Below are 115,343 nucleotides of genomic sequence, written 5' to 3' on the forward strand. Positions count from 1 at the left end.
GCGTGCGGAATTCGCCGCAGCCGTCCACCTTCGCCGCGTCCAGGTACTCGTTGGGGATGGTCAGCAGGAACTGCCGCAGCAGGAAGATGGAGAACGCGTCCCCGAAGGCGAGCGGAATGATCAGCGGCCACAGGGTGCCGGTGAGGTCCAGCTGCTTCGACCAGAACAGGTACATCGGGATGATGATGACCTGCTGCGGCAGCATCATCATCGAGATCACCAGCAGCAGCGACAGATTGCGGCCGCGGAAGCGGAACTTGGCGAGTGCGTACGCGACAGGGATCGACGAGAGCACAGTAAGTACGGTGCCCAGGCCCGCGTACAGCAGGCTGTTCTTCCACCAGGTCAGGAAGCCCGGCGTCTCGAAGACCTTGACGTAGTTGCCCCACTCCCAGGTGCGCGGCACCAGGTCGCTGGTGAGCGCCTGTGCATCGCTCATCAAGGACGTGAGGAAGAGGAAGACGAACGGCAGCAGGAAGAACAGCGCCGCCGCGATCCCGAGGGAGTGCACGCCGATCCAGTGCAGCGCGGCCTTGCGGCGTGCGGTGCGGTGTGCCGGTGTGGGCGCGTCCGTGTTGAGCGGGCGCTCAAGTGTCGTGGTGGACATGGAAGTTAGTCACCTGCCTGGAGGAGGCCGCCGCGGCGTCGCATCAGCAGGGCCGTGAAGGCCATCGCCAGGACGAACAGGACGAGCGCGGCGACCGCGGCGGAGCCGTAGTCGAAGCGCTGGAAGCCGAGGTTGTAGACGAGCTGCGGCAGGGTCAGGGTCGACTTGTCCGGGAAACCGGGCTCCACCTGCTGGCCCGAGTTGCCGATGATGCCGGAGGCGACCTTCCCCGCCACGAGGGGCTGGGTGTAGTACTGCATCGCCTGGATGACACCCGTGACGACGGCGAACATCACGATGGGCGAGATGTTCGGCAGCGTCACGAAGCGGAACCGCTGCCAGGCGGACGCGCCGTCCAGCTCCGCCGCCTCGTACTGCTCCTTCGGCACGTCGAGCAGCGCGGCCATGAAGATGACCATGAGGTCGCCGATGCCCCACACCGCGAGGATGGTGAGCGCCGGCTTCGAGAAGGCCGGGTCGGTGAACCAGTCGGGAGTGGGCAGACCCAGGTCGCCGAGGATCGCGTTGACCGGCCCGGTGCCCGGGTTCAGCAGGAAGACGAAGCCGAGGGTGGCCGCCACCGGGGGCGCCAGGTACGGCAGGTAGAAGAGGGTGCGGAAGATTCCCGTACCCGTCTTGATCTTGGTGATCAGCAGGCCGATGCCCAGGCCGAAGACGACCCGGCAGAACACCATCACCACGACCAGCCAGAGGGTGTTCCTCATCGCGGGCCAGAAGTTCGGGTAGTTCTCGAAGACGTACTTCCAGTTGTCGAAGCCGTTGAAGACCGGCGCACCGAAACCGTCGTACTTCGTGAACGAGAAGTACAGCGTGGAGATCAGCGGGTACGCGAAGAACACCGCGAAGCCGATCAGCCACGGCGACATGAAGGCCGCCGTACGAAGCGCGGACTTCCTGCGCTTCGTACGGAGCGTGTTCGTGGTCATGGGAGGGCTACTTCGCCTTCGCGATGTCGGTGTCGATCTGCTGCGCGAGCTTCTCCAGGCCCGCCTTCAGGTCCTTCTCGGTGCCCTTCTCGTACTGGTAGCCGAAGTCCTGGATGGTGTTCAGGTACGTGGCACCGTTCACCGCACCCGCGGCCGTGTTGGACTTCGGGTTCTGGGCGATGTCGATGAAGGTCTTGAACTCCGGCTCGATCTTCAGCTCGGGCGACTTCAGCGCCTCGAAGGTCGAGGGCACGTTGTGGATCGCGTTGGAGAACTCCACGACCGCCTTGGTGTCGGTCGTCATGAACTTCACGAGCTCCCACGCGGCGTTCTGCTTCTTGCTCTGCGGGGCGATGCCCATCACCGTGCCGGACAGGTAGCCCTTGCCGTAGTCGGCGACCTTGTCGTCCGGCACCGGCATCGGTGCGACACCGATCCCGAAGGGCACCTTGGCGTCCTTCGCCATCCCCAGCCGCCACTCGCCGTCCAGCTGCATGGCGACCTGACCGGTGTGGAAGGGGTGCTTCGCACCGAACTCGTCACCGAAGGTGTTGCGGAACTTCTCCAGCTTCTGCAGCCCGCCGAGCTCGTCGACCAGCTTCTTCTGCGTGGTGAACATGTCCGCGAACGCCGGGTCCTTGGCGACCTGCGACTTCCCGGACGCGTCGAAGTACTGCGGGCCCCAGGAGCCCAGGTAGTGCTCCGTGGTCGTCTCGTAGCCGTGGAACGCGGGCATGAAGCCCAGCTGCTCGAAGCCGTCGCCCTTGGTCTTCGTCAGCGCCTTCGCGGCCTTCAGCAGCTCCGAGTACGTCTTCGGGGCCTCCTTGATGCCGGCCTTCGCGAAGGCGTCCTTGTTGTAGTAGAGGCCGTACGCGTCCGCCAGCAGCGGCAGCGCGCAGCGCTTCCCCTCGAACTGGGTGTAGTCGAGCATGACCTTCGGGAAGGTCTTCTCCAGATCCAGCTTCGACTTCTCGATGAACGGCTTCAGGTCCGCGAAGGCGCCCGAGGAGCAGAACTTGCCGATGTTGGACGTGGTGAACGACGACACCACGTCCGGACCCTTGGAACCGCCGCTGCGCAGCGCCTGGTTGAGCTTGTCGTCGTTGATGTTGCCGACGACGTTGACCTTGATGTTCGGGTGCGCCTTCTCGAAGCGGGCGACGTTCTCGTTGATCGCCTTGACCTCGTTCGGCTGGGCCCAGCCGTGCCAGAAGTTGATCGTGGTGTTGGCGTTCGGGTCGTCCTTCGACACGTTCTCGGCGGAGCCGGTACAGGCGGTGGCGACCACGGATATCGCGGCGACGGCGACTGCGGCGGCGGTCAGACGGCGGTTTCTGCGCATGACAAAGCTCCCAGGGGCAGGACGGGGCAGGGGGACGGCGAATTGCGTGACGGGGGACGGACGGGGTCTAGCGGGACGAGGTGTCGAACACTTCGTCGCGGGTGGCCTCCAGGGCGCTCTGGAGCGCACCTCTCAGCACGGGGTTCTGGTGGATCTCGCCGAGCACGAGACGGGGACGGGGCGCGGCCAGATCCGCCAGCTCCGTCTGCACGAGGGCCCGCAGCGGCTCACCGCCGGCGGCGGTCAGCGCTCCGGACAGGACGATCAGTTCGGGGTCCAGCACCGCCACCACGGACGCGAGTCCCACGGCCAGGCGGTGCGCGTACTCGGGCAGCAGCCCGGCCGTTCCGGGCTCCCCGCGTGCGGCGCGCCCCAGCAGGTCGACGGCCACCTCCACCGCGGGCTGCTCCGGGGTTTCCATCCCGAGCCGCTTCGCGATCCGCGGTACGGCGACGGGCCCGACCAGCTCCTGGAAGCCGCCGCCGCCCGCCTGCGCCACCCGCCGGATCAGCGGGGCGCCCGGCACCGGCAGGAAGCCCACCTCGCCCGCGCCGCCGGTCCAGCCGCGGTGCAGCCGCCCGCCGAGGACGAGAGCCGCGCCCAGTCCCGCCTCCGCCCACAGCAGCACGAAGTCCTCGTGGCCCTGCGCCGCCCCGAGCCGGTGCTCGGCGACCGCCGCCAGGTTCACGTCGTTCTCGTACTCCACGGGCATCGGCAGCACCGCCGCCAGTTCGTCCAGCAGGGTGGGGGAGTGCCAGCCCGGCAGGTGCGCGGCGTAGCGCAGCCGCCCGGTGCTCGGGTCGAACGCGCCGGGGGTGCCGATCACGACCCGGTGCAGGTCGCCCGTGGTCAGCCCGGCGTCCTTCGCGGCGCCGTCGACGGCCTGCGTCACCTGGCGCACGACACCCGTCGACGTCCTCTTGGGGGTGACGAGTTCGAAGCTGCCCACCGTCTCACCGGTGAGGTCGGCGACGGCGGCCCGGATGCGGGCGGGGGTGACGTCCAGGGCGGCGACGTGCGCGGCGCTCGCGTTGACCGCGTACAGCTGTGCGCTGGGACCCGGGCGGCCCTCCGTGGTGCCGGTGGCGACGACCAGCCCGGCGGCCTCCAGCCGGGCCAGCAGCTGGGAGGCGGTCGGCTTGGAGAGCCCGGTCAGCTTGCCGATCCGGGTGCGGGAGAGAGGGCCGTGCGCCAGCAGGAGATCAAGTGCGGCACGGTCGTTCATCGCCCGCAGCACACTCGGTGTGCCCGGAGTTGTGGCCATGACGAAGTCACCCGCCTTTCGGCTCGCCCGCTCTCCCAACCACGTTGTTAGGAAAGTTTCCTATTCGGTGCGAGGAAGGTAAGACGCAGGTGAAAGGGCCGTCAATGGGAAGCGCCCCCGAGGCAACCAAAGCGTTACCTGCGGGGGCGCAGAAGTGACGGCACGTGCCCAGGAGGGCGCTGTGTTCTTTGCGGTACGAAGTCGGGCGTACCGCTGCTTACTTGTTCAGGTTCGGGTTCGCGGCCGGGGCGGCGGGACCCGAGCCGGGAGCGGCACCGGCGGGCGGGATCGGGTTGGACGCCATCGCCTGCGGGGACAGCGGGTTGGCCATCGCGGACGGGGCGGCGACGCCCGCCGACGGGTCGGCCGGGTCCTCTTCCAGCACCGTGGCGGGGCCGCCGACGATCCGGATGCCCGCCTTGTCGAAGGCCGCCTTGACCCGCCAGCGCAGCTCGCGCTCCACCCCCAGCGCCTTGCCCGGCATCGTCTTCGCCGACAGGCGCACGATCATCGAGTCCAGCAGTACCGAGTCCAGACCCAGCACCTCGATGGGGCCCCACAGCCGCTCGTTCCACGGCTCGGCCTTCGCCATGTCCTCGGCGACCTCGGAGAGCACCTCGCGGATCTGCTCCAGGTCCTCCGAGGGGCGCACCTGGACGTCGACGCCGGCCGTCGCCCAGCCCTGGCTCAGGTTGCCGATCCGCTTGACCTCGCCGTTGCGCACGTACCAGATCTCGCCGTTGTCGCCGCGCAGCTTGGTCACCCGCAGGCCCACCTCGATGACCTCACCGGTCGCCACCCCGGCGTCGATCGTGTCGCCGACGCCGTACTGGTCCTCCAGGATCATGAAGACGCCCGACAGGAAGTCGGTCACCAGGTTGCGGGCGCCGAAACCGAGCGCCACACCGGCGACACCCGCCGACGCCAGCAACGGCGCCAGGTTGATGTTCAGCGCGCCCAGCACCATCAGCGCCGCGGTGCCCAGGATCAGGAACGACGCCACCGAACGCAGCACCGAACCGATCGCCTCGGAGCGCTGCCTGCGGCGCTCCGCGTTCACCAGCAGACCACCCAGCGCGGTGCCCTCCACCGCCTGCGCACTGTTGTTCATGTGCGCTATCAGCTTGGTGATCGTGCGCCGGATCACCGACCGCAGCACCGTCGCGATCACGATGATCAGAAGGATGCGCAGGCCCACGTTCAGCCAGGTGGACCAGTTCTGCTCCACCCAGCTCGCGGCATTGCTCGCCTTCTCGGCGGCCTCGTCGAACGTGACGGGATCGGCGGGCGGATCTGCGACCAGTAGGGCGGACCAGGACACCTCGGGCACCTCCATGCGATGTGGCAGACCCACCACACTAACGGGGCAAGGTGTCTCGCCCCGTTGACAGCGGGGCGCCGGGCCTGTGGTTCCCGACACCCCACCGGGCGGTTCCGCGCTGTGGTGCAAAACACGTGTGGCCCGTTACCGGGACGTGGTGGCGCCGCGACCAGGCATGAGGGGAGACTGGTCCCAGATCGTCCCGGCGCGAGCCACGCGCCGCCGGCGTACAAGGAGGCATCCGTGCCGCATGTCCTGGTCCTCAACGCGTCGTACGAGCCCCTCGGCGTCGTACCGCTCCGCCGCGCGCTCGTCCTCGTACTCGAAAACAAGGCACTGTGCCTTGAGGAGTCCGGCGCCTTTCTGCACAGTGCGACCCGGGTCGTCCCCGCTCCCAGCGTGGTCCGGCTGAAACGCTTCGTGCGCGTCCCCTACCGGGGGCCCGTTCCCCTCACCCGCCGTGCGCTCTTCGCCAGGGACGGCGGGCGCTGCATGTACTGCGGTGGCGTCGCAACCAGCGTCGACCACGTCATTCCGCGCAGTCGCGGCGGACAGCACGCCTGGGAGAACGTGGTGGCCGCCTGCCGCCGCTGCAACCACGTCAAGGCCGACCGGCACCTCATGGAGCTCGGCTGGCGGCTGCGCCACCAGCCCGCCCCGCCGTCGGGGCTGGCCTGGCGCATCATCGGGACCGGGCACCGCGATCCGCGCTGGCTGCCGTACCTGCAACCCTTCGGCGCCGATGACGCCCTGGCCCGGATCGACGGCATCTCCGCCTGAGACCGGGATTTTTTGTCTCCGCAGTGCGCCTGTGGGGTCGAGCGAACGCCCGACCCCACAGGCGCACGATCACTCGGCCACCGCGTACACCTCGACCGACCACAGCGAGTACCCGAACCGGGTCGCCCGCTCGTCGCCCTGCACCCGTACGAACCGTGCGTCCCTGGCGTCGAAGCGCACCGTCTCCGTACCGCCGCGCCCGTCCCTGACGGTGGCCGCCGTGCGCCAGGTGCGGCCGTCCGCCGACACCTGGATCCGGTACGCCGTCGCGTACGCGTCCTGCCAGCGCAGGGACACCCTGCCCACCCTGGTGGGCCCCGCCAGCTCCGCCTGCCACCAGGCGGACGCCCCGATCGGCGAGGACCAGCGGGTGTCCGCCCGCCCGTCGGCAGCCGCCGACGCCGGGAAGTCCGCCGTCTCGTCCCCCGACGACGAGATCCGCGCCGTACGCGCCAGATCGGCACCACCGGTACGAGGAGCCGCACGCACCGTCAGCGTCTGCTCCACCCCGTCGCCGAACGACACCGGAACGCGGTACTCGCCCGCCGGGGTGCCCGGGGCGACCTTCACCTCCAGCGGCACCGACGCGTCCGTGCCGCGCGGCACCACCGTCGCCTTCGGCGCGAGCACCTCGATGCCCTTGGGGGCCTTCGCCACCAGCTCCCCGCGCACCTCGCCCGGCCGCTGCCCGGTCAGCGCCGCCCGCACCCGCACCGGCGGCCCGCCGATCTCCGCGTCGATCTCCGCCCGCGACAGCGCCAGCCGGGCCTGCGGCTCGTCCGCGAACCACGGCACCATCCGCTGCACCCGGGGCGCCTGCCGCTGCCAGGAGAGCCGCACCGCGTCCACGAGGGTGCCGCCCACCGGCGTCTGCGTCCAGCCGTCGGCCGTGAGCGCCCCGACGCGCCGCCAGCCCTCGCCGGGCACGTGCACCTCCACCGCGGTGTCGGTGGCACCGGGATCGGCCATCGTCGTGACCGCCGACACCGGACGCGCGTGCTTCAGACGCACCGTGTACGTGCCCGGCCCCTGCGTCACCTCGCCCGGTTCACGGTCCGCGCCCGTCCACGCCGCACCCTGCTGCACCGCCTTCGACAGGAACGGGTCCAGCACCCCCTTGCCGACGGTCACCCGGGGCGCCTTGAGCGCCGTACGGGAGGCGTCCAGCGCCCGCGAGTGCCGCCAAGCGGTGGCGCCGTCGCCGGCGGCTTGCGCCTGGAGCATGTCGACGGCCTGCTCGCCCGCCTGCCCGTACCGGGCGAACCGCTCCAGCCAGGGCCGCACCTCGTCGTCGAACGCACCCCCGGCGGCCGTACCGAGCCGCTGCGGGGTCTCCTTCATCACGGTGAACGCGGCCCGCAGCCGCTGCGCCGCAGCAGTGCGCTGCCCGGCGTCGGACGACGAACGGGACGCCCAGAACGCCTCCATCAGGGGGCGCAGGTACGCCGACTCGTGGTGCGGGTCCAGGATCGAGGAGGCGTGGTTGCCCGCGAACGCGCGCATCGCCTCCCGGGCCTTCGCGTCGTCGCCCGCCAGGTCGTCGATCGCCGCCTGCCAGGACTCCTGCGGCCGGTAACCCCGCGGGTTCCAGGCGAAGTCGGCGGCCGTGAACAGCGGAATGCGGGACGCGAACGGCTGCTCCATGGCGTTCGACAGCAGGGCGGCGCTGCGGCCCGCCACGGCCGGTTCACGGCCCGTGTAGGGGCCGAGGAAGATACGGTCCTGCGCGTAGTCGTTGACCGGATAGTTGTCCATCGTCACCAGCGGATGCCCGAACGCCTCCCGGGCGGTGACCAGTTCGCGCCCGCTGATGGTGCGCGGCACCACGCCCACCCCGGTCCACGCGACCTGCACCCGCCCGTCCAGCTCGGCGGCCAGCGCCCGCCGGTACTCCGTCGCACCGTCCTGGTAGAACTCCGTCGGCATGAGCGACAGCGGCTCGGCGCCCGGATACCGCTGTGCGAGGTGGCGGGCGAGGGCGCTCGCCACCCGTGCGTGCGCCTTCGCCGCCGCAGCCGGACCCGACCCGAACACGTCGGCGTCCTGCCCGCAGTGCCACTCGCTGTAACTGACGTCCTGGAACTGGAGTTGGAAGACCCGCACCCCCAGCGCCCACATGGAGTCCACCTTGCGGACCAGCGCCCGCACGTCCCGGTCGTCGGACATGCACATCGCCTGCCCCGGCGCCACCGCCCACCCCAGCGTCACGTGATTGCGCCGCGCGTGTTCCGCGAGCACCCGGAAGGAGGAGCGCTCGGCCGCCGGATACGGGTCGCGCCACAGGGCCTGGCGGTAGGGGTCGTCGCCCGGCGCGTACAGATAGCGGTTCTGCTTGGTGCGGCCCATGAAGTCGACCTGGGCGAGCCGCTGTTCGGTGGTCCACGGGCGTCCGTAGAAGCCCTCCGTCATACCGCGCACGGCCGTCCCCGGCCAGTCCCGCAGGACGACACCGGCGACGGTGGTGCGTTCGCCCCCGGTGCGGATCAACTGCCGCAGTGTCTGCGCCGCGTGGAAGACGCCGTCCGTGCCGACGCCGTCCAGCGCCACCGTGTCACGGCCCTCCACCTGCCCCACCGCGATCCGGTAACCCCCGTGCGGGAGATCGCCCGGCGCCGGTGCGCGCAGCGCCGTCATCGCCTCGTCGGCGGCCCCCGCCCGTACGACCAGACCGCGCGGCGGCAGCGCCTCGCCCGGAGCCACCTCGTACAGGGTGTTCACGCCCGCACCCCGCAGCACACTGCGCAACGCGTCCACCGCGTACGGATCGGTGCCGGGCGCCACCACCAGCACCGCCTCGTCGCCCACCGGCACACCGGCGCCGGCGGCACGCATCGACTGCGGGCGCGGCCACACCGCAGGCAGCGCGCCGTCACTGTCGTGGTCCCTTGTCGCGGGAGCGGGAACGTCCGGGGCGGGCGGAGCGGCCACCGCACTCGGCGCACCGCCGAGCAGAGAGCCCATCACGGCGAACGCGACGGCGGTCGCGCCCCTTCTGCGCCCCAACTGCACGCCGTACTCCTCTAGCTCGTGTGCCGTCCACCGCTGCGCGGTATTGACCGTTCCGTGATCTGCGCGCGCCGAGCCCATCACCCGTGCGCCGACAGTGTCAATGCGAGCGCCGCAGGCATCGTGCCCGCTCGCGACGGGCGTGCCGGACAGTCTGCGGCCGTGCGTCCGATTCCTTCAACTTCTTGCGCCAACTCCCCACCCGGGGAACGAATGTGACCCGGCTCACGTTCACGTACCGGAAAGGTCTGCGGCTCCGCCCTCTGGGTAGAGACGCTGAAGTCCGCGTCCCCCACCGAGGGAGGCCCCCGTGGCCGCTTCCGCCCAGCTCCTCCTGTCCGCCCTGTCCCAACAGATCTCGGGCCCCGACTCCGTCCTCGACGGGTCCTGTGCCTGCGGCTGCGGCGCCGAGCCGCCCCTGACCAGTGAGCCGCCGCTCGCCGACGCCGCGCCGCTCACCAGTGAGCCCCCGCTCACCGACGCGACGCCCCTCACCAGCGAGCCGACGTCGTACGGCACCGCATCCGGCACGGAGTACCAGCACCCGGGGGTCTAGATGGCCGCACCAGGGGGGACGGCACCGGACGACCGGCCGCCGGCACCGCGCGATCCGTCAGGTTCACCCACCGTGCCGGCCGGGTCCGCCGCACCCGACCCGCCGCCCGTCTCGGGCACGCCCTTCTCCGACGCACCCCCCGACCGGGCCGTCCCTCCCGCCCCGCGGGCCGGTGCCGTCCCCGGCCCGCTGGCCCGGCTCGCCGCCCTGCACGGCGTCGCCGTGTCCTACGCGCCCTCCGAGGACCGCACCGTCCACGTCCCCGAGGCCACCGTCGTCGCCGTGCTCGCCGCCCTGGACGTCGACGCACGCACCCCCGAGGCCGTGGACGCCGCTCTCGCCGCCCACGACGCCCGCACCCGCACCGCGGTGCTCCCGGCCGCGCTCGTCCTCTGGCGGGGCGCCCAGGCCCTCCCCGACGCCCTCGCGGCGCTCCCCGAGGGCACCGCCCTGCGCGTCACCACCGAGCAGGGCGAGGCCCGCACCTGGCCCGCCCCCGCCCCCACGCACCGCGACGGCCCCGCCCGCACCGCCGAGGGCGACCACTGGGCCGAACTGCCCCTCGGCGTCCACCGGCTGGCCGCCCGGCTGCCCGACGGCCGCGAGGCCTCCTGTCACCTCGTCGTCGCCCCCGCACGCGTCCCCGCACCCGAAGGCCCCCGCCACGGCTTCCTCGTGCAGCTGTACTCCCTGCTGTCCACCCGCTCCTGGGGCATGGGCGACCTCGGTGACCTCGCCGAACTCGCCGCCTGGGCCGGCCGCACCCTCGGCGCCGGATTCGTCCAGGTCAACCCGTTGCACGCCGCCGTCCCCGGCACACCGACCGACCCCTCCCCGTACCGCCCCTCCTCCCGGCGCTTCCCCGACCCCGTGCACCTGCGGATCGAGGACGTACCGGAGTTCGGTTACGTCACCGGCTCCGGCGACCGTGCCCGCCTGGACGACCTCCTCGCCCGGGCCGCAGCCCTGCGCGCCGGTGTGCTGTCCGAGGGCGCCCTGCTCGACCGGGACGCCGTGTGGGCGCTCAAGCGGGAGGCGCTGGAGATCCTGTACGAGGTGCCGCTCAGCCCCGGCCGCCGCGCCGCCTACTGCGACTTCCTCGCCGAACAGGGCGCCGCCCTGGAGGACCACGCCACCTGGTGCGCCCTCGTCGACACCTACGGCCCCGACCGCGGCCGCTGGCCCGGCGCGCTCGCCGACCGGGACTCCGCCGACACCGCACGCGAGCGCGCCAAGCTCGCCGCCCTCGTCGACTTCCACTGCCGGGCCGTCTGGTACACCGACTGCCAGCTCGCCGCCGCCCAGCGCGCCGCCCGCGAGGCGGGCATGACGGTCGGCCTGGTGCACGACCTCGCCGTCGGCGTGCACCCCGACGGCTCCGACACCTGGGCGCAGGCCCACGCCTACGCACCGGGCATGTCGGTGGGCGCACCCCCGGACGCCTTCAACGCCCGCGGCCAGGACTGGGGGCTGCCGCCCTGGCGCCCCGACGTGCTCGCCGCGACCGGCTACGCCCCGTACCGCAGCCTGCTGCGCAACCTCCTGCGGCATGCCGGTGCCGTCCGCATCGACCATGTGATGGGCCTCTTCCGGCTCTGGTGGGTGCCCGCCGGACTGCCGCCCACGGACGGCGCCTACGTCCGGTACGACGCCGAGGCGATGCTCGCCGTCCTCGTCCTGGAGGCGCACCGCGCCGGGGCCGTCGTCGTCGGCGAGGACCTCGGCACCGTCGAGCCGGGCGTCCGCGACGCACTGGCCGCACGCGGGGTGCTCGGCACCTCCGTCCTGTGGTTCGAACGGGACTGGGCCGGCACCGGTCGCCCGCTGCCCCCCGACGCCTGGCGCGAGGGCTGCGTCGCCACCGCCACCACCCACGACCTGCCGTCCACCGCCGCCCGCCTCACCGGCGACCACGTCGCCCTGCGCCACCGCCTGGGCCTGCTCACCCGCCCCCTGGCGCAGGAGCGTGCCGAGGACGCCGCGGAAGTCACCGACTGGCTCACGTATCTCACCCGACTGGGCCTGCTGCCCGAGGGCGGCGGCGACGAGGAGGCCGCGATCCGGGCCGTGCACCGCTTCCTGCTGAGCACCCCCGCCCGCATGGTCGGCGTCTGGCTGCCCGACGCCGTCGGCGACCGCCGCCCGCAGAACCTCCCCGGCACCTGGGACCAGTACCCGAACTGGCGGCTGCCCCTCGCCGACGCCACGGGCCGCCCCCTCACCCTGGAGGAACTGACCGCGTCCCCCCGGCTGCACACCCTCCTGGAGGTGATCCGCGACGTCTCCGGCACCGGTGCGAGGACAGGGACGAAACCCCTTGTGGCACCCCCGGGACCTCTTACGGCACCCCCGGGCGAGCGCCCCACTTAGTCGTTCGCTACTTTTGCACCGTGGACAAGAAGAACGCTCTGCGCGCCGGCGCTGTCGCGACCGGTACGACGCTGATGATGCTGCTCCTGTCGTCTCCCGCGCTCGCGGCCGTACGGGACGACGGTGACGACCCGGGCCCCGGCCTGAGCGTCGCCGAGACGCTCGGTCTCTTCGTCGCGGCCCCGATCGGCCTCTTCGTGATCATCGCCGGCCTGGTGATGGTCCTCGACAAGTCGCGCAAGCAGGTCTGACACCGGACTTCGCCTGACCGAGGGCGTCGGCGTCCCGTACGGACACGTACGGGACGCCGACGCCCTCGGTGCGTTCACCCGCCCTCCCATCGTTCGTTTCAGCTGAACAGTCACGTCGAAAAGTTTCGATGGACCTGAATGACCCCCCGGTGTGACGGTGATGACCTCACCGATCACCGCGACACCCAGGGGGACAGCGATGGCAGTAATCGACCGCGTACCAGGCGGCACCGGAACGAGCACCGGTACCGGTGCAAGCGCGACAGGCACCGGTGCGAGCACGACAAGCACCGGCACCGGAGCCACGGTCCGCAAGAGCGCCGGGCTCGGTCTGCTGCTCGCCGCCGTCGCCACCGTCGTCTGGTCCGGCAGCTTCGTCACCTCCCGCGGCCTGCACGACTCCGTGCCGCCGGTCCAGGCCGCCTTCTGGCGCTGGATCGTCGCCCTGCTCGCCGTCGCCCCCTTCGCCGTCCGCGAGACCTGGCGCCAGCGCGCCGTACTCCGCCAGCACCTCGGCTTCGTCACCCTCGCCGCACTGCTCGGCGTCACCGTCTACAACACCCTGGTCAACCAGGCCGGACTCGACACCCCCGCCGGAACCATGGGCATGATCATGGCCGCCTCGCCCGTCGTCATGGCGGTCTACGAACGCCTCGGCGGCCACCGGCTCGGTGCGCGCCGCGTGACCGGCATGCTGATCGCCTGCGTCGGGGTCCTGCTCCTGGTGAGCAAGGGCTCCCTCGGCCTCGGCCTCTCGGCGGGCGCGTTCTGGATGACCGCCGCCGCCCTGTGCTTCGGCTCCTACAGCGCACTGCTGCGCCGCAAGCCCGCCGGGATCGGCGGACTGGCCTTCCTCTTCAGCACGTTCGTCCTCGGCGCGCTGATGCTGGCACCCGTGTACGGCGTCAGCCTCGCCGTCCAAGGCGGCTTCGAGGTGCGCGCCACCACCGTCGGCCCGCTCGTCTACGTCGGCGTCTTCTCCTCCGCCGTCGCCTTCTTCGCCTGGAACAAGGCGATCTCCCTCGTCGGCGCCGCCCGCGCGGGCATCGTCTACTACCTCCAGCCGGTGTGCGTGGCGCTGCTGTCGTACGCAGTCCTGGGCGAGCGGACCGGACCGCTACAGGTCCTGTGCATGGCCCTCATCCTGGGCGGTGTGGTTCTGGGCGCGTCGACCGGCAGGCCCGCGCGGGCCACCGCTCCCGCCGCACCGAAGAAGGCCGGATAAGTTGCGGGTCATGACCGAGTGGGACATCAAGAAACTGCGCATCCTGCGGACCCTGCGCGAGAGGGGCACCGTGACGGCCACCGCCGAAGCGCTGCTGATGACACCCTCGGCCGTCTCCCAGCAACTCTCCAACCTCGCCAAACAGCTCGACGTGACCCTCCTGGAGGCGCACGGCCGCAGGGTCCGCCTCACCGACGCCGCCCACCTCGTGCTCCGGCACGCGGAGGCGGTGTTCGCGCAACTGGAACGCGCGGAGGCCGAGTTGGAGGGCTACGCCAAGGGCGACGCGGGACAGGTGCGCATCGGCGCGTTCTCCACCGCCGTGCCCGCCCTCGTCGTACCCGCCGTGCGACGCCTGCGCGAGACGCATCCGGGCCTGGAGGTGCGGGTGCGGGAGGCGGAGGCGGCGGAGGCGTACGAACTCCTCTCCGACGGAGCCGTCGACCTCGCCCTCTCGCTCGCCGCGCACGCACCCACCGCCCGCGACCCGCAGTTCGCCCGCATCCCGCTGCTCGCCGACCCCCTCGACGTGGCCCTGCCCACGCACCACCCCCTCGCCGCCGCCCCCGGCCTGCGCCTCGCCGACCTCTCCGGCGAGGCGTGGATCTTCGGCGGCAGCGGCCCCTGGTCGGAGATCACCACCGCCGCCTGCGAGGCGGCCGGTTTCGTACCCGTACAGGCGCACAGCGCCGCCGGGTGGACGGCGATCCTCGCCATGGTCGAGGCCGGCATGGGCGTCGCCCTCGTCCCGCGCATGGCCGCCGCCGAACGCCGCACGGGCGTCGTCATGCGCGTCCTGGAGGCGGACCAGCCGCGCCGTCACGTGGTGGCCGCGGTCCGCCGCGGTGCGGAGGACGGACCCGCGGTGGGCCGGACGCTGGCGGCACTGCGGACGATCGCGGGGGAGCGGGTGTGAGGGAGGCCAGATAGGCCGCCACCGAGTCCCGGTTGCGCACCAGGACGCCGATGCGCGCGGTCATCCGGTCGCGCTCCAGCGCCAGTACGTCCAGCAGCCCGGCAGGTGCGTCCGGCAGATGGATCGCCCGGGGAGTGTCCAGGCACGGCAGGATCTCCTCGATGATGCGCGTCGGCAGCCCGACGTCGAGCAACCCCCTGATCTGCAGCACGCGGTCCACCGAGCAGTCGTCGTAACTGCGGTAGCCGTTGGGGGTGCGGTGCGCGGCGATCAGCCCGCGCTCCTCGTAGTAGCGCAGCAGACGGCGGGGAGTGCCGGTGCGCTCCGACAGTTCACCGATACGCAGGGGCATGGGGGACGACCTCGCATTCCGACGGAGGGGTTTTCGGAGCTGTAACGTAGAGAACGTTCTGTTTTCTTGTGCGAGCAGTAGGGGAGCGGCGCCATGACACCACCCACCCAGGAACGGGCCCAGCGGACACGGGAGGCGCTCCTGTGGGCCGCGGCCGAGGAGTTCGACGCGCACGGGTACGCGGGGGCGGGCATCACCCGCATCCTGAAGCGGGCGGGCGTCACCGCCGGCGCCCTGTACTTCCACTTCGGCTCCAAACAGGGCCTGGCCGACGCGGTCGTGGCCGCCCAGGCGCGGACGATCGTGCCCCGCATCGGGTCCGACGGGCTGCAACGCCTGGTGGACATCACGCTGGTCTGGGCCTGGCAGCTCCAGTCCGACCCGCTGCTGCGGGCCGGGGTGCGGCTCGCGGTGGAACAGGGCGGGCAGGGCGGCCAGGACCCCAGCAGCTTTCACTCCTGGAAGGTGCTGATGGAGGAGTGCCTGCACGCGGCCGACCGGCGCGGCGAGCTCCGGGAGGGGGTCGACCCGGAGCGGGTCGCCACATTCGTCGTGGGCGCCTGCACGGGCGTGCAGTTGTACGGACAGCTGCGCAACGGGCGCAAGGACCTCGCCGAACAGGTCGTGCACATGTGGCAGTTGCTGCTTCCCGGAGTGGCGGCACCCGGAAAGCTCGCCCGGTTCGACCTGGACGTGCGGCGGGGCATGGGCGGCTGAAGGCGTGCGGGCCGGGCGGCCGGGTCGGGCCGGCGGATGAAGACATGCTCTGAACATACAGAAAGTTTTTTATGTTTTGCCGAAGTGGCGGCAACTCGCCCCCACTTCGGCACGCAGCCGACCCTTCAGTTCTGCTTCAAAGCCTGTGCGGAAACTTTCGATGGACCTGGGTGGTGCCGGGAAGCCACAGTCGTACCCATGACGACCAACGAGAGCGACCCGCACGCCAACGACGCAGCCCCCTACGGCGGAGGCGACCCGTACGCCGACTACCGCAGTGCGGGCGACCTCCCGTTCACCGAGCTCGTCGACCTCGCCGACCGCCGCCTCGGCGCCGGTGTCATCGCCGCCAACGACGAGTTCTTCGCCGAGCGCGAGAACCTCCTCATCCGCGAGCGCGCCGTCTTCGACCCGGAGCACTTCGGGCACAAGGGCAAGATCATGGACGGCTGGGAGACCCGCCGCCGCCGCGGCGTCGACGCCACCCGCCCCTTCCCCGAGGTCGAGGACCACGACTGGGCGATCATCCGCCTCGGCGCGGCCGGCGTCATCCGCGGCATCATCGTCGACACCGCCCACTTCCGCGGCAACTACCCGCAGCGCGTCAGCATCCAGGCGACCGCCGTCGAGGGCTCCCCGAGCCCCGAGCAGCTCCTTGCCGACGACGTGAAGTGGGAGGAGATCGTCCCCGTCACGCCCGTCAAGGGACACGCGGCCAACGCCTTCGCGATCGACGTCGAGCGCCGCTTCACGCACATCCGCCTGTGCCAGCACCCCGACGGCGGCATCGCCCGCCTGCGCGTGCACGGCGAGGTCGTCCCGGACCCCGAGTGGCTCCAGCTGCTCGGCACGATCGACCTCATCGCCGTACAGAACGGCGGCACCTACGAGGACGCGTCCGACAAGTTCTACTCCTCGCCCACCCAGATCATCCTGCCGGGCACCTCCCGCAAGATGGACGACGGCTGGGAGAACCGCCGCCGCCGGGTGCGCGACACCAACGACTGGGTGCGCTTCAAGCTCGTCGCCCAGGGCGCGATCCGCGCCGTCGAGATCGACACCGCCTACCTCAAGGGCAACTCCGCCGGCTGGATCGCGCTCAGCGGCCGCAACGGCGACACCGGCGACTGGTTCGAGATCCTTCCCCGCACCAAGCTCCAGCCCGACACCCTGCACCGGTTCAAGCTCGCCGCGCAGGCAGTGGCCACCCACGTACGCCTGGACGCCTTCCCCGACGGCGGCGTCGCCCGCATGCGCCTGCACGGCACCGTCACCGAGCAGGGCCAGGCCGAGCTCAAGGCCCGGTACGAGGACCTGAGCAACTAGCCCGACAGACTCCGTGCGTGCGGTGGACAGCGATCCCGCACGCACGGGAACAACAGAGGGCCCCGGCGCACACCCACCCGCGCCGGGGCCCTCCTCCCATGTCCGCGACAGTGCCGGGTACATGAGCGTCACACTGTTACGAAGCAGCCGCCTCGTCCGCCGCCTGTGCCTTCAGCGCACGCTCCACACCGGAGCGCGATTCCGACACCAGCCGCCGCAGCGCCGCACTCGGCTCTGCCGACGCCAGCCAGGTGTCCGTCGCGTCCAGCGTCTCCTGCGACACCTGGAGCGAGGGGTACAGGCCCACCGCGATCTGCTGCGCGATCTCGTGCGAGCGCGCGTCCCACACACCCTTGACCGCCGCGAAGTACTTCTCCGTGTACGGCGCCAGCAGCTCACGCTGGTCGGTCTGCACGAAGCCGCCGATGACGGCCTCCTGGAGGGAGTTGGTCAGCTCGTCGGACTCCACGACCGACGCCCAGGCCTCCGCCTTCGCCTCCGCCGTCGGACGCGCCGCACGGGCCGACGCCGCGTGCTGCTGGCCCGCCGAGGTGTTGTCGCGCGCCAGCTCCGCCGCGATCTCGTCCTCGTCGGCGACGCCCACGGCCGCCAGACGGTTCACGAACGCCCACCGCAGGTCGGTGTCGACCACCAGGCCCTCGACGGACTCCGAGCCCTCCAGGAGCCCGCGCAGCAGGTCCAGCTGCTGCGGCGTGCGCGCAGTCGCCGCGAACGCCCGCGCCCACGCCAGCTGGTGGTCGCTGCCCGGCTGTGCCGAGCGCAGGTGCGCCAGCGTCGCCTCGGTCCACTGGTTGAGCCCCGCCTCGCGCCACGACGGCGCCGCGTACAGGTCCAGCGCCAGCTTCACCTGACGGTGCAGCGACTGCACCACACCGATGTCGGACTCCTTGGAGATGCCCGAGAGCACCAGCGCCAGGTAGTCACGGGTGGCCAGCTCGCCGTCGCGCGTCATGTCCCACGCCGACGCCCAGGACAGGGCGCGCGGCAGCGACTCGGCGAAGTCGCCCAGGTGCTCGGTGACGAACGCCAGCGACGCCTCGTCCAGACGCACCTTCGCGTAGGACAGGTCGTCGTCGTTCAGGAGCACCACGGCCGGACGCGTACGCCCCACCAGGGCGTCCACAGCGGTCAGCTCGCCGTCGACGTCCAGCTCGATGCGGTCGGTGCGCACCAGCTTGCCCGCACCGTCCAGGTCGTACAGGCCGATCGCGATGCGGTGCGGCCGCAGCGTCGAGACGCCCTTCGCGCCGACGGGCAGCGCCGGGGCCTCCTGCTTGACGGAGAAGGCGGTGATGACGCCGTCGGCGTCCGTCTCGATCTCCGGGCGCAGGATGTTGATCCCGGCCGTCTGGAGCCACTTCTGCGACCACGTCTTCAGGTCGCGGCCACTGGTCTGCTCCAGGGCGCCCAGCAGGTCGCTCAGCTGCGTGTTGCCGAAGGCGTGCGCCTTGAAGTACGCCTGCACACCGGCGAAGAACTCGTCCATGCCGACGTACGCCACGAGCTGCTTGAGCACGGACGCGCCCTTGGCGTACGTGATGCCGTCGAAGTTGACCAGCACGTCGTCCAGGTCACGGATGTCCGCCATGATCGGGTGCGTGGAGGGCAGCTGGTCCTGGCGGTACGCCCACGTCTTCATGGAGTTCGCGAACGTCGTCCAGGAGTGCGGCCACTTCGAGCCCCCGGCGTACGCCTGGCAGGCGATCGAGGTGTACGTGGCGAACGACTCGTTCAGCCACAGGTCGTTCCACCACTCCATGGTGACGAGGTCGCCGAACCACATGTGCGCGAGCTCGTGCAGGATCGTCTCGGCCCGCACCTCGTACGCGGCGTCCGTGACCTTCGAACGGAACACGTACTGGTCGCGGATGGTCACCGCACCGGCGTTCTCCATCGCACCCGCGTTGAACTCCGGCACGAAGAGCTGGTCGTACTTCGCGAAGGGGTAGTTGTAGTCGAACTTCTCCTGGAACCAGTCGAAGCCCTGCCGCGTGACCGCGAAGATGTCCTCGGCGTCCAGGTGCTCGGCCAGCGAGGGACGGCAGTAGATGCCCAGCGGCACCCGCTGCCCGTCCTTGCCCTCGTACACCGAGTGCACCGCGTGGTACGGGCCCACGATCAGCGCGGTGATGTACGTCGAGATGCGCGGCGTCGGCTCGAACGTCCAGACGTCATCCTTGGGCTCCGGAGTCGGCGAGTTCGAGATCACGGTCCAGCCCGCCGGGGCCTTCACGGTGAACTGGAAAGTTGCCTTCAGATCCGGCTGCTCGAACGACGCGAACACCCGGCGTGCGTCCGGCACCTCGAACTGTGTGTACAGGTACGCCTGCGAGTCGACCGGGTCGACGAAACGGTGCAGGCCCTCACCGGTGTTGGTGTACGCGCAGTCCGCGACGACCCGCAGCTCGTTGTCACCGCCGCGCAGCGACGGCAGCGCGATCCGCGAGTCGGCGAACACCGCCTTCGCGTCCAGCGCCTCGCCGTTCAGCACGACCTCGTGCACCGTCGGTGCGACCAGGTCGATGAAGCTGGCGGCCCCGTCCTCGGCGGACGTGAAGCGCACCGTGGTCACCGAGCGGTAGGTACCGCCCTCCTGCGCACCACTGAGGTCGAGTTCCACCTCGTACGCATCAACCGTGAGCAGCCGCGCGCGCTCCTGCGCCTCTTCGCGGGTCAGATTGGTACCGGGCACCCTGTCATCTCCTCGGATCGTGACGTTCTGGGCCATCCTTCCACGGCACGGGGCACTGTCGGCAGTGAGATTTACGGTCGCGGTGGCCGCACACGACAAGGGCGGTGACACCGATGCACCAAGAGGCCACCGGTGTCACCGCCCTGTGGGCGAAGGGGACGCGTCAGCCCTTGAGCTCCGCCGCCACCAGTTCCGCGATCTGCACCGCGTTCAGCGCGGCACCCTTGCGCAGGTTGTCGCCGGAGAGGAACAGTGCGAGGCCGTTGTCGACGGTCTCGTCGACGCGGATGCGGCCGACGTAGGAGACGTCCTGCCCTGCCGCCTCAAGAGGCGTCGGGATGTCGGAGAGCGCCACACCCGGTGCACCGCCGAGCAGCTCGTACGCGCGCTCCACCGACAGAGGACGCTCGAAGCGCAGGTTCACCTGGAGCGAGTGGCCGGAGAAGACCGGAACCCGCACACAGGTGCCGGAGACCTTCAGCTCCGGGATCTCCAGGATCTTGCGGGACTCGTTGCGGAGCTTCTGCTCCTCGTCCGTCTCGAAGGAACCGTCGTCGACGATCGAGCCGGCCAGCGGCAGCACGTTGAACGCGATCGGCTTCTTGTAGACGTTCGGCTCGGGCAGCTCGACCTTGTCGCCGCCGTGGGTCAGCTCGGCCGCCTGGTCGACGACCTTCTTCACCTGCCCGTCGAGCTCGGCGACACCGGCCAGACCGGAGCCGGACACGGCCTGGTAGGTGGTGGCGATCATCGTCAGCAGGCCCGCCTCGCCGTGCAGCGGCTTCAGCACGGGCATCGCGGCCATCGTGGTGCAGTTCGGGTTGGCGATGATGCCCTTGGGGCGGTCGGCCACCGCGTGCGGGTTCACCTCGGACACCACGAGCGGGACCTCGGGGTCACGGCGCCAGGCGGAGGAGTTGTCGATGACGACGGCGCCCTGGGAGGCGACCTTCTCGGCGAGGGCCTTGGAGGTGGCACCACCGGCGGAGAAGAGCACGATGTCCAGGCCCGTGTAGTCGGCCGTGGAGGCGTCCTCGATGGCGACCGGCTTGCCGTCCCACTCCAGCGTCGAGCCGGCGGAGCGGGCAGAGGCGAACAGACGCAGCTCCGTGACCGGGAACTTCCGCTCCGCGAGGATCCGCAGCATGACTCCGCCGACCTGACCGGTGGCTCCGACGATTCCGACCCTCACAGTGACTCCTCAGTCCTTGAGTGTGCAGGCATGGCGACCTGCGGCGATGGCACCCATGATGCGGGAGGTGCCGTCCGGCTTGTCCAATCGATTGTCCGAGGGACGGACCGCGACGCCGCGAAGTGTCCGCAGAGCGGACAGCGGGCACCGGATTTCCCGAACGACCGGACACAGAGCCCCTGCCCCCTTCATGCTCTGGCCATGACTGTGACAAAGAACAAGTGGGAACCGACCCACGGCGACCCCTACCGGCCGGTCCCCTACACCCCCGCCCGGATGGACGCGGCCGAATCCCTGGCCCGCGCCGCCGAGCTGCGCACCCGCATGGACGAGCGCCGCACGGTCCGCCAGTTCTCCACGGACCCCGTCCCCGACCAGGTGATCCGCGACGCCATCGCCTGCGGCGCCACCGCCCCCTCCGGCGCCCACCAGCAGCCCTGGACCTTCGTCCTGGTCAAGGACGCGGACGTACGCCGGCGCATACGCGAGGCCGCCGAGGCCGAGGAGCAGATCTCCTACGACGGACGGCTCGGCGAGGAGTGGCTCGAAGCGCTCCGCCCGCTGGGCACCGACGAGGTCAAGCCCCACCTCACGGACGCCCCCGCCCTGATCGTGGTCTTCCAGCAGCGCTACTGGCTCGCCGAGGACGGCACCAAGCGCAAGCACTACTACGTCGACGAGTCGGTCGGCATCGCGGTCGGCATGCTGCTGAGCGCCTTGCACCTGTCCGGCCTCGCCGCCCTCATCCACACCCCGAGCCCGATGCGCTTCCTCTCCGAGGTGCTGAACCGCCCGGTCAACGAGAAGGCCTTCGCGGTCATCCCGGTCGGCTACCCGGCAGAGGACTGCCAGGTGCCGGACCTGGTCCGCAAGTCCCTCGACCAGGTCATGGTCGAGATCTAGCACCGGCACCGGTGCGCGTTCTCGCACCAGCACCGGTGCTCGCGCGCACCGGCACCGGAGTGCGTTTTCCGCACCGGCACCGGACACACGGAAGGGGCGGGCCGGAGACTTCCCGGCCCGCCCCTCACTCGTACAGGAGGATCAGTCCGTTACTGGACGACCTTCTCGATCTGCACGCTGCCCTTGCCCGCGGCCGTGCCGCGCGCGTTCAGCAGCTGGACCTCGCCGAAGAACTGACGGCCCTCGGGGGCCGCGCCGCCGACGTTCACCGAGGCGGTGACCTGGGCGGACGCGCCGCCCGCGAGCTGGATCTGCTGCGACTCGTCGGTGCTGACCGTGCCGAGCGACGGCGAGAAGAACACGTCGCGGTAGTCGTACGTCGTCGTACCGGCCGGGATCGAGTAGCCGTCCACGACGAAGGTGTACGTACCGGCGGCGGGCTTCACCAGGCTGACGGCCTCCTCGGAGTCGCCGTCCGCGGACTTGCCGACCTCCTTGCCGTCCTTCAGGACCACCAGGTCCAGGTCGGCCTTGGCGTCGGAGACCTTGCCGATGGCGACGTCGAGACGCTCGACGCCCTCGCCGAGGACGAGCGTGGTCTCCTGCGTCTCACCCTGCTTGATGGTCGGCTTGGCGACCTTCGCGGAGCCCAGCGAGCCGCCCTTCAGCTTGCCGGTGAGCGGGCCGAAGTTGTTGGTGACCTTCCACTCGACGGGGGCCGGCGTGCCGACCTTCGCCTCGGGGACGACCTTGACGGCCGGGTCGAAGTCCGCGCCCAGCAGCGTCACGTCCAGCGTGTACGGGTTGTCGAGCAGCGGCGACGTACGGCGCGCCTCGACCTCGATCTCCCAGACGCCCGGCGCCGGGTTCGCGTAGGAGCGGACGTCCGGGCGGCAGGTGTTCGCCGGGTTGTTGTAGTTCGGGTAGCAGTTGGTGGTCGCCGTCGGGTCGGACGGGACACCGTAGGGGTGGATCGAGATGAACCGGGTCTGGCTGCCCGCGGCGAGCCCGCTCAGCGCCACTTCGAGGTTCTTCGCGCCCTGGGGCACGTTCAGGAAGTACGAGGTGGGGGCGTTGCGCTGGACCGTGCCGGTCTTCTTCAGCGCGTACGACGGCTTCGCGACCTCGTCGGCGACGACGACCGTGGTGAGGATCTGCTTGTCGATGCCCTCGGTGGCGTTGTCCGACAGCTCCAGGACGGCGCTGTGGATGCCGCCGGTGCGCGGCTGCGCGGAGACCTTCACCGTGACCGGCTGGTTCAGCGGAAGCTTCACGACGTCGTCGCCGACGACCTTGAAGGTGCCGTCGTTGTTCTCGAAGTGCAGCTCGTGACGGACGGCACCGGCCGGACCCGTGGTGCGGGTGACGGTGATGTCGTACGTCTTCTTCTGACCGGCCTTCAGGCCGCCCTCGCGGTCGTACAGACCGGTGCCGAAGCCGGGCGTCTTGAGCGCCTCGTCGATCGCGGTGTCGACCGGGGCCTTCACCGTGTACTCGTGCGCGGTGGCGCCCTTCTTCAGGGACTTCCACGCGTCGACGACGTTGATGAGACCGGCACCCTGCTCGTGCGCCTGCGCACCCTTGATGTGGTCGGCCTGGCTGACCAGGGCGGTGCGCAGCTTCGCCGGGGTGAGGTCCAGCTTCGCCTGCTTGGCCGCCGAGATCAGCAGCGCCGAGGCGCCCGCCGCCTGCGGGGAGGCCATCGAGGTGCCCTGGAGCATCGAGTAACCGGCGGGCAGGCCGTAGCCGGACTCCAGGGTCGGGCCGCCGGGCAGCCAGGTCTGCGTGGTGTTGATCGACGCACCGGGCGCGGTGATGGTCGGCGCGAAACCGCCGTCCTCACGCGGTCCGCGCGAGGAGAACGGCATCATCGCGTACTTGGTCTTCACGGCCGAGCCGTAGTTGGCCGCCCAGGTCTCCTTGGAGATGGACGCACCCACCGAGATCACCTTGTCGGCCAGACCGGGGTCGCCGATGGTGTTGGTGCCGGGGCCGCTGTTTCCGGCGGAGATGACCAGCTGCACGCCGTACTGGTCGATGAGACGGGTGTAGAGCGCTGCACGCGCGTTGTTGCCGTCGTTGAGCGCGGGCAGGCCGCCGATCGACATGTTGACGATGTCGACGCCGCGGTTCTTGACCAGGTCGGTCATGCCCTCGGTCAGCGCGATGTTGGAGCAGCCGCCGTCCCAGGTGCAGGCACGGGAGGACACCAGCTTCGCGCCCGGGGCCGCGCCGTTCATCTTGCCGCCGAACAGCTTGTTGGCGGCGGTGATGCCCGCGACGTGGGTGCCGTGCTCGCTCTCGATGAGACCGATGTTGACGAAGTCGGCCTTCGCACCGGCAGCGTTGTAGACGACGTCCTTGCGGAACTCGACCACGAAGGGGACCTGCTCGACGACGTCCGTCGCCGGGTTGTCCTTGCCGAAGTAGCCGACCTGGAACTTGTCCTTGTACGGCGTCATCGCGGTCTCGTCGGCGAAGTCGCCGTCGTTGTCGAGGTCCACGCGTACCGTGCCGGCGGCCTGGTCGTACAGCACGCCCCACACGTCGGTGGTGTCGCCGTCGCGGTTCAGGTCGCCCTTGGCGTCGCCGCCGGTGGTGGCGTTCTCGCGGAAGACGTTGAACTTGTACGTGCCCGCAGGCGCCGTCCAGGTTCGGCCGCCGGCCGTGAAGGTCGGGCCCTTGACCTCGGTGAGCATCGGGCGCCAGGTCAGGTCGCCGTCGGCCACCGGGTCCGTCGCCGTCACCCAGTCGACGATCTTGCGCTCACCGGTGGTGGTCTTCTGGAGCGCGGGGTGACCGAGGTCGACGCCCGAGTCCAGGATGCCGATGGTGACGCCGCGGCCGTCCGCCTGCGGGTTCTTCTTCACGAAGTCGACGGCGCCCGTCTCGAAGGACGGGTTGTACGGGTTCTCGGCGGGGGTGTTCTTGTCCGGCCCCGGGTACGAGCCCTTGCCGGCCTTGGCGGCGCCCTCGGCCCGGTCGCCCGACGGCGTCGGGTCGTCCAGCTTGATCTCCTGCTTGAGGTCGATCGCCTGGACGCTGGAGAGCTTGGCGGCGGCCTTCAGCGCGGCCTCGGCCTTCGCGGTGGGCAGCGTGGCCCGGACATAGCCGAGCGCGTCGTCCGTGCGGCCCACGGTCGCGCCCTGCACGCCGTTGAACTGGGCCTTGACCTGCTCGGTGGCGCCCGGCGCGGTGGCCACCATCACGGTGACGTCCTTCGCGCCCGAGTTCTGCGCCTCGGTGAGCAGCGCCTCGTCGACGCTGCCGAGCTTGGCCTCGGCGGCCTTGGGGGCCGGGGGAGTCGGGTCCGGGGCGCCCGCGGCGAAGGCCGGCAGCGGCGCCGCCGCACACAGCGCGGCGACCAGCGAGGCCGCGAAGGCTATTCGCGCGGTACGTCTGACACCGCCCGCGCGGGGCGCGGAGGGCTGGGGGGTGGCGGTCATGTGCATCCCTGAATGTGAAGGATCTGGAAGAAATCCGGACGGAACCTTGTAAGAAAGGGTTCGGATTTCGGTGCCCAATGACCGGTCAGCATGTCGTAAGTGACAGTTGTTTGGGGAGAGTTGACTGAGGCGTAATGGTCCCTGGCATGAACCCGCCACTGGCACGACTCCGCCTCAGGGGAACCGGCTGCCCGATACACGCGACTCGGCCGCCCGGCACACCCGAATCCGCCGCCCGTCGCGTGCGGACTTCCGGGGCGCCCGGGGCGCGTCGCCGCACCCGTCTGCGCCCGATCCGGGTGCGCGGGGGCGGGTACCGCCTAGCCTCTCCAGATGAACGCAGAGTTGAGAGTGGCCGCCTACGCCGTGTGCGTACGGGACGAGAAGGTGCTGCTGGCCCGCTGGGTGGCCCGGGACGGCGCGAAACGCTGGACGCTGCCGGGCGGCGGCCTCGAACACGGCGAGGACCCCCTGGAGGCGGTCGTCCGCGAGGTCGACGAGGAGACCGGTTACGCGGTCGAACCGGTGCAGCTCCTCGGACTGGACTCCATCCGGCGGCGCTACCCGCGCCGCCTCGGATCCTTCGCGGACTTCCAGGGACTGCGCATCGTGTACGAGGCGAGGATCACCGGCGGCGAGCTGCGCCACGAGACGGGCGGCTCCACCGACCTCGCCGCCTGGCACCCCCTCGAAGCCGTCACCTCCCTCGACCGGGTCGAACTCGTCGACACCGGCCTGGAACTGTGGCGCACCCGGCCGGCCAACGGCCGGGTGAAGTCCACCTCCTGATTCCGAGCGCCCGCCGGGTGCCCACCGCGGCCCAGGTCGCCGTCGCCCACCGGCTCATCGGGGGAGGACGACCACGTAGGCGGCCGGGTCGCGGTCCACGGACGCCATGAGCGCCGTGCGCACCACGGCCGCCTGCTGGTCCATCGCCTCCCGCAGCTTCTTCGGCGTCAGGTGCACCACGGTGATGCCCAGGCGCTCCAGGTGCTCGCGCTTGCGCGCGTACTCCGACCAGAGTGCGTCCTCGTCCTGGCGGGGCGCCCGGGTGTCCAGCTCGACCGCCACCGACTGGTCCGGCCAGAACGCGTCCACACCGCCCAGGTGCGGGCCGCCCGGCAGCCTCAGGTCCACGTTCCACAGCGGGTCCGGCAGCCCGAAGTCGCTCACCATCGCGTACAGCCGGTCCTCGGCGATCGACCGGCCCTCCGCCAGCAGGGCGTCCACCGCGTCGCTCACGTGCGGCCGGGTCAGCAGCCGGGCCAGGTTCAACTCGCGCACGATCGCCGCCGGTTCGCAGTGACCGCCGCGCACCGCCTCCGCCAGGATGCAGCGCACCGTGTTCGCGTCGCTCAGGTGCGCCACCGCGTCCGCGATCGCCCGCGCCACCGGGGCCACCGGCAGTCCGGTGATCACCTGGGTGCCGGGCAGTGCGTGCGCCCGTACGATCCGGACGAAACCGGTCGATCGCAGCCGCCGGGTGCGCGGCACCATCACGTCGATGTGCTCGAGCCCCAGCAGCGGCGGTGCCGATGTGAACCGGTGCAGTGCCAGGGCCGCCAGACCGGTGATCACCGCACCCTCCTCGCCCCGGCCGGTGTACAGCAGCGCCGCGTGCAGCCGCTCCTCGCTGGTCGCCATCCCCTGGTGCAGCAGGAACACCCCCGGCAGCAGCTGCTGCCACGGGCCGCCCGCCCGGCACTGTGCCGACGCCTTCGCCGCCGAGATGCCGTGCTCGCGCAGCGACGCGGTCGTCAGGACCCGGCGCTGGACGTCGGAGAGGTGACTGAGGGGCAGGGCGCGGGCGGCGGCCTCCGCGGACACCGAAGGGGACCCGGTGCGGGGTTTGGGGGCCGTGTGCGACTGGGGGGTGGACTGCGCCTGGGGGTGCGTGTCGTTGTTCATGCCGACGACCTTCCCGCCCGTGCCCCTGCCTCTAACCGCTGTTACAGTCCCGTCGACATTCCGGGACAACCCCGCCCTAAAGTACGGCTGTTCGACTGCCGAGCAGTACCCCGGGCGGGGCGTCGAAAACGTAGGCGCAAGAAAGGGCCCGGCCTCTCGCAGGAGAAGCCGGGCCCTGTCACCTCCAGAGGTGCGCGCGGATGTCACCTCCAGAGGTGCGCGCGGATGTCACCTCCAGAGGTGCGCGCGGATGTCACCTCAAGAGGCGTCGCGCTCCTGCGCCCGCTGCGCCCGCGCCAGGTCGTCCCGCGCCTCCAGCACCAGACGCCGCAGCGCCGGAGCCGCCTCGGCGTGCGCGTCCAGCCACGCGTCGGTGGCGGCCAGCGTGGCGGCCGGGTCCTGGAGCGAGGGGTACAGGTCGCGGACGATCAGGACGCCGATCTGGATGGAACGCTCGGCCCACACCCGCTCGATCGCCGCGAAGTACTTCTGTGCGTACGGCGCGAGAAGCTCGCGCTGGCTGCCCCGCATGAAGCCGGCGTTGGTGGCCTCCACCAGCGCGTTGGACAGTGCGTCGGACTCCACCACCGTCGCCCACGCCTGCGCCTTGACCGCCTCCGAGGGACGCGAGGCCAGGCACCGGACCTGGTGCCGCTTTCCGGACGCCGTGTCGTCGCGGGCGAGTTCGGCGTCGATCGCCTGCTCGTCGGCGCGCCCGTGCGCCGCCAGCGGCGACAGGAACGCCCAGCGCAGCTCCTGGTCGACGTCCAGGCCGTCGATGCGCGCCGTACCCGCCAGCAGCCCCTCCAGGAGCTGGTAGTCGGCCTCCGAGGACGCCACGGAGGCGAAGAAACGCGCCCAGGTGAGCTGGTGCTGGCTGCCCGGCTCGGCGCTGCGCAGCTCGCGCAGCGCCCCCTCGGCGAGCGCCTGCGCCCGCTCCTTGCGCGACGCGGGCGCCACGTAGTGGGTGAGCGCCGTCTGCGTCCAGGCGTGGAGCATCTGGAGCACACCGATGTCGGACTCACGGCCCGCGAACCGCAGCACCAGGTCGAGGAAGTCCCGGGCGGGCATCAGGGCGTCCCGGGTCAGGTTCCACAGCGCCGACCAGCACAGGGCACGCGCCAGCGGGTCGGTGAGGTCGCCGAGGTGGGCGCGCAGGGTCTCCAGGGAGCCCTCGTCGAAGCGGATCTTGCAGTACGTCAGGTCGTCGTCGTTGACGAGGATCAGCGCGGGCTTCTCGGCCCCCGCCAGATCGGCCACCACGGTGCGCGGACCGGCCACGTCCGTCTCGGTGCGGGCGTAGCGCACCAGCGCGCCGCCCTCCATGCGGTACAGGCCCACCGCGACCCGGTGCGGGCGCAGCTCCGGGTGTGACGCGGCGGCCTCCTGCACGACCGCCAGCTCGGTGATGCGGCCCTCGGCGTCGTACGTCACCACAGGGGTGAGCGAATTGACGCCGGCCGTCTGGAGCCAGGCCCGGGACCACTCGCCCAGATCCCGGCCGCTGGTCTCCTCCAGCGCCGACAGCAGGTCGCCGAGCTGGGTGTTGCCGTACGCATGCGCCTTGAAGTAGCGGCGGGCGCCCTCCAGGAAGGCGTCCCGGCCGACGTACGCCACCAACTGCTTCAGCACGGAGGCGCCCTTGGCGTACGTGATGCCGTCGAAGTTCAGCTTCGCGTCCTCCAGGTCACGGATGTCGGCCGTGATCGGGTGCGTGGACGGCAGCTGGTCGGCGCGGTACGCCCACGCCTTGCGACGGTTGGTGAAGGTGATCCAGCCGTCGGTGAAGCGAGTGGCCTCCACCATCGAGAAGGAGCCCATGAAGTCCGCGAAGGACTCCTTCAGCCACAGGTCGTCCCACCACTGCATGGTGACCAGGTCGCCGAACCACATGTGCGCCATCTCGTGCAGGATGACGTTCGCGCGTCCCTCGTACGCCGAATTCGTGGTCTTCCCGCGGAAGATGAACTCCTCGCGGAAGGTCACCAGGCCCGGGTTCTCCATCGCACCGAGGTTGTACTCCGGCACGAAAGCCTGGTCGTACTTCCCGAAGGGGTACGGGTAGTCGAAGTTGTCGTGGAAGAAGTCCAGGCCCTGCTTGGTGATCAGGAAGACGTCGTCCGCGTCGAAGTGCTTCGCGAGCCCCTTGCGGCACATCGCACCGAGCGGGATCTCCAGCGTGGTGCCGTCGGCGAAGGTGCGCGTGTAGTTGTCGGTGACGTAGTGGTACGGACCGGCCACCACAGCGGTGATGTACGTCGAGATCGGCTTGGTCTCGGCGAACGTCCAGACGCCGTCCGCGAGGGTGCCCGCGCCGTTGCTCCACGCCGTCCAGCCCTCCGGCGCCTGCACCGAGAAGCGGTACGGGGCCTTCAGGTCCGGCTGCTCGAAGTTGGCGTACACCCGGCGGGAGTCGGCCGGCTCGTACTGCGTGTACAGGTAGACCTCGCCGTCCTCCGGGTCGACGAAGCGGTGCATGCCCTCACCGGTGCGGCTGTAGGCGCAGTTGGCGTCGACCACCAGGACGTTCTCGGCCGCCAGGCCCTCCAGGGCGACCCGGGCCCCGTCGAAGACCTTCGCGGGGTCCAGCTGCGTGCCGTTGAGGGTCACCGCGTTCACCGAGGGGGCGAGAAGGTCCGCGAACGTCGAGGCGCCGGGCGTGGCGGCCCGGAAACGGATCGTCGTCACCGAGCGGAACGTGCGCGGGCCGTCCCCCTCGTGGTCGCCGACGGCCGACCGCAGGTCGAGCGCGACTTCGTAACCGTCGACGGACAGCAGCGCGGCCCGCTTCTGGGCTTCGTCGCGGGACAGGTTCTCACCGGGCACGGGCACTCCTTCGTGACACGTATCAGACGTGGTCGCAGACGGTGTTCGACAACTTCTCGAAACAGGTCCGATCCTCCCATGTGCTCCTTACTCGGCGTGCACGGGAATGGGATGCCGTCCGCCGTGGTTGTGTGGCGCACAGCGCGCGACTTCTTGAAACATCAATGAGGAGAGACATGTCCGAGAACGCGAAGACCCCCGCCGACTTCTGGTTCGACCCGCTGTGCCCCTGGGCGTGGATGACCTCGCGCTGGATGCTGGAGGTCGAAAAGGTGCGCCCGGTCGAGGTCAACTGGCACGTCATGAGCCTGGCCGTCCTCAACGAGGGCCGCGACGACCTGCCGGAGCAGTACCGCGAGGCCATGAAGACCGCCTGGGGTCCGGTACGTGTCGTCATCGCCGCGCAGCAGCTGCACGGCGAGGAGATCACCGGCGCGCTCTACACCGCGCTCGGCACCCGCATCCACAACGAGGGCCGCGGCATCACCGACGAGGTCATCGCGGAGGCCCTCGCCGAGGTCGGACTCCCGGCCGAGCTCCTCTCGTACGCCACCTCGGACACGTACGACAAGGAACTGCGCGCCTCGCACCAGTCGGGCATCTCGCTGGTCGGCGAGGACGTCGGCACCCCGGTCATCGCGGTGCCCGGAGCGGACGGCCAGAAGGTCGCCTTCTTCGGCCCGGTCGTCACCCCCGCCCCCAAGGGCGAGGCCGCGGCCCGGCTCTGGGACGGCACCCTGCTGGTCGCCTCCACCCCCGGCTTCTTCGAGCTGAAGCGCACCCGCACCCAGGGCCCGATCTTCGACTGACCCCTCCTCGCACCCTTGCGGCGGCCCCCCCTCGCACCCTTGCGGCGGCCACCCCGAGTGCCCCGCCCAACAGGCGCGAAGCGGCCACCCCGCTTAGCGTCCCCCTATGGAGACAGGCGCGATACACGGCGACAGCCACATAGGCACGGACACGGCCGACCCTGAGGCCGCCCTCATATCCGGCGGCCCCGGCTCCTCCCCGTATCTGCCGAACGACAACGCCCCCCATGCCACCCTGCCCGTCCGCCCGACCGACCGAGCGGTGCGGGCAGGGTGTTCCGCCCTCGCCCGTCTCTGGTGGCTGATCGGCCTGCGCCACGCCTCCGGCACACTGCGCCACTATCTCGCCGGCACCGGTGACACCTACCGCCTCGACGCCAGCACCCTGGTCGCCCTGCCGCCCGTGCGCGCCGCGGTCAACGCCCGCCTCATGGAGGCCGAGGCAGGACAGTGGTCGCACCTGGACACCTGGCACGGTGTCACCATCGCCCCCGCCATCAGCCCCGACTGGTGGCTCGCCGTCAGAGGCGTCCAGTTCCGCGTCGAGCGCCCGAACCCGCACTACTACCGGGTGGAGTTCCACAAGACCTGGAACTTCGACCGGGGGGAGTCCGAACTCGGCATCCCCTTCACCCCCTTCGCCCGGCTCCACGAAACGGGCCTCGCCAAGGAGTTCGTCGCCGTCGGGCGCACCGGATACCTCCCCAGGTGACACCCGTACCGCCGACGGCGTCTCTGCCCGAAGGCAGAGGCGCCCTCCTCCGCACGGCGTACGGGACACCCGCACACCCGCGCCCATAATTTCCGCTATGCCGCGAACCTCCGCCTCCTCCCGCGACGCCCGCCCGCACCCCTGGCTGCGGTCCTGCGCCGAGCTGGGCGTCGCGGGCGCACTGATGGTCTTCATGGACTTCGAGGGCTTCCAGACGGCCGCCGTGCCCGTTCCCACGCGCGCGGTGAAGCTCCTCGCCGGAGCGCTCGTCCTGGCGCTCCTGCTGGCCCGCCGCCGCTACCCGGTCTCCGCACTGCTGGGTGCCTCCGTGCTGCTCGGAGTGCTGCCCGCGGCCGGGCTGCCGCTCGCCCTGATCGCGTTCGCGACCGCCCGCCGGGTGCCCGACCCGCGCCGCCGCATCGCCGTGCTGCTCGCGGCGTACGCACTCGCCGTCCTCGCCTCCGCGCTGTGCGCCCGCCCGCTGGGCGCGGGCAGCTGGCAGTACGGGCTCGCCCTCGGCGCCATGCTCGCCGGCGTCACCGTCATCGTGCCGGGCCTGGTGGGCGCCGCCGCAGGGCAGCAGGACCGCCTCGTCGCCGCCCTCGCCGAGCGCACCGCCGCCGCCGAGGAGGCCCAGCGGCTCGCCGACAGCGAGTCCCGCATCCACGAGCGCTCCCGCATCGCCGCCGAGATGCACGACCTCGTCGGCCACCGCCTGAGCCTCATCTCCCTGCACGCGGGCGGTCTGGAGCTGGCACTCGCCAAACAGGCGCCGCAACTGCGCGAGGAAGCCGTTCTCGTACGGACTGCCACCCGCGACGCCATGCGCGAACTGCGCGAGGTGCTCGGCGTGCTCGGCCCCCTCGGCCGCGACACCGGCACCACCGCCCTCACCGACGCCACCGGCACCCGCCCCGACATCGAGGCCCTCGTCGCCGAGTCCCGCAGCGGCGGCATCCCCGTCACCCTCACCTGGACGGGCCCCGACCTGGACGAGGTCGAGGGCCAGTCGGTGCGCCGCGCCGTGCACCGGGTGGTCCGCGAATCCCTCACCAACGTCCACCGGTACGCCCCCGGCGCCCCGGTCGCCGTCACCGTCGAGCACACGGGGGAGCAGGTGCGTACCGTCGTACGCAACGGGCCGCCCCCGGCGTCCGCGCCCGCCACCGGCCTCGGCACCGGCCGGGGCCTGACCGGCCTGCGCGAGCGCGTCGGTCTCACCGGCGGTGGTTTCACCGCGGGCCCCACCGCCGACGGCGGCTTCGAGGTCACCGCGACCATCCCCACCGGGCCGCACGACGCGCCCCCGGCCCCCGCTCCCGTACGCCGCCCGGAGGCGGCCACCTCCGCCGAGGAGTTCGCCCAGTCGGAGGGCTGGAGCGGGATACTGCAACGCCGGCTCGGCGGCGCGGTGACCGCCCTGGTCGCCCTCGGCGGCCTCTCCGTGATGATGGCCTTCGCCGTCGGCCTGGTCAGCCAGGCCAGGCCCGGGCCCGAGGTGCCGGCGATGCACGAGGTGAAGGTGGGGATGAGCCGCAAGGAGGTCATGCGCTCGCTCTCCCTGGACAGCCCGGCCGTCCGCGCCGCCGCCGAGGGGCACGAGCCGCCCCGGCCGCGGGGAGTCACCGACTGCGTCTTCCCGTACACGAATGAAATGTCCGATACGGGTGAGCTTGAGGTGACCCGTTACTGTTTCGCGGGTGACACCCTCGCGGCCGTCGACACGTTCGACGTGCCGCTGGCGCCCTGACGGTCCGCGCCAGGGTGTCCGCGCCCTGACGTTCCGACCCGCGGGAGCACCTCATGTCGACGCCGCCGCCCACCGTCCGTGTCCTTCTCGCCGACGACGAGGAGATGATCCGGCACGGCGTGCGCATGATCCTCCAGCACGCCGACGGCATCGAGGTCGTCGGCGAGGCGGTCGACGGTGCCGAGGCCGTCGCGCTCGCCGCCGAACTGCGCCCGCACGTGGCGCTGGTCGACATCCGGATGCCCGTGCAGGACGGCCTGGCCACCGTCGCGCCGTTGCGGGCCCTCGATCCGGCGCCGCAGGTCGTCATGCTCACGACGTTCGGCGACGAGGAGAACGTCACCCGGGCCCTGCGCTCGGGTGCGAGCGGTTTCCTGCTCAAGGACGAGGGCCCGGAGGAACTGATCCGCGCGGTGCGTGCCGCCGCGTCCGGTGACGCGGTGCTCTCGCCCGGCGTCACCGGCACCGTCATCAAGCACATGCTCCAGGGCGGGCCACCGGCCGAGGACGCCTCCACCGCACTGGAGCGCCGCCTGGCCCCCCTCACCGACCGGGAGCGCGACGTCCTCGCGCTCCTCGGCGAAGGGCTTCCCAACCTCCTGATCGCCGACCGCCTGGGCATCGGCGTCGGCACGGTCAAGACGCACGTCGGCGCGATCCTTGACAAGACCGGCACCGACAGCCGCGTCCAGGCCGCGCTGCTGGCACACCAGGCCGGGCTGTCCTCCTAGCGCCGGCCCCGGCGCCAGAAGTGAGCACCAGCACCGGCGCACAGAAGAGCCCCCGCGAGTCATGTCCTCGCGAGGGCTCTTCGTCATTCCACCCGCCCGGTGAAAGTTGAGAAGACGATCACGAGCAGGGCGCTGAGGGGTCCCGCCTCACGGCGGGGAATTCACACCGTATTCACGGTGTGCGCCGGATTCACGGCGTGATGAGCGGCGTGCGGTTCTTGGCGTCCGCGTAACGCTTCGCCACGTCCTGCCAGTTGACGACGGCCCACATGGCGTCGATGAAGTCGACCTTCTGGTTCTTGTACTGGAGGTAGAAGGCGTGCTCCCAGGCGTCGAAGACCAGGACCGGGACGCTGCCCTGGCCGACGTTGCCCTGGTGGTCGTAGACCTGCTCGACGATGAGGCGGCCCGAGACCGGCTCGTACGCGAGGACGCCCCAGCCGGAGCCCTGCGTGGTGGCCGCGGCCTTCGTCAGCTGCGTCTTGAACTTGGCGAAGGAGCCGAAGGACTCGGTGATGGCGTCCGCGAGGTCGCCGACACCGTCCGCGGCCAGCGGCTCGCCGCCGCCGCTGTCCTTGGGGGAGGCCATGTTGTGCCAGTAGATGCTGTGCAGGATGTGGCCGGACAGGTGGAACGCGAGGTTCTTCTCCAGCCCGTTGATCGAGCCCCACGCGTCCTTGTCGCGGGCCTCTTCGAGCTGCTCCAGGGTGTCGTTCGCACCCTTCACGTACGCCGCGTGGTGCTTGTCGTGGTGCAGCTCGATGATCTGCGGGTTGATCACGGGCTCAAGGGCCGCGTAGTCGTACGGAAGTTCAGGAAGCGTGTAGATGGCCATGTCGTCCGACCCCTCCGATTGCTTATTGCAAGTCTTATGCATCTGCACGCTACCAGCACTTATTTGACGGAGCAGCTTAGGCATGCCTCAGTAAAAAGCCCTAGGTCCGCATGCCGAGAGCATGCGGACCTAGGGCGTAAGTGGGGTGTGCGGAGGCCTAGTTGCGGGCCTTCGCCAGCTTCTGGCGGACGACGCCGACGACGATCAGGAACGCCGTCAGGCCGCCCGTTCCGGCGAGCTGGAGGCGGGTGTCGGGCTGGCGCAGCATCAGGACGAAGATGACCGCCATGCCGGCCAGGGCCACCCAGGTGAGCACCGGGAACATCCACATCCGTACGACCAGCTTCTCCGGAGTCTCACGCTCCGTGCGGCGGCGCAGGATCAGCTGCGAGACCGCGATGAAGATCCAGACCACCAGGATCAGCGCGCCGATCATGTTCAGCAGCCACGGGAACACCTTGTCCGGGCTGACCCAGCTCAGTGCCACGCACACGAAGCCGAAGACCGACGAGCACAGCACCGCGACGCGCGGCACCCCGCCGGACAGCTTGCCGAGGAAGGCCGGGCCCTGACCGCGCTGCACCAGCGAGTACGCCATGCGGGAGGAGCCGTAGATGTTGGCGTTCATCGCCGACAGGAGGGCGGCCAGGACGATCACGTTCATGATCTGACCGGCGGCCGGGATGCCCAGGTGGTCCAGAGTGGCGACGTACGGGCCGATCGAGGCGACCTTCGGGTCGTTCCACGGCACCAGGGTGACGACGACGGCCATCGAGCCGATGTAGAAGATCGCGATGCGCCACATCGCGGTGCGCACCGCCTTGGCGACGCCCTGCACCGGGTGCTCGGACTCGGCCGCGGCGATCGTCACCGTCTCCAGTCCGCCGTACGCGAAGACCGACGCCAGCAGGCCGATGATCAGGCCCTCGCTGCCGTTGGGGAAGAAACCGCCGTCACCGGTGAGGTTGGTGAGGCCGGGAGCGGCGGTGTCGCTGCCGGGCAGCACGCCGAAGATGGCCAGCAGGCCGATGATCAGGAAGAGCGAGATCGCACCGACCTTGAGGGCGGCGAACCAGAACTCGAACTCGCCGAAGTTCTTCACCGCCGCCAGGTTGGTGGCCAGGAAGATCACCATGAACAGCGCCACCCACGCCCACTGCGGGGAGCCGGGGAACCAGCCCTGCATGATCTTCGCGGCGCCGATGCCCTCCAGGCCGACGGCGACACAGAGCAGGAACCAGAAGGCCCAGCCCGCCGTGAAGCCCGCCCACGGCCCGATCGCCCGCTCGGCGTGCGCGGAGAACGAGCCCGAGCTCGGGTTCGCCGCCGACATCTCGCCCAGCATCCGCATCACCAGCATGACGAGCAGGCCGGATATCGCGTACGCGATGACGATCGAGGGGCCCGCCGCGGCGATGCCCGCGCCCGAGCCCACGAAGAGCCCGGCGCCGATCACCCCGCCGAGGGCGATCATGGAAAGGTGCCGCTGCTTGAGGCCGTGGCCGAGCGAGGCGTCCGCGGCGGCCGGGGCGTCGGGCGTCTGTGAAGGCGGCGGTGGGGGCGCGGAGGTCCGAGACATGAGCGTGCCCTGTTCACTAGCTGAGACGGTGGGGGAGTGAGCTGAGAGTGGCCCTCAGTCTCGGTACGGCACCGCTCAGAGGGAACTGTCGACCGCTATACGGACACCACGCTCACACACCGTGAAAATTTAGGCACGCCTCGCGCGCAACTCCCGCACCAGAGACACCAGCAGCACCAGCGCCGTCGCACCCGCCGACCACAGGAGCTGCGGCCGGGCGGAGTCGTCCAGCAGCATCAGCACCAGTACGACCGCCATCGCGGCCAGCGCCGCCCACGTCAGATACGGGAACGCCCACATCTTCAGCGTGAGCCGCTCCGGCATCTCGCGCTCGATACGACGGCGCAGCTTCAGCTGCGAGACCGCGATCAGCCCCCATACGAACAGCAGCACCGCGCCGACCGCGTTGAGCATGTACAGGAAGACCGTGTCCGGCCACAGCAGATTGAGCACGACCGACACGAACCCGAACGCCACCGACGCCAGCACCGCCCGGCGCGGCACCCCGCCCGGCGACGTCCTCAGCAGCCCCTTGGGCGCCTCCCCGCGCTCCGCCAGCGAGAAGACCATCCGCGAGGAGCCGTACAGGTTGGCGTTGAGCGCCGAGAGCAGCGCCACGAACACCACGATGTTCATGATCGTCCCGGCGGCCGGAATCCCGATCCGGTCGAGCACCGCGACGTAGGGACTCAGGCCCGGCGTCATCGAGTCCCACGGCAGCAGCGTCACGATGACCAGCATCGAACCCACGTAGAAGAACAGGATCCGGAATACGGCGCTGCGCACGGCACGCCCGACCGCGCGGGCCGGGTCGTCCGTCTCCGCGGCGGCGATCGTCACGACCTCCAGGCCGCCGAACGCGAACACGACCGCGAGGACGCCGGAGATCACGCCGGACGCACCGTTGGGGAAGAAACCGCCGTCACCGGTCAGGTTCGCCAGGCCGACCGGGTCGGTGTCGGGCAGCACGCCGAAGATCGCCAGCGCGCCCAGCACCAGGAACAGCACGATCGCGCCGACCTTGAGGGCGGCGAACCAGAACTCGAACTCTCCGAAATTCTTCACCGCCGCAAGGTTGGCGACCGTGAAGACCACCATGAAGATCAGCACCCAGGTCCACTGCGGCACCCCGGGCACCCACCCGTTCGCGATCTTCGCCGCTCCGGTCGCCTCCACCGCCAGCACCACGACCAGCAGGAACCAGTACAGCCAGCCCACACTGAAACCGGCCCACCGGCCGAGCGCCCGCTCCGCGTGCACCGAGAAGGAACCCGACGCCGGCATCGCCGCCGACAGCTCCCCGAGCATCCGCATCACGAGCATCGCGATGGCGCCCGCGATCAAATACGAAAGGACGATGCCGGGGCCGGCGACCGCGATGCCCGCGCCCGAGCCCACGAAGAGCCCCGCGCCGATCACCCCGCCGAGGCCGAGCATCGTCAGATGGCGCTGTTTCAGCCCTGCGGACAGGGGCTCCTTCGGCTCCTTCAGGTGCTGTGGCTCTTGCGGCTGCTGTACGGCCTGGTCGTGCATGGCGCTCGTGCTCTCGAAGGACGGTCGAGCGGGACTCGACGGTCGCGGGGCGGGGATGGCGGGACGGTCGTGCGATTTGGCGGGACCCCACAGTGTCTCCTCACCCGACCCCACTGCGCAAAAGGGACCAATCTGCCTTCGCTGCCAGTGACGCGCATCACGCTCGGCCCGTCTGACCTCACCCCCTTTGTGTGATGTCCACCAAGCCTCTGTTCCCGGCTTTGTCGGCGCTCTAGGGTGATCCGGCGACGGCCCCCGGGTTAACGTCGCCATGTCCCTGACTGCCCCCCTCTTCACCGCGGAGTCCCGATGAGCACTGCTGCCGTAACCACCCGCCCCGGCGCGGTCCTTGCCGACCTGCTTCCGGCCACCCGCGTACGAGACATCGCCCTTGTCGTCGGCGGCGCGGCGCTCACCGGCATCGCCGCCCAGATAGCGATCCCGGTGCCGGGCTCCCCGGTCCCGGTCACCGGCCAGACCTTCGCCGCCCTCCTCGTCGGCACCGCCTTCGGCGCCCGCCGCGGCTTCCTCTCCCTGGCGCTGTACGCGCTCGTGGGCATGGCGGGCGCGCCGGTGTTCCAGTCGGGCACCTCGGGTGCGGGCGGGGCGTCCTTCGGCTACGTCATCGGCATGCTGCTCGCCGCCACCGCGGTCGGTGCGCTGGCGCGGCGCGGCGGCGACCGCTCGGTGCTGCGCACGGCGGGCACCATGGTCGTCGGCTCGGCGATCATCTACGCCGTCGGCGTCCCGTACCTGATGGCTGCCACCGGCATGAACCTCTCCGCGGCCCTCGCCGCGGGTGTCGTCCCCTTCCTCATCGGTGACGCCCTGAAGGCGGCCCTGGCGATGGGCGCGCTGCCCACCGCGTGGAAGCTCGTCGGCCGCAAGGGCTGAGGTTTTTCGTTCATAGGTGTACGAGTTCGTAGGTGTACGAGAAGGGGGCTCCCGGCAGATGCCGGGAGCCTCCTTCTCCTGTGCGCGGCGCGTGCGTCAGTGCTGGGTGACCCGGTCCCGGCGCGACCACCAGAAGCCGACGCCACCGGCGGCGAGCAGTACCGCGCCGGCGATGCCGAGCGGCAGTGCACCGTCGGGGCCGGTCTTCGGCAGGCCCGGCTTGTTCGCGCCCGGCTTGCTCGCACCGGGCGACGGTGACACCGGTGCCGGTGCGTCCGGACCGAACGGCACATTCGCCGTCCCGAGCAGCAGTGGGGTGTCAGGGGCGTTCGGAGTCGGCTTCGACGTACCGAAGTCCACCGGGCCCTGCTGCCACAGCAGCTTCTCGCTGGTGCCCTCGGTCACCGGCAGGCAGATCTTGCCCTGCTTCTTCGTGTCGAAGGTCGCGTCGACGGCGTACGACTTCGACTTGCCCGCGGCGAGGTCCGCGACGATGCAGGCGAACCCGCTGTTGGAGCCCTTCGGCAGCCGGTCCTTCGGGATCGGCACACAGCCGGACGCCGCGTCGACCTTCAGGCCGTCGAAGCCGACGACGGCCATCGTGATCTGACCGGTCGCCTTGCTGCCCTTGTTCGCCACTGTCGCGGTGATTTTTGTCTTTCCCGTTTTGTTGTCGACCGAAATCTGTTCCGGAAGTTCGGTGGAGATCTTCACGTCTGCGGGAGCGCTGGGGCCAGGAGTTCCGCCCTTGTCGCTGCCGGGCGTCGGATCGGCGGCGAAGGCCGCGGACGGCAAAACCAGAACGGCCGCGGCAGCGACCGCGAGACAAGATCCGGCACGCTTGCCGGTGATCTCTTTCCCGATCTTTTCGAGCATTTCCCAGCCCCCTTATTCTGACAGCGCCAGGCGAAGCGTCAGTCGTACATGCAGGAGTACCACAAGATTGCGTCCAACTGTGATGCAATGGTGGGAAGTTAATGCTTCTGTCCTGGTCGCAGCAGGCGCTGAGGAGGGGGACGGGAATGCCGGGATATGCGAGTGGCGGGATGCAGGGGTTATTGATCGCCGGTCGTTACCGGTTGGGGCAGACGATAGGCCAGGGCGGCATGGGGCGCGTGTGGCGTGCTTATGACGAGATCTTGGACCGCGCCGTCGCCGTAAAAGAAATGCGCATGGACGGACTGGATGCAGAGGACACCCGAATTCGCCGGGAAAGGACTTTGCGGGAGGCGCGGGCCACAGCACGTATAGACCACCCGAATGTCGTTCGTGTGTACGACGTCGCCGACGAGGGCGAACGCCTGTGGATCGTGATGGAGCTGGTCGATTCGCGTTCCCTGGAACAACTCCTCGTGGAGGACGGGCCGGTGTCGACGCGCGAGGCGGCCCGGATCGGTCTTGGCGTGACGGCGGCCCTGCGCGAGGTGCACGCGCGCGGCGTCCTGCACCGCGACATCAAGCCCGGCAACGTGCTGCTCGGCCGGGGCAACGACCGTGTCGTCCTCACCGACTTCGGCATCGCCGCCATCCAGAACACCACCGCGCTCACCATCGTCGGCATGCTGGTCGGCTCGCCGGACTACATGGCCCCCGAGCGGGTCGGCGGCCGCCCGCAGGGCGCCCCCTCCGACCTGTGGTCCCTCGGCGCCACCCTGTGCGCGGCGGTCGCGGGAACCTCGCCCTTCACCCGCCCCACCACGATGGCCACCCTCCACGCGGTCCTGTACGAGGAGCCCGAACTCCCTCCCGAGGCGGGCGAACTGGCCCCCGTCCTGGCCGCCCTCCTGGCCAAGGAGCCCGAGACCCGCCCCACGGTCGAGGCCCTGCACGACGCCCTGACCGCCTTCCTGCTGCCCGCGCGCACCCCGACGCTGGTCGAGCGCGGCCCGGCCCCTCCCGCGCCACCGCAGGAGGAGCCCGCCCCGGCCCCCGAGGAGCCGGCCGTCCCCGTCGCCGAGGAGGAAGAGCCCGCCGCTCCCGAGCCGGACGCACCCGCACGGGCCGCGGCCCCCTCCTCGGCCCCCACGGTCCCGGCCTCCCCTCCGCCGCTGGGCCACGAGCCGACCCGCGTCGACCCGCAGCCGTCGCTGCCGCCGCCCGTTCCCGTACGCGAACCGGAGCCACCGGAGGAGACCCTCACCCCGGAGCCGGAGCCGGAGCCGGAGCCGGAGCCGGAGCCGGAGCCGGAGCCGGCCCTCGCTCCGGCACCGGAGGCTGAACCGGCACCAGCACCGGCAGGGGAGCCAGCACCGGCACAAGCACCAGCACCAGCACTGGCACCGGCACCGGTGTCAGAACAGGCACCAGCACCGGAGCCCACATCCGCGCCCGAGCCTGTGCCCGAGCCCGAAGAGGCATCGCCGCCACCCCCGGATTCGCCCCGCCGTTCCGACACCACGGAACTGCGCGTCCCCCCGCAGACACCGCCTCCGGACACGGACACGCACACGCACACGAAGAAGCCGACGCCGACGGCAGAAGTGCAGCCGACGGACGCGATACCGCCGCCGGACACGAGCGGCCCACGCAAGGGCCGAGGGGTACGTCTGCGCCGCCCGGGCCTTCGAGCCCGTACGACGACTGCCGCCGGCCCGGCGAGCACAGCACGGCCCCCGGAGGACGCCGTGCCTTCCGCGCCCGCCCCGGTCGCCCTCGACGCCCCGGCCGAAGCACCAGCGCCTGCGTCCGAAGCGCCTGAGACTGAAGCACCAGCGCCTGCGTCCGAAGCGTCCACACCCCTGGCCGAAACCCCCGAGGTTCCTGCGGCCGAGGCTCCGTCCCTCGCCAGCGCCCCCGCCGAGGAAACCCCCACCCCGTCCCCCGACGCCTCGGCCCCACCCCGGGAGCCGACCCGCGTCGTACCGCAGACAACGGCGGAGCCCCGGGAGCCCACCCAAGCCGTACCGGACACCACACGACCGACCCAGGAGCCTGCGACCACACCGGACCCGGAGCCCACGCAGGTCACACCGACCGCGGCCCCAACCCCGGAGCCCACCCAGCACACACCGGCACCCGTACCGACCCCGACCCCGACCCCCGCACCACCCCCGGAGCCCACCTCCGGAGCCCCCGTCGTCCTCGCTCCGAGGCCCACCCCGCCGGCCCGCCCCCGGCGGACCCGTTCCCTGCTTGCCGCCGCCCTGGGCGTCGTGGTGGCCGTGGGCATCGCCGTGGCCCTCGTCCTGACCCAGGGCGAGAAGAACCCCACGGACAAGGCGGGCACCCCCGGCAGCAGCACGAGCGCGAAGCCCACCGTCGCCGGGACCGCCCGTCCACCCACCGGTGCCGACCGGCCCGGAGCCCGTAACGAGACGGGATTCTCCTGGGTGCCTCCCTCAGGCTGGAGGCGCAGCGCCAAGAACCCCGCCAATGTGCACTACCACTCCCCGGACGGCGCCCAGGAGATCGCCGCCGCGTACACCCTCGCGCAGGGGGAGGACCTGCTGACGCAGTGGCAGAAGTTCGAGGAGGAGTCGCACGACGTGCAGGACTACCAGAAGATCCGGCTGGAGCGAACGACGTTCCAGGGGCGTGACGCCGTCATCTGGGAGTACACCTACGCGGAGGGCGGCAAGCCCCGCCAGGGCCGCCAGATCGGCTTCAACGCGGGCGGGAAGTCGTACCAGATCAACGTCTGGTTCGAGAAGCCCGCCCGCGTCGAAGCCTTCAAGAACTACGAGCGGGTCACCGATTCCTTCGAGCCGCTCTGAGCGGCCGGCGGAAGGGTCCCGTTCTTCTTCTGGACGTACTCACGCACCAGCGCGAAGCCCACGACCAGCACCGCGATCAACAGTGACAGGAGCACCTGAGTGCGGCCCGCGTCGTCGGTGAGCATGTAGACGAGCACGAAGGAGATCATCGCGATCGTCGCCCACGTCAGGTACGGGAACAGCCACATCTTCACGACCAGCTTGGACGGGTCCTCGCGCAGGATCATGCCGCGCATCCGCAGCTGCGTGAAACAGATGACCAGCCACACGAAGAGTGCGACCGCACCCGAGGAGTTCAGCAGGAACTGGAAGACCGTGTCCGGCCACATGTAGTTGAAGAAGACGGCGACGAAGCCGAAGACGACCGACGACAGGATCGCGATCTGCGGCACGCCGCTCTTGTTCACCCGGGTGAAGGACTTCGGGGCGTCCCCGCGCTGGCCGAGCGAGAAGGCCATGCGGGAGGCCGTGTAGAGACCGGAGTTGAGGCAGGACAGCACCGCCGTCAGGACGATCACGTTCATGATCTGTCCGGCGTGCGGGATGCCGATGGAGTTCAGCGCGGCGACGTAGGAGCCGCCCTCGGCGACCAGCGACTTGTCGTTCCACGGCAGCAGCGTCAGCACGACGAAGATCGAGCCGAGGTAGAAGATGCCGATGCGCCAGATGACGCTGTTGGTCGCCTTGGTGACGGCGCGCTGCGGGTCCTCCGACTCGCCGGCGGCCAGCGTCACGATCTCCGAGCCCATGAAGGAGAAGACCACCATCAGCACACCGGTCAGGATCGCCCCGTACCCCTTGGGGAAGAAGCCTCCGGTGTCGGTGAGATGCGCGAATCCCGCACCCGGGTTGTCCGAGCCCGGCAGGATGCCGAAGACGGCCAGCAGACCGATCACGACGAACGCGCCGATCGCGACGACCTTGATGCCCGCGAACCAGAACTCGAACTCGCCGTACGACGACACCGAGGCGAGGTTGGTGGCCGTCAGCACCAGCATGACGATCAGGGCCCAGCCCCACTGCGGTATCGCCGGGATCCAGCCCTCCAGGATCTTCGCACCCGCGGTCGCCTCGACCGCGAGCACGACGACCCAGAAGAACCAGTACAGCCAGCCGATGGAGAAGCCCGCCCAGCGGCCCAGCGCCTGGTCGGCGTAGGCGGAGAACGAGCCCGAAGACGGCCGTGCGGCAGCCATCTCACCGAGCATCCGCATCACGAACACCACCATCGCGCCCACCAGGGCGTACGACAGCAGGATCGCCGGACCCGCCGCGGCGATGCCCGCACCGGAGCCGACGAACAGTCCGGCGCCGATGACGCCACCGATCGCGATCATGGACAGGTGACGGTTCTTGAGACCGGCCTGGAGGCCGCCGCTGTCACCGGTGCCGGAGCCAGAACCGGGCGCACCGGGGTCGCCGGGCCCTCTGTTCTGCTTCTTCGTCGGGGTCGGGTGCGCACTCATGCACAAACCTCATTCGTTCTTCGGGCACGTCGTCGGGCCGCAGGGTCATGACACTCGGCGCAGACGGTCCGTCTGCCGAGCCCCCGCATTCAAGCCGAGCCCGAAGCGATCCGGAAGACCTGATTCCGGATTGTTGTACGGACAAAAGCCCTGGATGTACGGCTGTACGTCCCGAATAACGAGGGACCAAGGTCCTTACCCCGATGCGCCCTACCCCGCGCGGCGCATGCCACACTCGTCCCATGCGCGTGTACCTCGGTTCCGACCATGCCGGATACGAACTCAAGAACCACCTCGTCGAGTGGCTCAAGGCCCACGGCCACGAGCCCGTCGACTGTGGTCCCCACATCTACGACGCCCAGGACGACTACCCGCCGTTCTGCCTGCGCGCCGCCGAGAAGACGGCCGCGGACCCGGACTCCCTCGGCATCGTGATCGGCGGCTCCGGCAACGGGGAGCAGATCGCGGCCAACAAGGTCAAGGGCGTACGGGCGGCCCTCGCCTGGAGCGAGCAGACGGCCGCGCTCGGCCGCGAGCACAACAACGCGAACGTCATCTCCATCGGCGGCCGCATGCACACCGAGGCCGAGGCCACCAAGTTCGTGGAGATCTTCCTCTCCACCCCGTACTCGAACGAGGCCCGCCACACCCGGCGCATCGAAATGCTCTCCGCGTACGAGACCACGGGCGTCCTCCCGGAGATCCCCGCCCACCACCCGCAGCAGGGCTGACCGCCCCCCCGGTGAGGGGGCGGTGATTCCGACGCCCCCGCCCCCTTCACCACCCCGCCACCCCTCCGCAGGAGCAGAGCCGTGCCCGAAGGCCACACCATCCACCGCCTCGCGCACGAGTACGCCACCCGCTTCACCCCGCACCCCCGCTTGAGCGTCACCAGCCCGCAGGCCAAGTTCGCCGACTCCGCCGCCCTCCTCGACGGCCACCGCCTGGCCACCACCGAGGCGCACGGCAAGCACCTCTTCCTCGGCTTCGGCCCCCTCGGCTGGGTCCACATCCACCTGGGCCTCTTCGGCAAGGTCAACTTCGAGGACTCGCCCCCCGCGGGCCCCGCGAAGACGGACACCGTCCGTCTGCGCCTGGCCACCCCCGCCGCAGAGGCGTACGCCGACCTGCGCGGCCCCACCACCTGCACGCTGATCACGGACGCGGAGAAGCAGGCGATACACGCCCGTCTCGGCCCCGACCCCCTGCGCGACGACGCGGACCCCGACCGGGCCCGCGCCCGCATCCAGGCGTCCCGCACCACGATCGCCGCACTCCTGATGGACCAGAAAGTCGTCGCCGGCGTCGGCAACGTCTACCGCGCCGAAGTCCTCTTCCGGCACGGCATCGACCCGTACACCCCGGGAACGGCGGTCACCGGCGCCCAGTGGGCCGCGATCTGGCAGGACCTCGTGGATCTGATGCGCGAGGGTGTGCGTCTCAACCGCATCGACACCGTGCGTCCCGAGCACACCCCCGAGGCGATGGGCCGCCCGCCCCGCAAGGACGACCACGGCGGCGAGGTGTACGTCTACCGCCGCGCCGCCATGCCCTGCCACCTGTGCGGCGACGAGATCCGCACCGCCGACCTCGCCGCCCGCAACCTCTTCTGGTGCCCCACCTGCCAACCGGCCTGAAGCCTCAGAACCCGTGCGGCAGCCACGGCGCCACGTCCGACCCGAACGCCGCCGCGGCCTCCGCCACCGCCCCCTCGCGCAGCTCCCGCACCCGCCCGGCCGCCGCCAGCGCCGCGAGCGAGACCCCCCCGAGGTAGGCCGCACCCAGCTCTCGCACGGACAGGGCGAGGTCCGCCGGTTCCGCCGTGCGCACGCACACCGCGCCCTTCGCGTCCCCGGTCAGCCGCCACCGCCCCTCGTTCCACGGGCAGAAGGCGTCCTCGACCTCCAGCACCACGTCCACCGGCGTCCGGTACGTCCGTGCCTCCAGCGCCGCCCCCACGTCCACCAGACGCACGTGCAGTGCGTCCCGCAGCACCAGGGAGCTGCGCCGCACGTCGGACACCAGGTGCACCCACGTGTCGTCCGACGGACGGTTCAGGGCGACCAGCTTCGACGTGAGATCCAGGTCGAACAAGAACCGCCACAGTGCGGCCGCCGCCTGCGGAGCCCGCGGCCCCACCGCCTCCAGGTCCTCCAGGAACACCACCCCGTCGGCCCCCGCCGCACTCCACTGCGGCTTCACCCGGAACCGGGCGAAGCCCAGCACCGTACCGTCGGCGTCCTCGGCCAGAACGCACTGGAGCGCCGTCGCGCCCTCCCGGTCCTTCTCCGGGTCCAGCATCGGCAGTCGGTCCCAGCCGGGCTGCCGTGCCATCATCCCGGGCCGTCCCGGCACCGCCCGTGCGTAGATCTCCTCGCACGTCCGGTGGACGCCGGGATCGGTCACCTGCGCATACCGCAGCCGTACGTCGTCGGTACCCTCCGGCACGGCGATCCGCACCCTCGCGGTGTCGATCTCGGCCCGCGTCTCGAACGTGCCCACGCCGTACCCGAACCGGCCGTAGATCATCGGCTCCGACGCCACGAGCACCGCGACGGCCTCGCCGCGCGCCCGTACGTCGTCGAGCTGGTGGCGCATCATCGAGGTCAGCACCCCGCGCCGCCGGTGCGTGGCGGCCACGCTCACCATGGTCACCGCCGCGACCGGCAGCGACGCCCCGCCGGGCACCGTCATCCGGAAGCTGAAGGCCCCGGCGGTCGCGACGCAGCTGTCGCCCTCCCACACACCGAGCGTGCGGTCGAACTCGGTCAGGTCGCGGTAGAGCTGCTGCTCCTCCTGCGACTCCGTGACGGCGAAGGCCCGTTCCAGAGACGCGTAGAAGGGCTCCCACTCGGCCTCGGTCAGCACCCGCAGTTCCGTAGTCATATGCCCATGCCTACCAGCGGCCGGTCATGACAAGCCACTCATTTCGAACGCAATGTCATGGGGGTCCCCCTGCGGAGCAGCCGCAAGGGTGGATAGGGTCCACGACAATGGGCGCGGCACGGAGAGTCGATTCGTACACGGCCCGGTGGCGGAAGTCCGCGCACCGGGTCCGCAACGGGCTGCGCCGCTCCGGCGTCGACTACTTCCGCGGCGACGGCTCCGACTGGATCGCCCTGGCGGCCCTTCTGCTCACCGTCCCGGCGATCGCTTTCGGCACGATCGTGCTGCCGGTGTGGTGCGCGCCGTCGATGCTCGTCCTGCCGATCGTGGCGGGCGGCCTGCTGCTGCGTCCCGCCAGCCTGCTGGGCCTGTACGCGGCCGCGGCGACCGCCCTGATCGTCGAGTCCGTCGTCCTCGGCCCCTACACACAGGGACCGGCACGCGTCACTCCCGGCACCGTCCTGACCGTCGCAGCGTGCGGTTTCTTCGGCCTCGTCGTCGCCCAGTTCAGGGCGCGCGTCGGAGTGCCCTGGAGACGCGGCGGCACCATGCTCTTCGACCTGCGCGAACGCATCCGGGTGCAGAGCGCCCTGCCGCAGCTGCCCAAGGGCTGGCACCGGGAGATGGCACTGCGTCCGGCCGGCGGCCAGTCCTTCTCCGGCGACTTCGTCGTCGCCGCGCGCACCAACGGCGGCCGCACCCTGGAAGTCGTCCTCACCGACGTCTCCGGCAAGGGCATGGACGCGGGCTCCCGCGCCCTGCTGCTCTCCGGTGCCTTCGGCGGCCTCCTCGGCTCGCTGCCGCCGCACGACTTCCTGCCCGCCGCCAACGGCTACCTCCTGCGCCAGAACTGGGACGAGGGCTTCGCCACCTCCATCCACCTGGTGCTCGACCTGGAGACGGGGGAGTACGAACTCCTCTCCGCCGGACACCTGCCCGCCCTGCAACTCCACGCCGGCAGCGGCCGCTGGGAGGAGAAGTCCGGCGAAGGACCGCTCCTGGGTGTGTACGACGGCGCGGAGTTCGACCCCGGCAAGGGCGTCCTGGCCCCCGGCGACGTCCTGATGCTCTTCACGGACGGCCTGGTGGAGGCCCCGGGCCGCGACATCAGCGAGGGCGTCGACCGCCTCACCGGCGAGGCAGACCGCTACGTCTCCGCAGGCTTCGAGGGCGCCGCCTGGCACCTCATCGAAGCCGTCGCCAAGGACGTCAACGACGACCGAGCCCTGCTGCTCCTGTGCCGCGACTGACACCGGCACCGGTGACAGAAACCCGCACACCGGCACCGGTGACAGGAACGGGCGCACCTGCACCGGTGACAGGAATCGCTGCGACAGTGCCCGCGCGCACCTCATAGAGGCGCTCGCGGGCACTGTCCGTTGTGCAGCACGTGTGTGCAGCACGTGCTCAACGCGCCGCCGAAGGCTCCTTCTCCAGCGATACGACTTCCAGCACAGGTACGTCCCGGTCCTTGCCCGGCAGGATCTTCGCCAGCCAGTGCGACTGCCCGGCAACCAGCGGCCCCAGCACGGCCAGCAGCAGCACGTATCCGGCGATGAACGGCGACAGCCGCTCGTCCAGCCCGGCGCCCGCCGCCATGGTGGCGAGGATCAGCGCGAACTCGCCCCGGGCCAGCAGCGTGGTGGAGATGTTCGCGGCGGGCTGCGCCCCGAAACCATAGATCTTCGCGGCGCTGACGCCCGCGACCACGTTCATCAGCAGGGTCACCGCGACGGCCGCCAGCACCGGCCACAGGACGACGGGCAGGTCGCCCGGGTCGATGGACAGCCCGAACGCGAAGAAGAAGATGGCGCCGAAGGCGTCCCGCAGCGGATGCACCAGCTTCATGATGCGCTCGCCGGACGAGGTGCTGCCGAGCATCAGACCGACCATGAACGCGCCGATCGCGTCCGCCACCCCGAACCACTCCGAGACGCCCGCCACGAACACGGCCGCGCCGAGGAAGGAGATGACCAGGAGCTCGTTGTCCTTGGTCCCGATGAGCCTGCCGATCACCTTCGTGCCGAACCGGGCGGCCAGCGCGAGCAGCAGCAGGAAGCCGAAGGCCTTGCCCGCGTCGACGGACGCCGCCGCGAGGCTGTCCGCACCGGACAGGATGGGCTGGAGGGCGGCCAGGTAGAGCGCGAGGAAGATGTCCTCGACGACGATGATGCCGAGGATCGGCTTGGTCTCCTTGTTGCCGATGCGTCCCAGGTCCACCAGCACCTTGGTGACGATCGCGGACGAGGAGATGCCGAGCACACCGGCGAGGACGAGGGCCTCCGAGGTCCCCCAGCCGAGCGCGAAGCCGAAACCGAGACCGGCGCCGACGTTCAGAGCGAGATAGGTGGCCCCGGCGAGCGCCATCTTGCGCCCGCCCTCCTTGAGGTCGTCCAGGTGGAATTCGAGACCGAGGTAGAAGAGCAGCAGGACCAGGCCCAGTGCGGAGAGCATCTCCAGCTCGTGCGGATCCTTCAGCAGGACCCAGCCGGGCGTGTGCGGGCCGAGCAGGATCCCGGCCAGGATGAACAGGGGGATGGTCGGCAGGCCGATCCGGCCGCCGAGCCGGGCGAGAACAGCGGCGGCGAGAAAAGCGCCGCCCATGGCTATGAGGGTGTCTGCGTGTCCGATGGGACCGTTCCTCCTGTGGCGTCGGGGATCGTCAAAGGGGTGAGGTCAAGAGCGCGTCAATAAACCGTCAGTAATTAGTTTACCGAACATTTTACGTCGCAAGTAGTCCCCTTCGCGGAGGAGGTGGTGTCAGGTACACCTGCGACCGGGTGTCCCGGCCCATCGGACGGCGCCACAGGCCGGGCGTACGCTCCCCGTCAAGTGATCACCGTGTGGTCAATGTGCTTGTCGAGCGGGGGAGTTGGCATGGCGATACGCAGGGCCTGGCGAAGATGCGTCACCGGGACGCTGGCAGGAGCGGCACTCCTGTGCGGCACGGCACTCCCGGCGCAGGCGGCACCGGCCCCGGTGCGCCTGGCACCGGCCCCGGCACCGGCCGCCCAGGGCAGCCCGCACGCCGCCCCCGACCCCGCCGCAGTGCGCGCCTTCCTCGACAAGGAGGTGCCCGCCCGGCTCGCCGCCCGCAACATCCCCGGTGCCGCCGTCACCGTCGTCACCGGCGACAGGGTGCTCGCGAGCGCCGGGTACGGTGTCGCCGACCTCGACCGGCGCACCCCCGTCGCCCCCGACCGGACCCGGTTCTTCACCGGCTCCGTCGCCAAGGTCTTCACCGCCGTCGCCGTCCTGCAACAGGTCGACACGGGCCGCCTCGACCTCGCCGCCGACGTCAACACGTACCTCACCCAAGCGCCCTTCACGATCAAGGACACCTATCCGGGCCGCCCCGTCACCGTCGGCGACCTCCTCACCCACACCTCCGGCTTCGACACCACCGTCCTGGGCGTCGGCACCGCCGCACCCGAGGACGCCGGCAGCATGGAGGAGTACCTGCGCACCCGCCAGCCCGACCGGCTGCGCCCGCCCGGCACCACCGCCTCCTACGACAACTACGGCCTCACCCTCGCCGGATACCTCGTCGAGCAGGTCACCGGCCAGTCCTACGCCTCGTACGTCCACACCCGCATCGCCCGCCCCCTCGGCATGACGGGCACGCTCTTCGACCAGCACGACCCGCGCGTCCGGGACTCCGGCACCGCCGTCGGATACCGCCCCACCGGCCCCGGTGAACAGATCCGCGCCCGCGGCCAGTTCGGCCCCATGCCCCCGACCGGTGCCGGAACCGTCACCACCGCCGGCGACATGGGCCGCCTCCTCCAGGCCCTCCTCACCGACGGCCGCGCCCCCGACGGCACCCGCATCCTGACGCCCCGGAGCACCGCCGCCCTCAAGGCCCGCCACCACGCCCCCGACCCCCGTGTCCCCGGCATGGCCTACGTCCTCACCCAGGACGTCCGCGAGGGCCGCCCGCTGCTCCTCAAGGACGGCGACCTCGCCGGCTTCCACGGCCTGCTCGCCCTGCTGCCCGACCGCGCCACGGGCCTGTACGTCACCTTCAACGGCGACGGCGACGCCGCCTCCGCCCCCTGGGCCGCCCGCGACCTGGTGAACGATTTCGTCGCCCGCTTCTTCCCCGCGAGCACGCCCCCGAAGGACGAAGCCGCCAAGGACCTCCTCGCCGCCGACTTCGAGGGCACCTACCGCTCCACCCGCACCTCGCACGAAGACCTCTCCGCCGCCGGAGCCCTCTTCGGCGACGTCACCGTCACCGTCGACCCGGAGAGGGGAGTCCTCACCACCGAGGGCCTCTCCCTGGACCCCGACCGCACCACCCGCCACTGGGTGCCCTCCGGCCCCTACCGCTTCCGCGAACAGGGCGGCCAGAGCCTCATCGCCTTCCAGGACGGCACCCTGCTCTCCGGCGACGACCCGACCGTCTCCTACACCCGCTCCGCCTGGTACGCGTCCTCCACAACCCACCGACTGACCCTGTACGCGACCCTGGGCGTCCTGCTGACCGCCCTCCTCGGCCTGCCCACGACGGCCCTCGTCCGCCGCCTGCGCCACGCGGCCCCCGCACCCGGCTCCACCACCGCCCGCGTGCTGGGCCTCACGGCAGCCGCCCTCCCGATCGTCTTCCTCGGCCTCTTCCTCACCCTCGCCGCCGACCCCAACGCCCTGAACGAGGCGGTGTTCCTGGACGACTCACCCCTGCTGACCGGCTCCCTGGCGGCCCTCAGCCTCTGCGTCCCGGTCACCGGCGCCGCACTCGTCCTGTCCGTCGCCGCCCGGCGGCGCGGCTGGTGGAGCAGGGCGGGCCGGATCCACTACACCCTCGTCGCCCTGTCGGCGGCGCTCTTCCTCGCCGCACTCCTGCCCTACCACCTCGTCGGCTGGCCCTGGCTCACCGGCTGACCCCGCACACCGGCGCCGGCGGCCCCAACGAGCACCAGCGCCGGTGACAGGACGCACGCACCGACCCCGGCGGCCGGGACCGCGCTCAGCGCGCCCCGGCCTCCGGCGTCTTTTGGAACGCCCACCCCAGATCCGGCTCCGTCACCGGCTTCAGCACCCGCCGCACCACCGGTGTGCACAGCACCGTCACCAGCACGACCGCGCACAACGTCACCACGACCCGCCCCGCCGGTGTGTCCAGGTGGTACGTCTCGGCCCAGCCCGCGTACTCCGCGTACCGGATCACGAAACCGTGCAGCAGATACCCGCCGATCGTCCCCGCACCCAACGACGTGAACCACATGCGCCGCCGCGGCACCCACGCCAGGAAGCACGCGGTGAGCACCAGTGCCGCCGCGAACATCGCGTACGTCATCAACACCCCCACCCACCACGGCTGATCCATCTCCTGCGCCCCGTGATTGCGGTACACCCAGTCCAACTGGGTGCGCGGCGCAGCCCAGTACAGGAAAACAAGCGACAGCACGCACACCGGAACCGCGGCCCACCGCACCTTCCACCGCTGCACCAGCCGGAAGTGCTCCGGACGCAGCCGCAGCCCCAGCACGAAGAACGGCAGGAACTGCAACACCCGCTGCGCCGACAACTGTTGATCGATGTCCGGTACGGCGGAGGCCGCCGCCGCGATCAGCAGCGCCAGCACAACGGGCCACCGCACCGCCATGAACAGAGGCGTCAGCAGCCGCCAGAAGAAGAGCGCCATCAGGAACCACATCAGGAACCACGGCGACAGCATCCGCACCGGTGCCCGCTCGCCCTCCATCACGCCGAAGAACACCGCGTACGCCGTCTGGAAGACCACATACGGAACAACAACGCTCGAAACAAGCCGCATCAGTTTCCGCGGCTTCATGTCGAAGGACCGCGAGAAGTACCCGGAGATCAGGATGAACGCCGGCATGTGGAACACGTACACCCACATGTACAGCGCCTCGGTGGTCCGGCTCCCGGAGAGCACGAGGGGCCACGAGTGCCCCACCGCGACCAGCACGATCGCCAGGTACTTGGCGTTGTCGAAATAGGCGTCGCGCCCCTTGTTCCCCTTGTCCGGCCGCCCTGGCGCGGTCTTCGCCGCCGGTCTGTGCCCGAAACCGCCCGGGGAGACGAGCTCGGGGACCGGCTCCCGCACCTGCGGAAGAGGGACCCTCTGTTGTGTCTGAGGCGTCGGAGACATTTGAGGCACCCTAGTACCGCCCCGAACGTGCGTCACTCGTTGTCCGGTACCCCCGTGTGTCGCCTACACCACTGCTGCGGCAAGATCACGTCGTGATCCGGCCATCGTCGGCGACCGACTGTGCGTCACCCGGCAGTCAGCAATGGGGTGTTGGTGGCACGATGGCCTAGCGGGGGAGCACTGGGCGGCCGTGTGTCCCCGGGCCGGCAAGGCGGACCGACCAAGGGTGTGATCAGTTGTGGCCATTTCACTGTCAGTGGTGCTGCTGTTGGCAGTCGTCCTCGTGGTGCTGATACGAGGCAAGTCGCTCAAGGCGGGACCCGCGCTCGTCGCGATCCTCTTCGGCTTCTTCCTCGCCTCCACCGGCATGGCCGACGACATCCAGCGCTTCCTGAACTCCATAGCCAGCACCCTCAACTCCATCAACTTCTGAGTCCCGGTGCACGCAGAAAAACCTCCGGCCCGGCGAGCGAACTCACCGGGCCGGAGGCCGTTGCAGAGCGGGCGACGGGAATCGAACCCGCGTAGCTAGTTTGGAAGACTAGGGCTCTACCATTGAGCTACGCCCGCACACGCACCCCGCGGACGCCGCAGCGACCGGGGTACGGGAAGCACTGTAGCGGGTCACAGTGCATCGACGCACACCCCATATCCACGAGCCGGCAAAGCGGCCGACGCAGTGCCGCCGGGCATGTACCCTACGTGTCGCACCGACGGGGTGTGGCGCAGCTTGGTAGCGCGTCCGCTTTGGGAGCGGAAGGTCGTCGGTTCGAATCCGGCCACCCCGACCAGCACGATCATTTTCCCCCTCGGGATTTTCCCCGGCCGCTCGAAGGCCGATCGGGCCTCCCGGGTCCACCCACAAGATCGCATTGTGGGAGCACGTCAGCTTGCCGTTACTATGCAGGTTGCGTGCCCGTGTGTCTGATACCGGGCTCGATGAGCAGGACCGCCCCACTGAAGCGGTTCGGCAGAACCCCAGAAGTCAGCCACCAAGGAGACCGAACCGTGAAGAGCGCCGTGGAGACCCTGAACCCGACCCGGGTTCGGCTCAGCATTGAGGTGCCCTTCGAGGAGCTCAAGGACAGCCTCGACGCGGCGTACAAGAAGATCAACCAGCAGGTCACGGTGAAGGGCTTCCGCAAGGGCAAGATCCCGAACCGAGTCATCGACCAGCGGTTCGGCCGTGGCGCTGTGCTGGAGGAGGCCGTCAACGACGCCCTCCCGAAGTTCTACACCGAGGCCGTCAACGAGGGTGAGCTGAACCCGCTGGGTCAGCCCGAGGTCGACATCACGGAGCTGAAGGACGGCGAACTGCTGGCCTTCACCGCCGAGGTCGACATCCGCCCGACGATCGAGATCCCGGACTACTCCGGCATCGAGGTCGAGGTCGACGCCGTCACCGTCTCCGACGAGGACGTCGAGAAGGCTGTCGAGGACCTGCGTGGTCGCTTCGCCACCACCAAGCCGGTGGAGCGCGCCGCCGAGGACGGCGACGTCGTCACGATCGACCTGGAGGCCAAGGTCGACGGCGAGGTCCTGGAGGACGGCGTGGCCGAGGGTGTCTCGTACACCATCGGTTCCGGCGAGCTGCTCGAAGGCATCGACGACGCCGTCAAGGGCCTGGAGGCCGGGGCTGAGGCCACCTTCACCTCCCAGCTCAAGGGCGGCTCCGCCGAGGGCAAGGACGCCGAGGTCACCGTGAAGGTCACCGCCGTCGCCGCCCGCGAACTCCCCGAGCTGGACGACGAGTTCGCCCAGATGGCGTCGGAGTTCGACACCCTGGAGGAGCTGCGCGCCGACAGCCGCAAGCGCCTCGAGAACATGAAGCAGTACGACCAGGCCACCCAGGCCCAGGAGCGCGTGCTCGACAAGCTCATCGAGCTCGTCGAGGTCCCGATCCCCGAGAAGCTCCTCGAGGACGAGGTCAAGACCCGCAAGCACAACCTGGAGCACCACCAGCTCGGTCAGATGGGCCTCGACCTCGCGAAGTACCTGGAGATCCAGGGCAAGACCGAGGAGGAGTTCGACAAGGAGACCTCCGAGCAGGCCATCAAGGGCATCAAGACCCAGTTCATCCTCGACGAACTGGTCAACAAGGAGAAGCTGAACGTGAACCAGGAGGAGCTCACCGAGCACCTCATGCGTCGCGCGCAGTCCTCCGGCATGTCCCCCGACCAGTTCGCCCAGGCCGTCGTCGAGGGCGGCCAGGTCCCGATGCTGGTCGGCGAGGTCGCCCGCGGCAAGGCGCTCGCCGTCGTCGTCGAGGCCGCCACGGTCAAGGACACGAATGGTGAGCTCGTCGAGCTCGACGACGAGGACGAGGTCTCCGAGGAGACCCCGGCCGACGCCGCCGCCGAGGCCGTCGAGGACGACACCAAGGACGCCGCCGAGGCCAAGTAGGCCTCAGCAGCACCCGAGTTACGACGACGGGCCCGGACGCACTCGCTGCGGCCGGGCCCGTCGCCGTACCCCCGACCCCGTCGCCGCACCCCCGGCACCGCGCGCGGTGCGCCCGCGTCCCGCTCGCACGCACCCGTACACCTGAACCCGTCACCTTGCGCTCCCAGCGAACAGTTCAGGAAGCGGGATGGCGTTGTCCTACCTGCGCGTTAGGGTCCATGAGTAGGCGGGTTGGGTGGGATGCCCGACTCCCCGTACAAAGACGCTGAGACGGCCGGAGCCGTCAGAGACGAGCAGGTGGAATACGTGACGAATCTGATGCCCTACGCCGCCGGCGAGCCGTCCCTCGGTGGAGGCCTCGGCGACCAGGTCTACAGCCGACTTCTGGGCGAGCGCATCATCTTCCTCGGCCAGCAGGTCGACGACGACATCGCCAACAAGATCACGGCGCAGCTGCTCCTCCTGGCCGCCGAGCCGGAGAAGGACATCTACCTCTACATCAACAGCCCGGGCGGTTCGGTCACGGCCGGCATGGCGGTCTACGACACCATGCAGTACATCCCGAACGACGTCGTGACGATCGGCATGGGAATGGCGGCCTCCATGGGCCAGTTCCTGCTGACCGGCGGCGCCCCCGGCAAGCGCTTCGCGCTGCCGAACACCGACATCCTGATGCACCAGGGCTCGGCCGGCATCGGCGGTACGGCCTCGGACATCAAGATCCAGGCCGAGTACCTGCTGCGTACCAAGAAGCGCATGGCGGAGATCACCGCCCGGCACTCCGGCCAGACCGTGGAGACGATCATCCGCGACGGTGACCGCGACCGCTGGTACACGGCCGAGGAGGCCAAGGACTACGGCCTCATCGACGAGATCATCTCCGCTGCTTCGGGTGTTCCGGGCGGCGGCGGCACCGGGGCCTGAGCCCCGCCTGCCACTGCTCCCACACCTCGCCCCATGAACGCCACCAGGATGGTGAACACCCACATGAGCAACTTCTCCGCCCCTGCCAACGGCCTGTACACGGGTCCGCAGGTGGACAACCGCTACATCGTTCCGCGCTTCGTCGAGCGCACCTCGCAGGGCGTGCGCGAGTACGACCCGTACGCGAAGCTCTTCGAGGAGCGCGTGATCTTCCTCGGCGTGCAGATCGACGACGCGTCCGCCAACGACGTCATGGCGCAGCTGCTGTGCCTGGAGTCGATGGACCCCGACCGCGACATCTCGATCTACATCAACTCGCCCGGCGGCTCCTTCACGGCGCTCACCGCGATCTACGACACGATGCAGTTCGTGAAGCCCGACATCCAGACGGTCTGCATGGGCCAGGCGGCCTCCGCCGCCGCCGTCCTGCTCGCCGCCGGTACGCCGGGCAAGCGCATGGCGCTCCCCAACGCCCGCGTGCTGATCCACCAGCCGTCCTCGCAGACCGGCCGTGAGCAGCTCTCCGACCTGGAGATCGCGGCCAACGAGATCCTGCGCATGCGGACCCAGCTGGAGGAGCTGCTCGCGAAGCACTCCACCACGCCGATCGACAAGATCCGCGACGACATCGAGCGCGACAAGATCCTGACGGCCGAGGACGCCCTGGCGTACGGCCTGGTCGACCAGATCGTCTCGACGCGCAAGAGCACGGCATCGGCTGCGGCCTGACGGCCCCTACCGTGAAGTAACGGGTCCTGCCCACCCCTTGGCACCGTGCACGTCCTCGTGAACCGTGCCAAGGGGGGCCCGAACGGGGGGTCAGGCAAGGTACCGTCGAAGATTGAGGCACCAGGAGTCGCTGCACCCGGCGGCTCCCAGGCGAAGGGGATTCACCTCGTGGCACGCATCGGTGACGGCGGAGACCTGCTGAAGTGCTCGTTCTGCGGAAAGAGCCAGAAGCAGGTGAAGAAGCTCATCGCAGGTCCCGGTGTGTACATCTGCGACGAGTGCATCGATCTCTGCAACGAGATCATCGAGGAGGAGCTCGCCGAGACGAGCGAGGTCCGCTGGGAGGAACTGCCCAAGCCTCGCGAGATCTACGAGTTCCTCGAGGGGTACGTCGTCGGGCAGGAGCCCGCGAAGAAGGCCCTCTCCGTGGCGGTCTACAACCACTACAAGCGCGTCCAGGCCGGTGAGAACGGCGGCGGTGCCAGCCGCGAGGACGCGATCGAGCTCGCGAAGTCCAACATCCTGCTGCTGGGCCCCACCGGCTCCGGCAAGACGCTGCTCGCACAGACCCTGGCGCGCATGCTGAACGTCCCGTTCGCCATCGCGGACGCGACCGCTCTCACCGAGGCCGGTTACGTCGGCGAGGACGTCGAGAACATCCTCCTGAAGCTGATCCAGGCGGCCGACTACGACGTCAAGAAGGCCGAGACCGGGATCATCTACATCGACGAGATCGACAAGGTGGCTCGCAAGAGCGAAAACCCGTCGATCACCCGTGATGTCTCCGGTGAAGGTGTTCAGCAGGCCCTGCTCAAGATCCTCGAAGGCACGACGGCCTCGGTTCCGCCGCAGGGCGGGCGCAAGCACCCGCACCAGGAGTTCATCCAGATCGACACGACGAACGTTCTGTTCATCGTGGGCGGTGCCTTCTCCGGTCTGGAGAAGATCATCGAGTCGCGGGCGGGTGCCAAGGGCATCGGCTTCGGCGCGACGATCCGCTCCAAGCGCGAGATCCAGGCCAGCGACCAGTTCTCGGAGATCATGCCGGAGGACCTGGTGAAGTTCGGGATGATCCCGGAGTTCATCGGCCGCCTGCCTGTGATCACCTCGGTCCACAACCTGGACCGCGAGGCCCTCCTCAAGATCCTCGTCGAGCCCCGCAACGCGCTGGTGAAGCAGTACCAGCGCCTCTTCGAACTCGACGGCGTCGAGCTGGACTTCGACCTCCCGGCGCTGGAGGCCATCGCCGACCAGGCGATCCTGCGCGGCACGGGCGCGCGCGGTCTGCGCGCGATCATGGAGGAGGTCCTCCAGTCGGTGATGTACGAGGTGCCGTCCCGCAAGGACGTCGCCCGCGTGGTCATCACCGAGGAGGTCGTCCACTCCAACGTGAACCCGACGCTGGTGCCGCGCGAGCCGCGGATCATCGGCAAGAACGACGGGCGTCACGAGAAGTCGGCGTAGGTTTCTTCTCCGTACGTACGAGGAGGGCCCGCCCGGTGGAATCCACCGGGCGGGCCCTCCTGCGTGTCCGCTACTGCTTGACGCGCACTTCCTTGCGGAGCTTGGCCGCGATCTCGGCCACCTGGTCCATGGTCGGCGGCTGAAGGTTGTTCCCCTGGGACACCAGGGCAAGCGTGCTGTAGTCGGCCCAGACGCAGATGGTGGAGGTCTGCTCCTGCTGGGTCGCGGGGTTCTTGCTCTTCCCGGCCTGGCACTTCATGATCCCGCCGTCGAAGCCACTGGGGCTGACCTCCTGCGGGGAGCCGATCAGCTGGACGTTGGGCTTGGTGCTGCCCTTCTCCGGCGGCTTCGTGGACTCGGCCCTCGCCAGGGCGAAGTAGTCGTCCAGGGTCTTCTCCGGGTCGCTGATCTTGCCCCATGCCCCGCTGAACATCAGAGACTTGGCGGTCTTCGCCTGCTCCAGGGACTTGGGGTCCGCAGGGTTGATCTTGGTCATGTCCAGGGTCGAATAGATGCCGCCCGCGCTGTGCGCGTCCTGGACGCCGACCTTGGCCATCTCGGCCTTGTCCTCGTCGGAGGTCTTCGGCTCGGCGTTGCCGGCCTTGCTCAGGGTCTTGTACTCACCGCCCAGCACGGTCGGCGGCGAGGCCAGCTTGTGCGGGCCGTCGTCCTTGAGGCCGCCGTTGAAGAACGCGAAGTACGCACCGGCGCCGGCGGCGACCAGCACCACCGCGAGGCCCACGATCAGACCGGTCTTCTTTTTCTTCGGCTCCGGGCCACCGGGGTAGGGCTGCTGCCCGTACGGAGCCTGCGGCGGCTGGCCGTACGGAGGCTGCTGGCCGTACTGCGGCTGCGGCTGACCGTACGGCGCCTGCGGCTGCTGCTGCGGGTACCCGTACCCCTGCGCCGGCGGAGCCTGCTGCGGGTAGCCGTAACCAGGCTGGCCCTGCGGCGGCTGCGGCTGGCCGTAGGGGCCGGGCTGGGCCCCGTACGGGTTCGGCTGCTGCGGCTGCTGGCCGCCGTACGGGCCGGGCTGGTTGTAGCTCATGTGCCGGGTTCCCCCTCCAGATGCTTATGCGTCCCGAACATCCTGTCGGACGGGTGTGACGGGGAGGCTCCCGGGGGCCGCACTGTTACCAAAGAAACGCGTTTCGAAGCGGTGCTCCGGGGCCCTTAAACTGGCGGCGTGACCGAGAACTCTCAGACTCCGCAGCCCGCAGCCACCGACGCATTGCCGACGACCTACACGCCGGCCGCCGTAGAGGGGCCGCTGTACGAGCGCTGGGTAGAACGCGGTTACTTCACCGCCGACGCGAAGAGCGACAAGCCCGCGTACACCGTCGTCATCCCGCCGCCGAACGTCACCGGCAGCCTGCACCTGGGCCACGCCTTCGAGCACACGCTGATCGATGCCCTGACCCGCCGCAAGCGCATGCAGGGCTTCGAGACGCTGTGGCAGCCGGGCATGGACCACGCGGGCATCGCCACCCAGAACGTCGTCGAGCGCGAACTCGCCAAGGACGGCAAGTCCCGCCACGACCTCGGCCGTGAGGCGTTCGTCGAGCGCGTCTGGCAGTGGAAGGAAGAGTCCGGCGGCCAGATCTCCGGCCAGATGCGCCGCCTCGGCGACGGCGTCGCCTGGGACCGCGAGCGCTTCACCATGGACGAGGGACTGTCGATCGCCGTCCAGACCATCTTCAAGAAGATGTACGACGACGGCCTGATCTACCGCGCCGAGCGCATCATCAACTGGTGCCCGCGCTGTCTGACGGCCATCTCCGACATCGAGGTCGACTACCAGGACGACAACGGCGAGCTCGTCTCCATGACGTACGGCGAGGGCGAGGACACCATCGTCGTCGCCACGACCCGCGCCGAGACGATGCTCGGTGACACCGCCGTCGCCGTCCACCCCGACGACGAGCGCTACGCCCGTCTCATCGGCAAGCAGATCAAGCTGCCGCTGACCGACCGCAGCATCCCCGTCGTCGCCGACACGCACGTCGATCCGGAGTTCGGCACGGGCGCCGTCAAGGTCACCCCCGCGCACGACCCGAACGACTTCGCCATCGGCCAGCGCCACGACCTGGAGACCATCCAGGTCCTCGACGAGCGCGGCATCATCATCACCCCCGGCCCCTTCCAGGGCCTGGACCGCTTCGAGGCCCGCTCCGCGATCGTCGCCGCCCTGCGCGCCGAGGGCCGGATCGTCGCCGAGAAGCGTCCGTACGTCCACTCCGTCGGCCACTGCTCCCGCTGCAAGACGACGCTGGAGCCGCGTCTGTCGATGCAGTGGTGGGTCAAGGTCGAGACGCTCGCCAAGGCCGCCGGTGACGCCGTCCGCGACGGTCGCGTCAACATCCACCCCGCCGACCTGACGCCGCGCTACTTCGACTGGGTCGACAACCTCAACGACTGGTGCATCTCGCGCCAGCTGTGGTGGGGCCACCGCATCCCCGTCTGGCACGGCCCGAACGGCGAGATGGTCTGCGTCGGCCCGAACGACGAGGCGCCCACGGGCGAGGGCTGGCACCAGGACACCGACGTCCTCGACACCTGGTTCTCGTCGGGTCTGTGGCCGTTCTCGACCATGGGCTGGCCGGAGAAGACGGAGTCGCTGGAGAAGTTCTATCCGAACTCCGTCCTGGTCACCGGCTACGACCTGATGTTCTTCTGGGTCGCCCGCATGATGATGTTCGGTCTGTACGCCATGGACGACGTCCCGTTCCGCACCATCGCCTTCCACGGCATGGTCCGCGACGAGACCGGCAAGAAGATGTCGAAGTCCAAGGGCAACGTCGTCAACCCGCTGGACTGGATGGACAAGTACGGCTCCGACGCCGTCCGCTTCACCCTGGCCCGCGGCGCCAACCCGGGTGTCGACGTCCCGATCGGCGAGGACTGGGTCCAGGGCTCCCGCAACTTCGCCAACAAGATCTGGAACGCGACCCGCTTCGCGCTCATGAACGGTGCCACTGTCGAGGGCGAGCTCCCGGCCCCCGAGCAGATGACGGCGACGGACCGCTGGATCCTGTCCCGCCTCAACACCGTCGTCGCGCAGATCGACGCGCTCTACGACGACTACCAGTTCGCCAAGCTGTCCGACGCCCTCTTCCACTTCGCGTGGGACGAGGTCTTCGACTGGTACGTCGAGCTGTCGAAGACGACGTTCTTCGCGGAGGGCGAGCAGGCGAAGGTCTCCGCCCGGGTCCTCGGCGAGGTCCTGGACGTCACCCTGCGTCTGCTGCACCCGGTCGTCCCGTTCGTCACCGAGACGCTCTGGACGACCCTCACGGGCGGCGAGTCCCTCGTCGTCGCCGACTGGCCCAAGGACTCCGGTTTCCGCGACAAGGGCGCGGAGCAGGAGATCGAGCTGGTCCAGCAGGTCGTCACCGAGGTCCGCCGCTTCCGCTCCGACCAGGGCCTCCAGCCCGGCCAGAAGGTCCCGGCCGAGCTCTCCCTGGACGGCACGGCGCTCGCCCCGCACGAGGCCGCCATCCGCCAGCTCCTGCGCCTGACGGCCCCCGGTGAGGGCTTCCACGCCACCGCCTCGCTGCCCGTCGCCGGTGCCACGGTCGCCCTCGACCTCTCCGGCACCATCGACGTCGCCGCCGAGCGCAAGCGCCTCACCAAGGACCTGGAGGCCGCCAAGAAGGAGGTCGTCCAGGCGAACGCCAAGCTCGGCAACGAGGCCTTCCTCGCGAAGGCCCCCGACAACGTCGTGGACAAGATCCGCGGCCGCCTGAGCAAGGCCGAGGCCGACATCGCGCGCATCACCGCGCAGATCGAGGCACTGCCGCAGCAGTAGTGGCGGCTCCCGGCGCACGGTGTGCGCGGGGTTTGGTCCGTACGGGAAGGGCCCGGGGAACACCGCCTCTGCGCGGGGTTCCCCGGGCCCTTGCCCGTACCGCTGCTCACACTGCCGGAACGGGCTGCCCCAGCACCGGTGCCGGTGACGGATCCGGCGGCGCGGAGGGCTCCGGCTCCGGTGTGCGCGAGGGCTCCGGTGGCGGTGGCCATGAGGGCTCCGGTGCTGGTGCCGTCGGCGACGGCGTCTGCGTCGGGGAGGGCGTCGCCGTGGGCACAGGGCGAGGCGACTCCGTACCGGTGCTGGTGACGTCGCACGGGACACCGTTGAGCGTGGCGGACTGCGGGGCGGCGGCCCAGCCCCGGTAGGTCGCATTGAAGCCGACCCTGTTGCTGCCGTCCACGTTGCCGCCCACGGAACCGTGGGCGGGGATCAGCGGGTCCCACTCCGCGTTCGACAGGGACACCGCGTGCGGCGAGACGACGATCTCGGCGCCCCAGACCTCGGGCGCCCCGGTGAAGACCGGCCCCTCGTCGCCGTAGCGCAGGGCCAGCGTCCAGCCCCGGATGTCCTGGCCGCCCAGGTTGGCGATCCTGAGGTCCACGGTGAAGTACCGCAGTCCGGGGCCGCCCGGGTCGTCGCCCCAGCGGTTGGCGAGGGCGTAGCGCACCGCGCAGCCGCCGGGGCCGGTGGCGGCGGTGGTCCAGGTCGCGGTGGACTGCGTACGGGCGACGAAGGAGGCCCCGGCGGGCGGTCGGGCGGTCAGCACGACCAGGACCGCCAGCGCACCGGCCAGCGACCCGCCCCGCACCAGCGCACCGCGTCCCCCGCCGTCCTCGTCGCGCCTCCCCGGTGCCACGGCCCCCGCGCACACCAGCACCAGCAGCACCCCGCTCGCGGCCAGCGGCACCCACTGCCCGGTTGCCGCCCAGGCCACCGGGTGTCCCACCAGCGGCACCCGCAGCCGCCCCAGCCCGATCACGTCGGACGCGGCCACGGGAGCCGAGTCCGCAGTGGGATTCGCGTCGCCCTTGGTGGTGAACGTACCGGGGGAGGGCCTGCCCACCACCCGGTGGACGACGGTCGCCCCCTGCGGCCCGGTGAACGCGAGCACCGCGCCCGGTGCCACCAGCTCCGGTGCGAGGGGCGCCGACACGACAACGTCACCGCGCCGGATCGCCGGTTCCATGGAACCGGAGACCACCGCCCCGGTGTGCCAGCCCAGGCACACCGGGGCGAGCGACCAGAACACCAGCCCCGCGAGGAATCCGGCGACGAGACGGCACACGGCCGTCCTCACGACGGTCGCGGCACGTGGTGTTTTGCGCATCAGGGCGCGACGGTCTGCTGGAACTCCCAGGTGAAGGTCAGCCCGACGCTATGGTCGGCGACCTCGTTGCCCGCGGAGGCCGGCAGCGACCAGTCGATCGTGTATGTGCGCTCGGCGCCGCTCGTGACGTTCCACGGCAGCACGCCCGACGCGAAGCCGGTCGCGGAGGACGCCAGGTCGTGCAGGCTGCGGGTGACCGGGGCCCCGCCCTCGGGGGTGATCGTCAGCATCAGGGCGCGGGCCAGTGCGGTGTCGGCGCCCACGGGCGACGCCACGAAGGCCTTGACGACACCGGCGGGGGTGCCGTCGTAGGTGACGGTGACGCTCTGGCTGCCCCGGGCACCCGGGGCGATCTCCTTGGCGTCGAAGACGGCGGAGCCTTCGTGGTCCGAGGTGAGGGTGACGGCGGACGTCGTCGACCAGCGGTTGCCGTCGGTGGAGGTCTGGGCGTTGAACGCGGCGTGCGAGGCGCCGAGGACGAGGGCGCCGGACAGCAGCAGACCGGCGGGCAGGGCGCTCCAGGTGAGGAGCTGGGCGGTGCGCTTCTTCATCAGAGGTGTTCGGATTCCTTGTGAGTCACGCAAGAGGAATGCCTCTTACCTCCAAAATTGTTGATTAATGTCTGAAATGGTCGGGACTGCAATGGTCCGCTCTTCCCGGGATGTAGTGCCTCGGAAGCGCTTCCTGCCCGTGCCGTTCGTCCTGTGGTGCCGCAGATCACGCGTGTAACCGACCGAAGGCTGGCGAATCGGGTCGAAAGTCCCAGGCATCATGGAGCGTATGCACCAGCACAAGCCCACCGCCTCGCCGGCCCTCCGGGCCTGGGCGGCGGGCCGTCACTGGCTGGAGGGCCGCACGGTCGACAGGCGCGCCCTGGACCTGCTCGTCCCGCTGATCTGCTTCGGCCTGATGCTCCTGGACGTCCCCGGGCTCGCCGAGGCGGACAACTCCCTCAACGGCCTCTCCGCCACCCTCGTCCTCGCCGCAGGGGCAAGCACCCTGCTGCTGCGCCGCCGGGCGCCCTGGGTCTCGTACGTCGTCGCCCTCGCCTTCCTGGGCTGGCTGCACGAGCTCACCCTGATCCAGTTCGCCCTGTACTCGGTCGGCCGCTACCGGGGCCGGGCCGCAGCCATCCTCGCGACACTGGGGTACGGGCTCTTCGCGTACGGCATGTTCCTGCTGCCGGGGTGGCCCGAGCACCGGGCCGACACCCTCATGGAGTTCCTGAGCCTCGTTGTGCCCATCGGCGTCCTCGCCGCCGGCGTCGGTGTCGCCGGGTACCGGCAGGACCTCGTACGGGAACTGGAGATCCAGCGGGGGCGCACGGCGGCCCTCCAGGCCGTGCAGCAGGAGCGGCTGTCGGTGGCGCGCGACGTCCACGACTTCGTGGGGCGCGAGCTGACGCTGCTCGCGGTACGGGCCGAGGTCCTGGCCGTACGGGCCCGGGGCGAGGCCCACCAGAAGGACTTCGACGAACTCTCCGACACCGCCCGCAAGGCGCACCGCATCCTCAACGAGATCATCGTGCAGCGCGCCCGCGAGCAGGACGCCACCCCGGGCATCGACGGGCTCGCCGTCCTCGCCGCCGAGGGCGAGCAGGCGGGCAGCCCGGTGGTCCTGGACATCGACGGCCGGGCGGGCGCCCTGTCACCGCTGCGACAGGCCGCCGTCTACCGGGTGGTGCAGGAGTGCCTCACCAACGCCGTCAAACACGCACCGGGCCAGGAGGTCCGCGTACGGATCACCCTCGACGGCGTGCACCTGCGCCTCGAGGTGTGCAACGACCTGCCCAGCGCCGTCCCCGCCAAGGAACCCGTCTCCGCGGGCACCGGCACCTTCTCCATGGGGGAGCGGGTGGAGTCCATGGGCGGCACCCTGGAGGCCGGGCACCACGACGGGAAGTACCGCGTCGTCGCGACACTTCCCGCCGGGGTCTGAAGCCCGTCCTAGCTCCCTTCAGGAGCCTCGGCCAGCCGGCCTTCAGGAGCCTCTGTCAGCTCGCCTTCAGGAGCTTCTGGAGGTTGTCGAAGTCCTCCACGCACTTGCCCGAACCGATCGCCACACAGTCCAGCGGATTGTCGGCCACATGCACCGGAATGCCGGTCGCCGCAGCGATCCGCACATCCAGCCCCGGCAGCAGGGCACCACCGCCGGTGAGCACGATCCCGTGCTCCATGACGTCGCCGGACAGCTCCGGCGGGCACTCCTCCAGCGTCGTGCGCACCGCAGCGATGATCGCCTCGACCGGTTCGTCCAGCGCGGAACGCACCTCGGACGCCGTCAGATCCAGGGTCATCGGCAGACCGCCGACCTTCTGCCGCCCGCGCACCGTGAACGCCCGCATCTCCAGCGCCGGGTCCTCCGGCACCGGCCCCGCAGAACCGATCGCCACCTTGATGTCCTCGGCGGTCCGCTCGCCGATGAGCAACTGGTGCTCCTTGCGTACGAAATCGGTGATCGCGGCGTCCATCCGGTCGCCGCCCACCCGCAGCGACTGCGCGGTCACGATGCCGCCCAGCGAGATCACCGCGACCTCCGTCGTGCCGCCGCCGATGTCCACCACCATGGAGCCCCGTGCGTCCGACACCGGAAGGCCGGCGCCTATCGCCGCCGCCATGGGCTCCTCTATGAGGTGCACGGCGCGCGCACCGGCCCGGTCGGCCGCGTGCACGATGGCCCGGCGCTCCACCGGCGTCACCCCGCTGGGCACGCACACCACCATGCGGGTGCGCGGACGCCGCCCCGGCACCGCCTTGCGCACGAAGTGCCGGATCATCTCCTCGGCCGCTTCGTAGTCACTGATCACACCGTCGCGCAGGGGGCGGATCGCGGTGATCGAACCGGGCGTGCGCCCGATGGTCTCCTTGGCCTCCGCGCCGACGGCCAGCGCCGTCGTCGAACCGGCCTTCACCGCCACCACGGAGGGCTCGTTGAGGACGATGCCGTGCCCCCGCATGTACACCAGGGTGTTCGCCGTCCCCAGGTCGATGCCGATGTCCCGACTGTCGCGCCCGCCGCGGATGCGCGCGGGCGCAACAGATGCAGCAGGGGCCTGCGTGGTCTCGTCGCTCACTCGATAACCTCCCGAATCGTGATCTACCAGGGTCACACACCCCTTTGGTAGGGAAGGGATAAAAGGTCCCCGGGGTTGCGGGCCGAAAGTCCCGCCCCGACCCGCGGCGGGCACGCCCCGCAGTTCACCGGTCCCTGTCGGCCGTTGTCGTACCCCCTCCGTAGACTGGCGGGGTGAGTGACCTCCCCCAGCACGACGACCAGCCCGACGACCAGGCCTTCGCGGAGATCGTCGCCGCCGAGACCGATCGCGACCCCGACCTCGCCGTCATCGAGGCGGGCAGCCGCACCCTGCGCACCCACGGCGGCGCCCCCGCCGGCGACGCCGTGCCCACCCGCCCCGCCGACCCGGAGGTGGACAAGGCGCTGCGCGAGGTCGAGACCGAACTCGCGGGCCGCTGGGGCGAGACCAAGCTCGAACCCTCGGTGACCCGCATCGCGGCCCTCATGGACGTGCTGGGCGAGCCCCAGAAGGCGTACCCCTCGATCCACATCACCGGCACCAACGGCAAGACCAGCACCGCCCGCATGATCGAGGCCCTCTTCGGCGCCTTCGAGCTGCGCACCGGCCGCTACACCAGCCCGCACGTGCAGTCGATCACCGAGCGCATCAGCCTGGACGGCGTCCCGATCAGCGCCGAGCGCTTCGTGGAGACGTACCAGGACATCAAGCCGTACGTCGAGATGGTCGACGCGTCGCAGGACTACCGGCTGTCCTTCTTCGAGGTCATGACGGGCATGGCGTACGCGGCCTTCGCGGACGCCCCCGTGGACGTCGCTGTCGTCGAGGTCGGCATGGGCGGCACCTGGGACGCCACCAACGTCATCGACGCCGCCGTCGCCGTCGTCACCCCGATCTCCCTGGACCACACGGACCGCCTCGGCACCACGCCCGCCGAGATCGCGACCGAGAAGTCCGGGATCATCAAGCAGGACGCCACCGTCGTCCTCGCCCAGCAGCCCGTCGACGCGGCGCAGGTCATGCTGAAGAAGGCCGTGGGCGTGGATGCCACGGTGGCCCGCGAGGGCATGGAGTTCGGTGTCGTGCACCGCGAGGTGGCGGTCGGTGGCCAGCTGGTCACCCTGCGCGGCCTCGGCGGCGAGTACGAGGAGATCTTCCTCCCCCTGCACGGCGCCCACCAGGCGCACAACGCGGCCGTCGCGCTCGCCGCCGTCGAAGCCTTCTTCGGCATCGGCGCCGACCACGCCCGCACCCTGGACATCGACACCATCCGCAAGGCCTTCGCCTCGGTGACCTCCCCGGGCCGCATGGAGGTCGTCCGCCGCAGCCCCACCGTCGTCCTGGACGCCGCGCACAACCCCGCGGGCGCACGGGCCGCGGCCGAGGCGGTCAGCGAGGCGTTCAGCTTCAGCCGCCTGATCGGCGTCGTCGGCGCGAGCGGCGACAAGGACGTACGGGGCCTCCTGGAGGCCTTCGAGCCGATCTTCGCCGAGGTCGTCGTCACCCGTAACTCCACCCCGCGCTCCATGGACGTCGACGAACTGGCGGCCATCGCCGTCGAGGTCTTCGGCGAGGAGCGCGTCCAGGTCGAGCCCCGGCTCGACGACGCCATCGAAGAAGCCATCACCCTCGCCGAGGAAGAGGGCGAGTTCAGCGGCGGGGGAGTCCTCGTCACCGGATCGGTCATCACTGTCGGAGAGGCCCGGCTGCTGCTGGGACGGAACTGAGATCCCTTTATGCGTACGCTCTGTGCCTCCACCCTCATCGGCGAATTCTTCGTGATCGGCTTCGCCGGGCTGGTCGCGATGAAGTCCGAGGACCTGTCCATGGCCACCGTGTGGACGGTCTGCGGCATCGCGATGCTGCTCTCCGTCCTCCTCTGCGGAATGATCACGCGCCCCGGCGGGCTCCAGCTCGGCTGGGTCCTCCAGGTGGGGCTCGTGGTCAGCGGCTTCTGGGTGCCGGTGATGTTCTTCCTCGGCGTCGTCTTCGGCGGCCTGTGGTGGGCGTCCATCCACTACGGCCGCAAGATCGACGAGGCGAAGGCGCGGTGGGCGGCGCAGGCGGAGGCAGAGGCCTGACCCGTCGGGCGGCGCAGGCGGAAGCGGAAGCCTGACCGGTCGGGTCGGACGGCGGACGGCAGCGGCCTGCGGGCGAGGGCAGGGGCCTGACCCCCTGGGCCTGACGGTGTGTGACAGGTCCCCCGTTCGGCCCTGTAATCTGCCCACCACCGCATCCGCACACGCGAGAAACGCACCAAGGAGCCCGCACGTGACCCAGCGCACCCTCGTCCTGCTCAAGCCCGACGCCGTCCGCCGCGGACTGATCGGCGAGATCATCGGCCGCATCGAGCGCAAGGCGAACTGGACGATCTCCGCGCTGGAACTGCGCAGCCTCGACCAGGACACCCTGGAGGCGCACTACGGCGAGCACAAGGGCAAGCCGTTCTACGAGCCGCTCGTCGCCTTCATGTCGTCCGGCCCGATCGTGGCCCTGGTCGTCGAGGGCGAGCGCGTCATCGAGGGGGTACGCCAGTTGGCCGGTCCCACCGACCCGATTGCCGCACAGCCCGGCTCCATTCGGGGCGACTTCGGCACCATCGTCCGCGAGAACCTCATCCACGCCTCCGACTCCGAGGAGTCCGCGGAGCGCGAGCTGAAGCTGTTCTTCCCGGGTCTCGTCTGACCGGAGAAACAGGTGCGCTTTCTGACTGAATGTCAGCCGAACAGCGCCGCCTACCTGGGGCGACCGAATTAATTCGGTCGCCCTTCGGCATATGCACCCGATGGGAGGGAACGCATCCCCCCGACACAGCGTCACCATTGGTGAAGCGGGTATGTGTTCCGCCCACAATGGCGAAGGACCCTCGCGCGGTGACCGCACATGCGGCACTACGATGGAAGTCACCGCGCCCACACCATCCAGCGCACCACCCACTTCGCCTACCGATACAAGCCATCGCACGCAGCAATCGGGAAGGCCCGACGCATCCTCATGGGGAAGAAGAGGGAACCAATGTCGTTCATCGGCCGTGATATGGCTGTCGACCTCGGGACCGCCAACACGCTGGTGTACGTCAGGGGTAAGGGCATCGTGCTCAACGAGCCCTCCGTCGTCGCCATCAACACCAACACCGGCGGCATCCTCGCCGTCGGCGCCGAGGCCAAGAAGATGATCGGCCGTACGCCGGGCAACATCGTTGCCGTACGGCCCCTGAAGGACGGCGTGATCGCCGACTTCGAGATCACGGAGCGGATGCTCCGCTACTTCATCCTCAAGATCCACAAGCGCCGCTACCTGGCCCGCCCCCGCGTCGTCGTCTGCGTGCCCTCCGGCATCACCGGGGTCGAGCGCCGCGCCGTCATCGAGGCGTCCACCCAGGCCGGCGCCCGCCAGGTGCACATCATCGAGGAGCCCATGGCCGCCGCCATCGGCTCCGGCCTGCCCGTCCACGAGGCCACCGGCAACATGGTCGTGGACATCGGCGGCGGCACCACCGAGGTCGCTGTCATCTCGCTCGGAGGAATCGTCACGGCACAGTCGATCCGCGTCGCGGGCGACGAACTGGACAACGCGATCATCCAGCACATCAAGAAGGAGTACAGCCTCCTCCTCGGTGAGCGCACCGCCGAACAGATCAAGATCACCATCGGTTCGGCGTACGACCTCGACAAGGACGAGCACACCGAGATCCGCGGCCGCGACCTCGTCTCCGGCCTGCCGAAGACCGTCGTGATCTCCGCCGCCGAGGTCCGCAAGGCCATCGAGGAGCCCGTCAACGCGATCGTCGACGCCGTCAAGACGACGCTCGACAAGTGCCCGCCGGAGCTCTCCGGCGACGTCATGGACCGCGGCATCGTCCTCACCGGCGGCGGCGCACTGCTGCGCGGCCTCGACGAGCGCCTGCGCCGCGAGACCGGCATGCCGATCCACATCGCCGAGGACCCGCTGGACTCCGTCGCACTCGGATCCGGAAAGTGCGTCGAGGAGTTCGAGGCGCTCCAGCAGGTGCTGGACGCCCAGCCCCGCAGATAGCGGTACGGGCACACGGCGTCCGGGGCCACCTGCCGGCCACGGACGCCGCCGAAGAATCCGCCGTACGGGGCCCGCCGTCCCGTGCGGCGGATCGTTGATATACACGCATACGCATTTTTCCGACGAGGAAGGCACGGCCGCCGCACGTGAGGGACACACGAGAGAGCCGGCTGCTCCTGGTGCTGCTGATCGCCGTAGCGTTCGCGCTGATCACGGTCGACATCCGCGGCGGCGAACAGTCACCCGTCGACGGAGCCCGGCAGGCCGCCGCCGCCGTCTTCGGACCGGTGGAGAAGGGCGTCGCCACCGCCGTCGACCCGATCGGCAACGCGATCGGCGCCGTACGCAAATCAGGCGACGACCACGACCAGCTCAAGGCGCTGGAGCGGGACAACCAGGAACTGAAGCTGCGCCTGGGCAGCGACGACCGCAACCAGAGCCGGGTGCGCCAGCTCGACGGCATGCTGAAGAAGGCCGGCGCCGGACAGTACGGCATCAAGGGCGCCGAAGTCATCGCCATAGGAGCGGCCCAGGGCTTCTCCTGGACCGTCACCATCGACGTCGGCTCGGGCGACGGCATCCAGCGCGACATGACCGTCCTCAACGCGGACGGCCTCGTCGGCCGCATCACCACGGTCGGCCCCCACACCTCCACCGTGCTGCTCGCCAACGACACCAAGTTCACCGTCGGCACCCGCATGGAGAACAGCGACGAACTCGGCTTCGCCACCGGGCAGGGCGACCGCCCGCTCAGCGTCCAGTTCCTCAACGGCAAGGCCAAGGTCAAGCCCGGCGACCGCCTGGTGACCTTCGGCTCGCGCGCCGCGAAGCCCTTCGTGCCCGGCGTCCCCGTCGGCGAGGTGGTCCGCGTCGACCCCTCCGGCGGCGACCTCACCCGTACCGTCTACGTCCGTCCGTACGTCGGCTTCACCAAGCTCGACATCGTCGGCGTCGTCGTGGCCGCCCCGCGCACCGACCCCCGCGACACCGTCCTGCCGAACAAGCCCAAGCCCGCCCCCACCGTCACTGTCACCGTGACACCGAAGCCCCCCGCCGGTGAGAACAACGGCGACGGAAACGGCGCCAACAACGGTGACGGAAACGGCAACAACAACGGTGCCGGCAACAACAACGGTGCCGGCGACGGCAACGCCGACGGCCAGTGACCAGGAGCTGAAGAACCTGATGCGCTTCAACCGGATTCTGCTCTCCGCCACCCTGGTGGTCGTCGCCCTGGTCGTCCAGGTCACCGTCCTCGCCAGACTCCAGCTCCCCGGCGCCGTCCCCGACCTCACCCTCCTGGTCGTCCTCGGACTCGCCTTCGTGTACGGACACGTCAGCGGCGCCCTCATCGGCTTCGCCGCGGGCCTCCTCGCCGACCTCGCCCCGCCCGCCGACCACGCCGCCGGCCGCTACGCCCTCGTGCTGTGCGTCATCGGCTACCTGGCCGGCCTCGTCAAGCCCGAGAACGGTAAACTGCGCTCCGCCACCGCACCCATGCTGGTCGTCGTCGCAGCCGCCCTCGGCTCCACCCTCCTGTACGCCGGCGTCGGTGCTCTTGTCGGCGACAGTGCCGCACGCCACGTCGGCCTCGGCGGGCTGCTGTTCACCGCAGCCCTGTACGACCTGCTCCTCGCACCCTTCGTCGTCCCCGGCATCATGGCGCTCGCCCGCCGCGCCGAGAACGACCCCCTCTCCGAATCCTCCTCCTCCGGCTCCGACGTCTCCTCCGGCTGGCTCGCCGGAGGCACCGGACTGCGCATCGGCGAGCAGAAGGGCGGCCTGCGGCTGCGCGCCGCCCGCAGCCGCGCCCAGCGCGCCGGACGCATCAAGGGAGTGAAGCGCCTGTGAGCAACATCCCCGAGACCGGCCGCACCCCCCGCGTCACCATCCGCCTGATCGTCCTCCAGGTGCTCGTCTTCTCCCTGCTGCTGACCCTCGGCGGACGCCTCTGGTACCTCCAGATCCGCAACGGCCAGGAGTACACCGACGAGGCGAAGAACAACCACGTCCAGCAGGTCGTCCAGCCCGCCGTCCGCGGCTCCATCCTCGACGCCCGCGGTGTGCCCCTCGCCGACAACGAGACCAAGCTCGTCGTCTCCGCGTCCCGCACCGAGCTGATGAAGATGAAGGACGACGGCAAAGCGGTCCTCACCCGGCTCGCCGACATCCTCGACATGAAGCCCAAGGACGTCACCGACAAGGTGCGCCTGTGCGACTCCAAAACCCCCCAGCCCTGCTGGAACGGCTCGCCCTATCAGCCGATCCCGGTCACCAACAAGGCCACCACCCAGCAGGCCCTCCAGATCCGCGAACGCGCCGAGGACTTCCCCGGCATCACCGCCGAACCCACCGCCGTACGCCGCTACGCCGCCCCCGGCAAGGCGAACACCGCACAGGTGCTCGGCTACCTCTCGCCCGTCACCGACGCCGAGATCGAGAAGGCCAAGGACAGCGACTCCCCGTACCTGCGCTCCGACCAGGTCGGGCGCTCCGGCCTGGAGCGTACGTACGACCGTGAATTGCGCGGCAAGGCCGGCGTCACCCGCTACGAGGTCGACAACCTCGGCCGGGTCATCGGCCGCGCCAAGGCCGACAAGGCCGAGCCCGGTGCGAACGTCGTCACCAGCATCGACGCCCGTGTGCAAGCCGTCGCCGAGTACGAACTCCTCGACGCCATGAAGGAGGCCCGCAAGGCCTTCGACAAGAACACCGGCACCAACTACAAGGCCGACGCCGGTGCCGTCGTCGTCATGGAGGCCAAGACCGGCCGCGTCGTCGCGATGGCGTCCAACCCCACCTACGACCCCAACGCCTGGGTCGGCGGCATCTCCGGCAAGGACTACGCCGCCCTCACCGGCAAGGACTCCAACTTCCCGCTGCTCAACCGCGCCATCCAGGCGCAGGCCGCCCCCGGTTCCATCTTCAAGGTGATCCCGACGACGGCCGCCGTCAACGCCGGATACGACTTCAACGGCAGCTACCCCTGCCCCAGTTCGTACTCCATCGGCGGCCAGACCTTCACCAACTACGAGTCCAAGGGCCACGGCAACATCACCCTCGGCGGCGCCCTCGAAGTCTCCTGCGACACCGTCTACTACGCCCTCGCGCACCAGCAGTGGCAGCGCGACGGCGGCACCAAGCCGAAGAAGAACGCCAAGGACTGGTTCTACAAAACGGCCCACCAGTTCGGTCTCGGCAAGGAGACCGGAATCGACCTCCCCAACGAGGTCTCCGGCCGGGTGCCCGACCGCCAGTGGAAGCAGCGGTTCTGGGACGCCAACAAGGACGCCTGGTGCAAGCAGGGCAAGAAGGACGGCACCTTCGTCGAGAAGATCGCCTTCGAGAACTGCATCGACGGCAACCAGATGCGTGCCGGTGACTCCGTCAACTACTCCATCGGCCAGGGCGACACCCTCGTCACCCCCATCCAGATGGCGTCGATCTACGCGAGCATCGCCAACGGCGGCACCGTGCACACCCCGTCCGTCGGCAAGGCCGTCATCAGCGCCGACGGCAAGAAGATCACCGAGATCAAGCCGAAGGCGCAGGGGCGGCTCCCGATGAACGCGAGCACCCACAAGTTGATAGACGAAGCCCTCGCGGGAGTCGCGACCCGGGGCACCGCCGCCTGGCGGTTCGAGAACTGGCCCCAGGACAAGATCCCGATGCACGCCAAGACGGGTACCGCCGAGGTCTACGGCAAGCAGACGACGTCGTGGTTCGCCACGTACACCAAGGACTACTCGATCGTCATGACGATCGCCCAGGGCGGCACCGGCTCCGGTGCCTCCGGTCCCGCCGTGCGAAAGATCTACAACGCGCTGTACGGACTCGACGAGAACGGCAAGTACGACCCGAAGAAGGCCCTGCTGCCGCAGCCCCAGAAGGACCTCCCGAAGATCGAGGCGGACGGCTCCATCGACGCACCCGACATCAAGCCGTACGTGCCGCCGAAGAAGGAGCCCGAACCGCCGGTCGGCGTCGCGGGGCCCCCTCCCGCCAACACCGGCAACAGGGGCGGCAACCCCGGAGCACGCGGCACCGGCATCCAGAGGGTGGGTGACTGACCATGGCGGGCAGCACCCACGGCTTCTCCGTCCAGCGCTACGCACCCGAGCGCGGCGCGTTCGCGAAACTGACCGCACGCGACTCCGTCGTCCGCCGCCTCGACTGGCCGCTGCTTCTGTCGGCGCTCGCACTGTCGGGCCTCGGCGCCCTGCTGGTGTGGTCGGCGACGCGCGGCCGCGACACCCTCAACCACGGCGACCCGTACTACTTCCTCTTCCGCCACCTGATGAACACCGGCATCGGTTTCGCGCTGATGATCGGCACGATCTGGCTCGGCCACCGCACCCTGCGCGGCGCGGTGCCGATCCTCTACGGACTCTCCCTCGTCCTGGTGATCGCGGTCCTCACCCCGCTCGGCGCGACCGTCAACGGCGCGCACGCGTGGATCGTCATCGGCGGCGGATTCTCCCTCCAGCCCTCCGAGTTCACGAAGATCACGATCATCCTGGGCATGGCGATGATGCTCGCCTCCCGGGTCGACGCGGGCGACCAGGCCAACCCGGACCACCGCACGGTGCTCAAGTCGCTGGGGCTGGCCGTCCCCCCGATCCTCGTCATCATGCTGATGCCGGACCTCGGCTCGGTCATGGTCATCGCCATGATCATCCTGGGGGTCCTGCTGGCCTCCGGAGCCTCCAACCGGTGGATCTTCGGCCTGGTCGGCGCGGGCGTGCTGGGCGCCGTCCTGGTGGCCGTCCTCGGCCTCCTGGACGAGTACCAGATCAACCGCTTCGCCGCCTTCGCCAACCCCGACCTCGACCCCGCCGGCGTCGGCTACAACACCAACCAGGCGCGCATCGCGATCGGCTCCGGCGGACTCACCGGCACCGGCCTCTTCAAGGGCTCCCAGACCACCGGACAGTTCGTCCCCGAACAGCAGACGGACTTCGTCTTCACCGTCGCCGGAGAAGAACTCGGCTTCCTCGGCGCGGGAGCCATCCTGGTCCTCCTCGGCGTCGTCCTGTGGCGGGCCTGCCGCATCGCCCGCGAGACCACCGAGCTCTACGGCACGATCGTCGCCGCCGGAATCATCGCCTGGTTCGCCTTCCAGTCCTTCGAGAACATCGGCATGACGCTGGGCATCATGCCCGTCGCCGGACTTCCGCTGCCCTTCGTCTCCTACGGCGGCTCGTCCATGTTCGCCGTGTGGGTGGCGATCGGACTCCTCCAGTCCATCCGGGTGCAGCGGCCCATAACTGCGTGACAGCACGCCTCTGTCTGGGGCTCCTCGTTCCGTCTAGATTCATGTCATGGCGGACACCAAGCGCGAGATCGAGCGAAAGTACGAAGCCACTACGACCGACACCGAGAGCGAACCCCGGCTGCCCGACTTCACCAAGGTGGCCGGGGTTTCCTCCGTCCAGGACCGGGGCGTCGTCGACCTCGACGCCGTCTACTACGACACCGACGAACTGGCGCTGGCAGCACACGGGATCACCCTGCGCCGGCGCACCGGCGGCGACGACGCGGGCTGGCACCTCAAACTCCCCGTCGCCCCGAACGTACGGGACGAAATCCGCGCCCCTCTCACGGACACCGACGGCGTACCGCGCGCACTGTCCGCCCTGGTGCGAGCGCGCACCCTGGGAGAGCCACTGCTGGCGACCGTACGACTGCGGTCCTCGCGCCGGGTGTGGCACCTGCGGGACAAGGCGGGAGAGCTCCTCGCCGAAGCCAGCGTGGACACCGTGACCGCGCACCGGCTCGGCGGCAGGGACGCACAGGCCCCTCTTCCCGAGGGCGCCCGCACCTCCTTCACGGAGATCGAGATCGAACTCGCCGACGACGGCGACCCGGCCTTCCTGGACGCCGTCGACAAGAAGCTCCGCAAAGCAGGCGTACGTCCCTCCGCCTCGCCCTCCAAACTGGCGCGCGCTCTCGCCGAGACCGGCGGCGGACCCGTGCCCCGCCCGGTGCGCGAGGACGACACCGCGGGCGCCCACGTCCTGGCGTACCTCCGCGACCAGGTCGAAGCCATGGCGGTGTACGACCCCGCCGTACGCCGCGACCTCCCCGACTCCGTGCACCAGCTCCGGGTCGCCACCCGGCGCATGCGCAGCGCGTTCAAGACGTACCGGAAGGTCCTCGACCGCACCGTCACCGACCCGCTCGGCGACGAACTCAAGTGGCTCGCCGGGGAACTCGGCGTCGACCGCGACCAGGAAGTCCTCGCCGACCGCCTCCTCACCCGCCTCTCCGCCCTCCCGCGCACCCTCCTGCTGGGCCCGGTGCGCGGCCGGCTGCGCATCTGGTCCGTCGCCCGCAGGAGCGGCTCCCGCCGCCGCACCCTCGCCGTCCTCGACGGCCGCCGCTACCTGGAGCTGCTGCGCTCCCTGGACGCCTTCCTCGCCGCCCCGCCGCTGCGCCCGGCGGCGGACCGCGACGCGGTCACCGTCCTGCACAAGGCCCTCGTCAAGGACCACGCCCGCCTCGCCGACCGCACGGAGCACGCCCTGGCGCTCCCGCCGGGCGGCGAACGCGACCTCGCCCTCCACGAGGCCCGCAAGGCCGCCAAACGGCTGCGCTACGCCGCGGAATCGGCCCGCCCCGCCCTCGGTAAGTCCGCCAACAAGCTCCGCAAGCGGGTCAAGGACGTCCAAGGCGTCCTCGGCGACCACCAGGACAGCGTCGTCGCCCGCGCCGAACTGCGGAACCTCGCCATCCAGGCGCACGCGGCGGGCGAACCGTCCTTCGCGTGGGGCCTGCTGTACGGCCAGGAGGAGGCCTGCGCCGCCGACCGCGAGCGGGAGCTTCCGGAGGTGTGGCGGAGGGTGCCGGGGGTCTGACACGGGCGGCAGGGGGTTCCGTCCGGCCGCACGTGCAAAGGCACCCCGTACCCGCGTTAGGCTTGAGGGTCCCCCTGCCCGCTCATGAGAGACACCGCGATGCCTGTTGAGTCGGTCTTCCCCCGCCTGGAAGCCCTCCTGCCGCACGTGCAGAAGCCCATCCAGTACGTCGGCGGTGAGCTGAACTCCACCGTCAAGCCGTGGGAGAGCGCGGACGTCCGCTGGGCGCTCATGTACCCGGACGCGTACGAGGTCGGACTCCCCAACCAGGGCGTCATGATCCTCTACGAGGTGCTCAACGAGCAGGAGGGCGTCCTCGCCGAGCGCACCTACAGCGTCTGGCCCGACCTCGAAGAACTGATGCGCAAGCACGACGTGCCGCAGTTCACCGTGGACGCCCACCGCCCGGTCAAGGCCTTCGACGTATTCGGCCTCAGCTTCTCGACGGAGCTGGGCTACACCAACATGCTCACCGCCCTCGACCTCGCCGGCATCCCCCTGAACGCCGCCGACCGCACCCTGGACGACCCGATCGTCCTGGCGGGCGGGCACGCCGCGTTCAACCCGGAGCCGATCGCCGAATTCATCGACTGCGCGGTCATCGGCGACGGCGAGCAGGCCGTCCTCGACATGACGGCCATCATCCGGACCTGGAAGGCGGAGGGCCGCCCCGGCGGCCGCGAGGAAGTCCTCTTCCGCCTCGCCAAGACCGGCAACGTCTACGTCCCGGCGTTCTACGACGTCGAGTACCTCCCCGACGGCCGCATCGCCCGCGTCGTACCGAACAAGTCCGGTGTGCCGTGGCGCGTCTCCAAGCACACCGTCATGGACCTCGACGAGTGGCCCTACCCCAAGCAGCCGCTCGTCCCGCTCGCGGAGACCGTCCACGAGCGCATGAGCGTAGAAATCTTCCGCGGCTGCACCCGCGGCTGCCGTTTCTGCCAGGCCGGCATGATCACGCGCCCCGTGCGGGAGCGAAGCATCACCGGCATCGGCGAAATGGTCGAGAAGGGCCTGAAGGCCACCGGCTTCGAAGAAGTCGGTCTCCTCTCGCTCTCCTCCGCGGACCACACCGAGATCGCCGACATCGCCAAGGGCCTCGCGGACAGGTACGAGGAAGACAAGATCGGCCTCTCCCTGCCCTCGACCCGCGTCGACGCGTTCAACGTGGACCTCGCCAACGAGCTGACCCGCAACGGTCGCCGCTCGGGCCTCACCTTCGCCCCCGAGGGCGGCAGTGAGCGCATGCGCAAGGTCATCAACAAGATGGTGTCCGAGGAAGACCTCATCCGCACCGTCTCCACCGCCTACGGCAACGGCTGGCGCCAGGTGAAGCTGTACTTCATGTGCGGCCTGCCCACCGAGACCGACGAGGACGTCCTCCAGATCGGCGACATGGCGGTCAACGTCATCGCCGAGGGCCGCAAGGTCTCCGGCCAGAACGACATCCGCTGCACCGTCTCCATCGGCGGCTTCGTGCCCAAGCCGCACACGCCGTTCCAGTGGGCGCCGCAGCTGAGCGCCGAAGAGACCGACGCCCGGCTGGAGAAGCTCCGCGACAAGATCCGCGGCGACAAGAAGTACGGCCGTTCCATCGGCTTCCGCTACCACGACGGCAAGCCCGGCATCGTCGAGGGCCTCCTCTCGCGCGGCGACCGCCGCATCGGTTCGGTCATCCGCGCCGTCTACGAGGGCGGCGGCCGCTTCGACGGCTGGCGCGAGTACTTCTCGTACGACAGGTGGATGCAGGCGGCTGCCAAGACGCTGCCCGAGTACGGCGTCGACGTCGACTGGTACACCACCCGCGAGCGCACCTACGAAGAGGTGCTCCCCTGGGACCACCTGGATTCCGGTCTCGACAAGGACTGGCTCTGGGAGGACTGGCAGGACGCCCTCGACGAGACCGAGGTCGAGGACTGCCGCTGGACCCCGTGCTTCGACTGCGGCGTCTGCCCGCAGATGGACACCAGCATCCAGATCGGCCCGACGGGCAAGAAGCTGCTGCCGCTGTCGGTCGTGAAGTAGCCGCACCTACGAACACCTGCGAAAGGGGTCCGGCCGGGGAACACACCCCCGGTCGGACCCTTCTTCGTACGCCGCGAGAGCATCCGAACGGGCCCGAGCGGCGTCCTGTACGGGAAACGGGGGAGGACCGGCCATGGATCTCGAAAAACGACCGGCGCAAAAACCAGCACCAGCACCGGTGACCACGCAAGCATCGGCACCGGAGGCATCGCGGGCACCAGCACCGGTGACCGCGCCCGCACACCAGGAGGGCTGCCTGACGGCCTTCGTGCGGATTCCGGTACGGATCGTGGTGCTCGTCCTGGTCGTACCCGTACGTGTGATCTGGGACCTCCTGCGCACCGGCGGCGAACTCCTGCGCCGGAGCGTCCTCAACCCCCTCGGGCGCGCCCTGACCTGCCTCGGACGCACCCTGGTGGTGATCCCCGCCGTCTGGCTGTACGAAGCGGTGCTCACACCCCTCGGGCACGGCCTGCGGTGGCTCGGGCGGGCGGTGTTCGTCACACCGTGGGTGGCGCTCGGACGGCACGTGATCGCCCCCCTGTCGCGCTGGCTCTACAGCACCCTGCTGACACCCCTGGGACACGCGCTGCGGTGGCTCGCGAAGCTGCTGTTCGTCTCCCTGTGGGTGGCGCTGTGGCAGTACGGCATCGCCGCACCCGGACGCTGGCTCTACCGATGGCTCCTGACACCCCTGGGGCACGGGCTGCGGTGGCTGGGGCAGATGCTGGGCGCCGGGGGAGCGGTGGTGGGACGTGCACTTGTGGCGGCCCTGAAGTTCCTCGGCACCTGGCTGGTGCTCGCACCCCTGGGGGTGCTATGGGCCTTCGTGCTCGAACCGGCCGGCCGGGGCATCGCCTGGCTCGCCCGCCACCTGGGCACCGCGCTCGCCGCCACCGCACGCGGACTGTGGACCGCCCTGAAATGGACCGGCCGCACCCTCGTGGTGATCCCCGCCGGCTGGCTCTACGAAGCGGTGCTCACCCCCCTCGGCCGCGGCATCGCCTGGTGCGTGACGACGCTGCTGGTGAAACCGGTGGTGTGGCTCGCCCGGGAGATCGGGGCCGCCCTCGGGATCTGCTGGCAGGTCGCCGGATACGTGTCCCGGGCGCTCGGGCGCGCACTGAAGTGGCTGGCGTGGAACGCACTGGGCCGCCCCGTCGCCTGGACCTACCGCACCGTGATGACCCCCCTCGGCCACTGGCTGCGCGACGACATCTGGCGGCCCGCCAAACGAGCGGCCAAGGAAGTCGGCCGCACCACCCGCGAGGCACTGCGCTCGGCGCGCACCGCCTTCCGCGACACCCGCCGCGACCTGTGGCGCAGCCTCGTCGGCACTCCGGCTCAGGCTCCGGCCCCCGTCCGACCGCCGAAGACCGCGCCCCCGCTCCTGGAGAAGCAGCGCCCCTGACCGCCACGCCCCACCCGGGGCCGGTCCCCTCCGGAGTGGATCACCCCCGCCCCGGGAACCAGCCCGGTCCCCGGCGCGTACTCTGGGGAGTACAAAGACTGCCCCGGCGCAGCACCCCACCTCCGAGACCCCCTGCTCAGCAGGGCCGGGCCGGACGGGAGACGCCGCGCGGGGACACCCCACAGGCCCGTGGGCGCGCGGAAGACGCGCCGCCCCGCACCGAGGAGAAGAACCACTGGGCAAGCGACAGCCCGAAGGCCCGCCGCCCGCACCGGCGGTGCAGCGCATCCGACTGCGCTACACCAAGCGAGGCCGCCTCCGGTTCACCAGCCACCGAGACTTCCAGCGCGCGTTCGAACGCGCCCTGCGCCGCGCCGAGGTACCCATGGCGTACTCGGCGGGCTTCACCCCGCACCCCAAGGTGAGCTACGCCAACGCGGCCCCCACCGGCACCGGCTCCGAGGCCGAGTACCTGGAGATCGCCCTCACCGCGCCCCGCGACCCGCATACCCTGCGCGGACTGCTCGACGAGTCGATGCCCGACGGCCTCGACATCATCGACGCCGTCGAGGCCCGCACCTCCGGCCTCGCCGACCGCCTCACCGCCTCCATCTGGGAGCTGCGGCTCAACGGTGTCACCGAGGAGCAGGCCGCCAAGGCCGTCGAGACCTTCCTCGCCGCCGAGACCGTCGAGGTCCAGCGCCGCACCAAGAACGGCATGCGCAGCTTCGACGCCCGCGAGGCCGTCGTCGAGATGGCCGCCGTACCGCTCTCCGAGAGCCTCGCCCTGCCCCAGGGTGAGGCAGGCGATAGGCCCACGGCGGAGCCCTGTGCGATACTGCGCCTGGTAGTGCGGCACATGACACCCGCCGTACGACCCGACGACGTCCTTTCCGGTCTCCGCGCTGTGGCCGACCTGGCGCCGCCGGTCCCCGCAGCGGTGACCAGGCTGGCGCAGGGGCTTCTCGACGAGGAGTCCGGAACGGTGACCGACCCGCTCGCGCCCGACCGCGAGGCAGTGCAGGCAGGCTCTACCACAGCCCCCGCACCCGCCGCCGCGAAGGCGCCTGAAGGTTCCGGTTCCGCGTAAGGGCAGTCGTTGCAGCGCAGCCCTGGCACTCGGGAGCCACCTGGGTCGGGCCGCGTAACCAACCGGACTTTCGCCAGGCCGTACGTCACCGTACGTACGGAACCGGCGAGCTAGAGATCAGCTCCCGTGCGGCGCTCGCGCCCCGGACGGTGGCCCCGCACCACGCGAGGGCCGCGGCCGGACCGGATTCAGGCGCGGCGCCCGGGAGCGCGACGGGAGAACCCCGCATGCTTGAGCCGATCGACCCCGCTGAGGCCGAGAAGACTTCGCCCAGCGACACCTTGCCGCCGCGCCGCAGGCGCCGTGCGGCCTCGCGTCCCGCCGGTCCCCCCGGGGCCGGCGCGACCCAGCAGGACCAGCCGGAACAGTCGGATGCCGCCAAGACCGTAGAGGCCGCGGCTCCGGCCATACCGGCCGGAGAGGGTGCCGTGACCGACACCACTGACAACAACAACGCCAGCACCAGCACCGGTGACAGCGCCGCCCCCGCACGCCCGCGCCGTCGTGCCGTGCGCAAGGCGACCGCCCCGGCGGGCTCGCCCGCACCGGTCGTCGAGGAGACGCCGGCGCCGGTGACGGAAACCGCCGCCGCACCGGCCGCCGAGGAGGACCCCGCGCCGCGCACGCGCCGTCGTGCCGTCCGCAAGGCCACCGCCCCGGCGGGCGCACCGGCCGAGGCCGAGACCCCGGCTGTCGCCGTCGAGGAGGCCCCGGCCGCCGAGACCGCCGCCCCGGCCCGCCGCCGTGCCACCCGCAAGGCCACCGCTCCCGCAGGCGCCCCCGCGCATGCCGAGGAGACGCAGGAGGCTCCGGTCGCCGAGCCCGCCGCCGAGGAGGCGCCCGCGCCGCGCACCCGTCGCCGTGCCACCCGCAAGGCGACCGCGCCGGTCGTGGAGGAGACCCCCGCCGCCGAGGAGACCCCCGCCGAGGCTCCCGCCCCGGTCGCCGTCGAGCCCGCAGCCGACGAGGCGCCCGCGCCCCGTACGCGCCGCCGTGCCGTGCGCAAGGCGTCCGCGCCCGCGGGTTCGCCCGCCCCGGCCGCCGTCGAGACCGAGGCCGAGCCCGTCGACGTACCGCAGAAGCAGGAGCAGGCCGCCGAGGAGGCTCCGGCCGCCGAAGAGGCTCCCGCACCGCGTACGCGTCGTCGTGCCGTGCGCAAGGCCACCGCTCCGGCGGGTTCGCCCGCGCAGGCCGAGGCCCAGGATCCGGCCGAGCCCGTCGTCGTACCGGAGACGGTGCAGGAAGCCGCGCAGGAGAGTGCCGAGGACGAGGCACCGCGCGGTCGTGTACGCCGTCGGGCGAGCCGCCCGGTCGCCACCCCGAAGTTCACCGCCGAGTCGGCCGCGCCCGCCGTCGAGGAGAAGGCGGAGGAGAGCGCGCCGCGTTCGCGCCGCCGTGCGCAGCGGCCCGCCGTCGCCGTGTTCCAGGCACCGGTCTTCGCCGAGCCCATGTTCCAGACGCCGGAGACCGCCGCCATGGCCGCGGCCGCCGCACCCGTCGAGGAGCCGGAGCCGGAGGAGGACGAGGAGGAGACCACGGAGGTCGAGGCCGTCGTCGAGGCACCGGTGCAGGAGGAGCCCGCACAGACCGGCGGCCGTCGCCGTCGCCGCCGTCGCGGTGAGAGCGCCGTCGCCGAGCAGCCCCGTACCGAGGTCCAGGAAGCCCCGCAGGACGAGGCCGACGCGGCCGACGAGGACGCGGCGCAGAACAACGAGGCCGAGGGGCACGACGAGTCGGACGACTCCGACGACCGCCGCGCCCGCCGCCGCCGTCGCGGTGGCCGTCGCCGGCGCCGGGGCGAGGCCCTGGACCACGGTGACGCCGAGGAAGGCGACAGCGACAGCAACCACAAGCGGCACGAGGACGCCGCCGAGTCGCAGCGGGACACCGAGCACACCGAGCAGGCCTCCGTGGACGAGGACGACTCCGAGGACCACGACGACGAGCACCAGGGCGGCGCCGGTTCCTCCAGCAGCCGTCGCCGTCGCCGTCGCCGCCGTCGCAGCGGCGACTCCGGGCACGACGAGGTGCAGACCGGATCCGACGACCCGGAGCGCACCGTCGTCAAGGTCCGCGAGCCCCGCAAGAAGGAGGCCGAGCGCGAGCCCGGCACCGGCTTCGACGAGGTCCAGTCCATCAAGGGCTCGACCCGCATGGAGGCCAAGAAGCAGCGCCGCCGCGAAGGCCGCGAGCAGGGCCGCCGCCGCGTCCCGATCATCACCGAGGCGGAGTTCCTGGCGCGCCGCGAGGCCGTCGAGCGCGTCATGGTGGTGCGCCAGAACGGCGAGCGCACCCAGATCGGCGTCCTCGAGGACAACATCCTCGTCGAGCACTACGTCAACAAGGAGCAGTCGACGTCCTACGTCGGCAACGTCTACCTGGGCAAGGTGCAGAACGTCCTCCCGTCCATGGAGGCCGCGTTCATCGACATCGGCAAGGGCCGCAACGCCGTCCTGTACGCCGGTGAGGTCAACTTCGAGGCGCTCGGCATGGCCCACGGGCCGCGCCGCATCGAGACCGCCCTCAAGTCCGGCCAGTCCGTCCTCGTCCAGGTGACGAAGGACCCGATCGGTCACAAGGGTGCGCGTCTGACGAGCCAGGTGTCCCTGCCGGGCCGCTACCTCGTGTACGTGCCCGAGGGCTCCATGACCGGCATCAGCCGCAAGCTCCCCGACACCGAGCGGGCGCGACTGAAGACCATCCTCAAGAAGATCGTCCCCGAGGACGCGGGCGTCATCGTGCGCACCGCCGCCGAGGGTGCGAGCGAGGACGAGCTGCGCCGCGACGTCGAGCGTCTGCAGGCACAGTGGGAGGACATCCAGAAGAAGGCGAAGAGCAACGGTGCGTCCAACGCGCCGACCCTGCTCTACGGCGAGCCGGACATGACCGTCCGGGTCGTCCGCGACATCTTCAACGAGGACTTCTCCAAGGTCATCGTCAGCGGTGACGACGCCTGGCAGACGATCCACGGTTACGTCGCCCACGTCGCCCCGGACCTCACGGACCGGCTGTCGAAGTGGACGTCGGAGGTCGACGTCTTCGCGACGTACCGGATCGACGAGCAGCTGATGAAGGCGCTGGACCGCAAGGTCTACCTGCCGTCCGGCGGCTCCCTGGTCATCGACAAGACCGAGGCGATGATCGTCGTCGACGTCAACACCGGGAAGTTCACCGGACAGGGCGGCAACCTCGAAGAGACCGTCACCAAGAACAACCTGGAGGCGGCCGAGGAAATCGTGCGCCAGCTGCGGCTGCGCGACCTCGGCGGCATCGTCGTCATCGACTTCATCGACATGGTCCTGGAGTCCAACCGCGACCTGGTGCTGCGGCGTCTGCTGGAGTGCCTGGGACGCGACCGCACCAAGCACCAGGTGGCGGAGGTCACCTCGCTGGGCCTCGTCCAGATGACCCGCAAGCGCGTCGGACAGGGCCTCCTGGAGTCCTTCTCCGAGACCTGCGTCCACTGCAACGGGCGCGGTGTCATCGTGCACATGGAGCAGCCCACCGCCATCGGCGGTGGCGGCGGCTCCAAGCGCTCGAAGAAGCGCGGCAAGGGCGGCAGCGGCTCCGAGCACACGGACCACGCCGACCACGTCGAGCACGCGTCCGACGCCGGTCACTCGGAGCACTCCGGTCAGGACCACGGTGCCGGTCACGACCACCACGAGCCCCTCGAGGTGGAGACGGAGGCGGAGGTCGCCGCCGAGGTGGCCGCGCCGATCGCGCTGCCCTCGCCCGACTTCGTGCCGGACGAGGAGCTGTACAGCAGTGCCGCGGAGGCCGAGGCCGCCGCGACCCGTGGCCGTGGCCGCCGTCGGGCGTCGCGCAAGGCGTCGGCACCGGCCGGTGCGCCGCGCGGCAAGACCTCGCCGGCCGACTACATCGAGCACGCGTCGCCGATGAAGGCGAAGGCGGCCGTGGCGGAGGCCCCCGAGGCCCCCGAGGCTCCTGCCGTGGAGGAGGCCCCCGACGTCGAGACGGTGGCCGAGGAGGCCGCTGTGGCGCCGCGTGGGCGCCGCCGGGCGACCCGGAAGGCGTCGGCCCCGGCCGGTGCCCCGAAGGAGGCCCAGGCCGCCGAGGTGACCGTGGTGGAGACGGCTGCCGCCGCCGAAACCCCGGCCGTCGAGGCCCCGGCCGCTCCGGAGGCGCAGGCGGCTCCCGAGGCGCCGGCCGCTCCCGAGGCCGAGACGCCCGCGCCCGTCGCGGACGCCGCGCCGCCGCGGGCCCGCCGCAGGGCTACCCGCAAGGCCACCGCTCCGGCGGGGTCGCCCGCGGGATCGGTCGAGGCAGCAGTGCTGGTCGTGGACGCCGCGCCGGCGACGGCTGCTGTAGAGACGGCTGCTGCGGACCCTGCCTCTGCGGAGACGGCCTCCGTGGCGACGGCCGAGGCTCCGGCTGCTGACGCACCGGTGACCGAGGCTCCGGCGCCGGAGGGCGACGAGGCTCCGGCACCGGCGGCCAAGAAGACGGCACGCAAGACCGCCGCCAAGAAGGCCGCACCGGCGAAGAAGGCGGCGGCCAAGAAGACCGCCGCCAAGAAGACCGTCGCGAAGAAGACGGCCACCAAGACCGCCAAGACGGCGACCAAGACGGCCACGAAGACGGCGGCCAAGAAGACTGCGAAGAAGACGGCCGCGGCGGAGCAGACGCTCCCCTCCGTGTCCGCCCCGGCGCAGGACTGACGCTCCACCGGCTCGCCCGCTGCCCGCACAGGCAGCAGGCGGCATCAGCAGCACCCGCAGTACCCAGCGGAACCGGCCCTCGGCCGGAACCAGGGTGGCCAGCGCCGATCCGGCGCTGGCCACCCTGGTATCCGGGACCTGTCCGAGATCCCCCGGGACCCTGTCCGGCATCCGGGCGGACCCGGGGCCGAAGGTCGTGAAATGCCCCTGAACAACGGAGAGTTCGAAACCTCATGAGCAACAGCGCCACCCCTCGCCCCATACGCAAGGCCGTCATCCCGGCCGCAGGGCTCGGCACCCGCTTCCTGCCTGCGACCAAGGCCACTCCCAAGGAGATGCTGCCGGTCGTCGACAAGCCCGCGATCCAGTACGTGGTCGAGGAAGCCGCCGGGGCGGGACTCTCCGACGTACTCATGATCACGGGCCGCAACAAGCGCGCCCTCGAGGACCACTTCGACCGCAACTACGAGCTGGAGTCCGCTCTCACCAAGAAGGGCGACGCCGACCGCCTCGCGCGCGTCCAGGAGTCCAGCGACCTCGCGACCATGCACTACGTGCGCCAGGGCGACCCGCGGGGCCTCGGCCACGCCGTCCTGTGCGCCGCCCCCCACGTCGGCAACGAGGCCTTCGCCGTCCTCCTCGGCGACGACCTGATCGACCCCCGCGACCCCCTGCTCGCCCGCATGGTCGAGGTCCAGCAGACGTACGGCGGCAGCGTCGTCGCGCTGATGGAGGTCGACCCGGAGCAGATCCACCTGTACGGCTGCGCGGCCGTCGAGGCCACCGCAGACGGCGACGTCGTCAAGATCAACGGCCTGGTCGAGAAGCCCGCCACCGAGGACGCCCCGAGCAACCTCGCCATCATCGGCCGGTACGTCCTGGACCCGGCCGTCTTCGAGGTGCTGCGCAAGACCGAGCCCGGCCGCGGCGGCGAGATCCAGCTCACCGACGCCCTCCAGACGCTCGCCGCGGACGAGAACGTCGGCGGCCCGGTGCACGGCGTCGTCTTCAAGGGCCGCCGTTACGACACGGGCGACCGCGGCGACTACCTGAAGGCCATCGTCCGCCTCGCCGCCGAGCGCGCGGACCTCGGCCCGGACTTCAAGACGTGGCTGCGCGGCTACGTCGCGGAGGAGATGTAGTTCTCCTCCGGTGCACCGGACGGGAGCCGCGGCACCCGTCCGGCACGCCCTCGGGGCGGTCACCCTCGCACCACCGGGGGAGGCCGCCCCGTACCCTTTGCCCCGCACCATCCCTTGCACCACTCCCGCAGTCCCTGCATCCCCTGCACGACCCGCACGAAGGAGAACCCCATGATCGGCCTGGTACTGGCGGCGGGCGCCGGACGGCGTCTGCGCCCCTACACCGACACGCTGCCCAAGGCGCTCGTGCCCGTCGACGGCGACACCACCGTCCTCGACCTCACCCTGGGGAACTTCGCGAAGGTCGGCCTCACCGAGGTGGCGATCGTCGTCGGCTACCGCAAGGAAGCCGTCTACGCGCGCAAGGAGGAGCTGGAGAAGACGTACGGCGTCACCATCACGCTGATCGACAACGACAAGGCCGAGGAGTGGAACAACGCCTACTCCCTGTGGTGCGCCCGTGACGTCCTCAACAACGGTGTCATCCTCGCCAACGGCGACACGGTGCACCCGGTCTCCGTCGAGGAGACGCTGCTCGCCGCCCGCGGCAACGGCCAGAAGATCATCCTCGCGCTCGACACGGTGAAGAACCTCGCCGACGAGGAGATGAAGGTCATCACCGACGCCGGCGACGCCGTGCAGCGGATCACCAAGCTGATGGACCCGGCGTCCGCCACCGGTGAGTACATCGGCGTCACCCTCATCGAGGGCGAGGCCGCCGAGGAACTCGCCGACGCCCTGAAGACCACCTTCGAGCGCGACCCCGACCTCTACTACGAGGACGGCTACCAGGAGCTCGTGGGCCGCGGCTTCCGCATCGACGTGGCCCCCATCGGCGACATCAAGTGGGTCGAGATCGACAACCACGACGACCTCGCCAAGGGCCGGGAGATCGCGTGCCAGTACTGACCCGGCTGATCCCCTCGCCGGTCGCCGTCGACATCTCCCGCGGGGCCCTCGACGACCTCGCGGGCGTCCTCGCCGACCAGCGGATCTCCGGCTCGGGCGCGCTCGCCATCGCCATCAGCGGCGGCTCGGGCCTGGCACTGAAAGAGAAGCTGTCGCCGGTGCTGCCGGACGCCGACTGGTACCCCGTCACCGACGGCACCATCGACGCGGCCGTGCGGCTCGCCGAGGAGATGAAGGGCCGCAAGCGCTACGACGCGGTCGTCGGCCTCGGCGGCGGGAAGATCATCGACGTCGCCAAGTACGCGGCCGCCCGCATCGGGCTGCCCATGGTCGCCGTCGCGACGAACCTCTCGCACGACGGCCTGTGCTCCCCGGTGTCCATCCTGGACAACGACAACGGACGCGGCTCCTACGGTGTGCCCACGCCCATCGCGATGCTCATCGACCTCGACGTCATCCGGGACGCGCCCGCCCGTTTCGTACGCTCCGGAATCGGCGACGCCCTCTCCAACATCTCCGCCGTCGCCGACTGGGAACTGTCCCACCAGGTCAACGGGGAGACGGTCGACGGTCTTGCCGCCGCCATGGCACGGCAGGCCGGCGAGGCAGTGCTGCGCCACCCGGGAAACGTCACCGAGGACGCCTTCCTGACCGTGCTCGCCGAAGCCCTCGTGCTGTCCGGCATCTCCATGTCGATCAGCGGCGACACCCGGCCCTCCTCCGGCGCCTGCCACGAGATCAGCCACGCCTTCGACCTGCTGTACCCGCAGCGCTCGGCGCTCCACGGCGAGCAGGTCGGCATCGGCGCGGTCTTCGCGATGCACCTGCGCGGGGCGCACGAGGAGGCAGGTCTGTTCGCGGACGTACTGCGCAGGCACGACCTGCCGGTGCTCCCGGGCGACATCGGCTTCACCGTCGACGAGTTCGTGGCCGCCGTCCAGTACGCGCCGCAGACGCGGCCGGGGCGCTTCACGATCCTGGAACACCTGGACCTGCCCGAGGACGGCGTCAGGGACGCCTACAGCGCCCTGGTGAAGGCCGTCGGCGCGTCGGGTGGACGGCCGGACGGTGGACGTTAGCCCGGTTTGACCCACCGGTCGGGGCCCCGTAACCTTGACCGTCGGCGTGTTTTTGTGCGCCAAACCCCTGAGCAACCCCCTCCTGGATCACTTCGGTGCGTCGGGAGAGGCCGCTCGTCCTGTTTCACGCCGGAAGCGGCTGGCATCAGGGGTCCCGTCTTCGAGTGAAAGTGAGATCCGCGTGTACGCCATCGTGCGCAGCGGTGGTCGCCAGCACAAGGTTGCTGTCGGCGACATCGTTGAGGTTGACAAGATTTCCACTGCCAAGGTTGGCGACGCGGTCGAGCTTTCGACGCTGCTCGTTGTCGACGGTGACTCCGTGACCAGCGACCCGTGGGTCCTGGCCGGGATCAAGGTCACGGCCGAGGTCGTGGACCACCACAAGGGCGAGAAGATCGACATTCTCCGCTACAAGAACAAGACCGGCTACCGCCGTCGCCAGGGTCACCGCCAGCAGTACACGGCGATCAAGGTCACCGGTATCCCCACGGCTGCGAAGTAAGGGACTGAGACATGGCACACAAGAAGGGCGCATCGTCCACTCGGAACGGTCGCGACTCCAACGCTCAGCGGCTCGGCGTCAAGCGCTTCGGCGGCCAGGCCGTCAACGCCGGTGAGATCCTGGTCCGCCAGCGCGGCACCCACTTCCACCCGGGCACGGGTGTCGGTCGCGGTGGCGACGACACGCTGTTCGCTCTCGCCGCCGGTGCGGTCGAGTTCGGCACGCACCGTGGCCGCAAGGTCGTGAACATCGTTCCGATCGCCGGCTGAACAAGCCAGCTTTCCTGAGCACCTCTTGAGGCGCTCGGTTTGAGCACCCTCGTGGTGCTCGGAGCGACACACCGCACGTTCCGAGGGCGGACGCTCTTTCCCGGCTACCGGGGAAGCGTGTCCGCCCTCGGCGTGTTACGTATGTAGACATTCCGCATTACCTGTACTGGAGGACACCCATGACCACCTTCGTGGACCGCGTCGAACTGCATGTCGCCGCGGGTAACGGAGGCCACGGCTGCGCCTCCGTACACCGTGAGAAGTTCAAGCCGCTCGGCGGCCCGGACGGCGGCAACGGCGGGCGCGGCGGCGACATCATCCTCGTCGTCGACCAGGCCGTGACCACCCTGCTCGACTACCACCACAGCCCGCACCGCAAGGCCACCAACGGCCAGCCCGGCGCCGGCGACAACCGCTCCGGCAAGGACGGCCAGGACCTGATCCTGCCCGTGCCGGACGGCACCGTGGTGCTCGACAAGGAGGGCAACGTCCTCGCCGACCTCGTCGGCCACGGCACCACCTACATCGCCGGCGAGGGCGGCCGCGGCGGCCTCGGCAACGCCGCCCTGTCCTCGGCCCGCCGCAAGGCCCCCGGCTTCGCGCTGCTCGGTGAGCCCGGCAAGTCCGCGGACATCGTCCTGGAGCTCAAGACCGTCGCCGACGTGGCACTGGTGGGCTACCCGAGCGCCGGAAAGTCCTCGCTGATCTCCGTGCTCTCCGCCGCGAAGCCGAAGATCGCCGACTACCCTTTCACGACGCTCGTCCCCAACCTGGGCGTCGTCACCGCCGGCTCCACCGTCTACACCATCGCCGACGTCCCGGGCCTGATCCCGGGCGCCAGCGAGGGGCGGGGCCTGGGTCTGGAGTTCCTGCGGCACGTCGAGCGCTGCTCGGTCCTCGTGCACGTACTGGACACCGCGACCCTGGAGTCCGACCGTGACCCGATCTCCGACCTCGACGTCATCGAGGAGGAGCTCAAGCTGTACGGCGGTCTGGACGACCGGCCGCGCCTCGTCGTCCTCAACAAGGTCGACATCCCGGACGGCAAGGACCTCGCGGACATGATCCGCCCGGACCTCGAAGCCCGCGGCTACAAGGTCTTCGAAGTGTCCGCCGTGTCCCGCGTGGGCCTGAAGGAACTGTCCTTCGCCCTCGCCCAGGGCATCGCCAAGCTGCGCGCCCGCAAGCCGGTGGAGGAGGCGACCCGTATCGTCATCCGCCCCAAGGCCGTCGACGACAGCGGCTTCAAGGTCATCAAGGACGAGGTCGAGAACGTCTACCGGGTGCGCGGCGAGAAGCCGGAGCGCTGGGTGCAGCAGACCGACTTCAACAACGACGAGGCCGTCGGTTACCTCGCCGACCGCCTCTCGCGCCTCGGCGTCGAGACCGAACTGATGAAGGCCGGCGCCCGCGCGGGTGACGCCGTCGCGATCGGCTCCGAGGAGAACGCGGTCGTCTTCGACTGGGAGCCCACCGTCATGGCCGGCGCCGAAATGCTCGGCCGCCGAGGCGAGGACCACCGCCTCGACGCCCCGCGCCCCGCGGCCACTCGCCGCAAGGACCGCGAGGCCGAGCGCGACAACTCGCAGAAGGAATACGACGAGTTCAAGCCTTTCTGACGCATCGTCAGTTATTTGTTTTCCGGCGTCCGACGCCGCGAAAAAGGGCCAGGAAAAGGGGCCCGGTTCCAAGAAGTTTTCTTCTTGGAACCGGGCCCCTTTTTTTGTACGTCCGACAAAGCGCGTCAGTGACGCGGATCCGCACCCGCCTCGAACATCAGGTCCGCGACCCGCGCCGAGGCCTGCCCGTCGTCCAGGTCGCAGAACTGGTGCAGGAACTCCTCGTACTTCTCCCGGTACGGCACGGACACCTCGTCCACCTCGCGCACGGCCCGGACCAACTCCTGCGACGTCGCGATCAGCGGCCCCGGAGCGTCCTTCTCGAAGTCGAAGTAGAACCCGCGCAGCTTGTCGCGGTAGTGCTCCAGGTCGTACGTGAAGAACAGCATCGGACGCCGGGTGTGTGCGAAGTCGAACATCACCGACGAGTAGTCCGTGATCAGTACGTCAGAGACCAGGTACAGGTCCGCGATGTCCGGGTACTCCGACACGTCGAAGACGAAGCCGTTGCCCGCACCGGGAACGGCGTCCACGATGTTGGCGTGCCGGCGCACCAGCAGGACGTGGTCCGCGCCCAGCTTCTCCTGCGCGTCGTCGAGATCCAGCTGCATGTCGAAGCGGAACTGACCGCGCCGGTGCGACAGGTCGTCGCGCCAGGTGGGCGCGTACAGAACCACCTTCTTGCCCTCCGGGAGGTTCAGCCGCTCCCGGATCTCCTTCGCCCGCACGTCACGGTCCGGCGCGTAGAAATAGTCGTTGCGCGGATAACCCGTCTCGACCACCGGGCCGTCGAAGCCCATCGCCCGCTTCAGGATCGGAGTGCTGAAACGGTTGGCGGAAACCAGCATGCTCCAGTTCTTCGTCTCCGCCCGCAGGTTGTGGTGATAGTCCGGGTCGAACTTCGGAGCGTCGATGTCCAGGCCGATGCGCTTGAGCATGGTGCCGTGCCAGGTCTGCACGACCACCTGGCCCGGGCGGCGCTCCATCCAGTGCGGAAGGTGCGCGTTGGTGACGATGTACTTGCTGCGCGCCAACGCCTCGTACCAGTCGGTGCACCAGAACGACACCTTCTTCATCGTGTCGGGCAGCTCCAACTGACTGTCGCGGACCAGCCACAGGTGTTCCAGGTCCGAGCCGCGGCGCACCAGCTCCTCGTGGATGGCACGCGGACTGTCGGAGAACTGGCGCCCGTTGAAGCTGAGATACAGCACGCTGTCGCGCAACGGCAGCTCGCGGCCCGCCCGGTACACCTCCCGAAGGAGCTGGTTCTGCCGGTACTCGCCGTGCTCCATGACGTTCATGTCCGGCAGGCAGTTCAGCTGCGGATAGTCGAACCAGCGCGACTCCAGGGCGTACGAACGGCCGTCCGCGGTGCCTTCGGCGGGCAGCGACGGCACGGCCAGCCGGTCCGCGACGAAGGCGATGTCCGTCTTGCTGCCGGCGGAGCGCAGGAAGAAGTTCCACCGGCCGCTCTTCAGCGGCAGACTGCCCTTCGGCCCCGACAGCTTCGACGGGGCGAAGTCGGCCTCGAAAGAACCGTCCTGGAGCACCGTCAGAGGCACCGTCTTCTCGTCGAAGAAGTCCCGCGCCGAGACCACCAGCACCGCATCGGTCAGGTCCGCGGGCGTCGTGCCCGACAGGAAGTACCGGCCGTCCTGCCAGCGCACCCGCGTCAGCCTGGCCCGCAGCGGGCGCCCGGAGAACTTCAGATAGCCGTTGGCGCCGGACAGCAACGCGACTTCGTTGCGGTCGGCGTCCTCGCCCAGAGTGCGCGGCAGACGTATCTGACGGTCGGCGAGACCGTCACGCACCACAGTGGAGAACTGACGCTCCTTGCCGTCCGCGCCGTGCACCAGCAGCGCGGTGCTCCAGTCGCGGCGGACCGCCAGCGACGGGTCCACGCCCGTGGCAGGCGACTCCTCCGTCGAGATGTCCTGGTGCTCGGGCAGCAGCGCCACGTCCGCCAGCGGAACCCGCACCAGGAACGGCGTCCGGCCGCCGACGACCGGCTCCAGCACCACCGCGTACGTCAGCACCTCGCCGCTCTTGCGGTTGGTGACCCGCAGCGACACCGTCTCGCCGGGCTTCAGGGACTCCCGGATCGTGCCCTCGATCTCGATGTCCCCGTCCACCGCACGGTGTCCGGTGACCAGCGCCCGGACCTTCTCCACCCGCAGCTTCAGCGACGTCTTCTCGACCGAGGGCACCAGCCGGAAGTCCTCGCTCAGCCACTTGTACGGCGGGTGCGCCGCAGCGACCGGGCCACTGGCGTGCACCGCGCGCTTGCGCACCAGGCCGGCGGAAGCGAGACCGAGCCCGACGTGCCAGACACCCTCCTGCCAGACGCCGCCCCGGCCCGCCAGCTTCGCCGGGTCCAGGAACACCTCCCAGCCCGCCCAGTCGTAGTTGTACTGCTTCTGACCGGAGTACGTGGTGGCCTCCGGGCAGTGCACGTTGCGCAGCGGCAGCACCGAACGACGGCGGCTGCCGCCCTTCTTCAGCTGGAGCACCTTGACCGCACTGTGCTTCGTCGCCTGGTCGATGTTGTCGATCCAGGCGTGCCCCAGCATCCGGAGCCTGCCGCCCTCCCAGGAGATCTCCTGGAGCGGCGCCTTCAGTTCCAGGTCGGGGTCGATGCGGCGCACCAGCTTCGACAGACCGGCGGTGCCGTCCTTGTCGAGACCCGAGAACTGTGCGTACTTGCGCAGCAGTCCGCTGACCTCGACCCGTTCGCCGCGCCGCTCCGCAGAGATCATCTCGACGAGTTCGGCCATGGCGTGCTTGCGCACCAGGAGCCACTTCACCCGGTCCGCGGCGGGCAGCTCCATCACCAGCTTGGGGTCCACGCCGTCCAGATAGCCGTTGACGACCCGCAGGAACTCCGCGTGGTACTCCTCGCCGCCGTCCGGCAGGACGTTGAGGAAGAGCCGCAGGTCGTCGGTGAGCACGGAGCGGTCGTAGTCGTGCTTCAGCTCGGCGTCCTCGGCGCTCGTCCGGGTCGCCAGGAAGCGGCTGACGCGCTGCACCGCCCCGGTGCGGTCCCGGACCGCCCTCGGCTCGGTACGGCGCTGGGTGATCGAGGGAGCCTGCTCGCCGTCGCGCAGCCGCCACAGGTAGACGGGCTCGCTGATGACGTCGACGGCCTCGGCCAGGACGTGCGCCGGAATCATCGCCGGGGTGTCCTCGTAGAGGACGCCCTCGGGGAAGGACAGCCCGTGCTTCTCCCAGAAGTCGCGCCGGAAGACCTTGTTCCAGGCGGTGCGGTCGGCCAGCAGCCGCTTGTCCTGGTGCACGTGGGTGCGCTGGACGGCGCCGCCCGCCAGCATGCGGTGCATCCACGACTGCCACACCTTGGTGGCGTTGATGTGGTGCACGTTGCCCGTGACGAAGTCCGAGCCGCTCTCCTCCAGGCTCGCGATCATCACCCGGTAGGCGTCCGGGAGGACGATGTCGTCACTGTCCACGAAGGCGACGAACTCCGCCTCCGGGTGCAGGTGTTCCAGCCCCGTGTTGCGGGCCGCCCCCAGACCCGCGTTCTCCTTGACGATGACCTTGAAGCGTGGGTCGCGGGCCGCGTACTCGGCGGCGATCCGCCCCGAGTCGTCCGGAGACCCGTCGTCCACCACGAGGACTTCGATGTCGGTGAACGTCTGGGCGGCGAGCGAGTCCAGACAGGCCGGCAGATACGTCTCCACGTTGTAGACGGGGACGATGACACTGAGCCTGGGGGGCATGGAGGGAAGACCTTCCTGGGGTGGAGCAGAGGATGCCGGGAAACGAATCCGGACCGCCGCAGGCAGCGACGGTCCGGACGGTCACCCGGGCAGCAGTTCGGAGCGGGGACCGGAGGCAGTGGTGGCGCCTCGCGGGGAGGGCACGGCGTTCAGGAGAAGCGTGGACGGGCTGGGGGCCGGTTTCCGCTCGGCGAGCGGCACCACCGGCGGCAGCGCCTCCTGCGCCTCACCGAGGAACACCCGGCGCACCACGCGTTCCGCCGCGTGCCCGTCGTCGAAGTCGCAGAAGCGCTCCCGGAACGCCGCGCGCCTGCGGGCCGCCTCGTCGTCGCACCAGGCGCCGCTGCGGAAGATCTCGGTCAGTTCCTGCTGGGAGCCCGCCACCGCTCCGGGCGCCTCCTTCGGCAGGTCGAAATAGGTGCCGCGGACCGCCGAGTAGACGGCCCAGTCCTCGGTCAGCGCGACGATCGGACGGTCCAGGTTCGCGTAGTCGAACATCGACGACGAGTAGTCCGTCACCAGAGCGTCGGCGGCCAGGTACAGCTGCTCGACCTCCGGGTGCCCCGACACGTCCACGATCCGGGCGTCGCCGTGGTGGGTGTCGCCCGTCGTGTGCCGGTAGAAGTAGTGGCCGCGCACCAGCACGGTGAAGTCCGTGCCGAGCTCCTCGGCGAGCTGCTCCAGGTTCAGCCGGGGCACGAACTCGTGCTCGTAGTCCCGGTGCGTCGGTGCGTACAGCACGGCGGTCGTGCCGTCGGCCAGTCCCAGTGCACGGCGCGCCCGCAGGACGTCCGCGGCGGTCGCGTTCAGCAGGATGTCGTTGCGCGGGTAGCCCGTTTCGATCGCCGTGTACGAGCACGGGTAGACGCGGTCCCAGACGGCGGTGGAGAACCGGTTGGAGGTGATGCTGAAGTCCCACCGGTCGCAGCGCTCCATCAGCGCCTCGAAGTCCATCGTGGCGCCCGCGGGATACTTCTGCTGGTCCAGGCCCATCGCCTTCAGCGGTGTGCCGTGGTGCGTCTGGAGGTGGATCTGGCCCTCCCGCTTCACCACGGCGTTGGCGAAGTTGACGTTGTTGACCATGTACTTGGCGCGGGCGACCGCCGCCCAGTACTCGCGGGACCCCGCCAGCACGACGTCCACGCCGTCGGGCACCCGGTGCCGGTCGCGCGGTTTGACCACCCACACCCGGCGGATGTGCGGCGCCCACTCGGCGAGCGCGGCGTCGATGGCGGCCGGGTTGCAGGCGTAACCACTGCTCCAGTACGAGGAGAACACCGCGAGGTTCTCGTCCAACGGCAGCCGCAGCTGCGAGTGGTAGTACACCCCCATCACGGACCGCTTGGCACGTGTGACCTGACGGCGGCCGTGCTGCTTGGCGGCGCTGCGCGCCTTGGCGACGGTCTTCACGCCGCGCAGTCCGGAGTACGATCCCCGGCCCATCAGCTGGTACTTGTGACCGCGGCTGCCGCCGGGGCGCACGAAGCCCGCCGGTTCACGCCGCTGGTAGTCGGCGGCGGCACGCTGGAAGAACTCGGAGCGCGCCTCGCGCGGCAGCCGGTTCGGGTGCTCCAGGATCGTCAGGTAGTGGTCGGTCATCTTGCGGAACATGTCCGCACGCCACAGCTCCAGTGCGGGAGTGGCGTCGAGGTACGCGAAGACCCTGTCGTACTGGTCGAAGACGTCGAAGTGCTTGCGGCTCGTCGTGCGCAGGATGTTGCCGCCCTCGCGCCGCTGCCGGTAGTGCACGCAGACGAGGTGCAGGGTGGCTATGTTCTCCGCCGTCATCAGCGAGCAGAACGTCCAGGGGGCGTCCTCGTAGTAGCCGGGCGGGAAGGTGAAGCCGTGCTCGATGACGAACTCCCGGCGGTACGCCTTGTTCCACACGACCTGGAGCAGGTCGAGGAGTTCGGGGTGACGGGTCAGCGGGAAGGCGCCGGACGCCTCCGCCTTCCGCAGGTGTTCGTGCAGCAGGTTGCGTACGGACTTGCCGTCCCAGTGCGTGCGGTCGTAGTCGAAGACCAGGACGTCGGGGTCCTTGGTGGCTTCCAGGCGGTCGGCGATCGCCCCCAGTGCACCGGGCGTCAGTGTGTCGTCACTGTCGAGGAACAGCAGATACTCTCCGTGTGCATGTTCCATGCCTACGTTACGGGCGCGGCCCAGACCCACGTTCTCGGAGAGGTGGACGACGCGCACACGGGGGTCGAGCGCGGCGTATTCGTCGAGAATGGCACCCGAGGCGTCGGGAGAGCAGTCGTTCACCGCCAGGATCTCGAAGTCGGTGAAGTCCTGATGCAGGACGGAGTCGAGGCACTCGCGTAGATATCCCTGAACGTTGTACGTGGGGACAACTAGGGTCAATCGAGGCATTCTTCACCTGTTCGTGAGCAGCGTGCACGGCATGCCGGGGTGCCGGTCGTGCTGTGGGGCCGGAGGGATCTGGCGGTTCGGCGGTTCATCGAGGGTTGTAAGCGGTGGGTGAAGGTGAGAGGGAACAGGCGTTCACTTTACGGTCACTTGGGTGAGAGATTCCAGGGTGGTGGCCTGGGATCTGGCGAAAACCGGCAAAGCGGAATCCTCGGCGCGAGGCGTCTACCCTGGAAGTGCCAGGTGCGGCAACCGGTTCTGTGACGTTGGTTGCAGCGGAGTTTGGGGCCGGTTTCCCCGGGGAGCGGCGCGCGGAGAGTTCCGGTCCACACGGCCGGTGCAACGTCAATGAGGAGCATTCAGGGTGCACCCCGCACAGATCACCGTGGTCGTCATCGTCTTCAACGACGCGGACCGCATCACCACGGCTGTCGAGTCCGCCCTTGCCCAGGGAGCCGCCGTCGGCGAAGTGATCGTCGTCGACGACGCCTCCACCGACGGCAGCCGCGAAGCCGTGGACGCCCTCGCCGCCCGGCACCCCCGGGTGCGCCCCCTGCACCGGACGGAGAACAGCGGCGGCTGCGGCAGCCCCCGCAACGACGGCATCGCGGCCGCCGCCTTTCCTTACGTGATGTTCCTCGACAGCGACGACGTCTACCCGCCGGGCGCCGTCGACGCCCTCCTCGCCGAAGCCGCCCCCGGCATCGACGTCGTGGCAGGCGCCTGCGTACGCCGCGAACTTCCCGAGAACCACGACACCGTGTGGGCACCCGCCCTCTACGACACCAGCGCCGGCGCCACCTTGCCCGGAACGGTCCTCAAAGGCATCGCCGCACACCCCGAGTTCCTCGTCGACACCCTCTCCGTCAACAAGCTCTACCGCCGCGACTTCCTCGCCGAGCACGCCGCCGTCTTCCCCGACGGCGCCTTCCACTACGAGGACTTCGTCTTCACCGCGAAGGTGTACGCGGCCGCCCCCCGCATGGCCGTCATCGACACCCCCGTCTACATCTGGCACGTACGCCGCGCGGACGCCGTGCTCTCCATCTCCCTGCGCCGCGCCACCCTCGCCAACTGGGAGCACCGGGTGGAGGCGCACCGCCGCGTGGTCGAGGTCTTCCGCACCGCGGGCCAGCCCGACCTCGCCGTCGCCGCGCAGACCAAGTTCCTCGACTACGACCTGCCCATGTACGTACGGGAACTCGCCCAGCGCGCCCCCGACTACCGGGCCGCCTGGTGGGCGCACGCCCGCACCTACCTCGCCGGTTTCGACGCCGCCGCCCACGAGCACGCCCAGGCCCCGGCCCGCTGGCTGGCCCGCGCCCTGACGGCCTGGGAGGAGCCCGCCGAACTGGAACGGGTCATGGCCCTGGCCGCGCAGCCGCCCCGCCTGCTGCCCCCCTCGTACACCAACGCGGCCGGGCAGCCCGTCCTGTCCGGCCGGCAGCCCGAAGTGCTCCTGCACGGGCTCACCGACCTGCCCGCCGACAAGCTCCCCGTGACCGTCAACGGCACGGTCTCCGTCGGTCACTCGCTCGGGTTCACCCTGACAGTCCCGGAACTCCACGGCCTGCTCGCGCCGTTGAACCCGCAACGGGCCGTACTGCGCCTGACCGACCAGCACGACGTCCTCCCGGCGAAGATCCGCGAACAACCCCTGCACCGCACCGGCGACAGCTGGCAGGCCGCCTTCGAGGTGACCACCAAGGACCTGGCCGACGCCGCCCGCCTGGTGTCCTGGCGCGTGCAGGCCGACGTCGTCTGCGCCGGCGGCGAGCGCATCCCCGCCGAAGTGCGCGCCGCACACCCCGGAGTGGCCCGCCGCAGGGTCGTACCGCGCCTGGGACGCCCCCTGCTCGTCCAGATCCACGTGACGCCGCGCGGAGCACTGATGGTGCGGATCGCCGGAGGACTGCACGGAATGCTGGACGTGCTCCGCCGCCGCCTCAAGAGGCTGCTGGCCCGCTGAACGACGAAGCGGGGGCCGGCCTCGGACGACAGGTCCGGGGACAGCCCCCACTTTCACGTACCGCGCCGGGGCGTCAGCCCGTGCACCACGGGGCCGTCAGCGCTCCAGGAACTCGAAGAGCTCCTCCCACCGCCGGGTGATCGACTCCGGCGAGTACCGCTGCACGTTCTCCCGGGCCAGGTCGCCCATCCGGTCCCGCAGCTCCTGGTCCTGCATCAGCCGCACCAACTGCCGCGCCAGTTCGGGAGTGTTCCCAGGACGCGCCAGCAGCCCGTCCACACCGTCCTGGACGATCTCGTGCACCCCCGGCGCACAGTCGAACGCCACACACGGCACCCCGCACGCCATGGCCTCCAGCAGCGCCAGCGGGAAACCCTCACCGCGCGAGGACTGCGCGAACACCGAAGCACCGTGCAGCGCCCCGATCACGTCCCGGGTCTGCCCGGCCCACTCGACCGAACCGTCCAGGCCCAGATCCGTCGCCTGCTTCTTGAGCGACTGCTCCAACTCGCCCGCGCCGTACAGCTTCAGTTTCCAGCCCGGCACCTGGGGAGCGGCCTCCGCCCAGGCGTCGAGCATCATGTCGAGGCCCTTCTGGTGACTGAGCCGGCCGATGCTGACGACCGTCTTCTCCGTACGCGGAGACACCGACTCCGGCATCATCGGCAGCGGATTGGGCATGAACCCCACGTTGTTGAGGCCCTTGACCGCCCACAGGTCGGCGTCCTCCTGCGTGAGCAGCAGCAGCCGGTCGATGTCCTTGTAGTGCTTCAGCACACGGCCGAAGCGCGAGGACTGCCGCGAGTACTCGTAACTCTCGTGACTCATCCCGATGACGGGGTGTCCGGCCGTGTCGGCCATCTCCACCCACTCCATCGCCCACACCTGCGTGACGACGATCATCGCGCCCGGTGCCGCCGTGCGGAACATCCGCGACAGCTTCGCGGACGTCTCCCGCATCCCGGCGTCGCGGCGCGCGTTGTGCAGCCGCGCGGCCACGTCGACCCTGCCGCGCAGCCCGTGCACCGGCTTGCGGCCGGGGGGACGCTCCTCGTACAGCGTCACCCTCTTGTACGGAGGGTTCTCCCCGAGGTCCATGGCGACGTCGGCGGGAGCGATGCCGACGACGGTGACCCGGTGCCCGCGCTCGGCCAGCAGCGAGGCCATCTGGGTCTGCCAGCGGGCCACGCCGCCGAGTTCGTCGACCTCGTTGCCGACGAAGAAGATGTCGCGTCGAGTCATTGGGCCCGGCCCTTTCCTCCGAAGAAGCGGTCCGCGATCTGCGCGGCCGCGTCACCGTGGTCGTACTCGCCGTACCGGTCCACGAATTCCTTCACCTGCGGACCGTACTGCGCACGCACGCCGTCCAGGTCCTCCAGCACGTCGAACAGTGCCTCCTGGGTGCGCTGCACCGGGCCCGGTGCCGCTTCCAGGAGGTTGAAGTACGTGCCGCGGATGTCCTGGGAGTACTCCTCCCAGTCGTACGCGAAGAACACCATGGGCCGTTGCAGCAGCGCGAAGTCGAACATCACCGACGAATAGTCGGTGATCAACGCGTCCGACGCGAGCAGCAGCGGTGTGATGTCCGGTTCCTCCGACACGTTCACGACGCGCCCCGCCATCGCCGGCGGCAGGGCCACCTGGTTCAGGTAGTGCGTGCGCACCAGCAGGGTGCACTTGTCGCCGAACCGTTCCGCGAACTCCTCGACGGAGAAGGGGAACTCGAACTTCTGCACCTTGCCCTGGGCGTTGGCCCGAAACGTCGGCGCGTACAGCACGACCGGCAGCCCGGGACGGATCCCCAGCCGCTTCTTCAGCTCCTTCACCTGTGCGCTCTCCACCGTCGCGTCGCGCCCCTTCACCAGGGCGTCGTTGCGCGGGTAACCGGTGCGCAGTAGCTTGCTCTCCGGCATCCGGTAGGCGCGCGCAAGAGTGCGCACGTCGTGCTCGGTGCGCACCACGAAGTGGTCGAAGCGGTCCAGCGACTTCTGGTACGACGCCTGCTCCATCTCCGACATCAGCCGGTAGCCCGGCTCGTCGAAGCCCATGCGCTTGAGTGCGGAGCCGTGCCAGGTCTGGATGTACGTCGTCTCCGCACGCTTGGCCAGCTTCAGCGGGAAACCCTGGTTGTCGACCCAGAACTCGGCCTGTGCGAGCGCCCTCAGGTACTTCCAGGACCACCGCTTGACCAGTTCGACGTCACTGGGGAAGCCGGTCGGCTTCGCGCCCGCGTACGACCAGATCGCGTGGATCGGGGCGCCGCGCCGCTTCAGCTCCTCGTAGATCGCGCGCGGGCTGTCGCTGTACTGCTTGCCCAGGTGGCTCTCGAAGACCACGGTGCCCTTGCGCACGGGCAGCGCCTTGATCATGCGGTGGTAGCCGTCGATCTTGCGCACACCGGAGTTGAGCTCCTTGCGCACGTCACGGGCCTTGCGGTACGTGCTCTTGGCGATCCGCGCGGGCAGGCTGTCCATGTTGTTCTGGATCAGCGCACGGGTCTTCTGGGACGCCGCACTGTGCTGCACGATGTGGAACGCCAGATGGCCGCGCCCGGACACCTCCGCCTCTATGCGGTCGCCCGCCAGCCGCGTCAGCCGCGGCTTGACGCCGATGATGCCGGTGCGCTCGATGTCGGTGTTGCCGACGGTGATGGCGCTCTCCGTCGTCTTCCCGCCGACCTTCAGACGCAGCCGTACGTTCCACACGTCGTCCACGATGCCGAGCGGGCGCAGTTCCTTCGCCAGCGGCAGGGCGGCCTCCCAGCGCACCCGGTCGCCGTCGACGCGCACACTGCGGACGGGGAAGCGGAAGGTCTGGAGGCTGGTGCGGCGTGCCTTGAGCAGGATCTCGGCGGACAGTTTCGCGCTCGGTGTGATCTTTCCCAGCGGGTTGACGATCGCCCCGGCGAGCTCCACGACGGTGGGCCGCTCCGTGTAACCGGTGAGGCTGTTGCGCAGGTCCAGCTTGTCGACCGGCCTGGTGTGGTAGCCGAGGTCGGTGACGTCCAGCAGGGCGCGGGCGTGCGGATCCTCCAGGTGCTCCTCGCACCAGTAGATGCGGCCGTCCTTCTCCACCAGCGGCATCGCCAGCTTGCTCCGGTTCAGGAGCATGTCGATGGCCGGCATCAGGTTGTCCCAGTCCTCCTGGAGGAGGAGGTACGCGCAGATGGCGTGGGCGGGGTGCAGTTCGTTGTACGCCTCGGGGGCGAAGGACTGGACGTACTCCCGGGCCATCTCGGCGAAGGCGTGCCGGTAGTCGTCGTCCAGGAACGGCAGTTCGCGCAAGTAGAGGACCAGGTCGTGTTTCAGGAACTTGATGTCCTTGTGCAGCTTCAGGTCGTCCATCGAGCGGGACTTCAGGATTTTGTCGATCCGCCGGTGGATCTCGACCCGGTCCGCAAAGTTGTTGATTTCGTTCCGGCGATTACTGATCGACTTCTTCTCGGTCTTCTCGACCACGTTCCAGAAGTAGACAGTATTCGGAATCAGGGTGATCCGAGAGGCTGCCAGATAAGCCTGGGCGGAGAAAAGCAGGTCCTCGTAATGAATCCGCTTGGGGAAAGTGAGGTTGCTTTCGATCAGGAATTCACGCCGATAGCACTTGTTGGTCGACAGGGTGTCGAACACCAGCAGGTCCGGCAGTTCCGCGACGGAGTCGAGCGTGCGTGTGGAGTTGTAGAGCCAGCGGTACCACTCGGTCGTCTTGCCGTGTCTGCTGTCGACGTGCACCCGCAGGCACAGGCCGGACACCAGGTCGGCACCCGTGGTCTCGGCGGCCTCCAGCATGTTGCGGCAGGCATTGAGTTCGAGTGTGTCGTCGCTGTCGAGGAACATCACGTAGCGGCCGCGGGCCACCGCGATGCCCTGGTTGCGCGGCTCACCGCAGCCGCCGCTGTTCTCCTCCAGCTGGATCGCCCGGACCCGGTCGGGGTTCTCTGCCGCGAGTTTCCTGGCCACGGCATAGGAACCGTCCGTGGAACAGTCGTCCGCAATGATCACCTCGACGTTGTGCAACGTCTGGTCCAGGACCGACTGCACAGCCGTCGGCAGGCGGTGGGCATCGTTGTAGACGATGACCACGACGCTGATGTCCGGCACGGCCGTCGGGAGGGTGTCCGGCGAGGGAGACGGGCTTGACAAGGCCACCTCTGTGTTCACGTCCTCGGTACGTTTTGATTACTGATCCCTCACAACTGCGGGTATGTGAGGGACGGCCAACTGATGAGCCTTGAAGGATCTTGAAGGATTTCGACAGTCCTCGCCAGGCTAGCCCATGGGCGAAGCCCCTCATCCCATGCCCAGAGATGCCCCGATCAGTGATCAAAGCGTCTCTGTATAGTGCCTCTATGACTTGGCTGGTAACTGGCGGCGCGGGATACATCGGTTCACACGTGGTAAAGGCTCTCGCCGACGGCGGGGAAAGCGTTGTGGTGCTGGACGACTTGAGTACGGGATCGGAGACACGGATTCCGTCCGGTGTTCCGCTGGAGCGCGGCTCGGTGCTCGACAGGGCGCTCCTGGACGACGTACTGAACAAGCACGGCGTCACCGGTGTGGTGCATATCGCCGCCAAGAAGCAGGTCGGCGAATCCGTGGAACAGCCGCTGTTCTACTACCGCGAGAACGTCGTCGGTCTCCAGACCGTTCTGGAGGCGTCCGCCGCCGCCGGAATCAAGCGCTTCGTCTTCTCCTCCTCCGCCGCCGTGTACGGAATGCCCGACGTCGACCTCGTCACCGAGGACACCCCCTGCCTCCCCATGAGCCCCTACGGCGAGACCAAGCTCGCCGGCGAATGGATGGTCCGGGCCGTCGGCCGTGCGCACGGCATGGCCACCGCCTGCATGCGCTACTTCAACGTCGCCGGAGCCGCCTCGCCCGAACTCGGCGACCCCGGCGTCTTCAACCTCGTCCCCATGGTCTTCGAGCGCCTCGACGCGGGGAAGTCCCCGCTCATCTTCGGCGACGACTACCCCACCCCCGACGGCACCTGCGTCCGCGACTACATCCACGTCGCCGACATCGCCTCCGCGCACGTCGCCGCCGCCCGCAAACTCGTCACCGCCCCCGGCACCGACCTGGTGCTCAACATCGGCAAGGGCGAGGGTGTCTCCGTCGCCGAGATGATCGACGTCATCCGTGAGATCAGCGGCCACCAGGACCTCAAGGCCGAGGTCGCCCCGCGCCGCGCCGGAGACCCCGCCCGGGTCGTCGCCGCCGCCGACCGCATCCGTACCGAACTCGGCTGGGAAGCGAGCCACGACGTACGGGACATGGTCGAATCCGCCTGGGCGGGCTGGCGCCACCGCCACCCGCAGGGCTGACCGCCCGCACACGCGCGACGTTGACGGCGGGTCCCGGAAGAGTCCGGGGCCCGCCGTCGTCGCATCCGGGTCCTCCTGCCGCCGCATCCAGGACCCGCCGCCGTCACGTCCGGGGAGCGGAACCCCCGAGCACCGCACCACCCCCCTCACGTACATTGCGGGAAACCCGGCGGACCGGAGCACCGGAGCCGCGGACACGGGAGAGAAGTGACCGCACCCGGCAACGGCGCGCGGCACGGCACACGCGAACCAAGGGGATGCACGCACGTGGCAGGGGCAAGCGGACGACCGGTTCAGAACACCAGGCAGGGCGTCGGCGAGGCACGCAGAGTCGTCGTCAAGGTCGGCTCCTCGTCGCTGACCACCGCCGCGGGCGGACTCGACGCCGACCGGGTGGACGCCCTCGTCGACGTACTGGCCGCCGCACGCGGCGGCGGCGCCCGCGAAATCGTCCTCGTCTCCTCCGGCGCCATCGCCGCGGGACTCGCCCCCCTCGGCCTCAAGAAGCGGCCCAAGGACCTCGCCCGCCAGCAGGCCGCCGCCAGCGTCGGCCAGGGCCTCCTCGTCGCCCGCTACACCGCCTCCTTCGCCCGCTACGGCGTCCGCGTCGGCCAGGTCCTGCTCACCAGCACCGACACCAGCCGCCGCGCCCACTACCGCAACGCCTACCGCACCCTCGACCAGCTCCTGGCCATGGGCGCCCTGCCGGTCGTCAACGAGAACGACACCGTCGCCACGGACGAGATCCGCTTCGGCGACAACGACCGCCTCGCCGCCCTCGTCGCCCACCTCGTCCGCGCCGACCTGTTGGTCCTTCTCTCGGACGTCGACGGTCTGTACGACGGAGATCCGGCCAAGCCGCACACCTCCCGCATCGCCGAAGTCACCGGCCCCGGCGACATCGCGCACGTCCAGATCGGCAGCGCAGGAAAAGCGGGCGTCGGCACCGGCGGCATGGTCACCAAGGTCGAAGCCGCCCGCATCGCCGCCGCCGCCGGCATCCCCGTCGTCCTCACCTCCGCCACCCACGCCGCCGACGCCCTCGCCGGACGCGACACCGGTACGTACTTCCACCGCACCGGCAGGCGCAGCGCCGACCGCCTCCTGTGGCTCGCACACGCCTCCACGCCGCAGGGCGCGCTCACCCTCGACGACGGCGCGGTACGAGCCGTCGTCGAGCGGCGCACGTCACTGCTGCCCGCCGGCATCGCAGCGGTCGAGGGCGAGTTCGGCGCGGGCGACCCCGTCGAACTCCGCGACAGCACCGGCCGCGCCGTCGCCCGCGGACTGGTCAACTTCGACGCGAAAGAACTTCCGCAACTTCTCGGCCGCTCCACCCGCGATCTCGCCAAGGAACTCGGACCTGCGTACGAACGCGAGGTCGTGCACCGCGACGACCTGGTACTGCTCCACAGCTGAAGGCACCGCAAACACACCCGCACGCTCTTCGTGGTGCACACCGGGCGTCCACGAAACGGCCGAAAGTCCAGCCTCCCGGTGGAGACCTTCGGGAAAACCGCCCGCAACCGGCCCCGGACTGGTCAACTTTGTTGCGGGGGTACAGCACACAAACGCATCAGGAGGCCGCCGGTGAGACGAGCGCGCCCGGGGGCGCCGCCCCGAGGGACAGCCGAGCGAGCCCTGACGAGCGTCGGGGCGGGCGCCGACTTCGACGACGGCGGCGACACCCGCGAAGGCCGGGAGACCGAGCCCGAGCGGCAGACCCGACCTGCCCGGCGACAGGACCCCGAGGTGTCACGCCTCTGGTACATCACCCTCAGCGTCTCCGGCGCGGAGACCCCGCTCGCCGAGGTCAGACGCGGCCTGGAGCAGCTCGCGCACGACCACCCCTTCCTGCTCACCAGCCGTTACGCCGGCGACCATGCGGAAATCCGCTACTGGGAAGAGGCCCGCGACCTGCACGACGCGGCCGCCGTCGCGCTGCGCCTGTGGGGCGAACACCGCTCCACCGCGAAACTGCCGCCCTGGGAGATCGTCGGCCTCGAAGTCATCGACCGCCACACCTACCACCAGCGCGTCGCCGAGGGCTACGGCCCGCCCCCGGCGGCCCCGGTGGGCGTCCACCCGTACTGACAACGTTCCCGTCGCCCCCTTGCCCGCCCGCTCCACCCTCTTGGGGCGGCCCCGTCGCCCAAGGGGGCTACGGGGGCAAGGGGGCGACCCTCTCGCTCCCGGCCCACCGGGACGCCTTCCGGCCCGCCCCGACACCGGCGGGCCCCCAAGGAGCCGTGTCCCGCCCCCGTACCCCACCCGTCTCGCCCGTCTCGGAGTCCGAAACACCCTCCAAACGCCCCGCAGCACAGGATTACGCTGCCCCCATGACCCAGCACCGCGCCCCCGCCGACCTCTCCCCGGTCCTCACCGCCGCCACCCGCGCCCGCGAGGCCGCAGCCACGCTGGCCCCGCTGCCGCGCGCGGCCAAGGACGCAGCCCTCCTGGCGGTCGCCGACGCCCTGCTCACCCGCACCCAGGAGATCGTCGAGGCCAACGCCGAGGACGTGGCGCGCGCCCGCACCGCGGGCACCGCCGAATCCGTGGTCGACCGGCTCACCCTCACCCCCGAGCGGGTGCACGCCATCGCCTCCGACGTGCGCGACGTGGCGGCCCTGCCGGACCCGGTCGGCGAAGTGGTGCGCGGCTCCACCCTCCCCAACGGCATCGACCTGCGGCAGGTGCGCGTCCCCCTCGGCGTCGTCGGCATCATCTACGAGGCGCGCCCCAACGTCACCGTCGACGCCGCCGCCCTGTGCCTGAAGTCCGGCAACGCCGTACTGCTGCGCGGCTCCTCCTCCGCATACACCTCCAACACCGCACTGGTGGGTGTCGTACGGGACGCCCTCGCCGAAGCCGGACTGCCCGCCGACGCGGTGCAACTCGTACCGGGGGAGTCCCGTGACTCCGTACGCGAACTGATGCGCGCCCGGGGCCTGGTCGACGTGCTCATCCCGCGCGGCGGCGCCTCCCTCATCCGCACTGTCGTCGAGGAGTCCACCGTCCCGGTCATCGAGACCGGCACCGGCAACTGCCACGTCTACGTCGACGCACAGGCCGACCTCGACACCGCGGTCGACGTCCTCATCAACTCCAAGGCGCACCGCGTCAGCGTCTGCAACGCCGCCGAGACGCTCCTCGTGCACAAGGACATCGCCGACACCTTCCTGCCGCGCGCCCTGGACGCCCTCGCCGACGCCGGCGTCACCGTGCACGCCGACGCCGCTGTGCTCGCGCAGGCGGAGGGGACGAAGGCCACCGTCGTACCGGCCGTCGAGGCCGACTGGGAGACCGAGTACCTGTCGTACGACATCGCGGCCGCCGTGGTGGACTCCCTGGACGACGCCGTTGCGCACATCCGGCGCTGGTCCTCGGGCCACACCGAGGCGATCGTCACCACCTCGCAGGGTGCCGCCCGCCGCTTCACGCAGCTCGTCGACTCCACGACGGTCACGGTGAACGCCTCGACCCGGTTCACCGACGGCGGCCAGTTCGGCTTCGGCGCCGAAATCGGCATCTCCACGCAGAAGTTGCACGCGCGCGGACCGATGGGGCTCCCGGAACTGACGTCCACGAAGTACATCGTCACCGGCGACGGCCACATCCGCTGACACTGTCGCGCGCGCTTCCTCGCACTGTTGCGTACGTTCCCTCGCACCGTTGCGCGCATCTCCTCGCTCCGTTGCGTCCGCGCCCCCGCGTCGTCGAACTCCCCTGCCTCCTCCGTCCGTTCTCTGCCCAAAACGACCGCCCGGGTCTACGCTGAACGAGTGCCGGACGACGTGGAGGGCAAGCCGTTCTCGGATGGCTGGGAACCCGACGACGACCGCGGGGGCGCGGACGAGGACTTCGCCTCCGTGGTATTCGACGAGGACTTCGTCAAAGCCGCCGAATTTCATGAACCGAGTGCGGTGGAGCGCCTGTTGGCCGCCGCGGAAGCGCGCGCGGAGGCGGACGCCGCCCGCGCCTGGGCGGGCCGCGTGCCGCCCGACGACGACCCCGCGTACGAGTCGCGCGAATCCGTGCCGTACGGCGACACGGGCGGCGGCTACGATCGCTACGGCAACCCCGCCTTCCCCGGCCCCTACGGACCGTACGGCGGGGCCCTGCGCCCGTACCGCAACTCCTCGCGCTGGCACCGGCCCGTCGCCTGGGTGCTCGCCCTGCTCATGGGCATCGGCATGGTGGCCTTCGCCTTCGCCGCCGTCTACCGGGGAGCCTCCGGCAGCCGGGACGGACAGGTGCCCGCGCCCGCATCCACCAGTGGCGTCGACACCACGCTCCCGGCGGTCCCCGGCAACGCCCCCTCGGCGTCGGCGGAATACACGGCTCCGGCCGTTTCCGCCCAACCCCGCACGCCCTGAATCCACCGGAACCGAAGAATCCCTCGGCAAACCTTCAACACCGCTCAAAATGACGGAAGTTCCGCCGAAATTCTGTCGTACCGCGGCGTTTACCTTCGCTTCTCGCGACCTACTCTGAAAGGGAGACTCTCTCCCCACCGCAGGGCTCAGCGCTCAGGGAGAAGCGATGGCAGGTCGATCGGACCCGCCCGAGGGCACCCCGCCCGAGGGCTTCCCCAACAGTGGTGACGACGACTACCGGTCCGTCGTATTCGACGAATCGTTTGTCCGCGCCGCCCGACTCCAGGAGTACTCCGCGACGGAACGGGCGGCCGACCATGCCCCCGCCGTCAGGACGCTCCCGCCCCCAGCACCGGCGCCGGCCGCACGCACCGGACGCACCCAGGTGCTTCTCCTCGTGCTGCTCGTCGTCCTCGCCTTCGCCACCGCCGTCTACATGGGCGTACGCACCCCTGCGCAGCCCACGTCCGACCACCATCCCGAAGCCCTGCACGCCACTGTCGTACCGCTCGCTCCCACCGGCCCGGTGCCCGGCGGCAAACCTGCCGAACTCTTCCTGCACAGCCCCGCCGCCCAGTTCCGCACCGGTGCCGAAGGTGTCCAACTGCCCGTCCCCAGGGGCACGCAGCACTTCTCCGAGAGCCAGGTGCAGGCCGCCCTCACCATCGCCAAGGACTACCTGGTGCAGTCCTCCCTCGACCCCAGGGTCCTCACGGGCCGCGAAGTCCGCGCGGTGCGCCTCCTGCTGGACCCCGATCAGCAGAACCAGTTCGACGCCGCCTTCGAGACTCCCGCGAAAGCCGGTGCGGAGGCCTCCGGGTGGCTGGTGCGCTTCGACCCCGAGAAGGTGGCCCTCGCCGGTGCCGCGCGCGCCAACGGCACCCTGCGCGCCGTCGAACTCGGACCCGACCTCCTCGACGTCACCAGCGACCACACCTTCGTCTACCCGCTGCGGCCCGCCACCGCGAAGGGCACCGCCCGCGCCGACGCGGCCTCGCTGTTCACCGTCCGCAGGGAACTCCACTTCCGGTACGACGCCGAGGACCTGCGCCGGCATCGTGCGGAACTCCTCACCGCCACCGCCCTCGCCGGCCCGCAGGCCTGCGGCGCCCCGGGGGCGGCAGAGTCCTGGCAGCCCCTCCTGGCGGGCCTGCGGGCCCCGGAGCCGGGAAAACCCGCGGCAGGCGCCCCTGCGGCCGCCACAGGGTCTCCCACGGCCCCGGCGAGCGCTTCCACGGCCCCCTCGGCCGACCCGGCGGGCATCGACCCGTACGCCACGGGGGCCGCGACCGGAACGCTCTGCGGCACTCTCTCCGCCGCCGCGCAACCGACCGGACCCCCGTCGCGCTGAAATCAGGCCCCTGAGCCGTTCTCCCCGGAACCGCCCCGGCCCGATCCGCCGGTGAACTTGTCCCGCAGCTTGCCGCCGAGGTCGCCCGCACCGCCCGCGATGTCGCCGACCAGCTTCATCAGCGGGTCCTTGCTGGTCTTCACGGTGTCCGCGTAGTGGGCCGCGGACTCCTTGAAGGAGTCCGTCACCGAGGTGTCCTTGTCCTCGTCCCGCCGCGGGTAGTGGCCGTCCATGATCCGCTGGTACTCGCGGCTCTCGGACCACTTCTGCAGCTCCGCCGCACGCACCGTGGTGAACGGGTGCGAACGCGGCAGCACGTTCAGGATCTTCAGGACGGAGTCGCGCAGGTCGCCGCCCGCCTCGTACTCCTCCGCCTGCTTGAGGAACGCGTCCACGTTCATCTCGTGCAGGTGGTTGCCGCCCGCTATCTTCATCAGCCCGCGCATGGACGCCTGGAGGTCCTGGCCCACCAGCAGCCCGGCCCGGTCCGCCGACAGCTCCGACTTGCGGAACCACTCACGCAGCGCCGTGATGATCGCCATGATCGCGATGTTGCCCAGCGGAATCCACGCCACCTTCAGCGCCAGACTCGTCAGGAACAGCAGGATCGTCCGGTACACCGAGTGCCCGGACAGCGCGTGACCCACCTCGTGGCCGACGACGGCCCGCATCTCCTCCTCGTCGAGGAGCTCCACCAGACCCGTCGTCACTACGATGATCGGCTCGTCGAGACCGATGCACATCGCGTTCGGCTTCGGGTCCTGCGTCACGTACATCGCCGGAACCTTCTCCAGGTCCAGGATGTAACAGGCGTCCCGCAGCATCGAGTTGAGGTGCGCGAACTGCTCGTCGCTCACCCGCACCGAGTCCGACAGGAACAGCAGCCGCAGGCTCCGCTCCGGCAGCAGCCCGCTCAGCGCCTTGAACACCGTGTCGAAACCGCTCAGCTTGCGCAGCGCCACCAGTGCGGACCGGTCCGCCGGGTGCTCGTACGCCCGCGAAGAGATTCCGGGGAACCGCCGGCGCTGGCGGCCCGGCAGGTTCTCGTGCCCGCCGTCCTCCCCGTTGCCCCGCCCCTGCTCGTGATTGCCGTCTGTCATGAATGACCCCTGCTCTCGTACGAGACATGTCCCGTCCCCCGGACGGCCCCAGCCTAGAGGGGTGCGTCGGAGGCCCTCTCCTAGCTGACGCGACCCCGCCCGGACCGGTTGCCCGGGGGCCGATATCCGCTCAACGCCTGAGTCGACGTGAGCGTGCCCGCTCCCGGCGCATACGATGTTGCCGAAGTCTCCCCTCCGTCTCCCGATAGGTCCGCCGAAGATGAGCCTCCACCAGACCGCAGCCCAGCTCGTGACCCTCGCCTCCGGCGAAGCCGGCGAGCACGTCGACCAGCACGCCTCCCTCAGCCCCCTCGTCACCGGCGGCGGCGCCTTCATCGCGCTGATGCTGCTGCTGTGGATCACCACCCGCTTCAACCGGGACCGCTGAACCGGACCGGGGGACCGGGCCGGGAACACGGGCCAGTAGGGTCTGCACGCATGGGAGAGCAGGTAACGCCTACCGGTCCGGCCGGTGGCAGCAGCGCGGACGGCACGGGCAAGCGCCGCATCGGCGTCATGGGCGGCACGTTCGACCCGATCCACCACGGCCACCTGGTGGCCGCCAGTGAGGTGGCCGCACTGTTCCACCTCGACGAGGTGGTGTTCGTACCGACCGGACAGCCGTGGCAGAAGAGCCACAAACTGGTCACCCCCGCCGAGGACCGCTACCTGATGACGGTCATCGCGACCGCGTCCAACCCGCAGTTCTCCGTCAGCCGCATCGACATCGACCGCGGCGGCCCCACGTACACCATCGACACCCTCCGGGACCTGCGCTCCCTCAACGCGGACGCCGACCTGTTCTTCATCACCGGCGCCGACGCCCTCTCGCAGATCCTCACCTGGCGCGACGCGGAGGAACTCTTCGCCCTCGCACACTTCATCGGCGTCACCCGTCCCGGACACGACCTGACCTCCGACGGGCTGCCCGAAGGCGGTGTGTCCCTGGTGGAGGTGCCCGCCCTGGCGATCTCCTCGACGGACTGCCGCGCGCGCGTACGCGGCGGCGACCCGGTCTGGTACCTGGTGCCCGACGGCGTGGTCCGCTACATCGACAAGCGCGAGCTGTACCGGGACTGACGGCACACGGCACTGAGCAGCAGCACGGAAATGGGGCACCGGTGAACGACCGCCAGAACCCGTACGACCCTTACGCGCAGGACCCCTACACCCCGCCGCAGCCGGAACTCGTCGGCTACGACGCGTACGGGCAACCGGTGTACCAGCAGCCCCCGCAGCAGCAGAGTTACGACCCCTACGCGGCGCAGCAACAGCCGCAGCAGCAGGCGTACGGCTACGACCCGTACGCGCAACAGCCGCAGCAGACCGCCCAGTTCGACCCGTACGCACCCCAAGCGCCGCAGCAGCAGATCCCGGAGCAGTACGGGTACGACACCGGACAGCAGCAGCAACTGCCGCCGCAACAGCAGTGGATTCCGCAGCAGGCTCCGGCGCCGGAGCCCCAGCAGGACCGCAGGCCGCCCCGGCCTGCGCCGCCGGAGTCCGAGCCCGCGCAGGAGTCGCCTCAAGAGGCGCCGGCGAACAAGCGCCGCACCGGCACCCCCGAGTACGCCACGGAACAGTTCTCCTTCGTCGAAGAGCCGGACGAGAACTCCGAGGACGTCATCGACTGGCTGAAGTTCACCGAGAGCCGCACTGAGCGCCGCGAGGAGGCCAAGCGCCGCGGACGCTCCCGCGTCGTCGCCCTCGCGGTCGTGCTCGCCCTCGTCGTCGCGGGCGGCGTCGGCTACCTCTGGTACACGGACAAGCTCCCCGGCATGTCCTCGGAGAAGACCGGCGGGCCTGTCGCGACAGGCGCCCAGAAGCGCGACGTCATCGCCCTGCACCTGCACGACCTCAAGGACCGCAACGCCACCTCCACGGTGCTGCTCGTCGACAACACCAGCACCGGACAGGGCACCACCGTCCTGCTGCCCGACGCGCTCGCTCTCGCTGACGACAACGGAGTGGCGACCACCCTCGCGAAGTCCGTGGGCGACGACGGCGCCTCCGGCACCCGCGAGTCCCTCGGCACCGCGCTCGGGACCGACATCGGGGGCACCTGGCGGCTGGACACCCCGTACCTGGAGAACCTTGTCGAGCAGGTCAGCAACATCGAGATCGACACCGACGTGTCCGTGCCCGACACGAAGAAGGGCGCCGCACCCCTGGTGAAGCAGGGCAAGCAGCAGACCCTCAGCGGCAGCATGGCCGTCGCCTACGCCACCTACCGCGCACCGGGCGAGCCCGAGGCCAAGCAGCTCGCCCGCTTCGGCGCGGTCATGCAGGGCGTCCTGAAGAAGCTCTCCGACGACCCGGACACCGCCCTGGTCACCGTGCGGACCCTCGGCATGATCCTCGACCCGTCACTGCCGGAGAAATCGCTCGCCGCGTCCCTGGCCAAGCTCGCCGCCCACGCGAAGAAGGGCGCCTACAAGACGGTGCTGCTCCCGGTGGGCCCCGACGGGCGCGTCAGCGCCTCCGACACCGTCGTCAGGACCGTCCTCGGCGGCACCGCCAAGGCCCCCGAGCAGGGCGCCGCGGTGCGGGTGGCGGTACGCAACGCCACCGGCAAGGCCGCAGCCGTCGACGCCGCACGGATCGCGCTGGTCAACGGCGGCTACACGTACGCCGACGGCGGCAAGGAGTCCACCGCGTCCGCCTCGAAGGTCACCTACGCCGACGACGCGCAGAAGGCGACGGCCGAGGAGGTCGCCAAGACCCTGGGCCTGTCGACGGCCGCCGTCGCCCGCGGCAAGGCCACACCGAACGCCGAGGTCGCCGTCGTCCTCGGGCGGGACTACAAAGTTCCCGAGTCGC

Annotated in this window: 84 protein-coding genes, 2 tRNA genes and 1 pseudogene (2 of these 87 cut by a window edge); 57 read left to right on the forward strand and 30 right to left on the reverse strand. The window is 70.2% G+C overall.

Annotation, left to right across the window (positions count from 1 at the left end; translation table 11 throughout):
- The 5 genes from IE269_RS18970 to IE269_RS18990 form a co-directional block, all read right to left on the reverse strand.
- Positions 1-607 carry the 5' portion of a carbohydrate ABC transporter permease gene (locus tag IE269_RS18970; RefSeq protein WP_189824184.1) on the reverse strand. 287 nt of this gene lie to the left of the window's left edge, so only the first 607 of its 894 coding nucleotides appear in the window; it begins with the start codon at positions 605-607; its stop codon lies beyond the left edge, outside the window.
- Positions 608-612: 5 nt separating this feature from the next.
- Positions 613-1,554: a carbohydrate ABC transporter permease gene (locus IE269_RS18975; RefSeq protein ID WP_189824185.1), complete on the reverse strand. Its 942-nt coding sequence runs from the start codon at positions 1,552-1,554 to the stop codon at positions 613-615.
- Positions 1,555-1,561: 7 nt separating this feature from the next.
- Positions 1,562-2,896, reverse strand: a complete 1,335-nt coding sequence (locus IE269_RS18980; protein WP_189824186.1) for an ABC transporter substrate-binding protein — start codon at positions 2,894-2,896, stop codon at positions 1,562-1,564.
- 67 nt (positions 2,897-2,963) lie between these two features.
- Positions 2,964-4,160, reverse strand: coding sequence for an ROK family transcriptional regulator (locus IE269_RS18985; RefSeq protein WP_189824187.1), 1,197 nt, complete (start codon positions 4,158-4,160; stop codon positions 2,964-2,966).
- Positions 4,161-4,377: 217 nt separating this feature from the next.
- Entirely contained in the window at positions 4,378-5,496 is a 1,119-nt protein-coding gene (locus IE269_RS18990; protein ID WP_189824188.1) for a mechanosensitive ion channel family protein, read from the reverse strand.
- A gap of 228 nt (positions 5,497-5,724) precedes the next feature.
- Here IE269_RS18990 and IE269_RS18995 point away from each other — a divergent pair, with 228 nt between their 5' ends.
- Complete coding sequence (locus tag IE269_RS18995) at positions 5,725-6,261, forward strand: HNH endonuclease (RefSeq protein ID WP_189824189.1); 537 nt, start codon at positions 5,725-5,727, stop codon at positions 6,259-6,261.
- 69 nt (positions 6,262-6,330) lie between these two features.
- Here IE269_RS18995 and IE269_RS19000 read toward each other — a convergent pair whose 3' ends face one another.
- Positions 6,331-9,270, reverse strand: coding sequence for a glycoside hydrolase family 84 protein (locus IE269_RS19000; RefSeq protein WP_189824190.1), 2,940 nt, complete (start codon positions 9,268-9,270; stop codon positions 6,331-6,333).
- A 307-nt stretch (positions 9,271-9,577) separates the two neighbouring features.
- Between IE269_RS19000 and IE269_RS19005 the strand changes: the two genes are divergently transcribed.
- The 5 genes from IE269_RS19005 to IE269_RS19025 all read left to right on the forward strand — a co-directional run bounded on the left by IE269_RS19005 (position 9,578) and on the right by IE269_RS19025 (position 14,585).
- A complete protein-coding gene (locus IE269_RS19005; RefSeq protein WP_189824191.1) occupies positions 9,578-9,823 on the forward strand; it encodes a hypothetical protein in 246 nt (81 codons plus the stop codon).
- A gap of 72 nt (positions 9,824-9,895) precedes the next feature.
- Positions 9,896-12,193: a 4-alpha-glucanotransferase gene (gene malQ / locus IE269_RS19010; RefSeq protein WP_438817579.1), complete on the forward strand. Its 2,298-nt coding sequence runs from the start codon at positions 9,896-9,898 to the stop codon at positions 12,191-12,193.
- Between the two features lie 20 nt (positions 12,194-12,213).
- Complete coding sequence (locus IE269_RS19015; RefSeq protein ID WP_189824193.1) at positions 12,214-12,444, forward strand: hypothetical protein; 231 nt, start codon at positions 12,214-12,216, stop codon at positions 12,442-12,444.
- Positions 12,445-12,643: 199 nt separating this feature from the next.
- Positions 12,644-13,669, forward strand: coding sequence for a DMT family transporter (locus tag IE269_RS19020; RefSeq protein ID WP_189824194.1), 1,026 nt, complete (start codon positions 12,644-12,646; stop codon positions 13,667-13,669).
- 10 nt (positions 13,670-13,679) lie between these two features.
- Positions 13,680-14,585 carry a LysR family transcriptional regulator gene (locus tag IE269_RS19025; protein WP_189824195.1) on the forward strand — a complete coding sequence of 302 codons (906 nt, stop codon included), beginning with the start codon at positions 13,680-13,682 and terminating at the stop codon, positions 14,583-14,585.
- A gap of 160 nt (positions 14,586-14,745) precedes the next feature.
- On the opposite strand, the pseudogene IE269_RS43220 reads toward IE269_RS19025, so the two are convergent.
- A pseudogene (locus IE269_RS43220) lies at positions 14,746-14,937 on the reverse strand (MerR family transcriptional regulator); the annotation flags it as partial.
- A 93-nt stretch (positions 14,938-15,030) separates the two neighbouring features.
- On the opposite strand from IE269_RS43220, the gene IE269_RS19035 reads away from it, so the two are divergent.
- Both IE269_RS19035 and alc read left to right on the forward strand, forming a co-directional pair.
- Positions 15,031-15,654, forward strand: coding sequence for a ScbR family autoregulator-binding transcription factor (locus IE269_RS19035; protein ID WP_189824196.1), 624 nt, complete (start codon positions 15,031-15,033; stop codon positions 15,652-15,654).
- A 198-nt stretch (positions 15,655-15,852) separates the two neighbouring features.
- The gene (gene alc / locus IE269_RS19040; RefSeq protein ID WP_189824197.1) at positions 15,853-16,980 is read left to right on the forward strand and encodes an allantoicase; all 1,128 of its coding nucleotides are present in this window, start codon (positions 15,853-15,855) and stop codon (positions 16,978-16,980) included.
- 136 nt (positions 16,981-17,116) lie between these two features.
- Here alc and pepN (IE269_RS19045) read toward each other — a convergent pair whose 3' ends face one another.
- Together pepN (IE269_RS19045) and IE269_RS19050 are read right to left on the reverse strand one after the other, a co-directional pair.
- Complete coding sequence (pepN, locus tag IE269_RS19045; protein ID WP_189824198.1) at positions 17,117-19,693, reverse strand: aminopeptidase N; 2,577 nt, start codon at positions 19,691-19,693, stop codon at positions 17,117-17,119.
- A 163-nt stretch (positions 19,694-19,856) separates the two neighbouring features.
- Positions 19,857-20,885, reverse strand: a complete 1,029-nt coding sequence (locus IE269_RS19050) for an aspartate-semialdehyde dehydrogenase (protein ID WP_189824199.1) — start codon at positions 20,883-20,885, stop codon at positions 19,857-19,859.
- Between the two features lie 201 nt (positions 20,886-21,086).
- Here IE269_RS19050 and IE269_RS19055 point away from each other — a divergent pair, with 201 nt between their 5' ends.
- Positions 21,087-21,788 carry a nitroreductase family protein gene (locus IE269_RS19055; RefSeq protein ID WP_189824200.1) on the forward strand — a complete coding sequence of 234 codons (702 nt, stop codon included), beginning with the start codon at positions 21,087-21,089 and terminating at the stop codon, positions 21,786-21,788.
- 149 nt (positions 21,789-21,937) lie between these two features.
- Here the strand turns inward: IE269_RS19055 and IE269_RS19060 are convergent, their stop codons facing one another.
- On the reverse strand, positions 21,938-25,234 hold the full coding sequence (locus IE269_RS19060) for a S8 family serine peptidase (protein ID WP_189824201.1): 3,297 nt from the start codon (positions 25,232-25,234) through the stop codon (positions 21,938-21,940).
- 333 nt (positions 25,235-25,567) lie between these two features.
- On the opposite strand from IE269_RS19060, the gene IE269_RS19065 reads away from it, so the two are divergent.
- Positions 25,568-26,023, forward strand: a complete 456-nt coding sequence (locus IE269_RS19065) for an NUDIX hydrolase (protein ID WP_189824202.1) — start codon at positions 25,568-25,570, stop codon at positions 26,021-26,023.
- 54 nt (positions 26,024-26,077) lie between these two features.
- On the opposite strand, the gene IE269_RS19070 is transcribed toward IE269_RS19065, so the two are convergent.
- Both IE269_RS19070 and pepN (IE269_RS19075) read right to left on the reverse strand, forming a co-directional pair.
- A complete protein-coding gene (locus IE269_RS19070; RefSeq protein ID WP_229897896.1) occupies positions 26,078-27,142 on the reverse strand; it encodes a hypothetical protein in 1,065 nt (354 codons plus the stop codon).
- A 258-nt stretch (positions 27,143-27,400) separates the two neighbouring features.
- Positions 27,401-29,968 (reverse strand): aminopeptidase N, encoded by a 2,568-nt coding sequence (pepN, locus tag IE269_RS19075; protein ID WP_189824203.1) that lies wholly within the window; start codon positions 29,966-29,968, stop codon positions 27,401-27,403.
- Positions 29,969-30,144: 176 nt separating this feature from the next.
- On the opposite strand from pepN (IE269_RS19075), the gene IE269_RS19080 reads away from it, so the two are divergent.
- The 4 genes from IE269_RS19080 to IE269_RS19095 all read left to right on the forward strand — a co-directional run bounded on the left by IE269_RS19080 (position 30,145) and on the right by IE269_RS19095 (position 33,970).
- A complete protein-coding gene (locus IE269_RS19080; RefSeq protein WP_189824204.1) occupies positions 30,145-30,777 on the forward strand; it encodes a mycothiol-dependent nitroreductase Rv2466c family protein in 633 nt (210 codons plus the stop codon).
- A 106-nt stretch (positions 30,778-30,883) separates the two neighbouring features.
- Positions 30,884-31,489 carry a hypothetical protein gene (locus IE269_RS19085; protein ID WP_189824205.1) on the forward strand — a complete coding sequence of 202 codons (606 nt, stop codon included), beginning with the start codon at positions 30,884-30,886 and terminating at the stop codon, positions 31,487-31,489.
- 97 nt (positions 31,490-31,586) lie between these two features.
- Positions 31,587-33,239, forward strand: a complete 1,653-nt coding sequence (locus tag IE269_RS19090; protein WP_189824206.1) for a sensor histidine kinase — start codon at positions 31,587-31,589, stop codon at positions 33,237-33,239.
- A gap of 53 nt (positions 33,240-33,292) precedes the next feature.
- Positions 33,293-33,970 (forward strand): response regulator, encoded by a 678-nt coding sequence (locus IE269_RS19095; protein WP_189824207.1) that lies wholly within the window; start codon positions 33,293-33,295, stop codon positions 33,968-33,970.
- Between the two features lie 190 nt (positions 33,971-34,160).
- On the opposite strand, the gene IE269_RS19100 is transcribed toward IE269_RS19095, so the two are convergent.
- The 3 genes from IE269_RS19100 to IE269_RS19110 all read right to left on the reverse strand — a co-directional run bounded on the left by IE269_RS19100 (position 34,161) and on the right by IE269_RS19110 (position 37,917).
- On the reverse strand, positions 34,161-34,805 hold the full coding sequence (locus IE269_RS19100; protein WP_189824208.1) for a superoxide dismutase: 645 nt from the start codon (positions 34,803-34,805) through the stop codon (positions 34,161-34,163).
- Between the two features lie 157 nt (positions 34,806-34,962).
- Complete coding sequence (locus tag IE269_RS19105) at positions 34,963-36,384, reverse strand: amino acid permease (RefSeq protein ID WP_189824209.1); 1,422 nt, start codon at positions 36,382-36,384, stop codon at positions 34,963-34,965.
- 129 nt (positions 36,385-36,513) lie between these two features.
- Positions 36,514-37,917: an amino acid permease gene (locus IE269_RS19110; protein WP_189824210.1), complete on the reverse strand. Its 1,404-nt coding sequence runs from the start codon at positions 37,915-37,917 to the stop codon at positions 36,514-36,516.
- Between the two features lie 309 nt (positions 37,918-38,226).
- Here IE269_RS19110 and IE269_RS19115 point away from each other — a divergent pair, with 309 nt between their 5' ends.
- Positions 38,227-38,811 (forward strand): biotin transporter BioY, encoded by a 585-nt coding sequence (locus tag IE269_RS19115; protein WP_189824211.1) that lies wholly within the window; start codon positions 38,227-38,229, stop codon positions 38,809-38,811.
- A gap of 96 nt (positions 38,812-38,907) precedes the next feature.
- Here the strand turns inward: IE269_RS19115 and IE269_RS19120 are convergent, their stop codons facing one another.
- Complete coding sequence (locus tag IE269_RS19120; protein ID WP_189824212.1) at positions 38,908-39,687, reverse strand: LPXTG cell wall anchor domain-containing protein; 780 nt, start codon at positions 39,685-39,687, stop codon at positions 38,908-38,910.
- 230 nt (positions 39,688-39,917) lie between these two features.
- Here IE269_RS19120 and IE269_RS43225 point away from each other — a divergent pair, with 230 nt between their 5' ends.
- Positions 39,918-42,524, forward strand: a complete 2,607-nt coding sequence (locus IE269_RS43225) for a protein kinase domain-containing protein (RefSeq protein ID WP_472941376.1) — start codon at positions 39,918-39,920, stop codon at positions 42,522-42,524.
- Here the strand turns inward: IE269_RS43225 and IE269_RS19130 are convergent.
- Positions 42,488-43,990, reverse strand: a complete 1,503-nt coding sequence (locus IE269_RS19130; RefSeq protein WP_189824213.1) for an amino acid permease — start codon at positions 43,988-43,990, stop codon at positions 42,488-42,490. The two genes, IE269_RS43225 and IE269_RS19130, sit on opposite strands and share 37 nt — an antisense overlap.
- A gap of 242 nt (positions 43,991-44,232) precedes the next feature.
- Between IE269_RS19130 and IE269_RS19135 the strand changes: the two genes are divergently transcribed.
- Together IE269_RS19135 and IE269_RS19140 are read left to right on the forward strand one after the other, a co-directional pair.
- On the forward strand, positions 44,233-44,721 hold the full coding sequence (locus IE269_RS19135) for a ribose-5-phosphate isomerase (protein ID WP_189824214.1): 489 nt from the start codon (positions 44,233-44,235) through the stop codon (positions 44,719-44,721).
- 81 nt (positions 44,722-44,802) lie between these two features.
- Positions 44,803-45,627: an Fpg/Nei family DNA glycosylase gene (locus IE269_RS19140; RefSeq protein WP_189824215.1), complete on the forward strand. Its 825-nt coding sequence runs from the start codon at positions 44,803-44,805 to the stop codon at positions 45,625-45,627.
- A 4-nt stretch (positions 45,628-45,631) separates the two neighbouring features.
- Here the strand turns inward: IE269_RS19140 and IE269_RS19145 are convergent, their stop codons facing one another.
- Positions 45,632-46,876, reverse strand: a complete 1,245-nt coding sequence (locus IE269_RS19145) for a GNAT family N-acetyltransferase (protein ID WP_189824216.1) — start codon at positions 46,874-46,876, stop codon at positions 45,632-45,634.
- A 107-nt stretch (positions 46,877-46,983) separates the two neighbouring features.
- On the opposite strand from IE269_RS19145, the gene IE269_RS19150 reads away from it, so the two are divergent.
- Complete coding sequence (locus IE269_RS19150) at positions 46,984-48,126, forward strand: PP2C family protein-serine/threonine phosphatase (protein ID WP_189824217.1); 1,143 nt, start codon at positions 46,984-46,986, stop codon at positions 48,124-48,126.
- A gap of 157 nt (positions 48,127-48,283) precedes the next feature.
- Here IE269_RS19150 and IE269_RS19155 read toward each other — a convergent pair whose 3' ends face one another.
- On the reverse strand, positions 48,284-49,480 hold the full coding sequence (locus tag IE269_RS19155) for a cation:proton antiporter (RefSeq protein ID WP_189824218.1): 1,197 nt from the start codon (positions 49,478-49,480) through the stop codon (positions 48,284-48,286).
- Between the two features lie 273 nt (positions 49,481-49,753).
- Here IE269_RS19155 and IE269_RS19160 point away from each other — a divergent pair, with 273 nt between their 5' ends.
- Positions 49,754-51,760: a serine hydrolase domain-containing protein gene (locus IE269_RS19160; RefSeq protein WP_189824219.1), complete on the forward strand. Its 2,007-nt coding sequence runs from the start codon at positions 49,754-49,756 to the stop codon at positions 51,758-51,760.
- An 85-nt stretch (positions 51,761-51,845) separates the two neighbouring features.
- Here the strand turns inward: IE269_RS19160 and IE269_RS19165 are convergent, their stop codons facing one another.
- The gene (locus IE269_RS19165; protein WP_189824220.1) at positions 51,846-52,994 is read right to left on the reverse strand and encodes an acyltransferase family protein; all 1,149 of its coding nucleotides are present in this window, start codon (positions 52,992-52,994) and stop codon (positions 51,846-51,848) included.
- 238 nt (positions 52,995-53,232) lie between these two features.
- Here IE269_RS19165 and IE269_RS19170 point away from each other — a divergent pair, with 238 nt between their 5' ends.
- Positions 53,233-53,427 (forward strand): hypothetical protein, encoded by a 195-nt coding sequence (locus tag IE269_RS19170; RefSeq protein ID WP_189824221.1) that lies wholly within the window; start codon positions 53,233-53,235, stop codon positions 53,425-53,427.
- A gap of 66 nt (positions 53,428-53,493) precedes the next feature.
- On the opposite strand, the gene IE269_RS19175 is transcribed toward IE269_RS19170, so the two are convergent.
- Positions 53,494-53,564 (reverse strand) — tRNA-Gly (locus IE269_RS19175).
- A gap of 144 nt (positions 53,565-53,708) precedes the next feature.
- On the opposite strand from IE269_RS19175, the gene IE269_RS19180 reads away from it, so the two are divergent.
- The 5 genes from IE269_RS19180 to clpX all read left to right on the forward strand — a co-directional run bounded on the left by IE269_RS19180 (position 53,709) and on the right by clpX (position 58,514).
- Positions 53,709-53,785: transfer RNA gene (locus tag IE269_RS19180), tRNA-Pro, on the forward strand.
- Positions 53,786-54,002: 217 nt separating this feature from the next.
- Positions 54,003-55,397 (forward strand): trigger factor, encoded by a 1,395-nt coding sequence (gene tig / locus IE269_RS19185; protein WP_189824222.1) that lies wholly within the window; start codon positions 54,003-54,005, stop codon positions 55,395-55,397.
- A gap of 306 nt (positions 55,398-55,703) precedes the next feature.
- Positions 55,704-56,321 (forward strand): ATP-dependent Clp protease proteolytic subunit, encoded by a 618-nt coding sequence (locus tag IE269_RS19190; protein ID WP_380837040.1) that lies wholly within the window; start codon positions 55,704-55,706, stop codon positions 56,319-56,321.
- A 48-nt stretch (positions 56,322-56,369) separates the two neighbouring features.
- On the forward strand, positions 56,370-57,050 hold the full coding sequence (locus tag IE269_RS19195) for an ATP-dependent Clp protease proteolytic subunit (protein WP_308436968.1): 681 nt from the start codon (positions 56,370-56,372) through the stop codon (positions 57,048-57,050).
- Between the two features lie 168 nt (positions 57,051-57,218).
- Positions 57,219-58,514: an ATP-dependent Clp protease ATP-binding subunit ClpX gene (clpX, locus tag IE269_RS19200; protein WP_189824223.1), complete on the forward strand. Its 1,296-nt coding sequence runs from the start codon at positions 57,219-57,221 to the stop codon at positions 58,512-58,514.
- 70 nt (positions 58,515-58,584) lie between these two features.
- Here clpX and IE269_RS19205 read toward each other — a convergent pair whose 3' ends face one another.
- Entirely contained in the window at positions 58,585-59,562 is a 978-nt protein-coding gene (locus IE269_RS19205) for a hypothetical protein (RefSeq protein ID WP_189824224.1), read from the reverse strand.
- A gap of 138 nt (positions 59,563-59,700) precedes the next feature.
- On the opposite strand from IE269_RS19205, the gene IE269_RS19210 reads away from it, so the two are divergent.
- Positions 59,701-62,322, forward strand: a complete 2,622-nt coding sequence (locus IE269_RS19210) for a valine--tRNA ligase (protein WP_189824225.1) — start codon at positions 59,701-59,703, stop codon at positions 62,320-62,322.
- Positions 62,323-62,428: 106 nt separating this feature from the next.
- Here IE269_RS19210 and IE269_RS19215 read toward each other — a convergent pair whose 3' ends face one another.
- Together IE269_RS19215 and IE269_RS19220 are read right to left on the reverse strand one after the other, a co-directional pair.
- Entirely contained in the window at positions 62,429-63,652 is a 1,224-nt protein-coding gene (locus tag IE269_RS19215; protein ID WP_189824226.1) for a signal peptidase I, read from the reverse strand.
- Entirely contained in the window at positions 63,652-64,203 is a 552-nt protein-coding gene (locus tag IE269_RS19220) for a hypothetical protein (RefSeq protein ID WP_189824227.1), read from the reverse strand. The genes IE269_RS19215 and IE269_RS19220 overlap by 1 nt, the downstream gene beginning before the upstream one ends.
- A gap of 229 nt (positions 64,204-64,432) precedes the next feature.
- On the opposite strand from IE269_RS19220, the gene IE269_RS19225 reads away from it, so the two are divergent.
- Positions 64,433-65,590 carry a sensor histidine kinase gene (locus IE269_RS19225; RefSeq protein ID WP_438817577.1) on the forward strand — a complete coding sequence of 386 codons (1,158 nt, stop codon included), beginning with the start codon at positions 64,433-64,435 and terminating at the stop codon, positions 65,588-65,590.
- Between the two features lie 55 nt (positions 65,591-65,645).
- On the opposite strand, the gene IE269_RS19230 is transcribed toward IE269_RS19225, so the two are convergent.
- Positions 65,646-66,674 carry a rod shape-determining protein gene (locus IE269_RS19230; RefSeq protein ID WP_189824313.1) on the reverse strand — a complete coding sequence of 343 codons (1,029 nt, stop codon included), beginning with the start codon at positions 66,672-66,674 and terminating at the stop codon, positions 65,646-65,648.
- A gap of 224 nt (positions 66,675-66,898) precedes the next feature.
- On the opposite strand from IE269_RS19230, the gene folC reads away from it, so the two are divergent.
- From folC to obgE, 19 genes are all read left to right on the forward strand, one after another.
- Positions 66,899-68,413 carry a bifunctional tetrahydrofolate synthase/dihydrofolate synthase gene (gene folC, locus IE269_RS19235; protein WP_189824229.1) on the forward strand — a complete coding sequence of 505 codons (1,515 nt, stop codon included), beginning with the start codon at positions 66,899-66,901 and terminating at the stop codon, positions 68,411-68,413.
- Between the two features lie 9 nt (positions 68,414-68,422).
- Positions 68,423-68,767, forward strand: coding sequence for a DUF4233 domain-containing protein (locus IE269_RS19240; protein ID WP_189824230.1), 345 nt, complete (start codon positions 68,423-68,425; stop codon positions 68,765-68,767).
- A 190-nt stretch (positions 68,768-68,957) separates the two neighbouring features.
- The gene (gene ndk, locus IE269_RS19245) at positions 68,958-69,371 is read left to right on the forward strand and encodes a nucleoside-diphosphate kinase (protein ID WP_189824231.1); all 414 of its coding nucleotides are present in this window, start codon (positions 68,958-68,960) and stop codon (positions 69,369-69,371) included.
- A gap of 330 nt (positions 69,372-69,701) precedes the next feature.
- On the forward strand, positions 69,702-70,721 hold the full coding sequence (locus IE269_RS19250) for a rod shape-determining protein (RefSeq protein ID WP_189824232.1): 1,020 nt from the start codon (positions 69,702-69,704) through the stop codon (positions 70,719-70,721).
- A 146-nt stretch (positions 70,722-70,867) separates the two neighbouring features.
- Entirely contained in the window at positions 70,868-71,887 is a 1,020-nt protein-coding gene (gene mreC / locus IE269_RS19255) for a rod shape-determining protein MreC (protein ID WP_189824233.1), read from the forward strand.
- Between the two features lie 19 nt (positions 71,888-71,906).
- The gene (gene mreD, locus IE269_RS19260) at positions 71,907-72,572 is read left to right on the forward strand and encodes a rod shape-determining protein MreD (RefSeq protein ID WP_189824314.1); all 666 of its coding nucleotides are present in this window, start codon (positions 71,907-71,909) and stop codon (positions 72,570-72,572) included.
- Positions 72,569-74,791, forward strand: a complete 2,223-nt coding sequence (gene mrdA, locus IE269_RS19265) for a penicillin-binding protein 2 (RefSeq protein WP_189824234.1) — start codon at positions 72,569-72,571, stop codon at positions 74,789-74,791. Before mreD ends, mrdA begins: the two co-directional genes overlap by 4 nt.
- A 2-nt stretch (positions 74,792-74,793) precedes the next feature.
- Complete coding sequence (rodA, locus tag IE269_RS19270; protein WP_189824235.1) at positions 74,794-75,996, forward strand: rod shape-determining protein RodA; 1,203 nt, start codon at positions 74,794-74,796, stop codon at positions 75,994-75,996.
- Positions 75,997-76,042: 46 nt separating this feature from the next.
- Positions 76,043-77,578, forward strand: coding sequence for a CYTH and CHAD domain-containing protein (locus IE269_RS19275; protein WP_189824236.1), 1,536 nt, complete (start codon positions 76,043-76,045; stop codon positions 77,576-77,578).
- Between the two features lie 99 nt (positions 77,579-77,677).
- Positions 77,678-79,603, forward strand: a complete 1,926-nt coding sequence (locus tag IE269_RS19280) for a TIGR03960 family B12-binding radical SAM protein (protein WP_189824237.1) — start codon at positions 77,678-77,680, stop codon at positions 79,601-79,603.
- Between the two features lie 226 nt (positions 79,604-79,829).
- The gene (locus IE269_RS19285) at positions 79,830-81,014 is read left to right on the forward strand and encodes a hypothetical protein (protein ID WP_189824238.1); all 1,185 of its coding nucleotides are present in this window, start codon (positions 79,830-79,832) and stop codon (positions 81,012-81,014) included.
- A 277-nt stretch (positions 81,015-81,291) separates the two neighbouring features.
- Entirely contained in the window at positions 81,292-82,104 is an 813-nt protein-coding gene (locus IE269_RS19290; protein WP_189824239.1) for a TIGR03936 family radical SAM-associated protein, read from the forward strand.
- A 227-nt stretch (positions 82,105-82,331) separates the two neighbouring features.
- Positions 82,332-86,786, forward strand: a complete 4,455-nt coding sequence (locus IE269_RS19295) for an Rne/Rng family ribonuclease (RefSeq protein WP_189824240.1) — start codon at positions 82,332-82,334, stop codon at positions 86,784-86,786.
- 233 nt (positions 86,787-87,019) lie between these two features.
- Positions 87,020-87,928, forward strand: coding sequence for a UTP--glucose-1-phosphate uridylyltransferase GalU (gene galU / locus IE269_RS19300; RefSeq protein WP_189824241.1), 909 nt, complete (start codon positions 87,020-87,022; stop codon positions 87,926-87,928).
- Between the two features lie 171 nt (positions 87,929-88,099).
- Positions 88,100-88,837, forward strand: a complete 738-nt coding sequence (locus IE269_RS19305; RefSeq protein ID WP_189824242.1) for a phosphocholine cytidylyltransferase family protein — start codon at positions 88,100-88,102, stop codon at positions 88,835-88,837.
- Complete coding sequence (locus tag IE269_RS19310) at positions 88,825-89,916, forward strand: iron-containing alcohol dehydrogenase family protein (protein WP_189824243.1); 1,092 nt, start codon at positions 88,825-88,827, stop codon at positions 89,914-89,916. Before IE269_RS19305 ends, IE269_RS19310 begins: the two co-directional genes overlap by 13 nt.
- A gap of 181 nt (positions 89,917-90,097) precedes the next feature.
- Positions 90,098-90,418: a 50S ribosomal protein L21 gene (gene rplU / locus IE269_RS19315; RefSeq protein WP_189824244.1), complete on the forward strand. Its 321-nt coding sequence runs from the start codon at positions 90,098-90,100 to the stop codon at positions 90,416-90,418.
- An 11-nt stretch (positions 90,419-90,429) separates the two neighbouring features.
- Entirely contained in the window at positions 90,430-90,687 is a 258-nt protein-coding gene (gene rpmA, locus IE269_RS19320; RefSeq protein ID WP_018103204.1) for a 50S ribosomal protein L27, read from the forward strand.
- Between the two features lie 179 nt (positions 90,688-90,866).
- Positions 90,867-92,306, forward strand: a complete 1,440-nt coding sequence (obgE, locus tag IE269_RS19325) for a GTPase ObgE (RefSeq protein WP_189824245.1) — start codon at positions 90,867-90,869, stop codon at positions 92,304-92,306.
- A gap of 125 nt (positions 92,307-92,431) precedes the next feature.
- On the opposite strand, the gene IE269_RS19330 is transcribed toward obgE, so the two are convergent.
- A complete protein-coding gene (locus tag IE269_RS19330; protein ID WP_189824246.1) occupies positions 92,432-96,040 on the reverse strand; it encodes a bifunctional glycosyltransferase/CDP-glycerol:glycerophosphate glycerophosphotransferase in 3,609 nt (1,202 codons plus the stop codon).
- 81 nt (positions 96,041-96,121) lie between these two features.
- Positions 96,122-98,410: a bifunctional glycosyltransferase/CDP-glycerol:glycerophosphate glycerophosphotransferase gene (locus IE269_RS19335; protein WP_189824247.1), complete on the reverse strand. Its 2,289-nt coding sequence runs from the start codon at positions 98,408-98,410 to the stop codon at positions 96,122-96,124.
- 361 nt (positions 98,411-98,771) lie between these two features.
- On the opposite strand from IE269_RS19335, the gene IE269_RS19340 reads away from it, so the two are divergent.
- Positions 98,772-100,376, forward strand: a complete 1,605-nt coding sequence (locus tag IE269_RS19340) for a glycosyltransferase family 2 protein (RefSeq protein WP_189824248.1) — start codon at positions 98,772-98,774, stop codon at positions 100,374-100,376.
- Positions 100,377-100,472: 96 nt separating this feature from the next.
- Here the strand turns inward: IE269_RS19340 and IE269_RS19345 are convergent, their stop codons facing one another.
- Together IE269_RS19345 and IE269_RS19350 are read right to left on the reverse strand one after the other, a co-directional pair.
- Positions 100,473-101,618: a glycosyltransferase family 4 protein gene (locus IE269_RS19345; RefSeq protein WP_189824249.1), complete on the reverse strand. Its 1,146-nt coding sequence runs from the start codon at positions 101,616-101,618 to the stop codon at positions 100,473-100,475.
- The gene (locus IE269_RS19350; RefSeq protein WP_438817576.1) at positions 101,615-104,521 is read right to left on the reverse strand and encodes a bifunctional glycosyltransferase/CDP-glycerol:glycerophosphate glycerophosphotransferase; all 2,907 of its coding nucleotides are present in this window, start codon (positions 104,519-104,521) and stop codon (positions 101,615-101,617) included. Before IE269_RS19350 ends, IE269_RS19345 begins: the two co-directional genes overlap by 4 nt.
- 200 nt (positions 104,522-104,721) lie before the next feature.
- Here IE269_RS19350 and galE point away from each other — a divergent pair, with 200 nt between their 5' ends.
- From galE to IE269_RS19380, 6 genes are all read left to right on the forward strand, one after another.
- Complete coding sequence (galE, locus tag IE269_RS19355) at positions 104,722-105,696, forward strand: UDP-glucose 4-epimerase GalE (RefSeq protein WP_189824250.1); 975 nt, start codon at positions 104,722-104,724, stop codon at positions 105,694-105,696.
- A gap of 267 nt (positions 105,697-105,963) precedes the next feature.
- Positions 105,964-107,115: a glutamate 5-kinase gene (gene proB / locus IE269_RS19360; RefSeq protein WP_189824251.1), complete on the forward strand. Its 1,152-nt coding sequence runs from the start codon at positions 105,964-105,966 to the stop codon at positions 107,113-107,115.
- Positions 107,116-107,286: 171 nt separating this feature from the next.
- On the forward strand, positions 107,287-107,790 hold the full coding sequence (locus IE269_RS19365; RefSeq protein WP_189824252.1) for a hypothetical protein: 504 nt from the start codon (positions 107,287-107,289) through the stop codon (positions 107,788-107,790).
- 245 nt (positions 107,791-108,035) lie between these two features.
- On the forward strand, positions 108,036-109,319 hold the full coding sequence (locus tag IE269_RS19370; protein ID WP_189824253.1) for a glutamate-5-semialdehyde dehydrogenase: 1,284 nt from the start codon (positions 108,036-108,038) through the stop codon (positions 109,317-109,319).
- A 159-nt stretch (positions 109,320-109,478) separates the two neighbouring features.
- Entirely contained in the window at positions 109,479-110,072 is a 594-nt protein-coding gene (locus tag IE269_RS19375; RefSeq protein WP_189824254.1) for an SCO2584 family spore wall biosynthesis protein, read from the forward strand.
- Between the two features lie 166 nt (positions 110,073-110,238).
- Positions 110,239-111,423, forward strand: coding sequence for an SCO2583 family membrane protein (locus tag IE269_RS19380; RefSeq protein ID WP_189824255.1), 1,185 nt, complete (start codon positions 110,239-110,241; stop codon positions 111,421-111,423).
- A gap of 2 nt (positions 111,424-111,425) precedes the next feature.
- Here the strand turns inward: IE269_RS19380 and IE269_RS19385 are convergent, their stop codons facing one another.
- Positions 111,426-112,523, reverse strand: a complete 1,098-nt coding sequence (locus tag IE269_RS19385; RefSeq protein WP_189824256.1) for a M48 family metallopeptidase — start codon at positions 112,521-112,523, stop codon at positions 111,426-111,428.
- Positions 112,524-112,743: 220 nt separating this feature from the next.
- Between IE269_RS19385 and IE269_RS19390 the strand changes: the two genes are divergently transcribed.
- The 3 genes in view from IE269_RS19390 to IE269_RS19400 are tightly spaced (at most 50 nt apart) and all read left to right on the forward strand, a layout consistent with a single transcriptional unit that may run on beyond the window.
- The gene (locus IE269_RS19390; RefSeq protein WP_189824257.1) at positions 112,744-112,911 is read left to right on the forward strand and encodes a hypothetical protein; all 168 of its coding nucleotides are present in this window, start codon (positions 112,744-112,746) and stop codon (positions 112,909-112,911) included.
- Between the two features lie 50 nt (positions 112,912-112,961).
- Positions 112,962-113,603 carry a nicotinate-nucleotide adenylyltransferase gene (gene nadD / locus IE269_RS19395; protein ID WP_189824258.1) on the forward strand — a complete coding sequence of 214 codons (642 nt, stop codon included), beginning with the start codon at positions 112,962-112,964 and terminating at the stop codon, positions 113,601-113,603.
- A 41-nt stretch (positions 113,604-113,644) separates the two neighbouring features.
- A protein-coding gene (locus IE269_RS19400) for a LytR C-terminal domain-containing protein (RefSeq protein ID WP_189824259.1) crosses the window boundary here: on the forward strand, positions 113,645-115,343 show its 5' portion. 8 nt of this gene lie beyond the right edge of the window; only the first 1,699 of its 1,707 coding nucleotides appear in the window; it begins with the start codon at positions 113,645-113,647; its stop codon lies off the right edge, out of view.

Origin of the sequence: Streptomyces spiroverticillatus (genome assembly GCA_014650415.1) — a bacterium.
GTDB classification, from domain to species: Bacteria; Actinomycetota; Actinomycetes; order Streptomycetales; family Streptomycetaceae; genus Streptomyces; species Streptomyces spiroverticillatus.

Excerpts from the sequence above, each read along its gene's own strand:
- IE269_RS18975 (WP_189824185.1), bottom strand. The coding sequence starts at position 1,554 with ATGACCACGAACACGCTCCGTACGAAGCGCAGGAAGTCCGCGCTTCGT.
- IE269_RS18980 (WP_189824186.1), bottom strand. The coding sequence starts at position 2,896 with ATGCGCAGAAACCGCCGTCTGACCGCCGCCGCAGTCGCCGTCGCCGCG.
- IE269_RS18985 (WP_189824187.1), bottom strand. The coding sequence starts at position 4,160 with ATGGCCACAACTCCGGGCACACCGAGTGTGCTGCGGGCGATGAACGAC.
- IE269_RS18990 (WP_189824188.1), bottom strand. The coding sequence starts at position 5,496 with ATGGAGGTGCCCGAGGTGTCCTGGTCCGCCCTACTGGTCGCAGATCCG.
- IE269_RS19020 (WP_189824194.1), top strand. The coding sequence starts at position 12,644 with ATGGCAGTAATCGACCGCGTACCAGGCGGCACCGGAACGAGCACCGGT.
- IE269_RS19025 (WP_189824195.1), top strand. The coding sequence starts at position 13,680 with ATGACCGAGTGGGACATCAAGAAACTGCGCATCCTGCGGACCCTGCGC.
- IE269_RS19035 (WP_189824196.1), top strand. The coding sequence starts at position 15,031 with ATGACACCACCCACCCAGGAACGGGCCCAGCGGACACGGGAGGCGCTC.
- alc (WP_189824197.1), top strand. The coding sequence starts at position 15,853 with ATGACGACCAACGAGAGCGACCCGCACGCCAACGACGCAGCCCCCTAC.
- IE269_RS19055 (WP_189824200.1), top strand. The coding sequence starts at position 21,087 with ATGACTGTGACAAAGAACAAGTGGGAACCGACCCACGGCGACCCCTAC.
- IE269_RS19060 (WP_189824201.1), bottom strand. The coding sequence starts at position 25,234 with ATGACCGCCACCCCCCAGCCCTCCGCGCCCCGCGCGGGCGGTGTCAGA.
- IE269_RS19065 (WP_189824202.1), top strand. The coding sequence starts at position 25,568 with ATGAACGCAGAGTTGAGAGTGGCCGCCTACGCCGTGTGCGTACGGGAC.
- IE269_RS19070 (WP_229897896.1), bottom strand. The coding sequence starts at position 27,142 with ATGAACAACGACACGCACCCCCAGGCGCAGTCCACCCCCCAGTCGCAC.
- IE269_RS19080 (WP_189824204.1), top strand. The coding sequence starts at position 30,145 with ATGTCCGAGAACGCGAAGACCCCCGCCGACTTCTGGTTCGACCCGCTG.
- IE269_RS19085 (WP_189824205.1), top strand. The coding sequence starts at position 30,884 with ATGGAGACAGGCGCGATACACGGCGACAGCCACATAGGCACGGACACG.
- IE269_RS19090 (WP_189824206.1), top strand. The coding sequence starts at position 31,587 with ATGCCGCGAACCTCCGCCTCCTCCCGCGACGCCCGCCCGCACCCCTGG.
- IE269_RS19095 (WP_189824207.1), top strand. The coding sequence starts at position 33,293 with ATGTCGACGCCGCCGCCCACCGTCCGTGTCCTTCTCGCCGACGACGAG.
- IE269_RS19100 (WP_189824208.1), bottom strand. The coding sequence starts at position 34,805 with ATGGCCATCTACACGCTTCCTGAACTTCCGTACGACTACGCGGCCCTT.
- IE269_RS19105 (WP_189824209.1), bottom strand. The coding sequence starts at position 36,384 with ATGTCTCGGACCTCCGCGCCCCCACCGCCGCCTTCACAGACGCCCGAC.
- IE269_RS19110 (WP_189824210.1), bottom strand. The coding sequence starts at position 37,917 with ATGCACGACCAGGCCGTACAGCAGCCGCAAGAGCCACAGCACCTGAAG.
- IE269_RS19115 (WP_189824211.1), top strand. The coding sequence starts at position 38,227 with ATGAGCACTGCTGCCGTAACCACCCGCCCCGGCGCGGTCCTTGCCGAC.
- IE269_RS19120 (WP_189824212.1), bottom strand. The coding sequence starts at position 39,687 with ATGCTCGAAAAGATCGGGAAAGAGATCACCGGCAAGCGTGCCGGATCT.
- IE269_RS43225 (WP_472941376.1), top strand. The coding sequence starts at position 39,918 with ATGGGGCGCGTGTGGCGTGCTTATGACGAGATCTTGGACCGCGCCGTC.
- IE269_RS19130 (WP_189824213.1), bottom strand. The coding sequence starts at position 43,990 with ATGAGTGCGCACCCGACCCCGACGAAGAAGCAGAACAGAGGGCCCGGC.
- IE269_RS19135 (WP_189824214.1), top strand. The coding sequence starts at position 44,233 with ATGCGCGTGTACCTCGGTTCCGACCATGCCGGATACGAACTCAAGAAC.
- IE269_RS19145 (WP_189824216.1), bottom strand. The coding sequence starts at position 46,876 with ATGACTACGGAACTGCGGGTGCTGACCGAGGCCGAGTGGGAGCCCTTC.
- IE269_RS19150 (WP_189824217.1), top strand. The coding sequence starts at position 46,984 with ATGGGCGCGGCACGGAGAGTCGATTCGTACACGGCCCGGTGGCGGAAG.
- IE269_RS19155 (WP_189824218.1), bottom strand. The coding sequence starts at position 49,480 with ATGGGCGGCGCTTTTCTCGCCGCCGCTGTTCTCGCCCGGCTCGGCGGC.
- IE269_RS19160 (WP_189824219.1), top strand. The coding sequence starts at position 49,754 with ATGGCGATACGCAGGGCCTGGCGAAGATGCGTCACCGGGACGCTGGCA.
- IE269_RS19165 (WP_189824220.1), bottom strand. The coding sequence starts at position 52,994 with ATGTCTCCGACGCCTCAGACACAACAGAGGGTCCCTCTTCCGCAGGTG.
- IE269_RS19195 (WP_308436968.1), top strand. The coding sequence starts at position 56,370 with ATGGTGAACACCCACATGAGCAACTTCTCCGCCCCTGCCAACGGCCTG.
- IE269_RS19205 (WP_189824224.1), bottom strand. The coding sequence starts at position 59,562 with ATGAGCTACAACCAGCCCGGCCCGTACGGCGGCCAGCAGCCGCAGCAG.
- IE269_RS19215 (WP_189824226.1), bottom strand. The coding sequence starts at position 63,652 with ATGCGCAAAACACCACGTGCCGCGACCGTCGTGAGGACGGCCGTGTGC.
- IE269_RS19220 (WP_189824227.1), bottom strand. The coding sequence starts at position 64,203 with ATGAAGAAGCGCACCGCCCAGCTCCTCACCTGGAGCGCCCTGCCCGCC.
- IE269_RS19225 (WP_438817577.1), top strand. The coding sequence starts at position 64,433 with ATGCACCAGCACAAGCCCACCGCCTCGCCGGCCCTCCGGGCCTGGGCG.
- IE269_RS19240 (WP_189824230.1), top strand. The coding sequence starts at position 68,423 with ATGCGTACGCTCTGTGCCTCCACCCTCATCGGCGAATTCTTCGTGATC.
- IE269_RS19250 (WP_189824232.1), top strand. The coding sequence starts at position 69,702 with ATGTCGTTCATCGGCCGTGATATGGCTGTCGACCTCGGGACCGCCAAC.
- mreD (WP_189824314.1), top strand. The coding sequence starts at position 71,907 with ATGCGCTTCAACCGGATTCTGCTCTCCGCCACCCTGGTGGTCGTCGCC.
- rodA (WP_189824235.1), top strand. The coding sequence starts at position 74,794 with ATGGCGGGCAGCACCCACGGCTTCTCCGTCCAGCGCTACGCACCCGAG.
- IE269_RS19275 (WP_189824236.1), top strand. The coding sequence starts at position 76,043 with ATGGCGGACACCAAGCGCGAGATCGAGCGAAAGTACGAAGCCACTACG.
- IE269_RS19280 (WP_189824237.1), top strand. The coding sequence starts at position 77,678 with ATGCCTGTTGAGTCGGTCTTCCCCCGCCTGGAAGCCCTCCTGCCGCAC.
- IE269_RS19295 (WP_189824240.1), top strand. The coding sequence starts at position 82,332 with ATGCTTGAGCCGATCGACCCCGCTGAGGCCGAGAAGACTTCGCCCAGC.
- galU (WP_189824241.1), top strand. The coding sequence starts at position 87,020 with ATGAGCAACAGCGCCACCCCTCGCCCCATACGCAAGGCCGTCATCCCG.
- IE269_RS19305 (WP_189824242.1), top strand. The coding sequence starts at position 88,100 with ATGATCGGCCTGGTACTGGCGGCGGGCGCCGGACGGCGTCTGCGCCCC.
- rpmA (WP_018103204.1), top strand. The coding sequence starts at position 90,430 with ATGGCACACAAGAAGGGCGCATCGTCCACTCGGAACGGTCGCGACTCC.
- obgE (WP_189824245.1), top strand. The coding sequence starts at position 90,867 with ATGACCACCTTCGTGGACCGCGTCGAACTGCATGTCGCCGCGGGTAAC.
- IE269_RS19330 (WP_189824246.1), bottom strand. The coding sequence starts at position 96,040 with ATGCCCCCCAGGCTCAGTGTCATCGTCCCCGTCTACAACGTGGAGACG.
- IE269_RS19335 (WP_189824247.1), bottom strand. The coding sequence starts at position 98,410 with ATGCCTCGATTGACCCTAGTTGTCCCCACGTACAACGTTCAGGGATAT.
- IE269_RS19345 (WP_189824249.1), bottom strand. The coding sequence starts at position 101,618 with ATGACTCGACGCGACATCTTCTTCGTCGGCAACGAGGTCGACGAACTC.
- galE (WP_189824250.1), top strand. The coding sequence starts at position 104,722 with ATGACTTGGCTGGTAACTGGCGGCGCGGGATACATCGGTTCACACGTG.
- IE269_RS19370 (WP_189824253.1), top strand. The coding sequence starts at position 108,036 with ATGACCCAGCACCGCGCCCCCGCCGACCTCTCCCCGGTCCTCACCGCC.
- IE269_RS19380 (WP_189824255.1), top strand. The coding sequence starts at position 110,239 with ATGGCAGGTCGATCGGACCCGCCCGAGGGCACCCCGCCCGAGGGCTTC.
- IE269_RS19385 (WP_189824256.1), bottom strand. The coding sequence starts at position 112,523 with ATGACAGACGGCAATCACGAGCAGGGGCGGGGCAACGGGGAGGACGGC.
- IE269_RS19390 (WP_189824257.1), top strand. The coding sequence starts at position 112,744 with ATGAGCCTCCACCAGACCGCAGCCCAGCTCGTGACCCTCGCCTCCGGC.
- nadD (WP_189824258.1), top strand. The coding sequence starts at position 112,962 with ATGGGAGAGCAGGTAACGCCTACCGGTCCGGCCGGTGGCAGCAGCGCG.